The 115,343-nt window shown below is 34.3% G+C and carries 87 protein-coding genes and 3 tRNA genes; 21 read left to right on the plus strand and 69 right to left on the minus strand.

Annotated features, from left to right (window positions below):
- The first annotated feature begins 39 nt into the window (after nucleotides 1–39).
- The gene (locus EZ428_RS09345) at nucleotides 40–510 is read left to right on the plus strand and encodes a hypothetical protein (protein ID WP_131552880.1); all 471 of its coding nucleotides are present in this window, start codon (nucleotides 40–42) and stop codon (nucleotides 508–510) included.
- Complete coding sequence (locus EZ428_RS09350; protein ID WP_131552881.1) at nucleotides 503–1,294, plus strand: sensor histidine kinase; 792 nt, start codon at nucleotides 503–505, stop codon at nucleotides 1,292–1,294. The genes EZ428_RS09345 and EZ428_RS09350 overlap by 8 nt, the downstream gene beginning before the upstream one ends.
- 5 nt (nucleotides 1,295–1,299) lie before the next feature.
- Here the strand turns inward: EZ428_RS09350 and EZ428_RS09355 are convergent, their stop codons facing one another.
- From EZ428_RS09355 to EZ428_RS09365, 3 genes are read right to left on the minus strand one after another with little or no spacing between them, the layout of a single operon-like run.
- The gene (locus EZ428_RS09355) at nucleotides 1,300–2,175 is read right to left on the minus strand and encodes an HAD-IIA family hydrolase (protein ID WP_131552882.1); all 876 of its coding nucleotides are present in this window, start codon (nucleotides 2,173–2,175) and stop codon (nucleotides 1,300–1,302) included.
- 5 nt (nucleotides 2,176–2,180) lie between these two features.
- Complete coding sequence (locus tag EZ428_RS09360; RefSeq protein ID WP_225871029.1) at nucleotides 2,181–3,674, minus strand: MFS transporter; 1,494 nt, start codon at nucleotides 3,672–3,674, stop codon at nucleotides 2,181–2,183.
- 44 nt (nucleotides 3,675–3,718) lie between these two features.
- A complete protein-coding gene (locus EZ428_RS09365; protein ID WP_131552883.1) occupies nucleotides 3,719–5,053 on the minus strand; it encodes a sn-glycerol-1-phosphate dehydrogenase in 1,335 nt (444 codons plus the stop codon).
- A 268-nt stretch (nucleotides 5,054–5,321) separates the two neighbouring features.
- On the opposite strand from EZ428_RS09365, the gene EZ428_RS09370 reads away from it, so the two are divergent.
- Both EZ428_RS09370 and EZ428_RS09375 read left to right on the plus strand, forming a co-directional pair.
- Nucleotides 5,322–7,436, plus strand: a complete 2,115-nt coding sequence (locus EZ428_RS09370; protein ID WP_131552884.1) for a glycoside hydrolase family 97 protein — start codon at nucleotides 5,322–5,324, stop codon at nucleotides 7,434–7,436.
- Between the two features lie 175 nt (nucleotides 7,437–7,611).
- Nucleotides 7,612–8,034 carry an SRPBCC family protein gene (locus EZ428_RS09375; protein ID WP_131552885.1) on the plus strand — a complete coding sequence of 141 codons (423 nt, stop codon included), beginning with the start codon at nucleotides 7,612–7,614 and terminating at the stop codon, nucleotides 8,032–8,034.
- A 110-nt stretch (nucleotides 8,035–8,144) separates the two neighbouring features.
- Here EZ428_RS09375 and EZ428_RS09380 read toward each other — a convergent pair whose 3' ends face one another.
- Entirely contained in the window at nucleotides 8,145–11,660 is a 3,516-nt protein-coding gene (locus EZ428_RS09380; RefSeq protein ID WP_165501743.1) for a M1 family aminopeptidase, read from the minus strand.
- An 8-nt stretch (nucleotides 11,661–11,668) separates the two neighbouring features.
- Nucleotides 11,669–12,565, minus strand: coding sequence for an ABC transporter ATP-binding protein (locus EZ428_RS09385; protein WP_131552887.1), 897 nt, complete (start codon nucleotides 12,563–12,565; stop codon nucleotides 11,669–11,671).
- Nucleotides 12,566–12,761: 196 nt separating this feature from the next.
- Here EZ428_RS09385 and EZ428_RS09390 point away from each other — a divergent pair, with 196 nt between their 5' ends.
- The gene (locus tag EZ428_RS09390) at nucleotides 12,762–14,261 is read left to right on the plus strand and encodes a sensor histidine kinase (RefSeq protein WP_131552888.1); all 1,500 of its coding nucleotides are present in this window, start codon (nucleotides 12,762–12,764) and stop codon (nucleotides 14,259–14,261) included.
- Nucleotides 14,258–14,980, plus strand: a complete 723-nt coding sequence (locus EZ428_RS09395) for a LytR/AlgR family response regulator transcription factor (RefSeq protein WP_131552889.1) — start codon at nucleotides 14,258–14,260, stop codon at nucleotides 14,978–14,980. Before EZ428_RS09390 ends, EZ428_RS09395 begins: the two co-directional genes overlap by 4 nt.
- On the opposite strand, the gene EZ428_RS09400 is transcribed toward EZ428_RS09395, so the two are convergent.
- From EZ428_RS09400 to EZ428_RS09475, 16 genes are all read right to left on the minus strand, one after another.
- On the minus strand, nucleotides 14,977–15,567 hold the full coding sequence (locus EZ428_RS09400) for a 2OG-Fe(II) oxygenase (protein WP_131552890.1): 591 nt from the start codon (nucleotides 15,565–15,567) through the stop codon (nucleotides 14,977–14,979). The genes EZ428_RS09395 and EZ428_RS09400 overlap by 4 nt on opposite strands.
- 65 nt (nucleotides 15,568–15,632) lie before the next feature.
- The gene (locus EZ428_RS09405) at nucleotides 15,633–16,628 is read right to left on the minus strand and encodes a phosphotransferase enzyme family protein (protein ID WP_131552891.1); all 996 of its coding nucleotides are present in this window, start codon (nucleotides 16,626–16,628) and stop codon (nucleotides 15,633–15,635) included.
- A gap of 113 nt (nucleotides 16,629–16,741) precedes the next feature.
- A complete protein-coding gene (locus EZ428_RS09410) occupies nucleotides 16,742–18,148 on the minus strand; it encodes an efflux transporter outer membrane subunit (RefSeq protein ID WP_131552892.1) in 1,407 nt (468 codons plus the stop codon).
- 10 nt (nucleotides 18,149–18,158) lie between these two features.
- Nucleotides 18,159–21,335, minus strand: a complete 3,177-nt coding sequence (locus EZ428_RS09415; RefSeq protein ID WP_131552893.1) for an efflux RND transporter permease subunit — start codon at nucleotides 21,333–21,335, stop codon at nucleotides 18,159–18,161.
- Between the two features lie 39 nt (nucleotides 21,336–21,374).
- The gene (locus EZ428_RS09420) at nucleotides 21,375–22,547 is read right to left on the minus strand and encodes an efflux RND transporter periplasmic adaptor subunit (protein WP_131552894.1); all 1,173 of its coding nucleotides are present in this window, start codon (nucleotides 22,545–22,547) and stop codon (nucleotides 21,375–21,377) included.
- Between the two features lie 36 nt (nucleotides 22,548–22,583).
- Nucleotides 22,584–23,168: a TetR/AcrR family transcriptional regulator gene (locus EZ428_RS09425; protein ID WP_131552895.1), complete on the minus strand. Its 585-nt coding sequence runs from the start codon at nucleotides 23,166–23,168 to the stop codon at nucleotides 22,584–22,586.
- 179 nt (nucleotides 23,169–23,347) lie between these two features.
- The gene (locus tag EZ428_RS09430; protein ID WP_165501744.1) at nucleotides 23,348–23,926 is read right to left on the minus strand and encodes a peroxiredoxin family protein; all 579 of its coding nucleotides are present in this window, start codon (nucleotides 23,924–23,926) and stop codon (nucleotides 23,348–23,350) included.
- Between the two features lie 2 nt (nucleotides 23,927–23,928).
- Entirely contained in the window at nucleotides 23,929–24,186 is a 258-nt protein-coding gene (locus EZ428_RS09435; protein WP_131552897.1) for a hypothetical protein, read from the minus strand.
- Between the two features lie 11 nt (nucleotides 24,187–24,197).
- Complete coding sequence (locus EZ428_RS09440; protein WP_131552898.1) at nucleotides 24,198–24,740, minus strand: sigma-70 family RNA polymerase sigma factor; 543 nt, start codon at nucleotides 24,738–24,740, stop codon at nucleotides 24,198–24,200.
- Nucleotides 24,741–24,931: 191 nt separating this feature from the next.
- Nucleotides 24,932–25,945 (minus strand): WD40/YVTN/BNR-like repeat-containing protein, encoded by a 1,014-nt coding sequence (locus tag EZ428_RS09445; protein WP_131552899.1) that lies wholly within the window; start codon nucleotides 25,943–25,945, stop codon nucleotides 24,932–24,934.
- 29 nt (nucleotides 25,946–25,974) lie between these two features.
- Nucleotides 25,975–26,409, minus strand: a complete 435-nt coding sequence (locus EZ428_RS09450; protein WP_131552900.1) for a DUF2147 domain-containing protein — start codon at nucleotides 26,407–26,409, stop codon at nucleotides 25,975–25,977.
- Nucleotides 26,410–26,463: 54 nt separating this feature from the next.
- Nucleotides 26,464–26,733, minus strand: a complete 270-nt coding sequence (locus EZ428_RS09455; protein ID WP_225871030.1) for a hypothetical protein — start codon at nucleotides 26,731–26,733, stop codon at nucleotides 26,464–26,466.
- A gap of 89 nt (nucleotides 26,734–26,822) precedes the next feature.
- Nucleotides 26,823–27,281 carry a VOC family protein gene (locus EZ428_RS09460; protein WP_131552901.1) on the minus strand — a complete coding sequence of 153 codons (459 nt, stop codon included), beginning with the start codon at nucleotides 27,279–27,281 and terminating at the stop codon, nucleotides 26,823–26,825.
- A gap of 96 nt (nucleotides 27,282–27,377) precedes the next feature.
- Nucleotides 27,378–27,911: an SRPBCC family protein gene (locus EZ428_RS09465; RefSeq protein ID WP_131552902.1), complete on the minus strand. Its 534-nt coding sequence runs from the start codon at nucleotides 27,909–27,911 to the stop codon at nucleotides 27,378–27,380.
- Between the two features lie 11 nt (nucleotides 27,912–27,922).
- Complete coding sequence (locus EZ428_RS09470; RefSeq protein ID WP_131552903.1) at nucleotides 27,923–28,435, minus strand: DinB family protein; 513 nt, start codon at nucleotides 28,433–28,435, stop codon at nucleotides 27,923–27,925.
- Nucleotides 28,436–28,443: 8 nt separating this feature from the next.
- Nucleotides 28,444–28,938: a DinB family protein gene (locus EZ428_RS09475; protein WP_131553383.1), complete on the minus strand. Its 495-nt coding sequence runs from the start codon at nucleotides 28,936–28,938 to the stop codon at nucleotides 28,444–28,446.
- 123 nt (nucleotides 28,939–29,061) lie between these two features.
- Between EZ428_RS09475 and EZ428_RS09480 the strand changes: the two genes are divergently transcribed.
- On the plus strand, nucleotides 29,062–30,030 hold the full coding sequence (locus EZ428_RS09480) for a GlxA family transcriptional regulator (protein WP_131552904.1): 969 nt from the start codon (nucleotides 29,062–29,064) through the stop codon (nucleotides 30,028–30,030).
- A 39-nt stretch (nucleotides 30,031–30,069) separates the two neighbouring features.
- Here EZ428_RS09480 and EZ428_RS09485 read toward each other — a convergent pair whose 3' ends face one another.
- The 16 genes from EZ428_RS09485 to EZ428_RS09560 form a co-directional block, all read right to left on the minus strand.
- The gene (locus EZ428_RS09485; RefSeq protein ID WP_131552905.1) at nucleotides 30,070–31,131 is read right to left on the minus strand and encodes a phosphotransferase enzyme family protein; all 1,062 of its coding nucleotides are present in this window, start codon (nucleotides 31,129–31,131) and stop codon (nucleotides 30,070–30,072) included.
- A gap of 441 nt (nucleotides 31,132–31,572) precedes the next feature.
- Nucleotides 31,573–33,261, minus strand: a complete 1,689-nt coding sequence (locus EZ428_RS09490; RefSeq protein ID WP_131552906.1) for an alkaline phosphatase family protein — start codon at nucleotides 33,259–33,261, stop codon at nucleotides 31,573–31,575.
- 6 nt (nucleotides 33,262–33,267) lie between these two features.
- Entirely contained in the window at nucleotides 33,268–35,205 is a 1,938-nt protein-coding gene (locus tag EZ428_RS09495; protein ID WP_131552907.1) for a M60 family metallopeptidase, read from the minus strand.
- A 15-nt stretch (nucleotides 35,206–35,220) separates the two neighbouring features.
- Complete coding sequence (locus tag EZ428_RS09500) at nucleotides 35,221–36,948, minus strand: LamG-like jellyroll fold domain-containing protein (protein WP_165501745.1); 1,728 nt, start codon at nucleotides 36,946–36,948, stop codon at nucleotides 35,221–35,223.
- A gap of 39 nt (nucleotides 36,949–36,987) precedes the next feature.
- Nucleotides 36,988–38,667 carry a DUF5008 domain-containing protein gene (locus EZ428_RS09505; protein WP_131552909.1) on the minus strand — a complete coding sequence of 560 codons (1,680 nt, stop codon included), beginning with the start codon at nucleotides 38,665–38,667 and terminating at the stop codon, nucleotides 36,988–36,990.
- Between the two features lie 32 nt (nucleotides 38,668–38,699).
- Complete coding sequence (locus EZ428_RS09510) at nucleotides 38,700–39,413, minus strand: hypothetical protein (RefSeq protein ID WP_225871031.1); 714 nt, start codon at nucleotides 39,411–39,413, stop codon at nucleotides 38,700–38,702.
- Between the two features lie 11 nt (nucleotides 39,414–39,424).
- Nucleotides 39,425–40,933 carry a RagB/SusD family nutrient uptake outer membrane protein gene (locus EZ428_RS09515; RefSeq protein ID WP_165501746.1) on the minus strand — a complete coding sequence of 503 codons (1,509 nt, stop codon included), beginning with the start codon at nucleotides 40,931–40,933 and terminating at the stop codon, nucleotides 39,425–39,427.
- A 17-nt stretch (nucleotides 40,934–40,950) separates the two neighbouring features.
- A complete protein-coding gene (locus tag EZ428_RS09520; RefSeq protein ID WP_165501747.1) occupies nucleotides 40,951–44,112 on the minus strand; it encodes a SusC/RagA family TonB-linked outer membrane protein in 3,162 nt (1,053 codons plus the stop codon).
- 35 nt (nucleotides 44,113–44,147) lie between these two features.
- On the minus strand, nucleotides 44,148–45,170 hold the full coding sequence (locus EZ428_RS09525) for a DUF5007 domain-containing protein (protein ID WP_131552913.1): 1,023 nt from the start codon (nucleotides 45,168–45,170) through the stop codon (nucleotides 44,148–44,150).
- 101 nt (nucleotides 45,171–45,271) lie between these two features.
- Nucleotides 45,272–45,949, minus strand: coding sequence for a hypothetical protein (locus EZ428_RS09530; protein ID WP_131552914.1), 678 nt, complete (start codon nucleotides 45,947–45,949; stop codon nucleotides 45,272–45,274).
- 20 nt (nucleotides 45,950–45,969) lie between these two features.
- Complete coding sequence (locus tag EZ428_RS09535) at nucleotides 45,970–47,568, minus strand: RagB/SusD family nutrient uptake outer membrane protein (protein ID WP_131552915.1); 1,599 nt, start codon at nucleotides 47,566–47,568, stop codon at nucleotides 45,970–45,972.
- 18 nt (nucleotides 47,569–47,586) lie between these two features.
- Nucleotides 47,587–50,550: a SusC/RagA family TonB-linked outer membrane protein gene (locus EZ428_RS09540; protein WP_131552916.1), complete on the minus strand. Its 2,964-nt coding sequence runs from the start codon at nucleotides 50,548–50,550 to the stop codon at nucleotides 47,587–47,589.
- 789 nt (nucleotides 50,551–51,339) lie between these two features.
- Entirely contained in the window at nucleotides 51,340–53,580 is a 2,241-nt protein-coding gene (locus tag EZ428_RS09545) for a glycosyl hydrolase family 95 catalytic domain-containing protein (RefSeq protein WP_131552917.1), read from the minus strand.
- An 11-nt stretch (nucleotides 53,581–53,591) separates the two neighbouring features.
- A complete protein-coding gene (locus EZ428_RS09550) occupies nucleotides 53,592–55,100 on the minus strand; it encodes a M60 family metallopeptidase (RefSeq protein ID WP_131552918.1) in 1,509 nt (502 codons plus the stop codon).
- A 59-nt stretch (nucleotides 55,101–55,159) separates the two neighbouring features.
- The gene (locus EZ428_RS09555) at nucleotides 55,160–56,359 is read right to left on the minus strand and encodes a glycoside hydrolase family 27 protein (protein WP_205945653.1); all 1,200 of its coding nucleotides are present in this window, start codon (nucleotides 56,357–56,359) and stop codon (nucleotides 55,160–55,162) included.
- Between the two features lies 1 nt (nucleotide 56,360).
- Nucleotides 56,361–58,763, minus strand: a complete 2,403-nt coding sequence (locus EZ428_RS09560; protein ID WP_131552919.1) for a beta-galactosidase — start codon at nucleotides 58,761–58,763, stop codon at nucleotides 56,361–56,363.
- A gap of 626 nt (nucleotides 58,764–59,389) precedes the next feature.
- Here EZ428_RS09560 and EZ428_RS09565 point away from each other — a divergent pair.
- A complete protein-coding gene (locus EZ428_RS09565; protein ID WP_131552920.1) occupies nucleotides 59,390–59,755 on the plus strand; it encodes a DUF2200 domain-containing protein in 366 nt (121 codons plus the stop codon).
- A gap of 76 nt (nucleotides 59,756–59,831) precedes the next feature.
- Here EZ428_RS09565 and EZ428_RS09570 read toward each other — a convergent pair.
- From EZ428_RS09570 to EZ428_RS09590, 5 genes are all read right to left on the minus strand, one after another.
- Nucleotides 59,832–59,915: transfer RNA gene (locus tag EZ428_RS09570), tRNA-Leu, on the minus strand.
- Between the two features lie 132 nt (nucleotides 59,916–60,047).
- Nucleotides 60,048–60,251 (minus strand): GIY-YIG nuclease family protein, encoded by a 204-nt coding sequence (locus EZ428_RS09575; RefSeq protein WP_131552921.1) that lies wholly within the window; start codon nucleotides 60,249–60,251, stop codon nucleotides 60,048–60,050.
- Between the two features lie 263 nt (nucleotides 60,252–60,514).
- The gene (locus tag EZ428_RS09580; RefSeq protein WP_131552922.1) at nucleotides 60,515–61,276 is read right to left on the minus strand and encodes an MBL fold metallo-hydrolase; all 762 of its coding nucleotides are present in this window, start codon (nucleotides 61,274–61,276) and stop codon (nucleotides 60,515–60,517) included.
- A gap of 157 nt (nucleotides 61,277–61,433) precedes the next feature.
- Complete coding sequence (locus tag EZ428_RS09585; protein ID WP_131552923.1) at nucleotides 61,434–62,084, minus strand: LolA family protein; 651 nt, start codon at nucleotides 62,082–62,084, stop codon at nucleotides 61,434–61,436.
- A 57-nt stretch (nucleotides 62,085–62,141) separates the two neighbouring features.
- A complete protein-coding gene (locus EZ428_RS09590) occupies nucleotides 62,142–64,715 on the minus strand; it encodes an FtsK/SpoIIIE family DNA translocase (RefSeq protein WP_131552924.1) in 2,574 nt (857 codons plus the stop codon).
- Between the two features lie 500 nt (nucleotides 64,716–65,215).
- Here EZ428_RS09590 and EZ428_RS09595 point away from each other — a divergent pair, with 500 nt between their 5' ends.
- Entirely contained in the window at nucleotides 65,216–65,872 is a 657-nt protein-coding gene (locus tag EZ428_RS09595; RefSeq protein WP_131552925.1) for an ankyrin repeat domain-containing protein, read from the plus strand.
- A gap of 69 nt (nucleotides 65,873–65,941) precedes the next feature.
- Here EZ428_RS09595 and EZ428_RS09600 read toward each other — a convergent pair whose 3' ends face one another.
- From EZ428_RS09600 to pyrF, 4 genes are all read right to left on the minus strand, one after another.
- Entirely contained in the window at nucleotides 65,942–66,163 is a 222-nt protein-coding gene (locus EZ428_RS09600; protein WP_131552926.1) for a PspC domain-containing protein, read from the minus strand.
- Nucleotides 66,164–66,166: 3 nt separating this feature from the next.
- Entirely contained in the window at nucleotides 66,167–67,447 is a 1,281-nt protein-coding gene (locus EZ428_RS09605; protein WP_131552927.1) for a DUF2851 family protein, read from the minus strand.
- Nucleotides 67,448–67,732: 285 nt separating this feature from the next.
- Entirely contained in the window at nucleotides 67,733–68,638 is a 906-nt protein-coding gene (locus EZ428_RS09610) for a DMT family transporter (protein WP_131552928.1), read from the minus strand.
- Between the two features lie 147 nt (nucleotides 68,639–68,785).
- The gene (gene pyrF / locus EZ428_RS09615) at nucleotides 68,786–69,616 is read right to left on the minus strand and encodes an orotidine-5'-phosphate decarboxylase (protein WP_131552929.1); all 831 of its coding nucleotides are present in this window, start codon (nucleotides 69,614–69,616) and stop codon (nucleotides 68,786–68,788) included.
- 269 nt (nucleotides 69,617–69,885) lie between these two features.
- Here pyrF and rho point away from each other — a divergent pair, with 269 nt between their 5' ends.
- A complete protein-coding gene (gene rho, locus EZ428_RS24080) occupies nucleotides 69,886–71,703 on the plus strand; it encodes a transcription termination factor Rho (RefSeq protein ID WP_205945655.1) in 1,818 nt (605 codons plus the stop codon).
- A gap of 69 nt (nucleotides 71,704–71,772) precedes the next feature.
- A complete protein-coding gene (gene pssA, locus EZ428_RS09630; protein WP_131552930.1) occupies nucleotides 71,773–72,453 on the plus strand; it encodes a CDP-diacylglycerol--serine O-phosphatidyltransferase in 681 nt (226 codons plus the stop codon).
- A 105-nt stretch (nucleotides 72,454–72,558) separates the two neighbouring features.
- Here pssA and EZ428_RS09635 read toward each other — a convergent pair whose 3' ends face one another.
- Nucleotides 72,559–72,936, minus strand: coding sequence for an Hpt domain-containing protein (locus EZ428_RS09635; RefSeq protein ID WP_131552931.1), 378 nt, complete (start codon nucleotides 72,934–72,936; stop codon nucleotides 72,559–72,561).
- Between the two features lie 18 nt (nucleotides 72,937–72,954).
- Nucleotides 72,955–73,449, minus strand: coding sequence for a 2-amino-4-hydroxy-6-hydroxymethyldihydropteridine diphosphokinase (folK, locus tag EZ428_RS09640; protein WP_131552932.1), 495 nt, complete (start codon nucleotides 73,447–73,449; stop codon nucleotides 72,955–72,957).
- Nucleotides 73,450–73,554: 105 nt separating this feature from the next.
- Between folK and sppA the strand changes: the two genes are divergently transcribed.
- Nucleotides 73,555–75,324, plus strand: a complete 1,770-nt coding sequence (gene sppA / locus EZ428_RS09645) for a signal peptide peptidase SppA (RefSeq protein WP_131552933.1) — start codon at nucleotides 73,555–73,557, stop codon at nucleotides 75,322–75,324.
- Here the strand turns inward: sppA and EZ428_RS09650 are convergent, their stop codons facing one another.
- On the minus strand, nucleotides 75,325–75,867 hold the full coding sequence (locus EZ428_RS09650; protein WP_131552934.1) for a hypothetical protein: 543 nt from the start codon (nucleotides 75,865–75,867) through the stop codon (nucleotides 75,325–75,327).
- A 144-nt stretch (nucleotides 75,868–76,011) separates the two neighbouring features.
- Between EZ428_RS09650 and EZ428_RS09655 the strand changes: the two genes are divergently transcribed.
- The 6 genes from EZ428_RS09655 to EZ428_RS09680 all read left to right on the plus strand — a co-directional run bounded on the left by EZ428_RS09655 (nucleotide 76,012) and on the right by EZ428_RS09680 (nucleotide 80,301).
- Nucleotides 76,012–77,703: a DNA polymerase/3'-5' exonuclease PolX gene (locus tag EZ428_RS09655; protein ID WP_131552935.1), complete on the plus strand. Its 1,692-nt coding sequence runs from the start codon at nucleotides 76,012–76,014 to the stop codon at nucleotides 77,701–77,703.
- A gap of 37 nt (nucleotides 77,704–77,740) precedes the next feature.
- On the plus strand, nucleotides 77,741–78,466 hold the full coding sequence (locus EZ428_RS09660; RefSeq protein WP_131552936.1) for a glycosyltransferase: 726 nt from the start codon (nucleotides 77,741–77,743) through the stop codon (nucleotides 78,464–78,466).
- 70 nt (nucleotides 78,467–78,536) lie between these two features.
- A complete protein-coding gene (locus EZ428_RS09665) occupies nucleotides 78,537–79,034 on the plus strand; it encodes a SixA phosphatase family protein (RefSeq protein ID WP_131552937.1) in 498 nt (165 codons plus the stop codon).
- Between the two features lie 18 nt (nucleotides 79,035–79,052).
- Nucleotides 79,053–79,454, plus strand: coding sequence for a hypothetical protein (locus EZ428_RS09670; RefSeq protein WP_131552938.1), 402 nt, complete (start codon nucleotides 79,053–79,055; stop codon nucleotides 79,452–79,454).
- A 3-nt stretch (nucleotides 79,455–79,457) separates the two neighbouring features.
- Nucleotides 79,458–79,808: a DHCW motif cupin fold protein gene (locus tag EZ428_RS09675; RefSeq protein ID WP_131552939.1), complete on the plus strand. Its 351-nt coding sequence runs from the start codon at nucleotides 79,458–79,460 to the stop codon at nucleotides 79,806–79,808.
- On the plus strand, nucleotides 79,798–80,301 hold the full coding sequence (locus EZ428_RS09680; protein ID WP_131552940.1) for a MepB family protein: 504 nt from the start codon (nucleotides 79,798–79,800) through the stop codon (nucleotides 80,299–80,301). The genes EZ428_RS09675 and EZ428_RS09680 overlap by 11 nt, the downstream gene beginning before the upstream one ends.
- A gap of 160 nt (nucleotides 80,302–80,461) precedes the next feature.
- Here the strand turns inward: EZ428_RS09680 and EZ428_RS09685 are convergent, their stop codons facing one another.
- The 17 genes from EZ428_RS09685 to EZ428_RS09765 all read right to left on the minus strand — a co-directional run bounded on the left by EZ428_RS09685 (nucleotide 80,462) and on the right by EZ428_RS09765 (nucleotide 108,446).
- Entirely contained in the window at nucleotides 80,462–81,325 is an 864-nt protein-coding gene (locus EZ428_RS09685; RefSeq protein ID WP_205945657.1) for an AMP nucleosidase, read from the minus strand.
- A 114-nt stretch (nucleotides 81,326–81,439) separates the two neighbouring features.
- Entirely contained in the window at nucleotides 81,440–82,678 is a 1,239-nt protein-coding gene (gene clpX / locus EZ428_RS09690) for an ATP-dependent Clp protease ATP-binding subunit ClpX (RefSeq protein WP_131552941.1), read from the minus strand.
- A gap of 96 nt (nucleotides 82,679–82,774) precedes the next feature.
- Nucleotides 82,775–83,461 carry an ATP-dependent Clp endopeptidase proteolytic subunit ClpP gene (gene clpP, locus EZ428_RS09695; RefSeq protein ID WP_131552942.1) on the minus strand — a complete coding sequence of 229 codons (687 nt, stop codon included), beginning with the start codon at nucleotides 83,459–83,461 and terminating at the stop codon, nucleotides 82,775–82,777.
- A 271-nt stretch (nucleotides 83,462–83,732) separates the two neighbouring features.
- Nucleotides 83,733–85,079: a trigger factor gene (gene tig, locus EZ428_RS09700; protein WP_131552943.1), complete on the minus strand. Its 1,347-nt coding sequence runs from the start codon at nucleotides 85,077–85,079 to the stop codon at nucleotides 83,733–83,735.
- 144 nt (nucleotides 85,080–85,223) lie between these two features.
- Nucleotides 85,224–85,305 (minus strand) — tRNA-Leu (locus EZ428_RS09705).
- Between the two features lie 620 nt (nucleotides 85,306–85,925).
- Entirely contained in the window at nucleotides 85,926–86,729 is an 804-nt protein-coding gene (locus EZ428_RS09710; RefSeq protein WP_131552944.1) for an ABC transporter substrate-binding protein, read from the minus strand.
- Nucleotides 86,730–86,772: 43 nt separating this feature from the next.
- Entirely contained in the window at nucleotides 86,773–87,879 is a 1,107-nt protein-coding gene (locus tag EZ428_RS09715) for a S41 family peptidase (RefSeq protein WP_131552945.1), read from the minus strand.
- A 129-nt stretch (nucleotides 87,880–88,008) separates the two neighbouring features.
- A complete protein-coding gene (locus tag EZ428_RS09720) occupies nucleotides 88,009–90,429 on the minus strand; it encodes an ABC transporter permease (protein ID WP_131552946.1) in 2,421 nt (806 codons plus the stop codon).
- An 87-nt stretch (nucleotides 90,430–90,516) separates the two neighbouring features.
- Nucleotides 90,517–91,206 (minus strand): ABC transporter ATP-binding protein, encoded by a 690-nt coding sequence (locus tag EZ428_RS09725; RefSeq protein WP_131552947.1) that lies wholly within the window; start codon nucleotides 91,204–91,206, stop codon nucleotides 90,517–90,519.
- 94 nt (nucleotides 91,207–91,300) lie between these two features.
- Entirely contained in the window at nucleotides 91,301–93,691 is a 2,391-nt protein-coding gene (locus EZ428_RS09730) for an ABC transporter permease (protein WP_131552948.1), read from the minus strand.
- Between the two features lie 270 nt (nucleotides 93,692–93,961).
- A complete protein-coding gene (locus EZ428_RS09735; protein WP_131552949.1) occupies nucleotides 93,962–96,352 on the minus strand; it encodes an ABC transporter permease in 2,391 nt (796 codons plus the stop codon).
- 76 nt (nucleotides 96,353–96,428) lie between these two features.
- On the minus strand, nucleotides 96,429–98,813 hold the full coding sequence (locus EZ428_RS09740; RefSeq protein WP_131552950.1) for an ABC transporter permease: 2,385 nt from the start codon (nucleotides 98,811–98,813) through the stop codon (nucleotides 96,429–96,431).
- 60 nt (nucleotides 98,814–98,873) lie between these two features.
- Nucleotides 98,874–101,246, minus strand: coding sequence for an ABC transporter permease (locus tag EZ428_RS09745; protein ID WP_131552951.1), 2,373 nt, complete (start codon nucleotides 101,244–101,246; stop codon nucleotides 98,874–98,876).
- A 94-nt stretch (nucleotides 101,247–101,340) separates the two neighbouring features.
- Complete coding sequence (locus tag EZ428_RS09750; RefSeq protein WP_131552952.1) at nucleotides 101,341–103,710, minus strand: ABC transporter permease; 2,370 nt, start codon at nucleotides 103,708–103,710, stop codon at nucleotides 101,341–101,343.
- Between the two features lie 99 nt (nucleotides 103,711–103,809).
- A complete protein-coding gene (locus EZ428_RS09755; RefSeq protein ID WP_131552953.1) occupies nucleotides 103,810–106,188 on the minus strand; it encodes an ABC transporter permease in 2,379 nt (792 codons plus the stop codon).
- 94 nt (nucleotides 106,189–106,282) lie between these two features.
- Nucleotides 106,283–106,981, minus strand: a complete 699-nt coding sequence (locus tag EZ428_RS09760) for an ABC transporter ATP-binding protein (RefSeq protein ID WP_131552954.1) — start codon at nucleotides 106,979–106,981, stop codon at nucleotides 106,283–106,285.
- Nucleotides 106,982–107,201: 220 nt separating this feature from the next.
- Nucleotides 107,202–108,446, minus strand: coding sequence for an efflux RND transporter periplasmic adaptor subunit (locus EZ428_RS09765; protein WP_131552955.1), 1,245 nt, complete (start codon nucleotides 108,444–108,446; stop codon nucleotides 107,202–107,204).
- A 250-nt stretch (nucleotides 108,447–108,696) separates the two neighbouring features.
- On the opposite strand from EZ428_RS09765, the gene EZ428_RS09770 reads away from it, so the two are divergent.
- Nucleotides 108,697–110,067, plus strand: a complete 1,371-nt coding sequence (locus EZ428_RS09770) for a sigma-54-dependent transcriptional regulator (protein WP_131552956.1) — start codon at nucleotides 108,697–108,699, stop codon at nucleotides 110,065–110,067.
- Nucleotides 110,068–110,162: 95 nt separating this feature from the next.
- Nucleotides 110,163–111,521 carry a sensor histidine kinase gene (locus tag EZ428_RS09775; protein WP_131552957.1) on the plus strand — a complete coding sequence of 453 codons (1,359 nt, stop codon included), beginning with the start codon at nucleotides 110,163–110,165 and terminating at the stop codon, nucleotides 111,519–111,521.
- 533 nt (nucleotides 111,522–112,054) lie between these two features.
- Here EZ428_RS09775 and EZ428_RS23975 read toward each other — a convergent pair.
- Nucleotides 112,055–112,125, minus strand: a tRNA-Met gene (locus tag EZ428_RS23975).
- A 374-nt stretch (nucleotides 112,126–112,499) separates the two neighbouring features.
- Entirely contained in the window at nucleotides 112,500–113,099 is a 600-nt protein-coding gene (locus EZ428_RS09780) for a CDP-alcohol phosphatidyltransferase family protein (protein ID WP_131552958.1), read from the minus strand.
- Nucleotides 113,100–113,230: 131 nt separating this feature from the next.
- Here EZ428_RS09780 and EZ428_RS09785 point away from each other — a divergent pair, with 131 nt between their 5' ends.
- Nucleotides 113,231–113,926 carry a hypothetical protein gene (locus tag EZ428_RS09785; protein ID WP_131552959.1) on the plus strand — a complete coding sequence of 232 codons (696 nt, stop codon included), beginning with the start codon at nucleotides 113,231–113,233 and terminating at the stop codon, nucleotides 113,924–113,926.
- A 133-nt stretch (nucleotides 113,927–114,059) separates the two neighbouring features.
- Here the strand turns inward: EZ428_RS09785 and EZ428_RS09790 are convergent, their stop codons facing one another.
- A complete protein-coding gene (locus EZ428_RS09790; RefSeq protein ID WP_131552960.1) occupies nucleotides 114,060–115,331 on the minus strand; it encodes a glucose-1-phosphate adenylyltransferase in 1,272 nt (423 codons plus the stop codon).
- Nucleotides 115,332–115,343: the final 12 nt, after the last annotated feature.

Genomic DNA, 115,343 nt, shown 5'->3' on the forward strand with positions numbered 1-115,343 from the left:
CTAATCAATCTAGCTGCCATAATACTAGTTTTTAACAAGATGAAGAATTTGCCTTTACTCCATTTGTATACAATTGTAGAGGCGGTTCTCATCCTTAGCTATTTTAGAACCTTATTTGTTGATCCTTTGATAAAGAAAGTCTTACTTTTTATCACGATTATATTCCCATTATTTTGCATTATAAATTTCACTTTCATACAAAGCATATTTACATTTAATACTTACACAAGGCCCTTAGAGGCTATTTTAATTACCTTTTTCTGTTTATTATACTTTTACAAAAGTGGTTTTACAGAAAACTTCATCAACAAACCTACAAGTTGGTTTAACATTGGCATTTTAATGTATTTCCCAGTAGTTTGCATTATTTTCATTTTATCGAACTATATGGTTTTTGTAACCAAAAACAAGGCTATGAACTCAATTGTTTGGCATTTTCATGCAGGAATGTCTATGGTAATGTACTTGGCTTGGGCAAAAGGTTTTAGTCTAATTAAAAAAGATGGATAATATTTATCTACTCATTTTTTACAGCGTATTAGCCGTTTTTATATTGGTTACCTTTTTCTTGGTGCTATATATTAAAAACCAAAATATGTTGTGGCAACAAAAGAAACTCTTTCAAGAAACTGAGATACAGCAACAAAAGGAGCTTTTAAATGCAGTAATCGAATCTCAAGAAATTGAACGCAAACGCATTGGCCAAGACTTACATGATGAAATAGGAGGCACCTTATCTGCTATTAAACTGATGTTAAATGCTGCAAAAAATCAGGATGGTGCCAGTAATGGCAACATTATTGAAGCTAAAAAATTAATAGATAAAATGATGGTTGATGTGCGTAACCTTTCTCATGATTTATCGCCGCCTGGCTTAGCAATGTTTGGTCTTTATACTTCAATTGATGCTTTTGTAGATTTGATCAATAACACTGAAGAAATTGAAATTTTAATTACTCACGAACCTTTAATAGAAGAAAGATTATTGAATGAAAAGTCAGAGTTGGCTTTATTTAGAGTAATCACTCAACTAATTTCCAACACACTAAAACACGCCAATGCCACTAAAATTAAAATCAGTTTTAAACCTAAGGAACAAAGGTTAGAAATAGATTATGCGGATAATGGAAAGGGCTTTGACCTTTCAGTTTTAAACACTAAAAAAGGCATTGGAATGCAAAATATTCAAAGTAGATTACAAATGGCTAATGCAACTTATGTTATAGATACTAAACCAAATGGGGGCTTTAAGATGAGTATCATCTGCCCTATTGAAAAAAATCAAGCTAACTGAATCCTTTAAACTTTTTGAACTGCCAACAGTAGATCTCCAAATTTAGCAACATTATCAGCTATAACATCTGCTCCTACCTCAGATGCTGCAACATCCTCCATGGTTGCCTCTCCAGAAAGCACTAACACTCCTAATGCATTTGCATTAAGTGCCATTTTTACATCTGTATATAACCTATCGCCAACCATGGCAATTTCTTCTGGTTGCAAACCTTGACGATGTAAAATTCCATCGAGCATTCTTGGATCTGGCTTACCTAAAACAATATCAGGCAATCTTTTGGTTGCTCCTTCTATACAGGCGCAAATCGCACCACAATCTACCAATATTACAGGTTGGTCTGTGGGGCAAACCCAATCTGGATTTGTAGCCACGTAAGGTAATTGCTGGCTAACCCACCAAGCTGCTCTACATAAACGGGAGTAAACTAACGTACTGTCAAATCCCACAACAACTGCATCCGGTTTATCATTTGCATCATCAGCGGTAGAAATGAAGCCATTGGCTTCAAACTCCCCTATCATACTTGGTGTACCTAAAATAAATAATCGCTTAACCAAAGGGTGGTAACTTTTCAAATAATCTATTGTAGCTAGTGCAGAAGTGTACATTTCCTCAGCAACTGCTGGGATACCCATTTTTTCTAAATGCTTGAGGTAATCTCCAATTCCCTTTGAAGGGTTGTTAGTTAAAAATGAATAGCTAATACCTGCACTTTTTAAGCTTTGTAAAAAACCAGGTGTATAAGGGAAAAGTGTACTTCCATTATAAATAGTTCCATCCATATCAAGCGCTACGTGTTTGATTTTTTTTAAGCGCTCTATTAATTCTGGAGAAACATCACTTATTATTCCTTCGTATGATTTATTTTCTTCTTGCATTTAAATTAGTTTTCTAGTTCATCGTACCCATGTGCTTTGGCTTTCCACATTAAAGCAAAAACAAATACGCCAATTAAAGCCATTCCTATCATCATCATGAATACATAATCCCAAGCCTTCCCTGGATTAACTTTGCTGATGGAATCTACCATAAAACCTACGCCAACACCAGAAACCAAACCACTAGCATAACCAAACATCCCTGTTAAACCATTTGCAGTTGCTGCAGCCCTATTGGTTGCTTGATTTGCTGCCGCGATTCCGATAAGTGCCTGTGGGCCGTAAATGAAAAACCCAGACATTGCCAAAACGAATATCATTACCCATTGCGGACTATCACTTGGCATATATAAAAAAATCGTCATGAATACAGCTACTCCAATCATACAGTACAAAGAAGTACGATGTGCTTTTCCAGCCAAGTATTTATCAGTAACCCATCCAGCTGCTAACATACCTAAAATACCAAAAATTTCAAACACAGCAACTGTCCAACCAGCATTAGAAAGTGTCATTCCACGTGCTTCTTTTAAAAATGTTGGTCCCCAATCTAAAACAGCAAAACGAACAACATAAACAAAGAAATTTGCTATTCCTAAAATCCAAATCCATCTATTACGATAAACAGATTTACGCACAAATGCTTTAAATTCGGCAGAAGATTCTTTTCCTTTTTTATATGTTTTATGCAACTCTGGCAATCCAACCGACGAAGGTGTGTCTCTTAAGCTGATGAATAATCCAATAGAACCAATTAATGCGATTGCGGCAGGTATCCAAAAGCACCATTTCCAAGCGCCATAATGTGAAGCAGATTCGATAACACTCTTCATCTTTTCGACGTTATTTACATCAACTTTCAAATTAGCTGCAATTGAAGCAATAACCTCTGGGTCAGCACTCAAATTAGTACCTAAAGAACTCATGATATAGCCTGAAAGAATTGCTATTAACGCTGCGCCAATTGAATGAGAGGTATTCCAGATTGACATTTTTGTAGCTAGCTCATGCTGAGGAATCCAATGCGTTAATAATCTAGCTACTGGAGGAAAACCACTCCCCTGCACAAGATTATTTAAAATTAGAAATGCACCAAAAATAAAAACCATGGTATTGGTAAACATTGGCCCACCAGTTTCACCTGTAAATAATGTACTTAAATCAGCCCCCCAACCAAATGCAAAATTTGCTAGGGCACATAAAAACAAACCAATTGACATTTGATAACGAGCATTTACCCTATCGGCAAGTATACCATTCAAAAATCTTGACACACCATAAATAATGGTTATCAAGGTCATTATTATTCCGAAACTTGTTTTTGTAATACCGTATTCGGCGGTTAAACCAGGAATGGCAAATGAGAAGTTTTTACGAACGAAATAAAACACAGCGTAACCAATCATGGTGATGATGATGGTTTTAATTTGCCAATATTTAAACTTCTTTTTCGCCGCTGTGTCCATAGACGCATATTCTTGGTTACCGTTATTGTCCATTGTTTATTTTTGGTTAGGTCTTTTGAATTAGAAATTACTGGAGCTTAAATTTTCCAAATTCCGTCTTTGCCAAATAAATTATCCAGCCATTGAGTTAAGTAACCAGTACGCAAAGCCACATCTAAAATGGTAAACCTTCTACGGATATATTGAGCCCTTATAAATGTTTCTCTTAAGCGTTCGCGAGTAATTGATATTTGTTCTGGCGCTGTTGGTGCGCCAACTAATTTTAATCTTCTTATTGCTTCCTGATAAGGTACTATTTGTTTCTCTAACTTAGCTTTTATGGCTGGCCAATTGTTTTTAAGCATGTTCAGTTGCTTTTCAAGCTCTTCAGCATTGCTATATTTCGCCTTAGTTTCTTGCAGTCCTATTTCTGGAAAATCTGTACCAACGAAAATGGCTAATGCTTCAGCATCAGATTTTTCAGTAGATGGCCAATCGGCTAAAGCCTTTTCCACATCTAAATTATTAACATCAGTTTTTAAAAACTCTCCATAAAGTGCTGTAATGGCAATAGTGCCTATGCTTACTTGAAAACCATGGGAAATATGTTCTCCATCATGCAAATGATTTTCCATGTTCCATAAATGACTAAATTGATGTTCGGCACCAGAAGCTGGGCGACTAGACTTAGACCATTGCATAGCGAAACCACCTAACATTAACCCTTCTACCAATTTTGTAATGGCAAAGGGATCGCCATTGTGAACACCTTCAGGATCTGAAAGTGCATCGTGTAGACCATCCTGAACTATAGACCAGGCTTTTTCATCAATTGGCTCTACATTCAAACTGCCTGCCAAAATCCAGTCTGCACCTGCAGTAATTTTAGCAAATAAATCTGCATAACCAGCTGCTGTCATTTCACTAGGTGCATTACAAATGATATCGATATCTGCTAAACAAGCTTGAGGCGCCGGGCAATTGAAAGTCTGTTTAGCACCATCTGCAGTAATTGAAGCACCAAAAGCAGTATAACCATCCATAGAAGCTGCTGTTGCAACACACATATACTGGCGTTCAGTTAAATGTGAAGCCAACTTCGTTAAATCATTAATAGTTCCTGAGCCTACAGCAATTGGAATAGCATTATTCGTTTTTAGGAAATCAACTAGTTCATCAACAAAAGCGTATTCTGCATATAAATCTGGATGATTATAAACGTATGGATTCAGTTGAGGAATATTTGCTTTTTGTAATTCGTCATATACTTTATCTCCTGCAATTTTATAGGTCGTTGTATCAGCTATGATAACAGCTGTTTGATTAGGGAACTGTTCTGAAAACAAATCGGCTACTTGACTTAGCAATCCTTTTCCAATTCTTAAGGCTTTTGTTTCACTTGCGGCTGCTAATGCATCTTCTACTTTAGACATATAATAATTCTATTGAGGTATGACGTTTCGTTTTGTATCGTTATGATTTTGATTTACTTTCAAATAAATAAAATTAAAGCAAATAAAACAAATCGAAAGTAATTTAAATACCAAAAACTTGTTAACAATTGATAAAGTTCAAATTTGTTACCGTTATAATTGATATTCCTTTGTCAAATCTGATTATTGAAGTATAATTGCTATTGAATTTAAGACCGATTAATGCTTTCAAACGTAAAAAAAATTCAATTCTAAGCACAAACCAAATATGAAAAAGCATTTTCTAATTGCATTACTATCAATTTTATCTTTAAATCTTGTTAATGCTCAACAACTTAAATCGCCCAATGGCGAAACAACTTTATCATTTTTGCTAAAAGCCGATGGCATACCAACCTATCAACTCAGTTATAGAAGCAAAGAGGTGATTAGAACTAGTAAACTTGGTTTAGAACTTAAAAATGATAAAAAGTCCCTGTTAAACGATTTTGTAATCACAGACACTAAAAATTCTTCATTTGATGAAAACTGGACACCAGTTTGGGGTGAAGTGAAAACAATTCGTAACCATTATAATGAGATGGCGATTACTTTAAACCAAAAAGAAACCAACAGACAAATGATTATTCGTTTCCGTTTGTATGATGAAGGTTTAGGTTTCAGGTATGAATTTCCATCTCAAAAAAACTTAACTTATTTTGTTGTTAAGGAAGAAAAAACACAGTTTGCAATGGCGGGCGATCATACGGCATATTGGATTGCTGGAGATTATGACACGCAAGAGTACGATTATACGACTTCTAAGCTTTCTGAAATTAGAGTTTTAAATGCAAAAGCAATTACCGCGAACTTATCTCAAAAATCATTTTCATCTACAGGAGTCCAAACATCATTGATGATGAAAACTGCTAACGGTTTATATATCAATCTACATGAAGCAGCACTGATTAATTATCCTTGTATGCATTTGAACTTAGATGATAAAAATATGGTTTTCGAATCATGGTTAACACCAGATGTAAATGGAGATAAAGGATACATTCAAGCTCCTTTTAATACGCCTTGGCGAACAATTATGGTAAGTGATGATGCGAGAGAAATATTAGCATCTAAAATGATTTATAACCTTAATGAGCCAAATAAAATTAAAGATACTTCGTGGATTAAACCAGTTAAATATGTTGGCGTTTGGTGGGAAATGATTACCGGAAAAAGTTCTTGGGCATATACAGATGATTATCCTTCGGTACAATTAGGGATTACAGATTACAGCAAAGCAAAGCCAAATGGCAAACATGGTGCAAATACCGACAACGTAAAAAAATACATTGATTTTGCCGCTGCAAATGGTTTTGATGGTGTTTTGGTAGAAGGTTGGAATGTTGGTTGGGAAGACTGGTACGGAAATTCTAAAGATTATGTTTTCGATTTTGTAACGCCATATCCCGATTTTAAACTGCAAGAAATTAGAGATTACGCTAAATCAAAAGGCGTTAAAATGATCATGCACCATGAAACATCTTCATCGGTTCGCAACTACGAACGCCACATTGATACCGCTTATAAATTCATGAAAGCCAATGGTTACGACGCCGTTAAAAGTGGTTATGTTGGAAATATTTTGCCAAGGGGCGAAAACCATTATAGTCAGTGGATTATTAACCATTACCAATACGCGGTTGAGAAAGCTGCCGAGTATAAAATTATGGTTAACGCACATGAGGCGATTAGACCTACTGGAATTGCTCGTACCTATCCTAATTTAATTGGTAACGAATCTGCAAGAGGAACAGAGTATCAAGCTTTTGGTGGCTCGAAACCTAATCACGTTACCATTTTACCTTTTACTCGCTTACAAGGCGGTCCGATGGATTATACGCCAGGAATTTTTGAAATGGATATTAGTAAATTAAATCCTTCAAACACTTCTCATGTTAATGCTACGCTTGCAAATCAGCTGGCCTTGTATTTAACTATGTATAGCCCTTTGCAAATGGCAGCAGATTTACCAGAAAACTATAACCGCTTTGCTGATGCATTTCAATTCATTAAAGATGTAGCGGTTGACTGGGATGACAGTAAGTATATTGAAGCTGAGCCTGGGGAATTTATTACGGTTGCACGTAAGGCAAAAGGTACTGGCAAATGGTTTTTAGGAAGTGTGAATGGCGATAATTCACGTACTTCGAACATTAGCTTAGATTTTCTGGAAGCTGGTAAAAAATATACAGCTACTATTTATGCCGATGCAAAAGAGGCACATTACAAAACTAATCCACAAGCTTATACTATTCGTAAAGTTGTGGTAACAAGTAAATCGAAATTAGCTCAATTCTGCGCAGCAGGCGGAGGTTATGCCATTAGTTTTTTAGAGAATAAATAAGAGTTTAACCACAGATGCACACAGATTAACACAGATATAATTATTTCTAAATACCTGTGGCTATCCTTTTCATCTGTGGTTAATATTTTCAAAAGCCCTTTAAATTGTCGCGTTTGACCATAGTTTTTCAGAATTAGTTGGGCTATCTTTATATTATAATCAAATATTTAAAAAAATGGCTACTGAAAAACTATCATCAATAACTGTAGAAACAACTGTAAATAAACCTGTTGCACAAGTTTGGGAGTTCTGGACAAATCCAGAAGAAATTGTACAGTGGTGCTTTGCATCACCAGACTGGCATTGCCCCTACGCAGAAAACGACATCCAAACTGGAGGTAAATTCAAATCTACCATGGCCGCAAAAGATGGAAGTTTCAGTTTTGATTTTGAAGGTGTTTACTCAAACGTAGAAGCAGAAAAACTAATTGAATACAGCATTGCCGATGGCAGAAAAGTTAAAATCACTTTTGAATCTCTTGGAGCTCAAACTAAAGTCATAGAAACTTTCGACCCAGAAAGTCAAAACCCTATTGAAATGCAGAAAGGTGGTTGGCAAGCCATCTTAAATAATTTTAAAGCTCACGCGGAGAGTTAGTTTATAAAAAAAGCGTCATTTCGAAACGGAATGCTGTATAGCGAGAAATCTCATCCAGAAGCAATCTGTCAGAGATTTCTCCTCCTTCTTCGTTCAAAATAATGATTAACTTATTTTATTTCCTGCATATTATCTTTCTGATTCGCATCCAATAAATAGCCATAAGGGTCTACCGCAAGAATTTTCGGTTTTTCATTTACAATCAAACTCAACTTTGTTACCAACTGATTAATGTGGTGTTTTCTTAAATAAATGGGTTTCGTATTTCTATCCCAAGTACCTTCCAATTGATTAAAAACCGCAACATCAACATCCATATTTGGAACCAATAATTTATGAATGCCTTGTTTATTTTTAGAAGCATTAATTTTAACTTCCAAAGCGAACTGACCATTAGAAATAGGCTTGCAGGACAAAAGCTCTATACTTAAATTATAATCTACAACTTCATTAAAACTTTCGTTAATAAATGGTTGTTGTTGGGGTTGGGCTTTTCTGTTTAATTCATTAACCAAGTCATTAGGTTTTGCTTTTAAGTTAGGATAACGATGTTTTACTATCAAGTCACTTAATATTCCATTCAATCCTTTTTCTCCTAAAGCTTCTTTAGCTGCATACATTATCAGTGCACCTTTTTGATAGTGAACGTGATTTTGTTCGTATGTTTTTGCCAAAGGAATTTCTTTATTGTCATTCTCTTTCAAAACAAAATAAAGCTGATTGTCATCCTTTAAATAGTTGCGTAAATACATTTTTCCATAAGTTTTTTCTAACACCATATTTTCTGTGTATTTCGCCAATGTTTCTGTAAGCATAGCATCACCCGGCCCATAAGCTGGTGTTAAGAGGTTTGCCCACCATTGATGCGCTACTTCGTGAACTGTAATGGCAAAAGATTGGTCAACCTTATTTAAATCGCTGTAATCTGATAAATAATTAATTCTTTCTGCATTAAAGACCACGCCAGGATAAGCAGTTGCAGCACCCTTATACTGCGGAACTTCTGCCAACGTAAAATGTCTCAATGGATATATCGCAAAATTCTGGTTCCCATAATCCATTGTTGCTTTTACAGCATTAAGCATTGATTTTATATTATAATCCTGACCTTTTAAATAAAAGAGATTTACGGTTAATCCTTTGTAGGCTTCCTTCAAATGCTCATATTTTGCAGAGCTTAAGGCAAACATAAAATTAATGGGAGCTTCTGTTTTATAGTTGAAATAACTTCTGTTATTTGCTTGCCAAGTTTTTTGCAATACCCCAACAGTAACTACTTTTTGGTCTATGGAAGTAGAAATTATAGTTTCAAAATCAATCAGGTTATAATTAAGCTCTTGATAATTTGTATCAATTTTTAGTGGCGCCAAGTCAGCTTGTTTTCTGGTTCTCTCATCATTAATTTCTAAACTATTATTATAACCAAAATGAGGAACAAACTTTTCTAATTCGATATAGCTTCCATTTTTTACAACTGAATTTTCGCTATCAAAATCGACAAATCCACTTCTAAAAACTTCAAAAGAAAAGTTCATCATCAGCTCTGCTCCAACTGGCAAAGGTTTTTCTAAATCGACAAATTGTTGATTAAACACCTCATCCTTAACTTGTTTTTTTGAATTATGAATAGAGATTTCAAAGTGATTGACAGCATTATTAAAGCTAATCCACAATTTAGTTATAGGCTGATTGCTTTGATTTTCTAATCGATAATTCCCTTTTACGACGTATTTATTTTCGTTAGGATATAAATCTACTTGAGTTTTAACTGCTTTAATAATGGGCTGTGGTAAATCGGCCAACTTTTTATACTTTTTCTCGTAATTGATACGCCATGCTGACCTTGCATTTTTGTTTTTGTATTTGCCAATAACATTTGTTTGCTGATAGATAAATGCACCACAACCAAGCCATAAAATGATGGAAATTACCAATATTAATTTTGATTTTTTTAATGTTCTTGGTATTGATTTTAAACGTTCAAAAAAAGTTTGTTGATGGCGACTTTGCCACATTGCTATGGTTAAAATTGCTAACAGTATCGACAAACCAGACCAGTATAAAATGTACCAGTTAAGAGCTGAAGCGTAATGCCCAAATCCATTAAAATAAGAGAACTGCAAATCGGGCATTGCAGCAAAACGTAAAAGATAATGCTCTAATCCGAGTTGAGATGCAAACATAAAAATGAACGCAATTATCATACTCAACAACATCCCTACATATTTATTTACAGCCAGATTTTGAACAAAAACAATTAAAACAACAAATAAGAAAAGTGGAAAAGCACAGTAATAATACAATTGAAGATAGGTTTCTAATTCTAAATTCGTATAACCATTAGCCAGTTGTAAACCGATACCAATACCAATATTTGCAGTAACCAAAACGAGTATCAACACAAATAAGCTTAAACATTTGGCTAAATACAAAACATTGTATTTAATCGGTGTACTGTAAATTAAGCCCTGAATATTTGCTGTTTTTTCCCTACCAATTAGTTCGGCAACATAAAACAAAACCAATATTAATGCAAATTTAATGGAACGTAATTCTTCTACAATTGCTCCAGTTGTTGGATAAGTTTTAATGCGATATGGCCCATTTAAAAATGTATCTTTCAATTCTACCGAAAAAAGAAATATCCACAATAAAAGCAATACCATAAAAGGAATATGCTTAAACAAGGAAATCAATTCTATTTTAAACTGAGATTTAAAGCTTAACCAATTATAATTAAAACCAGCAGGCTTATTTTGATAGTGTTTAAATGGAACAGCTTTAATTGCTTTAGATACCTTTTGTTTTGCCTTTCTAGAGGTTTGGTTTTGCAACCTAAAATTGAAGAACTTATAACTTACTAAAATAATCAAACCACTAAATCCCAACCAAAATAAACGATTAGCCAAAAACAATCCCTTAATCGGAAACAACAATTGGTTTCTTTGTACATCAGTCCAAGGTTTGGTTTCGCTAAAAAAAGACGATAAGCCAAAAGGGTCAATTAAAAAAGGTAAAACTCCGGGATCATTTACGTTTAAAGCAGAAGTAGCTAACAACGGCGAATTACCAAGAATAGAGGCAACCATATATAAAATATAAAGCAAAACTCCAGTTGCATATATTGCCCTTACATTTTTGGTTAACAATGCTGTACAAAGTATTAAGCTGGTGCAAAATAGCACATTAGGCAATCCAAAAATTAAAAGCGGATGTAGAAAATAGACAAAGTTAAAAGGACCTAATTGGTCAGCGTCCACAAAGAAACTCCCAATAAATAAGCCTAAAAGCAACAAGACCAAAAGAGAAAATACCGAGATTATTAAACCCAAAAAACGGACAAAGAAATAAGATAATTTACTGATGGAAGTGGTAAATATGACCGAATCCATTTTATAAATGTTATCTCTTAGAACAACATTTGCTGTAAATAACGTGGCAGAAAAAATAGAAAATAAAGAAAGCAACGCAACAATGTTTGCAATAACATAAGGTCCATTTCGGTGTACTTCCGGACCTCCAAAACCTCCTTTTGAAGCTAACATAAAACCAAAACCAAGAAAAATAAAAGCGCCTATTTTATAAGAGACTTGACTAAAATGATAGCGAAGCTCAAACTTAATCATTGAGCCCATCATAAAATTACCTCCTTAGCTTTTTGAACACCAAACAAAGCAGAAAAATAAATTTCTTCTAAACCTGGATAAAACGGTTCAAAACCTTTTGCTGGTAGCTCATTACTTAAAACATAAACGTGAATTTTACCAGCAACAATTCGTGTAGAAATAACAGCAAAGTTGGTTAAATAATATTGCAAATCAGTTTTATCAATTACCTTAAGCCAAACTTGTCCGTTTAATTTTGAAGTTAAGTCTGCTGGTTTGCCTTTTAAAATCAAATTACCATTAGCCAAAACTGCCATTTCTGGACAAAGGTCATATACATCTTCTACAATGTGGGTTGAGAGCATAACAACCCTTTCTTCGCCAATTTCAATTAATAAATTATGAAAACGGTTACGTTCTAAAGGGTCTAAGCCTGCAGTTGGTTCATCAACAATAATTAACTGAGGATTACCCAACAATGCTTGTGCAATACCAAAACGTTGACGCATACCACCAGAGAAAGAACTTACGGCCCTATTTCTAACTTCATAAAGATTAGTTTGTTGGAGTAATGCGATTACTTGCTCTTTACGCTCATTTTTATTTTGCAAACCTTTTAAAACAGCTATGTGATTTAATAAATGGATTGCTGAAATTTTAGGATACACCCCAAAATCTTGTGGCAAATAACCAAGGTTTTTTCGCATTTCTTGAGGGTTTTTAAGCACATCATTTCCATCAAAAAACACCTCGCCACTATCTGGCAATTGTAAAGTAGCTAGTGTCCTCATCAGCGATGATTTCCCTGCCCCATTTGGCCCAAGTAGTCCAAACATCCCATTTGATATGGATAAGGAAACATTATCTAATGCTTTTACACCATTGCCATAAACTTTTTTAAGGTTTTGTATTTTAAGTCTTTCCATAAAATTTCAATAATACAGTTGCAAATTAGATAGACAATTGAAACTGAATAAACTTATGTGACGAAAGCAAGGAAAACAGTGACGAAAGTCTAAAATTGGATGATTTTGAAGATTTTTTCCCTTCATCATTAAAAAATAGCCTTTTGTCATTTAGATTTGAGCAGCTCGACTATTTAGCGTTTTTTTATATATAATTATGATAACCAGTTCTAGCAAATACAGTACTCTATTCAAGTATCAAGATTTTTTGATTTTTATTGGCTTGTTACTTTGGGTTTCCATCTTGAATGTGGCAGGAATAAAGGCTGATATTTGGTCGAGCTTCTTCTCTTCGGTTTTATACTTGGGCATTTGCCTATTACCTGTTCTTATTTTTAGCTTTTACAAGGAACAGCTCAAAACATCCTTAACTCAAAAACAATATTGGTTTTATTGGATAAGTTGTTTCGTTATTTTATTGCCGCTATTTACCATTGGCACTGTTTATTTAGACTTAGGAAATTTAGAAAACACAGATTTTATTTATCTCGCCAGTGCTGCTTTTGGGTTAGAATTATTGTTAAATCTTAACAGTTATTACCATAAAAAAATACAACACATCAAGTGGATAAAAAAAATCGGGCTAGAGAACGCTGTTTTCATTACCATTGTTTTGATTGCTGTTACCATCTCTGCGATGGCTACTTCTAGCTTAAACAACCCCATTTATCATACAAAAGAGCGTTTATTGGTTGGCTTTGAATTTGATTTCATTAAAATTCTACAAAACTTCGGAAGCTTTTTAAGCTTTTTCGTCCAATTTTTATTGATGTATTTATGCGGTTATTTACTTTTCATCATTAACAGTAGAGTTTTGGTTTCCAAAGTTTTAAAACACAAAGGACTGATCATTTACATTCTAAGCTTATTAACCACAATAGCAATTCTTTATCCAATCTTAGCTCAACTCCTCATTTCCCTTCCATTAAATACCATTTTTGGTAGAGACATTTTCCTTACCAATCCATTTGACCTAGAGAATGCTTTTGGTGCTATTGGCATTATGGTTATCAGTTTGCCTTTCGTGCTAGCTTTGCAATGGGGCAAGCAAAATCATCAGATTTTATCATTAGAAAAAGAGAAATCAGAAACTGAATTAAGTTTATTGCGACAACAACTTAATCCACATTTCTTTTTCAATACCTTAAATAATCTTTATGCGTTGAGTCTGCAAAAGTCAGATAAAACTTCTGAAAGTATTCTGCAGTTAGCAGAGCTGATGCGCTACACCATTTATAAAGGGCAAGAGCAAAGCGTAACTATTGCACAGGAATTAAAGTACATTGAAGATTATATAGATTTACAACAGATTAGGTTAAAAAAGGAATTAAATTTTAATTTTAATAAGGAAATAGCTAATGAAAGCTTAAACATTGCTCCTTTATTGTTAATTGTTTTAATAGAAAACGCCTTTAAACACGGAATAGAACCTGCTGAAAATGCTGCTTTTTTAAACGTGTCGATTAAGTCTGATAAGAAAGAACTTACTTTTATTTGCGAGAATTCTTTTGAACTGGAGAATACCCTTAACAAACCTGGCATTGGACTAGAGAATTTGAAAAAACGATTGGCTTTGTTATATCCAAATCAATACGAACTGGAAATTAGCAATGAAAACTCTATTTTTAAAGTAACGCTTAATTTAAAACTGAAATGAGTTTACGTTGCTTAATCATAGATGACGAACCTTTAGCACATGATATCATTTTATCATACATTAAGGATATTCCTTTTCTAGAAACCAAAGGACAATGTTACAGAGCAACGGATGCGCTGGAGTTTTTAAACAAGAATGAAATTGACCTCATTTTTTTGGACATCAGAATGCCAAAATTAAGTGGTTTAGATTTTATCAGAACTTTAAAACATAAGCCATTTATCATTATTACTTCGGCTTACGAAGAGTATGCCTTAGAAAGCTTCGACTTAGAGGTTTGCGATTATTTACACAAGCCATTTCGCTTCGACCGTATCTTAAAAGCTGCAAATAGGGCTTTAGAGATTTATAATCTAAAAGCAACTGCCGGAAAGCGTATCGAAAATAAAAACCCTAGTTCAAATCAACAGATTTCTATAAAAAGCGATAAAAAGAGTATTTTAATTGATGTGGATGATATCCAATATTTAGAAAGTTTAGGCAATTATGTAAAAGTCTATCGAGATTTAAAATTCCTTCTTACTGCAAGGACTTTAAGCAGTTTTGAAGAACAATTACCAGCTGAAAATTTTATCCGTATCCATAAATCTTACTTGCTCAATAAGAAGTTTGTGCATTACGCAGAAGGCAATTGTATTTATTTAAAAAATGGCACTGAATTACCAATTGGCAAAAACTTTAGGCAAATAGTTAAAGATTGGATTGGGAATATTGATTAAACCTTCAACCAACCTGTAATACTCATTCTTGGCTCGTTAGTTACCAAAACCTCGTGAGCCAGTTCGCTACTTTTAAAAAAGACAGACTTACCATTTAATGGCGATATATTTTGTTCGCTATCTTGATGATGAATTCGCAATTCGCCCCCATCATTCTGCTTCCAATCTGCATTTAAATACATCACCATAGAATAAGCCCTACTCCCATTTTGTTGAAACTGATCGATGTGTTTTTTATAGAAGCTTCCTTTTTCGTAAAGCGTATAATGAAATTCATAACCTGTGATTCCAGTATAACAAGTCGAATTAAGATGTAATACAAAAGCATCTATCAAATCGAAAAAATCGTTTTCGTATTGATTGTTGTGGCTTCTATCCAACCAATAAATCACATCGCTTCTCACTAATTTATCGTGATTAACAACTTTTTCATTTCCTGTTCCAGCAGAAAGCATCAATTGATTTGTATATAACTTAGCTAAATTCTCTTTTAAATGTTGGGCTAAACTTGTGCTTAAAAAGCCATCGGCTATGCCTACTTTATCTGCAATAAAACTATCAATTAGGGTATCAAAGATTTTTTCCAATAAAATGGATTTAATCGGCAAATCACCGATTGGTAAGGTAGTCTTTAATAAATGGTTAAAACTATTTATTTAATATACCACTCTTTCCATTTTTTAATAAGAGCAGTGCGATGTTTCAAATAATTTGAATTAAAAAAGATGCAAGACCAATCATCGAAATTTTCATATTGAAAGCCTAGATAGAATATCCAAAATGCAAAGCCGAAATAAGGAATTGCTGCAAGTTCATCATCACTTAAATTTCTAACCTTTCTATAATTTTCTACAAAAACAGCGAAGCATTTATCGGCTTCTTCTTGTGTTATTTTTCCGCCATAAACCTCTAAAAAGTAATGGATATAAAATGAAGCGATATCATTAATCAAATGTCCTTGTCCAGCAAAATCAAAGTCGAAAAAAGTTAGTTTCCCATCTTCTGCAAAGTGAAAGTTTTTAGGCAAAAAATCATACTGACAATAGCCATAACTAAAATTATGCAAGTCGAACGTTTCTATTTTTTTTGCTATTTTAATTACACTTTCTTTTAAAAAAGAATATTCTTCCGGCAATTCTTTGAATGCAGGTTTAAAAACTTCGAGAGGTTTTAAAAGCATAGTTTCAATTGAATACTCCTTCCTAGTATTCCTCAGCGTAATAGCAGATGTGATGTTATGCAATTTTGCCATTTCCCTGCCAAGCGTTGCTAATTGTTCATTGCTCATATCAGGCACAACTTTCCCTAAAGCATAAGTAAACAACACACCATACCGAGTTCCTTCTACCGCATTAAAAGATTGTATTTCTTCCCCATTTACGTCTTTTATAGGATGAGCAACTGAACCTCCTTGTTTATGTATCAAATTTAATAACTCAACTTCAGCCTTAATTTCTGCTAGCTTACGATGCTTATCTCTATAAATTTTGAAAATGTATTTACTTGAAGCACCCTCTAAAATATAAGTATCACTTACATTGTGAATGAGCAAACGGCAACTTGGGTTTTTTAGATCATATTGACTAGCTAAAAAAACACCTATCGCTTTTGAAGATAATGTGGAATATTGGGCAGGGAAAATATCCATTTGGCAAATATAACAACATAACAATTATCAGAATCCTATTTCTTAAATTCAACTAAACAAAAAAGGCTCGTATTGCTACGAACCTCTCAAATTAATCAAAACTTAAACGCTCTTTATCTCCAACCACCACCTAAAGCACGGTATAAATTAACCACTGCTTGTAGTTTTTGTAATTTATCGTTTACGCCATTTAATTGAGCAGTTAATAAGCTCTGCTCAGATGTTAAAACATCGGTATAGTTAGTTGTCGAAGTATATCTTAATAATTCTTGGGTAAAGTCTACCGCTTTTGTTAATGAAGCAATTTGTTTAGCCCTTGTTTCTTCTTTTTGAGCTGCCGTTTGGTAAGCAAATAAAGCATTAGAAACTTCCTGTCCACTGGTTAAAAGTGTTTGTTGAAAGGCATAAAATGCAATTTGTTGTTGGGCTTTGGCAGTTGTTAAACGAGCTCTATTTTGTCCTCTAGCAAAGATCGGTTGTGTTATTCCGCCAACCAAATTATAGAACACAGCATTGCTGAAGAAATCCTTTAATTGCAAAGTAGATAATCCGCCAGATGCGGTTAAAGTTAAAGCAGGATAAAAGTAAGTTTTAGCCACATTTGTATTCTCGAACGCGGCTCTAAAAGAAAACTCTGCCGCTTGTACATCTGGCCTGTTTTGTAAGAGTTGTGCAGAAACACCTGTTTTTAAATCGTTATATGGTGTTTGGCTGTCTAAAGAAGTACGAGTAATACTTCCAGGAGAACCAGCAATTAAAATACTTAAAGCATTTTCTGTTTCTCTAATGCTTCTTTTTAAATCTGGCAAGGTAACTTCAGCGGCATATAAATTAGCTTCACTTTGTACTACCGCAGCACCGTTTACCACAGCGCCTTCTTTTAAAGCCTTAATCGTTTCTACGCCTTTTGTTCTGCTTTTTATGGTTTGCTCTGTTATGGCCAATTGTTTATCCAATGCTAATAAATTATAATAAGCATTGGCAATATTAGCAATCAACTGTGTTTGAACGGCTCTTTTGGCGGCGTCAGTTTGTAATAAACTAGCATAGGCAGAACGTTTAGCACTGCTTAATTTACCCCAAATGTCGGCTTCCCAACTTGTACTTAATTGAGCTCTGTAAGTCTGAGTTTCTAGATTAATGTTTACACCAGCTGGAAAGTTTAATGCAGCTTTAGATTGTTTGGCATCGGTTACCGAAACATCGCCCTGCAAACTTGGCAACATCGCCATGCGATTTTGATATAAAGTTGCCTCAGCTATTTTGATGCGTTCTATGGCTTGCTTTAAATCTAAGTTTTCTTTAATGCCTTGTTCAATTAACGTTTGTAAAGCGGCATCGCCGAAAATATCTCGCCAAGGTAAGGTTGCAATTGTTGCACTATCTGTTGTCTTACTGTTTCGGTATAAATTGTCACTTCTTACCTCAGGGCGATTGTATTTTGTAGTCACACAAGCACTTAAAGTAAGTATAGCAAAGCCGATGAAGAATATAGAATATCTATTATTATTGAGTTTCATATATTAAAGATTAATGTTCGCGACTATCTACTGCCGGAAATTCAAGTTCTGATTGTTCGTTATGCACATCTTCATCAAATGGAGATTTACTGCTTACCTTTTCTTGTAGCGTTTGGAAAATGATAAACAAAGCCGGAATTACAAATATCCCGAAGATGGTTCCAATTAACATTCCGCCAACTGCACCTGTACCAATAGAAGTATTACCAGCGGCACCAACTCCAGATGAAAGCATTAATGGCAATAAACCTAAAATAAATGCAAATGAGGTCATCAAAATTGGACGTAAACGAGCAGTTGCACCTTCAATTGCTGCATTAACAATACTCATTCCTTTTCTCCTTCTATCAACTGCATATTCTACAATTAAGATGGCATTTTTAGCTAATAAACCAACCAGCATAATTAAAGTAATCTGTGTATAGATGTTATTATCAACACCAAAAATCTTATCGAAAATAAATACACCTGCTAATCCAATAGGTAGAGAAATTAAAACTGCCAATGGTAAAATATAACTTTCATACTGTGCAGCTAAAAGGAAGTACACAAATACAACGCAAAGCAAGAAGATAAATATAGTCTGATTACCACCTGCCATTTCCTCACGGGATAAGCCCGAAAATTCGTATCCATAGCCTGCAGGTAAGTGAATAGCTGCTTCTTCTTGCACAGCTTTAAGTGCATCACCTGAACTAAAACCAGCTTTTGGCGCACCAGTTACCGCAATTGATGTATACAAGTTAAAACGAGAAATGGCTTGCGGTCCGTAAACTTTAGTAAGTGTGATAAACTCAGTTATTGGAGCCATGGCACCAGTTGAATTTCTCACATAAATACTGTTTAAGGTTTGTTGGTTAGCACGGTAAGCCGCATCTGCTTGGTACATTACCCTATACTGTTTACCAAATTTATTAAAGTTTGAAGCATAAACTCCGCCATAATAGCCTTGTAAAACGCCTAAAACATCTGTTACTGCTAAACCAGCTTGTTTAATTTTGGCCACATTAACATCAACTTGATATTGAGGGAAATTTGGGTTAAATGAGGTATAAGCATTCAATATTTCGGGCCTTTTACTTAATGCCGCTAAAAATGCGTTACCAATTTCATTAAATTTCCTAATGTCGCCACCTGTTTTATCTTGTAACTGAAATTCGAAACCACCACTTGTACCAAAACCTTGAATGGTTGGAGGGGCAAAGAAAATAATTTTAGCGCCTTTAATTTTTGCTGTTTTAGCAAATAATTCGCCGATGATTGCTTTAACATCACGCTTTCTTTCATCCCACGGCACCAAACGAGATATTACCATTCCGTATGAACTTCCAGTACCACTAATCATACTTCTACCCACAATCCTCAAAGAGTTTTTAATCTCAGGAATGGTATGTACTATATCATCAATTTGCTTAATTACAACTTCTGTTTGTTCGTTTGAAGTTCCGGCTGGTAATGAAATATCAGACATGATGGTTCCCAAATCTTCATTTGGCACAAAACCCTTCGGCGTAGTATTCATTGTCCATACCAAAACAACCACGAAACCTAAAATACCTGCAATGGCCACCCATTTTTTGCGAGACAGAAAGCTAACAGATTTTTTATAACGGTTGGTCATTAAATCAAACGAAGTATTAAAACCTACATAAAAACGCTGTAAAAAGTTTTTCGGTTTTTCGTGATCATCTGCATGAGGCTTTAAGAAAATGGCACACAAAGCAGGACTTAATGTTAAAGCGTTAACAGCTGATAAAATAATCGCTATAGCTAAGGTTAAGCCGAATTGTTTGTAAAATACCCCCGATGAACCTTGAATAAAACTTACCGGGATAAATACCGCAGCCATTACCAAAGTAATAGATATAATTGCACCGCTAATATCATCCATTGCATCTACAGTAGCTTTTTTAGCAGATTTATAACCGTGGTCTAGTTTGGCGTGTACCGCCTCAACTACCACAATTGCATCATCTACCACAATACCAATGGCTAATACCAATGCAAAAAGCGTTAACAAATTAATGGTAAAACCGAATAAACTCAGGAAGAAAAACGTACCAATAATTGCCACTGGAACAGAAATAGCCGGAATTAATGTAGAACGGAAATCTTGCAGGAAGATAAACACCACTAAAAACACTAAAATAAATGCTTCAATCAGAGTGTGTATTACTTTTTCAATAGAGGCATCCAAGAAATCGTTAACGTTAATCAAGGTAGTATAATGAACACCTTTTGGAAACGATTTTTGAGCTTCGTCTAAAGCTTTTAGAGAATTTTCAATTACCTCTTTTGCATTTGAGCCTGCGGTTTGATTAATTGCAATACCTAATGCAGGCTTACCATTAAATCTTACTGAACTGGTATAACTTTGTGCCCCTAGTTCTATTCTAGCAATGTCTTTTAGCCTTAATACTTGTCCGTTAGCACCAGTTCTAATGATAATGTTGCTAAATTGTGTTTCATCTTTTAAGCGGCCAGAATATTTTAAAGTGTATTGAAAAGATTGATCGCCTTGCTCTCCAAATTGACCTGGAGCTGCTTCTATATTCTGTTCTGCCAAGGCTACACTAATATCATTTGGTACTAAACCATAAGTTGCCATTACATCTGGTTTTAGCCAAATACGCATGGTATAGTCCATTAAACCAAATGCACTTGCATCACCTACTCCATTTATACGTTTAATCTGAGGAATGATGTTAATATTGGCATAATTCTGCAAAAATTTCTGATCATAAGAAGGATCATCACTATAAATAGCAAATATTAGTACGTTACTAGCTTGTCTTTTAGCGGTAACTACACCAGAACGTGTAACCTCAGCAGGTAATAAACTGCTTGCTCTAGCCACACGATTTTGTACGTTTACTGCCGCTAGGTCTGGGTTTGTACCCAATTTAAAGTTTACAGTAATTGTTGCCGTACCATCATTACTGGCAGAAGAAGTCATATAGGTCATGTTCTCTACCCCATTTATTTGCTCTTCTAATGGAATAACCACACTACTCATGACCACATCGGCATTTGCACCCTGGTATGATGCTGATACCTGAACTGTTGGCGGTGCAATTTCTGGATATTGTGAAACTGGTAAGGTAACTAAACCTAATATGCCTAGAATTACAATGATAATGGAGATTACCGTTGATAATACTGGTCTTTCTATAAATTTCTTAAACATAAAATTTAATTACGATTGTTGAATGACGATTTACGATTGCTATTTTTTGATTTCAGCAAACACCGAATCCCTGTTTAATGCTACAGGTTTAATTTTTGTTCCGTCTTTTAAAGATTGGAAACCTTCAAAAACAATTTTATCGCCAGTTTTTAAACCGCTAGTAACTACATAAAAATTACCTTTAGTTATTTCCTTAATTTTGATTTCTGTATTTACAACTTTAGCAGAATCGCCTAAAACGTAAACAAATTTCTTTCCTTGTAAGTCTACTGTAGATTTTTGTGGGATTAAAATCACATCATCAAAATGCTGAGGAATACGAACCGAAGCACTCGAACCACTTTTTAATAATGATGTTGGATTAGGGAAAGTTGCCCTTAAACTAGCTGAACCTGTAGCTGTATTAATTTGTCCGTTTATCGATTCTATTTTACCGTTTTGGGCATAAATAGTTCCATCTGCCAATACTAAACTTACCGCAGGAATATTTTTCATTTGCTCGGCTAAGGTTTTTCCTTTATAAGTGGTTGAAAAATCTAACAGTTGTTTTTCATTTAAAGAGAAGTAAGCATAAACTTTAGCAATGTTAGATACAGTTGTTAAAGGTTGAGCACTACTACCACTTACTAAACTTCCGGTTTTAAAAGGAATACTACCTACAATACCATCAACCGGACTTGTAATAGAAGTATAACCTAAGTTTACACGAGCATTAGAAAGTTCTGCTTTTGCTTGTGCTAAAGCTGCTCTTCTGCTTTGTAAAGTCAACAAAGCTGCATCCAATTCATATTTACTAATGATGTCTTTTTCTACTAAAGGTTTTGTTTTATTTACTTGAAGTTGCGCTGCACTTACATTTGCTTCGGCACTGCTAATTGCTGCTGCAGCAGTTCTAACTTGCTGCTCGTATTGTGGGGCATTTATTTTAAAAAGTAGTTGACCTTTTTTCACAACAGCACCTTCATCAACATAAATTCTTTCTATAAAACCATCAACCTTCGGTCTAATATCAACATCCTGAATCCCTTCAATTGTAGCTGGGTAATCTGAGTTTAAAGTAGTTGATTGTGTGCTGATATCAAAAACCGAATACGGTTGTGGCATTGCCGCCGCCGCAGCGGCTTGTTTTGCCTTTTCTTCCTTGTCGCCATTACAAGAAGCCAAAACAGCACCTATTATTAACAGGAATGATAATTTAATTGTTGCTTTCATATTTATGTTGGGGTTGCTTTTGTGTTTCATTTTTATTTATTGGTATATCATTTCGAAGATTAACTTCTTTCTATCTTTCATCAATTTCAAATATTCTGCATCATTAACATTATATAATGATTTATTAAGGCAAGTTGTAATTAATGGGTAAGCCATCAAGGCGAATAAGTTGATGCAGAATTGCTTTGGATCCATCTTTCTAATTTTCCCCTTATCCATTTCAGCACTAATTTCTTTTAGAAATCTTTTTACAATGGTTTTCTTCTCTTCTGGAATAACTCTTGATGTCCTGTTAAATTCAGTCACCACGTACATTTCCCGATAAGGAAATTTCATAGCCTGATCCATAAAAACCGTGATTAATTTTTCTAATTTTTCTTTAAATTCTAATTCAGCTTCGAAAACCGGGTCTAACACTGCCGACATTTCTTGCCGGGCTTCTGTAGCAACTTGCTCAAAAAGAATATCTCTAGACCTGAAATAATAATTTAATAATGTCCTGTTTACACCTGCCGCATCGGCGATGTCTTGTGTTGTAGCGTGTAATTTCCCCTCCGAAAAAAAGATACGTTTTGCTGTATCTTTTATCAGTTGCTCCGTGCCCTTATCTTTTACTGCCATTTACAATTATGTTTAACATTTTTGTTAAACAACAAATTTAACTATATGTTTAACCATACAAAGTTTCTATCAAAAATGTAGCTGATTTATGACAAAGGATTGATAAACTATAAATTCTATAAAACAAAAAACTGCAACGATTAAACATCGTTGCAGTTTTTTGTTAAATGTCATTAAATTTACAGATTTGCATCTAAAACACTTACCGAAGGGCGTTTTTTGTAATCTTTATCAAAAAATACAAACTTAATTTTTCCGGCTTTGTCTATGATATAAGTTGCCGGTACAGGCAATACGTAATCAGTTTGTCCGTTTGCCATCGCAACATCTAGTCCTCCTTTCTTGTAACGTTCTGCCAAACCTGGCTCCATTACATAACTAACTTTATATGCTTTCATTATATTATAGTTTCTATCACTAATAATACTAAATGAAGCTTTTGTTTTTGCAATTGTCTTATCAATACCAGCAGCGGTTTCTGGCGAAATACCAATTACATAAGCACCTTTAGCTGTTAATACTTGCAGGCTATCTTGCAGGTTTTTGATGTGTTTATTACAAAACGGGCACCATTGACCTCGATAAAAGAATAGCACTACAGATTTATGCCCTTTCAAAACACTCTTCAAGTCAATAAGCTTTCCATTGTTATCTTTTAGACTAAACAAAGGGGCTTTGTCTCCAATTTTTAAAGGTTCTTGTGCAAATAATTTAGTTGTTGTAAATAAAACAAGTGCAATTAATAAGATTTTTTTCATTTTCATTTATTTAATTTTTCTTTGATTAATGATTGTAAATTGTTTTTAAAATCATCAGTCAGTTTTTCTCTCTTCGGCTGATTAAAAAGATTACCGACCATAGTTTCAATATATTTACTTTGGCGCTGATAAGTTTTACACCAAGAACAACTGAACAGATGCAGCTTTAGCTTTATTTTTTCATCTGGATGTAATTGCGTGTGCATCCCTTTCTCTATTAAAAAGGTGGCTTTTTTACAATCCCTATTATTATTTTCCATCCATCCCATATTTACAACCAATGTTTTTGTAAACAAGCTCTCAAGCTCAGCTTACTTCGATGTACAATTACCCAATAATTTGCAGCAGTTATGCTTAACGATGAACAAATCAATTCGGTAGAACTATCATCAACATACTTTAAACTAAAAACGGTTAACCAAAGTGCTGGTAATTTTTTCATACATTCCTCTAGTACCTTGCCTAGTTCCTTATTCTCTAAAGGATTACTTTCGTTTATACCAATTTCTAAGGGTTGACTCTTCCAATGTCCATCATGTTCAAAAAAAACATCATCAGTTAATTGCTCAATCGGAAGCTTCTTTTTCTTATAACTATCTATGATCTTATTTTTTAAAATGGCAGTTAACCAAGTGAGCTCAGTACTTTCTCCTTTAAAACTTTGCATTCCTTGTAATGCTGCCAAAAATGTCTCTTGCACTAAATCTTTTGCTAATTCCTCAGAAAAAACCTTTTTTAGAGCAAAACGATACAGTTTATCTGCATAAAGCGCTACCCATAAATTTGGATCTGTTTTAAGATTTTTATCAGCCATTAAATAAATATAACTTTTGCAAGTTCTTTGTAATGGTAGTCTGAAGAATAACCAATTCCTTACAAATGATGAAGAAAAAATTATTAATGGTTTATATAAGTAAATCAAATACCTATAAATCGATAAATAAATGTATCACAAAATTTTAAGTAAAGAGATTACTTCTTGTCTGCAATGACGAAGAAGAAAATCTACCAAATCAATTGATAGATATTTCCTTTATTTCCAGTCAATAAAACCAAACTGCCTTTTTTGGCTTTTTGTAAAGCATTAAAGTTTTGAGTGGAGATGTTAATCCAAGTATTGCCACCATCTAAAGAATAATCTGTACCAGAAGAACCTGTTGCAAAGCAAATTTTATTATTAAAGTACTCAACTGCTGAGCGATAGCCAAGAACTGGCCTTAATGGTTTTTCCCAAGTTTTACCACCATTTTTTGTTACAACAACATTATTAGTGTTTTCTTTATCCTTTAAATAGTTTCCACCAACGGCGATACCATTTCTTGCGTCATAAAAAGCAATTGAAAATGGACCTGTACTACTTTCACCTTGTATAATTGGGCAATCGTACACCTTCCATTTATAACCATAATTGTTAGAGAAGTAGATTTTTGATTTAGAGCCGCCACTTGCAACCCATACCCTACCGCCTTGTCCGGTTCTAATAGTTGTGCCGCTAGCTGCAAAACCAGCCTCGCCAACACTTAATTCTTGCTTAAGATTTGCAGAAATATCTTGCCAAGTTAAACCACCATCGGTAGTTTTTAGCAATTGCATTTTATTTTTAATTGGGTCACCAAATATAATGCCTTGTTGCGCATCCCAAAAATCCATTCCATCTAAAAATATAGCCGAATCAGTGTTTTTATAAGCTTCTCTCCAAGTCTTGCCACCATCAATTGTTGATAGAATATAGGCTGGGGAACCTGCATTTACCACGATTGCCTTTAGGTTATCAAAAGCCTGAATATCTCTAAAATCTAATTTTTCATATCCTTTAGGCTGCATCCATTCCCATGTTTTCCCACCGTTTAATGTTTTACCAACATAACCACCACTTCCACTTATCCAAGCAATAGAATCAGATAAAACAGATAAACCTCGCATACTGGTATTTGTGCCCGAAGCCAGTTTTTTTAAACTGTAATTTTGGGCAAAGGCAATGCTTGGAAGTAATAACAATAAATAGATAATTCTTTTCATAGGGTGCCAGATGATATTTTATATTGAGATTATTTAACTTTTTTCCAAACTTCTGTTCTTCCAATAAGAGATATGCCAATGTAACCTCTCATTTTCAATTTATTTACACCTTCCAAACTCATATTGCCACTATAAGATTTGCCAGTTTTAGGGTCATAAACTTTTCCTTCAGTCCATTCATTATCTTCATAAACAAAGTCTTTTACAATTTCTAGCCCCAAAATTGGTTTTGTTCTCAAGCTAGTATTCGGATTCTTGACATCCGTTCTAGGTTTACCATTTTCGTCATTTGGGTCTTTTATCCAAACTAATTTGCCAAAGTATTTTTCGCCTTTTTTAAAGATTTCAATTTGCCCTTCGCCTGATGAATTAAGCCATTTACCTAAAATATCATCTTTTTTTTGGGCAAAAACAGACAATGTTGAGGCGAACAATATAAATAGGACTGCTAATTTTTTAAACATCTGGATAGGTTTAATCTGTTTATAAAGTTAGCGAATAGGAATTGAAAATAAAATCTAGCTAGGTAGGCTGGAGAAAATACTGACACTTGGCTGAAAATCATCTTCCAAAATTTCGGCATAAAATCCATTTTGCTCTAAAATTGAAATGATAGCTTCTGGTATTATTGAACTATTAAGAGATTGAACACGAAGAATTAAGTCACAATCTTCCAAATCAAAATTGGCTTTATAGTCAGTAAATTTTAGATGAATCTGCTCAATTAGTCTTTGAGCATCATCACATCTTGAAACATCTGTTTTAAAAACTTCAACCATATTACTCATTGTTTATTTTTTATCAACTGCCTAAATAACCTTGATTGTTTAGACAGCTGACAGACTTAATCGTTACAGATTACGCTGTAATTAACATATCATGCTTTATCGTTTTTACCGTCATTTGCAGGATTAAAACTAATCATCCATTGCACTGCATATTTATCGGTTAGCATGCCATAATAATCGCCCCAAAACATATCTTGTAAAGGCATTTGTGCTTTACCGCCTTCAGCTAATCCTGCAAAAATTCGGTCCGCATCTGCCCTACTATCAACACTTATGCAAAGCGATAGATTTGTACCAGATTTAACTTGCTCCATATTAGAAGGCACGTCTGTTCCCATTAACATAGTTGAGCCAATGTTTAGGGAAATGTGCATGATCTTGTTGCCTTCGGCGTCAGGCACTTCGTCAACACAGCCTTCTGTATTATCCTCTTTTGGAATATCTTTGTAACGTTGCAAAAAAGCAAACTCACCACCAAAAATTGATTTATAAAAGTTAAAAACTTCTTCGGTATTACCATTAAAGTTTACATACGGATTTACCACCATGACATTAATTTTTATTGATTTACTAATTATTATTTTTCTTGTTTTATTTTATTTGTCACCCGATAGCTATCGGGTCTGAGCGTAGTCGAAGACTTATTAATTACGTTCTAAAATTTGTTTAACATTCTCTAAACTTTTAGCTAAATCTTTACCTAAAAGTCCATCAATAATTATGTTCATCAAATTCATTGGAAATTTATTTTTCCCTATCATTTGCCATTTCAAATTGGTTTGGTTTGCACCAACAGCTTTTGTGAATAGATAAGTTTGTGAAGTGCTTTCAAATGGTTTTTCAAACCTTAATTCGATGTTTAAACTGTTTCCATCTTCAATTTTTTTAAACTCTTGCTCACCTTTTCCTGCTTGTTTGTTTCCTTCCCAAGCACAGGTAAAACCTTCAGTTCCATCCGTTCCTGTGTAAACCAGTTTAACATTCGGGTCTTTCATTACCCAAACATTATACATCTCTTGGTTTCTCATTATCTTAATATAATCGAACACCTCCTCCTTTGGTTTATTGATTGTAATATCTCTTTCAATTGAATATTCTTTTTTAATAATCAATGCTAAGAATAAAAAGAAGCCAATTAATACGGCCAAGAATAAGAGGATAGAAAATAAAATGGTCATGGTATTTTAGGTTAAGCCGATTTTTGAAAACGATGAATTTCTTTGAGTTGATGAATATGTCTTTCTGTATGATAAGTAACAAAATAGATTGCCTCCAATCTTGTTAAATGCCCCATACCCGGCAATTCAAATGACAGACAAGTTTTCCCTAGGTCTAAATCATTAATTGCCTTTGCAATTCCTTCTTGGATAATCGCAATTTTGGCAAGATGTCTTTCCTTATCATATTCCTTTAGGTCAGGAAGAATAAAATCTGGCGACTTCATTTTAGTTCCATAATCTAAAAAAATAGCTTTGATTTGAGATTTTTTCTCATCAATTGCCGTTTCTGCATCTTTTACTTCAGCATTTAAAACCTTAACAAATCCTTCACTCGCTAAAATAATGTGTTGTGTTACTTGTGCAGGTGTCCAACTTCCATCAAAAGGAATTTGATTATAACTCATGTAATCGAACCCTTCAACCGTTGTTATTAAATCAGAAAAAACCTTGTTAAAATCTGAAATTATAATATCTTTTTCCATCTTTTAAATTACATGTAATTAATACCTGGGTAATTTAATAATCTACGCCATAGGGCAATTTGACCAATGCAGTTTGCCTCACGATAAGCATCAAATGAAACCATCTCGTAAACTGAGAAACTCATTCCAGGAAATTCTAAAACCTTCTCCAATTTTTCATCTGTTGCATTAATTAATTCTTCTCTTAAAATTGGGCTTATCTTATCCCAATCTTTTTTGTAAGCATCTAAAGTAGGGTAAATAGCATCATCCTGAATACCTTTATGATCCTTAAAAAGTTCATCAGCATCAGATATTAAATCCTGCCCAAAAATCTTTGCCAACTCATATCTTTCTTGAATTAAGCTACCTGCCAACCACTTGATATGATTTGCCTTAGTATTTAATCTTTCGGTTGCATCATCATCAGAAATCCCTTCTAATGCTTGATGAAAGTATTTGGTATGCATATCAAACAATGTCATAATTGCATACATTCTGTTACTTACTGTTTTTGGTTCCATCATTTTATTTTTTGGTTACACTAAGTTAAAACATATTAAAGCATAAAATGATTGCCGTAAAAGTCAACATTAGGGGGCATTTAAGACAAAATTTATATCTTAGTATTTCAATTATTGATTTTTATGAAGCAAATAGGAGTTTTATTAAGCAAGAATTATAAATTATTAAGTGTTGCAGCAATTTTAGAGGTATTTGAAACCGTAAATAAATTTTACGCAACTGCTGGAGATGAATTACCATTTGAATTGAATTTATTAGCATCTCATGAAACTATTGAAAACCAGAAGGAATCATTTGGCTATCAGTTACAATCTATAAAAGATGTGAAGCAGTTAGATTTAATATTAATTCCAGCTTTTACATCAGACAATATGCATGAAACCTTGCAAGCCAACAGGCTTTGTGTTCCTCATCTCATTAGTCAATATAATAATGGTGCAAGCATTGGCACATTTTGCACCGGCGCATTTTTATTAGGTGCAAGTGGTTTATTAAATGGAAAAATAGCAACCACGCATGTTGATGCCAGTGACGGCTTTGCCATTGCTTTTCCGGAGGTAAATCTAAAAGCCGATAGAACAGTTACCCAAGATGGTAGACTATATACTAGTGGTGGAGCAACTTCATCATTTCACTTATTATTACATTTAGTGCAAGAGTTTTGCGGAAATGAAATGGCCATCAAAATTGCTAAGGTTTTTGCCATTGACATGGACAGGGATAAACAGTCTTATTTCAGCACCTTTCAACCATCACGTAACCATAATGATGAATTAGTAGCTTCTGCACAACAAAAAATTGAAAGTAATTACCATGATGTTACCACCATTGAAGAGTTAATAAAAGATATTCCTTCTAGCAGAAGAAACATTGTTAGGCGATTTAAGCAAGTAACCGGAATCACTCCAATAGAATATTTACAACAAACTAGAATTGCCGCAGCTAAAAAACTATTGGAAAGAACAGGTCAACAAATGACTGAAATTATTTTTAACTCGGGTTATAGCGATCCAAAAGCTTTCAGGAAAGTATTTAAAAAAAGTGTGGGAATGACGCCCTCACAGTACAGGGAAAAATTTCAGGTGAGATAACAAAAAAGCCACTTAGTTAAGTGGCTTTAATCGTTGGCATCAAATTGTGTGTAAATTATTTTGAAAAACCTTCTCAAAAACATGCTCTAAAGAAGAATATGATTTAAGCAGCTGAAGTTGATTTTTTGCTCTTACCAAATTATGAGAGGGATATGTTGTATGGTAATAAACATCATTGTTTAAGAAATCTGTTAGAAACCTCAAGGTCTGCATGTAAATCATAAACTGACCACTAAAAACAAAGGCTGCTTTTTCTGATGTTGATAATACATCACCCATTTCTTCCATGTAACCGCGGTAAATGGCAAAAAACATTTCTTCTCTTACCACAACTTTAGATAGGTCTTTCTCTTCCTCATTTGCTTCAGACAAGTAGGTTCTCATCATATCGCCAATGTCACTAATATAATAACCTGGCATTACAGTGTCTAAGTCTATTACACAAAGTCCCTCCCCTGTTTCCTGGTGAAGCAAAACATTACTGATTTTAGTATCGTGATGAACAACTCGCTTTTTTAGGCTACCATTATCAATTAGCTCTTGATATTTTGTGGCTATATCTTCGAGTTTAATCAATTCATTGATTTCAGTTGCGGCCTCAAGCAAACGTTCTACGCTAGCACTTTGTATAGCCAACTTAAACTGCGTTACCCTAAGAGGAAGGTTATGAAAATCCACAAGTGTATACTTCAGTTTTTTAGTATTAAATCCATCAAGCTCTTTTGCAAACTCGCCAAATTGTTTTGCGGCTTGGTATGCTTCTTCAGGAGTTTTTACAAAATCTAATGAAGTAGAATTCTTGATAAAAGGGAATATTCTATAATACTCTCCATTAAAAACAAAAAGTGTCTCATTTTTAAGGTTGGGTAAAGGCGATACGAATAAATAATCTGGTGCATATTTATCTAAAAACTTCCTTAACTCAAGCAGGTTCTCATCTATTCGTGTTGGCTCCTTAAAAACATTAACGTTTATTTTTTGTAATAGGTAGTTGTTTTCACCTGAAATTTTCCAAGTGTAGTTAATAAGTCCAGAGCCGTAAGGTTCTATTTTAAAATCGTCGAATTGCAAACCATAGCTAGCTAAGATTTCCTGAAACATATATTGTGTATTAAGTGTGCGACTGTTCAAACAGTCATTAATTATGTGTGTTTTAAACCTAATGAGAACGTTAGACTAGCAAACCCCTCGCCACCAAAATGGCGAAGGGAATAAGCAATCAATCAAACTATTATTTTAAAACTCAATTAAATATTCTAAGCTAACTATATTCTAATACCAGCAAGATTTAACATTAAAAGTCAAATCAACATTACTGTTAAGGTTATCGCAAGTTATGTAATAAACGAACTTTAATTTTATTAACCTTCACGCAACCGTTTGATTTAAAAAGTTAACATTCTATTTCTCTGATGCATCAAATTAACATGTGAGCACCAAAAAATCTTAATTCTAACTAACCTTCCTCTTTCATAAACCAATTTAAACGCAAACGCTTGTTTAATGATAAAACATCCAGTTGATGTTACAACTTATAGCTTATTATTTTAAAAACTCTATTTCAAATTGGTTCAAGAAAGGATTACCATCAATACCAAATTCTGGCAAAATCTTAACATTCATCCAATAAAGCATAGTAGCAGATACTGAAGCTGGTGTTAGAATAATAGATTTACCACTTGCATTTGGATCAGGAGTTACACTAGCAGGAACATCAGCACCCATAGATTTCCAAGTATATGCACCACTTAACACCATATCATAACCTCCAGGAGCTTTGTTACCTACAGTACCTTCAGCTCCTTCATCAATTGGCCAATAACCTATTAAATTTGCATAATTAGGATGTTTAGTGATATCCTTTAAACCCTTGTTTGCTAAAATTGTAGCTGCATCTAACGCAGTATTAAAATAGCATAAATCAGCTGCTTGAAAAGATAATCCTGTACCACCGTTGTCTACATTTTTATAGCCAATGGTTAGTTTTTCTGTGGTGCTTAGGTTTCTTTTCGACTGAATATTTGCAGTGGTTACTTGTACCCCATCTAGGTATGTTGTTAAAGTTCTGGTTGTTACATTAACCATTTTCACAGATAAGGTTATGGTATGCCAGCTAAAATCTGCTGCATTACCTCCACCATATTCAGTCTTTCCTCCACCTCCATTTAAAGTACCACCAACAGCGGCTGAAACACCTGCATTACCTTGCCTAAACATCCACCCTGTAATGGCAGAACCAATCATTGATGTACCTTTGGAAATAAATCCTGGGTATTGAGTTTGTACATTAAATTTCACCTGCATTTGAACTGTAAAATCTTTGGTTTCTCCTGGATCGTACAAACCATTATCGTTTGGTACTGAGGCAAGAATATTAGCTCCTGTAAACAAAATCGTATTAAAACCCGATTTTTTAACTTCTTGCTCCTTTAGATTTTTATTGGATGCGATTAAAAATCCTTCTTTAGGGTTAGTGTCGCTTCCGCCATGGTTGGTCGTTACAATAACCAACCAATCTTCATTGGCGTAATTTTTTCTTGTTTTTAAAGCGGTTATGATGTTGCCAACGTATTCATCTGCCTTAACTATAGCATTTTTATAATTAACGTTAGTAGCCACAAAACCTCCATTGTAACCAGCAGTTTCAACATCTCTAAAATTCACCATTACAGCACCGATATTATCTTGCTTAGTAATGATATTGATGGTGCTATCCTTAACTGCGATATCTGTACTAACTACAGGTGTAAAATCTCCATTGATTAAGTATTTACGCAGGTTATCCCAGGGTGTAATTATTGCAGTTTTTGTAGCCTTATATTGGGTAATGTAATCCAAAACATTTCTGTAAGATTTAGTCTCACCATGTTGATTAGCGTTAGGATCAATTATTTTCTCAAAATTAGCTGTACCAATTGAATGTTTGGCATGTCCAACTCCAGTTGCCATGGTTACCCATGATGAGACATCATTACCTAAACCACTTCTTATCACATTAAAAGAGTACTTCGATGTTTTTTGTAATTCAGTAATATTTGTTGGTGCAATGGTTTTAAGCTCACTGCCAGTAACCCCATCAATACTAATTACAAGCACCTTCCTTTGTACATTACTAATTAGCTTTAAATCTTCATAAACTGGTGGTGGATTATCATATTTTTTACACCCTGTGATAGCCAGTATTGAAAATACCATACTTGCTAAAATTATATAGTTGTGCTTTTTCATCATTTTAATTTAAGGTTTAATGATATTACATTCTGAAAGGTTTGCATAGCTAGCATTTACCCCACTCTTAATCACTACTCTTATAAACCTGGCATTAACTACTCCTCCAGGAAATGTATAATCGTATTTGGCAATATTTTGCGGTAGTGTAGTGGTACCTACAGAAGTATAGTTTACATTATCTGAACTTGTAAAAATCTCTACATCTTTTACATACCCACCACTGTTGTTCTGTCGTTGGGCAAACGTCATTCCTTTAATTGGAATAGGCAATAACGCGGCTCTAATAATAATATTTATTGGATAGCCTAGGGTATTTGTTGGAGTTGCCGTGCCATAGTTAGAATGCCAATACGAGGCATTTGAAATTACACCATCTACTAGGAATCTCGAATCCCCATCACCTGCAGCATTTGAGCTTACGCTTACGACATTAGGATAAACAATTGGAATGATAGTACCTGTCCCACCAGTTTTAGTTAGTGGATTATAAGTCCAAACTTGCTTATCTAAAGGTGAATACTTAGCCGCAACCTTATCTCTTACTGTCTGACTGGTTAAAATCCCCCAAGCATCAAAGAATGTTCCTAAATCTATTTGAGTATAGTCAGACAATTTTTCGTACACAAAATTATGCATGGTAATATCACTATTGTTCAGTCTTTCGGCATGACGGGCTTCAGTATACAAATAGGTCATTGCTCCATAACCATATTTTTCAAAGATCTGTACAAATGGAGTCATTCGCTTAAATGGATCATTCATTGCCGCATCCGTATCAAAGTTTTTTGCCCCTGCTGTGGCTGCATAAGTAACGGCCAAAGGGAAACCACTAGTAACTGCAGGATGTAAAATACTATAGTTGGTACCGCGTCTATTTGCAACTTTAAAATTAAATAAGTTATTAGTCGTTTCTCCTAAAGTACTCCAACTCCAAACTCTTCCTTGCTGCATATTGTGTCCAAACTCATGATAAGTTCCCCAAGCGCCATCAGTGTTTAAGGATGTCATGGCTCCAAACCATTCGCTATCATTCAAACCCACAAAAGGAAAGCCACTGTGTCCATATCCTAAACTTAACTGGATATCTAAAATTCCTCGCCAAGCTCCTTGTGGGCTCCTATCCCTTACATCAATCGCATTATCAGATAGGCCCATCCAACCGTTATAATCTAAGTCAAAAACTGTATTCCAGTTTTCCATTACGGCCTTTGGATTATTAAATGGTTTAGCTGTTGACAAAGAAGCGATTATTTTATCTCTAGGAATTAAAAAAATCACTCGTTTACTTCTCAATTCTAACCAAGGCACTCTTGAAGCCTTAACTTGATCAATCCAAGCGGCATCATTAGTTGTGTTTAAAATATAATCTGGCGAAACCACAGCATTAGTAATGGTAAATTCTACTGGATTTGGATAAGCATGACTAGCACGAATATAAATGGTACCACCATATAAATTACGTACAAAGTTATTACCAGCATAAAGCTGTTGGCGCATATAAACGATAGGATCTCTTAGTAAAGGTGTTTTGCCATTAAGATTATCTGTATGCCCACCAATTTGAACAACCAAACCTTCTATACCTTGTGGTACTACAATCTTTACCAATTCTCCTGGTGCGGCATAATATCCTGTGCTGAATTGTGGCTCAGGCGCTACAGAAATACGCAAAATATCTGCAGTTTGATCACTATAATTTAAATCTAGGGTAAATTTGGCATCTTTTACGCGAGGTTCTGATTGATCTACCAAACCAGGAAAAACCTTTGCCTGGGCATACTTTGATTTATCAATAACCTTCAAGTTGGTATCAATTGTACCTGTAGCTATATTGCCAGAATTGTCAGGATAGCCATCTGGAATATTGTAACCATACTTTTTACAAGCAGTAACACTTAAAAGCAAGGTTACAGCACATAATATTGTGAAATGATTGAGTTTCATATTTCTAATATTTAATTAGTTGATAGGTAAATTAACTTTCGGACTATACAATTTACCTGTTAAGCCCCATTGACTAGGAACAGCGATATTCATCCAATAATATATCATAACCGGAATATCGATACCATTTGGGACAGTACCATAAGCTTCTTGACTAATATTACCTCCTACAAATGGTGAAGCTTCGTTAAATGTTAGCCAACTTGTTGCTGCATTTATTGTAAAATTATTTTTAGCAGCTGATATGTCTTTTAGCACAGTTCCGCTACCTTCATTTGCTGGCCAGCAACCTAACAATTTATCTGCATTAGGAACAACAAGTGATATTTCTTTTTTCATGTTCACTATAAGGTCATCATCCGTTAGCGCATAATTATAAATAGCTACATCTCTAAAAGATATAGATGCACCATCACTTGTAGATGTAGCTTTCCCAGGACCAAGATGCAATGCAGCAGGATTGGTGAAATCTTTTCCAGTAATATCTGCAGTTATAACTTTTTTTCCATCCTGAAATAAAGCGACATAACGCGTAGCTCCACTATTAAATAATTTAAACGCAAGTGTATGCCATTTACCGTCTCTAATATTAACGCCAACGTTTATAGCATAAGCTCCACCGAAACTAAAATAGTATGAGTCTCCCCATGTCATATAATCCCATCCAGTTGCGTTTAGTCCTTCCCTTGCCGTATAGTTACTCATATTACCACAAAAATGGGCGTAGTTACTAGCAGTACCGCCATCACTTCTTACTTTCATCTGAAATGTATATTCGCCACTTGTCCCAAAATCGCCTACACTTGCATTTGAAAGTAAAGCCTGCCCATTAGTAGTTACATTTGAAACCATACGAACTGCCTGTCCTAAAAATGGATAGCTATTATCGTCTGGTTTATTTATTAAAAAAGAAGAAAACCTTGGGTTATAAAATGCCACATAAGTATTTCTTGACATATCACCATAGATATTCGACCCAACAGCTCCACCTGATACACCGCCACCTTTATTTGATGCCAATACAACAAGCCAATTTTCTCCTGAAAAACCTTTTCTGGCCTTTAGTGCTGTTAAAATTTCTCCAATATAGGTATCAATGGTTTTTATGGCATTCGCATAGGCTGGCGTGCTAGCTGTGTAACCATTTGCGGCACCTGCAGTTTCAGCCCCATGGAATTGTGCTACAACCATACTAGGGTTATTTGTTGATAATTCGCTTAACACTGCAGTTTTAACCGCAGCGTCGTCTGTTAGGTTTTGCTTTACGGTCGCATCTCCAGCTAATTTATCATTGAAAGCAGCAGTTGAAGCAATTGAAACCATTCTAGCGTTACTGATAGTTGATTTAATCCTGGTAAAAATAGTTGGAATGGGTTGTAAATTCAGATCCGAAAAATCTTCCGTAGTTACATTGTGCGTGGTATATTCTGCACCAGTTAACATGGTTGTCCAAGCCGCAGCATTTGTCATTACATTTAAGTTATCATCTGTTAAACCGTCAAATGTATAGGTAGCTTTTTCGTTAATGAGTGTTATATTTTGGGGAGCCAAAGCTTTAATTGACGCACCCGTTACTCCATCTAAAATAATATATAACACTTTCTTAGAGCCATCGCCTAAACTAGCTACATTGTCTTTATAGGATTTTGGCAATGTATTTTCAAAATCTTTGTTGCAACCAAAATTTAGCCCAACTAAGCACATGATCATAATTGCGATTAGGTGCTTAAAATTCAAATTCATAATTCTTTTCATATTATATGTCCCTTCCTTTAAAATCTATTAGTTAGCTATAATTAATCGTAGTACATTATGAGGGATGATTGAGTTAAACCTTGCAATATTACCAACCAAAATAACGCTGGTACCATTTGCTATTGATTTCTCATACATGTCATAAACCCTTCCTTGAAAACCGCCTATATTGTTGTAACCTATTGCTAAGCTACCATTTGCTTCTAGTATGGTAAATCCTTGTCTCATATAGGAGCCATACTTATTAAAAGAACCAGCTACTATTATTTTACCGTTAGCTAACTGTCCAGCGAAAGAGGCAAGACCTCCTGAAAAGCCTAAACTCGTAAATGTATTCACATTAGATCCGTCTGCATTTAATAAATTTAAACCATCTACAGTTTTTCCGTTAAAAGTTTTAAATAAACCTGCTACTACAATTTTATTGGTGGTTGCATTGTGACGAATAGAATAAATGTCTCCATCGGATCCAGTACCTACGTTAAATGTATTATCTACACTCCCATTCAAATTTAACCTAACAATATGATTAGCAGTTGTACCATTAAATGTGGTAAAATTACCTACCAAAATTAATTTGCCATCTGCTTGCATAATGGCATCGGTAATACCACCATTAGCACCTATTGCACTTTGCTTGGTTACTTTATTATAATGGAAAGTCGAGTCCATTGAACCATCATTGTTTACCCTTACCATTTGACGCATTTTAGTCACATCGTAAACTTTTGCATCATAGCTAGAATTAGGCACATACATTCTCTTAAAGTTTTGAAAATTACCTATCATGTAAACTTGTTCGCCGAAAACAAAGGTTTTTTTGATTGTCCCATCAACACCTGCATTAAATGAGGAAATGGTGTCTCTATTTTTATAGATTTCTTCTGGTTTGGGATTAATTACGTCAACAATCACACTATCCAAGGTGCCATTAGCATTTAACCGGGTAATATTGTTAAGTGTTTGTCTATTTCCACGAGTAGAATTATAAGCAGTAAAACTTCCCGCTACTATAAATTTGCCTGCATGTGTACCTGTGTTAATCAGGTTAATAGCATAGATACTTTGATTACCACCTACAGCGCCTTTTCCAAAATTAAAACTGTTGGCAGTAGAGTAAGCTCCATCACCATCTATCTGAACAATACCTCCATTAGGTAATTTTTCGGTACCCTTTAGTTCAAAATTGCTAAAAGCTCCACCTAGTAAAAAATTCCCAGTAGCTAATACTTGCATTGCGTAAACATCAGTACTTCCAGTACCTGTTACCGTTCCAGCACCATTTACAATCTTAAACGCATTGTCTACACTTACCTTACCACCCACTTTTACCACTGGACCAAAGAATAATTGGCCATTCAGTTCAACCCACATGCTACCAGTACTAGCATCCAATGGTACATTAAAAGTTATGGTACTATCTGTCCTTGCTGTTAAAGGAGCTTCAATCTCATTTACAAATATCTTAAAATCGGTATCTTTATATTTTGCCGTTGTTAAACCGCTTACCTTAATGGTTAAGCTGGCACCAGCTGTTATAATATCAGGCGATGTATTTTTAGAAAGAATACTAATGGGCAATGCACCTTTACCTCCGGCATAAGGATCTTCTGCAATTCCTTTCTCTTTTTCACAAGCAACAATTACAGTCATGGCAAGCAGCGCTAGACCGATTAGCTTAAATTGATATATTTTATTTTTAAACATCTTATTCAATTTTATAGGTAATTATTTAACAATTAAGGTGTTGGAGGTGAAATACCCGCTGAAACAACCTGTTCTATAAACGTATCTGTATTGAACCCAAAGTTGAGTTTTGTCTTATTGAGTACATGAACCACACCATTGTTAGGCTGAATATCTGAACTAGCTACGGGGATGTTAACCAATGATACCTGTGGGTTAGATAAATCCGGTATATAAGCCAAATACAATTGGCGATATCCAGCATAAATCACACCCCCCGCATCGTTAAATACAACGCCAACATTCATAATTCTACCAGCGTAAGAGGTATAATTTTGACCAGGATAAGCTAGGTAAGATGCAGTGTCTCTTTGAGGGTAATCTTTTAATAAATTTTTTCCCTTGAAAATATATTGAGACAAGGCATTTTTCCAAACCGACTGCTTAATTTGCGACAATTGAGAAACCGTATCCTTGCCGTTAAATTTTAAATATTGGTTTAAACGTTTAATTGATTTATAAATAGAACCACTTGGTGGAGCAAAAAATGTGATTTGCTCCTTGTCAACTACGTCCGTCATCCCAGCTAATTCTATTACCCTTAAGGTACTATCGAAAAATGCTGGCTTCGATTTTAAGTACTGTAAAATTGTACCGTCAAATTTAGCCTCATGTACACCACTATCGAAATAATATTTTTTGCAGCCAGCAAACAACACTAATACACCGGCCAGCATTAAAAAAACAATTTTATTTTTATGTTTCATTTTCATATGTATTAATTCCAAAAATTATTTCCAACCAATTTAGGATTAGCCAAACGCTCTGCAGAAGAAATAGCTAATGGCCATGTCCATGCACCAGCATTGAAATCTGTTACAGTAATTGGGTTACTTGAATAATCTGCATCTAAAATTCTTTTGGTACGCACCGCATCAAAAAAGAATTGCCCTTCTCCTATTAGTTCACGGCACCTCTCAAAATAGAGGTCTTTTTTTAATTCTTCGCCGCTAGTAATCAGCAAAGGTGCGCCAGCCATTAACCTTACTTGATTAGCAAAATCTCTTGCTTGACTATCGTTATCTAATTCTGCGGCAGCTTGGGCAGCCAACAAGATCATATCTGGCAATCTAAAAATGATAGCACTATCATCGCTATTCACGGTTAAAGTTGAGCCCGAACCTGTAGCATAAATATTCATGTACTTTTTAAATTGAAAACTATTTGTACCCGAATCATAATTCTCGAACCAAGTAGCTAACCTGGCATCTGCTACACCTGCAGGAAAAAGCTTAATGATATAATCTTTCTTATAAGTCATTCTACTAGTAGCTGTAGTAACACCACCATATAATGGGAAATGTGCAAAGAAATAACCATACAAAGCTTGTTGGCTAAAAGATTCACCGTAGTTAAAATCTTGTAAAATAGAGAACAAATTCTCAGGCGAACGACCTTTAAATATCCTTCTAGTGTTTTCTGCATTAATAGGTAATAGCTGATAATTAGTATAAGTAGCCAACTCATTAGCCAGAGAAATAGTAGCAGTATAATAAGGTTTTTTATCGGTGTTATCCCAAGCTGCAGCCCACATGTTTAAATGCATTAATAAGGCAATTGCACTTCCCCTAGTAGGCCTTAAACCAGCTTTAGATGGATCAGCGTTAACTACTGGCAAATCATTCTTTACAGCATCCATATCTGCAATACAATTTTTCATCACCGTTACTTGACCTGTTCTAGCTAAAGACTGACTATGGTAAGCATCAGTGTAGTAAATGGCATCACCGAAAAGTTTGCAGATGAACATATAACTCAGGTTACGCAAAAATACAGCCTCAGCTTTATAGTTTTTTCTTTCTGTATCAGACAACTCACTACTTGATACTCGATCTATTTCTTTGTACAAGATATTGGAAGCAGCAATAACATCATACCAAGCTTTCCAGTTTTGCATATTATTAAATGAGGTGCTAGAAACTTGCTTTAAGTTGTTGGCAATTAAATTATTGTAATTGGTATTACCCGCAGCATCATTAGAACTGGTGCCCCCATTACCCGAAACAAAATTACCCCTCATCTCTAAAGCTGGTAAAAAAGGGCCATCACCAACTTTATCTCTCAATCGGGTATAAATTCCATTGGTAAAACCTTCAACATCAGTTTTGGTTTTCCAAAAATTGTTACCAGATAGGGCATCAATTGGCGTTACGTTTAGGAACTTTTTACAACCTGGTATTATAAAAAATAAGACCACTACTAACAGTAAATATTTTATATTCTTCATTTTCATCGTTTAAAAAATTAAAATTCTATGTTTAAACCAAATGCAAACTGTTTAGCTAAAGGGTATCCACCTGGATAATCCCTACCTAAAGTTGTTACGTTTTCTGGGTTAGGCCCAGAATAATTGGTAATAAAACCTAAGTTAGAGGCCGTTGCATTTACACTTACCCTATTCATCCCATATTTGCTGGTAAAATTCTGTGGCAAAGTATAATAAACCTTTACCGAATTTAATTTAAGGTAAGAACCATCCTCTTGAAACAAGGTTTGAGAATACCTAAAAGGATTAATGATCGATGCTCTAATAAAATCTAGAGGATTACCATAAGCAGCTACATCACCTGGTTTAGCCCATACGTTATATTGAGATAATGGTACTAAATTGCCCATTGAAGTAGGGTTACCAAAGTTGGCAAATTGCGAAGCCAAACTGTTGTTTAAGATATCACGTTGCAGGGTAAATGAGGTGTTGATCTCTAAGCTCCAGCTTTTGTACTGTAGTAAGGTGTTAAAACCGCCCGTTATTTGTGGTTGTGAGTTACCTGCAATTACTTTATCGTTTTCATCTAGTACATAGTTACCATCTAAATCGGTAAAAATAGGATCGCCAGCTCTGAAGTAATTTAATATGTTCTTAGCCCCTACACGATAAGGTAAACCTGTTAATGGATCTACTGGCACTTGTCTGTTGGTGGCATATACACCTTTGGTATTATACAAATAATTAGATAATGAATTTAAGCCAAGGCGATAATAAGTATCTTGATCTTGAGCTGCGATATCATCATAAATCCTTTCACGTAAACCATCGGGTAACTGCGCCAAAACCTCTCTGTTAATTGCCAAAGTACCCGTTAAACTTAATTTAAAAGGACTAGATGAATTTAAGGGACGACCAGTAACCATAAACTCCCATCCATAATTTACGTTACTAATTTGTGTATCAGAAATGCCACCAAAAGAGGTTGTGGCCGACAAATCTTTATTCTTTAAAATGTTATCCGTTTGTTTGTAATAAGTATCAAATGCTAATGAGAATCTGTTATTAAATAAACCAAGGTCAAAACCGGCATTATAGGTTGTCGCTTTGGTAGGCTCCAAACTTAAATTAGGTAATAAAGAGGTATCTAAAATAACTGACTTACTGTTATTGTAATTTTCACCACCGTAGTATTTGCCATAAGCATCGTAAATACCACCATTTGGCGTAATGTTAGAACCATAACTTAAACGGAAATCTCCATAATCAAGCCACTTAAGTTTTGATAAGAACTGCTCTTTGTTAAAATTCCATTTTACCGAAATTGCAGGATTTTTCTTGTAGCCTGAATTAGGTCCGCTACTAGATAATCCATCTATACGATAGTTAAAATCAACTACATATTTTTGCTTATAGTTATATGAAAAAGCACCAGCAAAAGCAATTGTTCTCAAATCTGTATAGCCTACAGTTCCACCTAATGAGCTTATATAACTAGTCACATTGGTTAGTGGGCCTCTTAACTGATCATTTACTCCTTGTTGGTTTAAAATGGCATCTGCTTTAAAGAATGAAGACCTTAACTCAGAGAAAGCAAATAGAGAGAAATTGTGTGCATCCTCACCTTTTTCCTTAAGCGAATAAAAATAAGATAATTGGTTACGATTGTACAAGGTTGTTGATCTATCGTTATAGGTATAATATTGCGACTGATTTTCATTTAAAGCTGCTGGAGAAAAATTATCTTTAACACTAGATACCCCCGTATAACTTAAATAAGAACCAATTTTAAAATTCTTTAACACCTCGTAATCGGCATTTACTGTAGCTGTTGTATTTAAAACCTTACTGTCATTATCTGTGGTTAATGCCCCTAAAACAGAGTTTACAGAAGAATATAATGACGGTGCGGGTAATAACGACGACGAACTACCACCGGTTGCTACACCTTCATTCTGCAAACCGTTTCCACTACCGGTTTGTTGTTTCTGTATAGAGTTATATAATGATCCGACTAATTTGAATTTATCACTTGGCTGATAACCCATGTTCATGTTCAAATTATAACGTGTATACCCTGTATTTTGCTGAATACCACTTTGATCAATAACACCCAATGCCACCTTATAATTAAATCTCATATCTCCCCCTGAAATATTTACGTTATGGGTTTGATTTACGGTAGGTCGGTAAAAATACGACTGCCAATCTGTCGAATTGTTATAATAAGCATTTAAACTATCTGAAAGAAATGGCGTATTATTAACCTTATCTATTGCATTGTACGCACTTGTATCGTTACCTAAAATCTGCGCTATTCTTAATAAGCGCTCGTCCTTTCCTCCAATTACTGAACGTAATTGAGGCACTGTAGACAAAAATGCACTTCCGCTATAACGTATTACTGGTACTTTAGAGTTACCACGTTTAGTAGTAATTAAGATAACTCCATAAGCACCCCTCGATCCGTAAAGGGCAGTTGCTGCTGCATCTTTCAAAACGGTAATATCCTCAATCTCTTCAGGTGGAATTTGAGATGCCGGAGAAACGCCTGGCCCTGCTGGTTGAAAACCATACGAATAGTCTGCATTATCATCAACTGGTACCCCATCAATTACATACAAAGGTGATGTTGGCGTAAGAAAGCTAGAATTACCTTCACCACTAACATTAATGTTAGAGATACCACGAATGGTAACTGAGCCCCTAAAACCAGGTGCACCAGTATTATTTTGGATGTTCAGGCCCGGAACCTTACCCTGTAACAGAGAGATCACATCGCCAGCAGGTTGCCCCTGTAACTCTTTACCGGAAATAGTTACCGCAGAACTTGTATTTAATGTTTTAGTTTTGGTTTGATAACCGGAAGTAATTGTTACTTCTTTTAGTTTAGTATCACTTGATTCAGTTAAAGTAACATTGATAACAGTTCTGTTATTTACCTTTTCTCTTACGGGTTGAAAACCGATATAACTGAAAGTTAATACCGCATCGCTATTTACAGTCACCCTGTAACTACCTTCGCTACCTGTTTGTGCAACCACCTTACCGTCTACCAATACTGTAGCCCCTGGTAAAGTTTGCTTTGATTTTGTTGAGCCATCATATACAACTCCAGTAACCGTAATTTTTTGCTGTGCAAAGGTTTTGCTCTGGCAACCCAAAATCAATAAAAATGCTATGGTGTAAAAATACTTCATGGGAAATACGTTTTGTTTAAATCTATTTGTTTCCATTAATCATTATCAAATTTTGGTTTATCCCTTAAAAACTGGAAGGTAATTTCCCAATCGCCTTGTTGGTAAATGTTAAAGTTCAATGCCACAAAACATTGCTGTAACACATTTCCGAAAGCTTGTCTGTTAAACCTAAACACCACCCTAGCTTGACTACCAGATAAAGTTGTGTATTTTGTTGGGTATGTACTTAACGGAATTGGATAAGCGGCATCGAATTTTACATATTTATCTGTCTTAACCATGTTAAACCCATGCACCAAATTTGCCCAATCTGTAGCCGCAAACTTGTTAGGATCTATAGGATTAGATAAAGTATCTGAAAATTTAAAAGTAAGGCTATTGCCATTTCCATTCCTTTTAAACACTACACGTACATCAGTACCAGCGTTTAAAGGTTGTCCTCGCTCGCCTGTAATATTTACACCACTTGGCGACACAGATACATTAGGACCCTGACCAATAATTGGGTCTAAATTTGATGGCTCATATGGACGTTCTTTAAAAGGTAACAATCTCAAGTTTTGATAGTATTTTCTACCTCCAGAATTAGACATCTCCACATCGAAAACATAACCAGAATCTGGTTGTGCTTTTATTTGATTTGAATTGGCAGCGGCCCACATCAAAAACTCTCCAGAATGTGGCCTAATCTCAAATAACTGATGATTTTCCAAGGCTCTTTTAGCATCAATTTCAGCAATTGATTTTTCTGTACCATCATAAGCTTGTTTCCAAACCATTACAGGGTAAAAAGCAGTTAATTCTGGTGCAGGCTCGCCTGTAAATGTCCTCATGTTTACGATCTTAAAATCTAAGGGACGGCTAGAGCTTCCGAATTGAAAATTGTTACTGAATAAAGTATTTCTTCCCAACACTGGTTTGTAAACGTATTGCGTAAACTGCGAATCGTTACCAATGGAAAGTCGAGCATCTGGCAAGTTCTTTTTACATGACGAGAACAGACCAACACTGCCAAGCAGTGCCAATCCTATTTGTAAAGTATATTTAATATTTTTCATTAGAATATATTTGTTTTTAATGGTAATGAAGCTATCATGGGCAAATATTTCTTGCTGTTGAACAGCTTGTCCATAATGGTTTCATCATTTTTTTCCTAGCGCTAATTATCTAATCTTACAGTAAACTCATCAAAGCCAAATTGATGCGACGAGGTAAGGATGTTAATGGTTCCATTATTGGTTTTAATGTTAACTGCATCGGTTGTGGTATTAACCCAATATTTAGTAAAAATAACACCTCTTGGATCGCTAAAAGTTAACTGTGCAGGCCCACCACCTATATAACCCGAAGAACTTAACTTTACATATTTAACATGCATTGGATAATTGAAACCAACTGCTTCTTGGTCAATACCATCTACAGTTTGCATGTAATCATCGGTTGTTTTGTTATCCTTAAGGATGTACTTGCAGGTCATGAACAATAACTGTATTGGGTCTGCATTGTCTAAGTCAATCAATGATTTTCCCTTTTTTACTCTTTGCTCATTCAAGTATTTTAATGCTACTTCAAAATTTTTGTTTACCGGCACAAACAAGGTTACCTTTTCATCTTTTAGTATTCTAACTAAATCAGGGTACTTATCTACAATCGATAAAAAATTATCGAAAGTACCTTTTGGTTGTGCTTTAAGGTATTCGTAAGCAGAACCGTTAAAAGTTTGTACATTATTTACATAATCATGATAAGGCGAATCGCTCTTTTTACAAGCACCAAAGCATAAACATAGTACCGCTAATGCGAATAAAATGTGGTATTTATATAATCTATTTTTCATGTATTTCTCTAGTTATATGATTATTGCCAATATGGATTTTGGGTAATTGATGGATTTGCATTAATTACATCTTGAGATACCGGCCAGTAAATACCACCCGCAGCTTCAAACTGCTTAAAGGTCATTGGCGTACCGTTTTTAGTAGTAAAAACGCCACTGGTATTTTTAATCCTGTTTAACCTAACAATATCGTACCATCTCCAACCCTCGCCCATTAATTCTCTTCTTCTTTCTGCAAAAATGGCATCAAGTATAGGTACGGTAGATGTTGATGCATAAGTAGTTCCCCTTCTATTGGTAGATGCATTTAAAGCACTAATGGCCCCACTTCGATCTCCAAGTACAGCTAAAGCTTCAGCTCTTAATAAGGTAATCTCTTCTAAACGACTAATTACACATGAAGAACTATACAACATTAAATCGCTATTAGTATAAGCCCTATAAACAACCTTTATTTTATTAAAAATAGGTAGCTCTGACTCATAGTTATAGAAATAATTAGTTCTATACAACCCAGTAACCGGATCAATGCTGAAACGTAAATCTAACGGATCAGTGAATGCTTTATTTATGGTATCCTTTGGCACAAACATTTCTGGCTGTTTTTTAGGTATGAATGGCTCGGCCAGTGTTAATTGCTCTAAGTGTCCATTGGCAGTTGATAACCCGTTACCAGATTCAAATGCGAAACCTACCATTAAACTTGACCTTTTAAATGCAAATGGATTAGTACTGCCATTATCATTTTCTGTCAACGCGGTCATAGTGAGATAATCTATATTATAAGCACCATCTCCATTTAACTTTGTCCGATTATCTATCACATATTTTGCATAATTAGCAACATCTAAATAATTACCTTGCCAAGCAGCTATATGCGCCAATATGATATAAGCAGATAACCTGGTAAACGTAATACCATTCCATGAGCTCCAACCACCACCAAAATATAAACCCGGTAATATGGGATCGGTACCGCCAAATCTAAATGGCAACACTTGTGCTGCAGCTAATAATTCATTGGTTGCAAAGGCTAAGACTTGCTGTTGTGATGTTCTAGGTAATTGAACAAATTCACCGTCATGAGAAGAAGTTAACAAAGGTACATCTCCCCATATTCTACTCATGTAAAAATAAGCTAAGGCCCTTATTGTGCGAGCTTGGGCAATATCAGCTCCATTATTTAAAGCAGTATAGCGTGGATCTAATTTTAAAATCTCTCCCGAACGTTCTATATATAAACTAGCTGCATTAATTGCCGCATAAAATCGACGCCAATTGGCAAGTCTATTGATTACTGGGTAAGAAGCATTTAACTGCCCATTTACGATTGCTTTTAAATCAGCACGGTTGATAATTTGGAAATCGCCCTGGCGTAAATCGCCCATTAACCAATGCCCATTATCAGCAACTGTTGCCGAACGTAATAAACCATAAATAGAGAGCAAATTGCCCTTAGCGTCTTCTAAAGTTTTCCAGTTAGTTTCTTCAGTTGATAATCTCGTAGATTGTACATCTTCAATCTTTTTACAAGAAAAGTTACCTAAACCAACCAGTAGCACAATAATTCCAATTGAAATTTTGTAAAAACTGTTCCTTTTATTGATCGTGTTATTCATATCTTTTTCTTATATATTTTATAAATCCAATTTAAGTCCTAACACAAAAGTTTTAGGGATAGTTAAATTAGCCCCATCATAATAACCATTGTAGTTAATTAACTCAGGGTCAGTTCCTGTAAATTTGGTCATGGTTAATAGATTCATCGCTGTGGCATATAAATAAGCTCTCTTAATTTTCGATGAAGATTTTATAAAGAATGGTGCTTTGCTAAAATCGTATCCTAAGGTTACTGACCTTAATTTCAAATAAGATGCATCTTCTAAGAACAAATCTTGATCTGTACGATAGGCATCTACATCACTAAATGGATTATAGATCGGATATTTCTTCTCGTTATCAAACACCTGCCAAGAGGATACTTCCTTAACAGAACTAATATCATTTCCAGTTTCTGCTTTAATGAAACCATAACGGGTAGCCTGATATTGGTTAATCGCTTTTTGACCTAAGGCAAAAATGAAGTTGAAGTTAAATTCGAAATTTTTATAGTTCAAGGTATTGTTCCAACCACCTACGAATTTCGGTAAACGATCGCCAGTCATGACTTTATCTTTGTTGTCAATTCTGTTATCACCGTTATAATCTACCCATTTAGGATCTCCTGCTTTAAGGGGGATACCATTAAAGGTATGGCCTGCAGGAACTTCGGCATTTGTATTATAAATACCATTGTTTGTATATAACCAAAAACTACCTACAGGTTTTCCTACCTCTAGTTTGTTTTCGTTAAGGATTAATTGAGTTACCCCATCAGGTAAAGCCGTTAATTTATTTCGGTTATAGTTAATATTGTATCCCGTACTCCAACTTATCGAATTAGGACGATCTATGACCACACCATTAACTATTAACTCTATTCCTTTATTATTAATAGCCATACCAGATTTGTAATTCAGATCATACCCAGTTTCTACGGGAACAGGAATACCAATTACTTGATTTTTATCATTACGATTATAGGCAGTGACGGCAGCGCTTACCCTGTTATTTAAGAAGCTTGCATCCACAGTAAGGTTAGTTCTTTCAGCATAGGGCAAAGAAATGCCATAACCAATGAAACCACTTCCATATGGTCTATTGATACCTAATCTACCTCCATAACCCGGAATTGTTGGTTCTTCGAACCAGCCGTTCTCAGATCTGTATTGAGGCCCTGCTGCAAAACGATCGTCTAAAAATACCCTAAGTGTTCTGCCCCATCCCGCACTCACATTTAAAGTATTAAAAGTTGAGTTCGTTTTTAAGAATTGTTCTTTAAGGTTATAGTTTGCATTAAATGCAGCAGTGGTTACCCATCTGCTATCTGGCTGACCATTTGAAGAACCATCTCTTCTTACAATGGCATTAACTGCTAGCAAATTTTTATAGCTGTACTTCGCCGAACCATAGAAAGACATTAAATTATTTTTCTCTTTATCTATATATCTGAAAACATAGAAACCATTAGTAGCTAGATATTCATCAGAGCTGGCATCTCCAATTACCTTATTTAGCTTAATAAAGTCATTTTCACTGTCAGTATATGCTCGGGCATAATTATATTTATAAGTATCCCCTTGAAAACTTTGACCTAGCTCAAAGTCAATAGCGTGATTTTTATTGATTTCAAATTTATAAGCTGCGTTGTTGTTTATTAATATACGTTGACTATAACCGAAATAATTTGAGATATAACTAACACCGTCTAACAAAGTAGAAGGAGTAAAATAATCACGAATACCTTCGTTATAGTCAAAAATTAGACTAGAAGTTATAGATATCTTATTAACTTTTGCCGCTAAGATTAAGTTCCCGTTTAAAAGACTAGATCTGTTATTGTCAACATTTTTTTCAGTTTCAGTTAGGAAACCCTGATAAATAGCTGCATTTGGAGATAGTGGATTAGATAAATCAGGGATGTAACGTTGCTCAGCAAAACGATCCCTTAAACTATTATTCCTAATGCGATCTAATCTTGAAGCGTTTATTGTACTTGATACAGTGATCCATTTAAATGGCGCCATATTAATACCAAAAAATAAGTTATATCTTTTAATATCGGTATTGTCAGCATTACCTGCATTTTGAGTTCCAGAACCAAAAAACCTAAAATTAGCTCTATCACTTCCACCAGTAATACCTAAATCGGCCGAAAGAGTTGGAGTATCCTGGTAATAAAGATCATTCCAGTTTGACGGACCGTAATAAGCCGTATTAGTTGAATCTTTTAAATAAGAAGCATAGCTAGCTAAATTTTGCGCATTAGCGTATTTTTGATAAAATGGCTTTCTGAAATTATTTTCATAAACACCATTAACCGTATTTACTCTTGGCGCTGTTACATATCCAAAATAAGTATTTAAGCTGATATCCCTTAAACCTCCCCTAGCATTCTTAGTGGTAATATATATAGCACCATTTGCAGCATTAGGCCCTAACTTAGCTAATTCATAAGGATCTTTAATAACAACTATCGATTGTATATTTTCGATATTGATTTGCGAAAGTAAATTTGTGGCTGGGCCAATCCTGTTATAATCATACTTTTGCACATCAAATGCAAAAGGATTATCCTGCACCAATGGCACACCATTTAAATAAATGGCAGGTTGTAAGGCATAAATGTCTTTTTTATTGAACAACAACCCTGAACTTCCTTGGATGATCATACTTTGTTCTGTACCTGGTTCGCCATTTGGCTCTTGTACATAGACGCCCGCTAAACTTCCCTTAACAATTTGCTGTAAAGACAAATTTGGTACTGGACGTGACGAACGAATATTAACTGTGTCGCGTACATTTTTGAATTTCTGCAATGCCTTAACCATTTGTCCAATAGTATCTGTTTTAGCAGAATACTTGGCATTTTTGGAAGTATCTTGTTGAAAAGCAAAATAGGCTTTCAAAAGATTACTCTCTGAATAACTAGCGTTTGCAGCTGTTATTCCAGAAAAAGATAGCATCAAGGCACAGCAAATGCTTGTAATGATTTTAACCATTTGATTAGTTTATTAAGTTTTTAGTATTTGAAATTTGATGCAATTGCTAAAGAATTGATAGAGGTGTATTTATAGTAGATACCTCTGAAAAGCAATGCCTGAAAATAATGAGTAAAATTTTTAATCATTCGATAAGGGTTTAAGTTTGGTTAGCATTAATTCTTAATGAAGTTTTTAGGCTACATAAGAACGATTAGTTTTGTTTGTTCATCAAATACCTTGGTTAGAGGTATTCTTTCTTTTTAACTAGCAAGTTTTTTTTATTTATATGACAATAAAAAAATGCCTAACTCGTTTATTTTTGTTAATGCAAGGTATACGTTAAGAAAACAGGTTTTATGTTTTTTCACAGCGCAAACGTTTGTTTAAAACATCCACTAATAGTCAAAAACAGGCATTTAAACACCTTTAAAATGGTGATAACTAGATTATTTGAGGGGTTTTAAAAGAATATAAGGCAATTAAAGACCGAGGTTGAAGCTTGATTAAAAGCATAACTATTTAAACCTTCTCCAAACAGTTCTAGAAGCATCAAAAACACACATACACACTTAATTATCAATAAGTTAGATCGAAAAATAAAATAATACAAACTGTGTGCAAACGTTTGTATTTCATTCCTTTAAAGGATTTTCTTATAGTTTATAGAAAGTTTTATCAAACCTTTAGATTTAGTTGTTAGCTAAAGATTGATTTTTTTGTATTTATAGGGACCGATTGCAAATAAAAACCCCTAATACAAACTCATTTGTTGTATTAGGGGTTAATATATTTATCGTCTTTAGAGTCTTATCCCCTATTAACAAAAACTAGTTTCTCTCCTTTTTGGGTAAACAGCTTAGTTCTTTCTCTTAACATCTGATTGTGCCTAGAAGCTAAAACAAAATCGCCTTTTGGTAGCTTAATATTTAATTCGCCACCATTTTCACATAAAATTTCTATTCTAAGCGTAGCTCCTTCCCTATAGCTTGCACTTACTAAAAATGCACCGGCTGTTCTTAAATCCTTAAAAGAGCAATCGTTCCAAGTAGAGGGTATGGCCGGAAAGACTTCTACATACCCATCCCTGCTTTGCAATAATAGTTCATGAACGCCTTGGGCGAAAGCAAAATTTCCTTCTAAAGTAAATGGACGGTAAGTAAAGCCAGAATACTGTCCTCCTTTTTGATCCCCATTTAAATGGAAACTATTTGGAGAACAGAAATTTGAGGCAAATATTTGTAACTGTTTAATTGCCTTATCAGCTTGGTAAGCTCTTGCATATAATGAAGCCATCCAACTAAAAGAATAACCTACCCAAGCTCTTGTTCCCTTTGCTTCTAACTGTTTAAATGAATTATCAATACGGATTTTGTCTTCCGCTTTATTATAATCTAACAATGCCAATGGGTAAATCCCCATGTATTGAGACATGTGACGGTGAGAAGATGTTAGATTTTGACCGGGTGCGATGGTAAAGCCAGTTTCATTTACTTCATAATCTGGCAATTGACTAGCTATAGTAGCCCAATGTTCAGCACCTTTTTTATCGCCCTTGGCAATTGAAACTTCTTTTGCTGCCTTGAATAAAAATTTAGCCAAGCTTAAATCAAAATTACTCCATTTTTTAAACCAAGCAGAAATATCGTTATCGTTATATTCTGGACTAGAGCTTAAAGGCAGCATTCTCAGTCCATCTTTTGAAACACTAATGTTTTCTAAAAAAGTAGCCGACTGTATAATGTATGGATAGGCTTGCTCGTTTAGAAATTGCTTGTCCATACTGTATTTCCATTGCCAATAAAAGTGTTGCGAACACCATGCGCTAACAGTTGGGCTCATGGCATACTGGTTCCACCCACCCATCGGTTTTCCACTCAATGCCACAACACCAGGAATATTTAAACCAGACACACCAAAGTAAGCTTTAGTATAAAGTTCACTTTCTCCCTTTACCTTCCAAAGCCAATCGGTAAAGGTTTTACCTTCTGCTAAATGGTTTGAGGTATAAGTTGGCCAATAACTTAATTGCGTATTTAAGTCATTATGAAAATCTCCTTTCCATGGCGGCAAACTGCCGTTATCTGCTGTCCATACTGCTTGTAATGTAATGGCTGGCGCACCTTTTCTTGCAACAGAACCTAATTTGTACATTTCAAGGTAATATTGCTTTTGCACCAATTCATCAGGAATAGAAATAGACGATTTATTCCAATAACTTGTCCACCATTTGGTATGCGTATCCCAACCAGTTGGTTCTTTAGCAGTTGTAGATATAGGTGGCATAACAGCCTCGGCATCTTTACTAACCGTCCACGAGCCTATAATTTTGTTCTTTATTTTTCGCCACGTGATTAACACTTCATAAAAATGTCCATCTGTCATTGGTTGTTTATAACGGATGCTGTTTGGTGTTTTGGTAACATCGCCTTTGGCATAACCTAATTTTTGTAAACCTTGTCCGGCATGGCTATTATCAGCAGTTGCTTTCTCGTTGCCAGCATAATTGTGCACAATTAAATTGGGCAATACATCAACGTTTTCTAAGTTCTCGAAACCGAAGAAACCTTGGTTTTTTGTAGCATGGATATAACAATTAAATACTATGCCGTTTTGAAATTTCACGGTATTTAAGGCTGTATTTATTTCCAAAACATTTGACAACACTTTACCAAAACTACTCACATTAAACTCTATTGCAGCTGCCGGAATCTTGGTTGGTGTTGTTTCATGATAAGGGTCGTCTAATGTTTTTTGAACAATACGATATTCCTTTTTTTCTACCTGTTGCTGCACCCATTTAAAACTATAAGTAGTTAAATCTGGCAAAGCTTTTCTTTCATCCCATAAATCAGCACGATCTAAAGAAAGTCTTAATTTGTCTCCCTTTCCCCAAATCAAAGCGCCTAACATTCCATTGCCTAAAGGCATCCCTTCATCCCACCTAGTGGCAAGCTTTTCAAAACTGAGGTTATAATTTGATAACGTTTGAGCAAAGCTGAATTGGTAAACAAAGTTGATGAGTATAATTAGTGATATCTTTTTCATCATAAGGCAAGCTATTAATTCTGAGGAGGGAAATTAAATGGTTTCCATTGCGGGTATTTCGTTAATTCTTTTTCTACATCATCACTAATTGGAATACCCCAGGTTTCCCAGAAAGGCGCTAAATTTCTTTTTACCACGTCCGAATAGGTTTTAACCCATAAATCACGCTTTTTCTGATCATTCATCCTACCTATACTTGGTCCTATTTTTTGATATTCTTTAAAGAAAGATTTAAAACTTTCCCATCCAAATCCTTCTTGCATCTGACGGAACATAATTAAACCAAGGAAAGGATCACTTTTCCATTTTTCATAACCAGAACCTTCCTTGAAATATTTTTTCATCATTTTTTGGGTATTTTCACTTGATACACCGCTATGAGCATCGTCTCTACCGCCAATTAGCCTATCGAACATATAAATAGAAAAGAAATTATTACTTACTTCTGTTGTACCACCAAAAACCCAGTTCAGGTTCTGCATGTTATGACCAATTTCGTGAAAAAATCCCCAATTCGCTCCGCCTTTACTTGGCTTCATTAATAATTCTGGATTTGCCATGATTTCATTAGACAGCATTTTTCTGGTTGGAGAATGGTGTATCATAATTGGATAACCACTGTGCATGTATCCACCACCAATATGTTCATCTGGTACCATGCGTTGTGGCCTGTAAAATGGAGCTGGCATATTTGCTAAATCTAATTCACCAAGCACTACCAAATCCCATAATTTTAAAACTTCTTCTGGATTTTTAATCGTTTGTAAAACACTATCTGGCAAGGTTAAAATTACATTCTCGGTTGCTATTTCTCCCCAAGGCGCTTTATTGTTATTCAATTGATTTTCCCAATCAGCTTTTGATGATTTACCCAACACAAAAAGTGGTGCAGCTACAGCATGGCTGATGTTAAAATCAATTGTTCTACTGTCACTTTTCGGTTTAATATTGATGTAGATTAAGCCACCAAACGGAGATGCCAATTTATTTTTACCGATCACCAATTTTTGATTTTTAGTGATGATGGGCATTCTACGCCAATCTTCTTTTCCTGCAACCCAATAGTTTAATCGATCACTATGCACACCAATCTGAACTTCTAAATCTTTTACGTCCGTATTTTTTGGCACCTCAATTTCTATGTATTCTCCTGCCATGGCATACAAGCCAGTGCTGTACATTGTAGCATTATCGTAACCAGAATAGCCTAATGTAGAAACGATGGATACTAAACTATCAGCCATTTTTTTATGATCTACAGTTACCTTTTTGCTAACAAATTGATATCCTGTTTTTACAGCGCCAGGAAAGACATTTGCTGATGGTTGAGCTTTGATGTTTTTGTAATCCGTGCTCTTTAATGCCTCATCGCTCCATTTTGAAATTGCCGTTCTAAAAACTGTATCATTTTTAGATAAGGTTTTTTGCGGCGTAATTAAAACTGTTGCTGGATCCTTTGTTGCATCTTGTGCAAAGGTGGTTAGCCCAGTTGCTAAAAATGCGAAGGTTAATAATTGTTTCATTTGTGTGTATGTTTATTAGTTTTTAGTTTATTTATTGAAAAGAAATTTTATCGAGGTCCCTAAACTTTTTTTAATCGAAAAACCTTTGTTTCATGTGAGGTAATTTTGCCAGTCCATTTATTAGCTATACCTATAATTTTATGCAGCCATAAATCTTTAACCTGATATTTACCCTCTAAACCTAACTCTAGAAAGTTTATTTTTGAATCTTGCACAATAGATGATTTATTTAAAATGGCAATTGCATAATCGCCATTAGCCAAAGGGCGAATAAAAACATCCCAAATTGGGGTGTTAATTTTTCGCTCTGCTTGTTTGCCAAGTGGATCTTGATTTAAAGCAATCACTTCGCTGTTTAGCAGTATGTTTTTTGCAGCTTCATCCATTTTCCGAATATCATTACTGGCGTAAATTGGAGAGTTTAACATACACCACATACTCATTTGACTTTGGTATTCGTTGTCAGTACAACCAATTCCACCTAAATCGCCCGACGGCCCTTTATAACCTCTTAAACCAGTTACCAGCATATCGCCATCATTCCATTTACCAGGGCCAGAAAATTGCGCCAAACTTGCATTTTTATCAATTACATCATAAATACCTACACCGCCCTTATTTTCTTTGTCTATCCATTTATCTCTTATATCGAAAGTAGTGCGCCAACTCTGTCCACCTATTTCAGCACCCCATTTCCAAGGTTCGCGTGGCCCCCATTCGCAAATACCAAGCACAATTTCTCTTCCCGAATTGCGTAAAGCCTTAGCCATTATACCGTAGCGTTTTTTGGCTGTTTCTACATCTTCTGGAGCATTGCAATAATCGTATTTTAAGTAATCAATACCCCAAGAAGCAAAAGTTTTGGCATCTTGTTCTTCGAAATTTAAACTGCCTGTAAAACCACCACAGGTTAATGGAGCTGCATCAGAGTAAATACCCAACTTCATTCCCTTGCTGTGAATGTAATCTGCCAAAGCCTTAATACCAGAAGGAAACTTTTTTGGGTCTGCAATCATATTATTTCTATAATCACGACCCCCTTGCCAGCAATCATCAATAAAAATGTATTGATAACCAGCCTTAACCATACCAGTTGAACTCATTGCATCGACTATTTCTTTTACATCTTTCTCGTTTATCTTATTAGATAAGAGATTCCAACTCATCCATCCCATTGGAGGCGTTGGAGCAAGTTTTACTTCTTGCGCAATAGTTTTTGCACCAATTAGCAGCAGGGCGATAATTAATTTGAATTTCATTTTATAATCCTTTAAATAAAGTAGTTGAAAGATAAATTTTATAATCTTTAATTCTACCATTTGCATTATCTTGTCTAGGCAATACTTTAACACTTGCTATTTGGTAATTTTTACCTAAATCTATTACAATTTGATGTGGTGGTTTAGGCGATGTATTCTCCCATTCGGTATGCCAAATACTAGTAAACTGTAAATCGAAAACGTTTACTGCACTACCATCATCCCCTCCTACCTCTTCACTATCAGCAAATACTACTTTCCAATTGGTACGTGGTATTTCTTTTCCGCTTGCGTCGTATAAATTAATTTCGGCAATGGTTGTAAATGGTTGTCCTTTTTGTTCTGACAAAGCCTCTAAGGCAAAATACCTAGCAGAGGTTGGTTTAAATGTAACTGTTTGCAATTTGTTAGTGTTTTCAAAACTACCTGCTGCAATTGGAGTTAATGCAGTAGCATCCCATTTTTGGCTTGCAGATTTATGTTTTTGAGGTAGTGGCTCATTTACTTGATCTAATATTGGATGATCCAAGAAAGTTAATTCTGGTTTCGCAGAGCCATATAGATCAAACACCACAACTTCATTTATTCCTTTTTTTAACCAACTTTTAGGAACCAACATGGTTTGTGTTGGGCCAATGCTCCAATAACGACTTAAACAATGTCCGTTTACCCAAACTAAACCCTTATTCCATTTACTTAGATCTAAATAAGTGTTTTCAATGGCATTTACAACAAAAGTGCCTTTGTAAAAACCTGCTTCTGGGTTTTCATCAGTATATAATTTGTTTTTATCGGTGATGAAGCTATCATGAGCAATATTCCTGTCTATTTGTGAGTGTTTGCTCATGATGGTTTGCTTGGTAAATGCCTGGTATTTAACCGGAATAGTTACATCACCTAAGCGAATTGGATAGTTCTTCCAATTTTTTATTTCTGTTTTTTTATTTTCATCAACTAAAAATACACGACCGTGGATACCTTTTCTATCGTGCATATGCCCACCATAGTTTACACGACCGGTAGCTTCCACCAAAACGGAAAGTTGTGCAGCTTTAATTCTTGCAGGTAATTCTATGCTGAACTTGTTTTTTCGCCTATCTAAACTTCCAATTAACTTGTTATCTAAATAAACCAAAGCATAATCATGTATATCATCAAAAGTTAATGTGGTTTTAGCACCTGCCGGGATGTTAGCTTTATACATGACACAACCAAAATCTTGATTTAAATCTTCCATCAACATCGGGGTTTCATTCAAAGTAGCTTTAGGCAAATTCTGATTTAAGGCAGCAAAAGAGCTAAATTTTACGGGATCCAAAGTTTGGAATTTCTGTTTAGCAGGAATTGGGGTAAGCTGCTCACCTTCTTGTAAATATTTCTCAAATAATTCTCTCAAGGCATAAAATTTCTCTGTCGGATTACCTGCTTCATCTATAGGTGCATCATAATCGTAACTACTTGTTTGTGGCAAGTAAGGTGGCGAATTTGCACCTGCATAGGTACCAAACGTTGTACCACCATGAACCATATAAATACTGAAAGAAGCTTTTTGGTCAAGCATATATTTCAATTCATTTACAATTCTCTTCGTATCACCTTTATGGTGTGGACGGCCCCAGCTATCAAACCAACCTGGATAATATTCGCCACACATTAATGGCCCAGTAGGTTGTAGATCTCTAAGCGCTTTAAAATTCGCTTCGGGATTGCTACCAAAATTTACAACTGCAAATAAACCCTCAGGATGATCTGCCTTTAACTGAGAGGGGCCATCACAATGGAATAATGGAACCGTAAAGCCAGCCTCTTGTAAATTAGCTTTAATGATGTTCATGTAAGCTTTGTCGCTTCCATAACTTCCATACTCGTTTTCTACCTGCACCATTAAAATATTACCACCTTTGGTAATTTGCAAGGGAGCCAATTCTTTACCAACTGCCATTAGGTATTTTTTGCTGCGTTCTAAAAAGTAAGGATGTTGCGTGCGAAGTTTTATGGTTTTGTCCTTTAATAACCACCAAGGGAATCCACCAAATTCCCATTCGGCACAAGAGTAAGGACCTGGTCTTAAAATCACATATAAACCTTCTTCTTGTGCTATTTTGCAGAATGTTTTTGCGTCTGCCTGGCCAGACCAAGTAAATTGATCCTTTTGGTTTTCATGCATGTTCCAAAATAGATAGGCACAAACCGTATTTAAGCCCATTGCCTTTGCCATTTTTAAACGACTACGCCATTCTGCTTTCGGAATACGGGCAAAATGCATTTCGCCACAACGAATTACGTAGGGTTTTCCATTTAATTCGAAATTTTCGGTACCGATAGCAAAACTCTGTGTTTGTTGGGCTTTTAAAGTGTTTACAAAAAATAGCGTAAAAACAACGAGTAGCGTTTTAAAATTCATTCTGATTCAATTTGGTGTTTAATTTTTTATTTAGCCCAACAATAAATGTATAAGCCTGAATTAATTAAAGCCAAAATAGACATGTATATTCTTTTATGCAGGGTAATTCACAACACAAACGTTTGATTTTTATTTTATTGAAGTATTTTTTCTTTCATTACCCTAACCTTACAGCTTAAAACACAAGAAATCAAACGTTTGTGCTGATAAACTTTAGTCTTTGAAAGGGTAGCTTTGGACACGGTCTATACCAACTTCATAAATGAATTATACCAGCATATCTATTTCGACAAATTTAACTCGGGGTTAAAACGGGGTTTGCTCGGATATATTTGTCACAAGTCCGAACAAAGTCCGAACCAAGCCCGTCTAAAGTCCGTCTTAACCCATACGCCTTTACGAACTTTTTACGATACTGCCTTAACTAAAGGTTAAACAAAGCGTAGGCATTAAACCCTATTTTAACAAGGGCAAAACAAAGCTTATTTTAGATTATTACAATTGATTCCAATTCGCAAAAATTGAATGTAGGCTAGGTATTTGTATTTATTTATCAATTCGATTTTTAGTAATTTCAAACTATCTTTGGTTTAGGCCAAATTTTAAGAAACCAAAAAGCACAAGACATGAACACTTCCGACATACACAACCAGCGAATGGCTAACATGACCTTTACCTCGGTTTATCCAATGTACATTGCGAAAGTAGAGAAGAAAGGCCGAACAAAGGAAGAATTGCATCAAGTTATCACATGGTTAACTGGCTTTGATGACGAGAAACTGCAAGAACTAATTGACAAAAAAGTAACTTTTGAAACATTCTTCCAACAGGCAAAGCTTAACCCTAATGCACCTCTTATTACTGGACTAATTTGTGGCTATCGCATAGAAGATATCGAGAACCCATTAACACAACAGGTACGTTATCTAGATAAATTGGTAGATGAGCTGGCAAAAGGCAGAAAGATGGAAAAGATATTGAGAGGTTCTTAGAATTCTGAAAAGAGCTTCAAACATCAATAAAAAACAAAGCCTAATAATATGATTATTAGGCTTTGTTTATATTATGTATCCAAGAGGAGATTCGAACTCCCACACCCGTAAGGGCGCCAGCCCCTCAAGCTGGTGCGTCTACCAATTTCGCCACCTGGATAAATAAAGTGCAAATATATTAATTTGAAGAAATAACGAGCATATTATCTCATAAGTTATATTTTTCAATCAAATTTGATGTCATTTCGGGATATTTCTTCAAATTTTTTATGTAAGTAATACTTTTCATCTTCTAGATATGCTTTTCAATTAGTCTAGCTTGCTTATAATCCAGATTGTCAATAGAGAAGAATAGTTCCCAATCATTAACTTTGGCTGTAAAACTGCCTCCAAAATCTTTGTTCAAATGCTCAGCTAAACGTACCGTTAATTCAGCACAACTGCCTATATAAAACTTATTCAAGGTCTCTGAAAAAAGTATATAAATAGATGCCATATTCTACAACTAAAAAAGCTAATATATAGCAAAACTTTGTATCAAGAGGAGTCCCGATAGCTATCGGGACGAACTCCCACACCCGTAAGGGCGCCAGCCCCTCAAGCTGGTGCGTCTACCACCCCGATAGCTATCTGGGTCGCCACCTGGATAAATAAAGTGCAAATATAATAGAATGATTGATTTTAAGAGATTGTTTTATTGTTGAATTGTATTATTGCTCCAAAACAATCTAACAATTAAGCTCCCGATAGCTATCGGGATTAGCAATCAAAACTCAACCCATCATACGCCAATTTAATATGCGATGGCAATTCTTTTTCAATATCAGCGTGTAAACCTAAATTATGGCTCATGTGCGTAAAATAAGTTGTTGCTGCACCTGCTTTATTGGCAAATGCAATTGCTTCATCAAATGTAAAATGTGAGATATGGTTTTCTTTTTGCAAGGCATTGATCACTAAAATTTTGCTACCTTTTATTTTGGCTAATGATTCATCAGAGATAGTTTTGGCATCAGTGATGTAAGTAAAATCACCAAATCTATAACCTAAAACTGGGAGTTTATGATGCATCACTTCAATAGGAATAATGCTAGTTTCCCCTATTAAAAATGGTTGATCATCTATTGTGTGTAATTTAATTTGCGGCAAACCAAAATATTTGGTGTCTTCAAAAATGTAAGAAAACTCTCTTCTTAAAGCATCTTGTACCCTTACGGTTGCATAAATATCTATGATTTTATGAAGCAAATAATTATATGGCCTAATGTCATCTAAACCAGCTACGTGGTCTTTATGTTCGTGAGTATAAATAATGGCGTCCAAGTCATTAACCTTTGCCCTCAACATCTGATACCTAAAATCAGGGCCACTATCTATCACAATTGTTTTATCATCAGTTTCTACCAAAACAGAAACTCTTAACCTATTATTTCTTGTATCAGTAGATTGGCAAACGGCACAGCCACATCCAATTACTGGAATGCCCTGCGAAGTACCTGTACCTAAAAAAGTGATTTTCAAAATTTGTTATTATAAGATGCTTCGACAATCGTCTGGCTCAGTACAAGCTGAGCTCAGCATGAGAAATGAACCATGAGCAATAATACTCAAAAAACCCTTAAAACAAAAAAGGTTTGAACAATTGTCCAAACCTTTTTAACATGTATTAGAATTAAAATTATCTTAAATCCACCACTTCTACGCCAGGATATTTCTTAGCATCGAAAGCGAAAGTTGTTTCTGGAACTTTTGCGTTTGGTGTAAATGTTTTAACGTTATAGGTATAAGTATTTCCGTTTTTCTCGAAGATAACCACATTAGCAATCTGCTTAGTAGCTTTATCAATACTTAAACGAACTTTAAAGATTGTTTTTTTAGCATCTGTTGGCGATAAATCTATCATCTGATAGGTTTTTGCACCTACTTTACTCTCGCCGGTAAACAAATACTTAAATCCTTTCTCATAAATGGTAAAAATCTTTGCTGGGTTAATTGCATCACTGCTATTGTCAACATTAGAAATTTGAACCTCTTTATCATTTTTTAAATAAGTCCACTGCACTTTACCATCACTAATTAAATCTTGGTTTGTCATTGCAACTTTATACTTGTTTGCATTTGCTTTAACGTATAAAGTTCCTTGTTGTGTTTCTTTTACTTTAGCTTGAGCATTGTTCAATGTAAATGTAAAATCAGTTTTTACAACATCATAAGTACGGTATTTTTTACTTACCTCGGCTAAAATCGCTTTTGCTTTCGCATCTGTTTGTGCATTTGCAGTAAAACCTAATGAGCTAACTACAATTAATGCTAATATTATCTTTTTCATTTGTTTTTTAATTATCTCTGCTAACAACTCTCTGTACTGGTTAGCAAAACGTTAAATCTATTGTTTGTTATTTAAGTTATTCAAGAACTGTTCCAAAGCATATTGGTCTGGCAATAAAACTTCCCTTGCCTTACTTCCTTCAAACGGACCAACTACACCTGCCGCCTCCAATTGATCTATAATTCTACCAGCTCTATTGTAACCTAATTTCATTTTACGTTGAATTAGAGATGTAGAACCCTGCTGATGTGTAACTATCAGCTGTGCAGCCTCTTCAAACAAAGGATCTCTATCATCTGGGTCAAAATCAGCCTTATTTTGTTCTGCAGTTTCATCTATGTATTCTGGCAATTGATAGGCATCAGGATATCCTCTCTGGTTACCAATAAATTCCGAAATTCGATCTACTTCTGGTGTATCAACAAAAGCACACTGTAGCCTTATTAAGTCGCTACCGGTAGATAAAAGCATATCTCCCCTACCAATTAATTGATCTGCACCACCACTATCTAAAATAGTACGTGAATCGATTTTTGATAAAACCCTAAATGCTAACCTGGCAGGGAAATTCGCTTTAATTGTTCCTGTAATGATATTTACCGAAGGGCGTTGAGTTGCTAAAACCAAGTGAATACCAATGGCACGGGCTAACTGTGCCAAACGAGCTATTGGTGCTTCCACCTCTTTACCAGCCGTCATCATCAAATCGGCAAACTCATCCACCACTAAAACAATGAAAGGTAAAAAACGGTGACCATTATTTGGACTTAGCTTACGCTTGATGAATTTATCATTATACTCCTTTAAATTTCTTACTTGTGCATCTTTTAATAAATCATAGCGCTGATCCATCTCAATACACAATGAATTTAAAGTATTTACTACTTTTTTGGTATCAGTAATAATTGCATCGGCTTCCCCTGGAAGTTTTGCTAAAAAGTGACGTTCAATTCTATTAAACAAGGTTAACTCTACTTTTTTCGGGTCAACCAAAACAAACTTCAGCTGCGCTGGATGTTTTTTAAACAGCAAGGAAACCAGAATAGCATTAATACCAACAGATTTACCTTGGCCAGTTGCACCCGCTACCAATAAGTGAGGCATTTTAGCTAAATCGGCAATAAACACTTCATTACTAATCGTTTTACCCAAAGCAATTGGTAAATCCATTGTATTGGTTGCCCATTTTTCGGTATTCAAGATGCTTCTCATGGATACCATTTCTGGGTGCTGATTAGGAACCTCAATACCGATAGTTCCTTTACCAGGCATTGGTGCAATGATACGAATACCCAAAGCTGCCAAACTTAAGGCAATATCATCCTCAAGATTTTTGATTTTAGAGATACGAACTCCAGGGGCCGGAATAATTTCGTATAAAGTTACCGTCGGACCAATTGTAGCTTTAATCTTATCAATTTCAATATTGTAATGATTTAAAGTCTCTACGATTTTATTTTTGTTAGCTTCTAACTCTTCGGCATTTACAGAGATTTTATTAGAACCATAATTTTCCAATAAGTCCAAATTTGGATATTGATAGCCAGATAAATCTAACTTCTCATCATAATTTCCAAACTGCTCAACTAAACCATCTGCTTTTGCTTCATCTTCACTTTTCTGTACCGTAAAAGCTGGCTCTGGTGCAACTTCTAATGGCGTAGCGGCTGCAGCAGCGCTAACCGTTGGTGTTAACATTACGTTTGTAGCTAAAGGAGCAGCAATAATATCATCTACCGTTTCTTCTTTATTTTCAAAACGACTTGGTGTTAAAACAATGTTCTGTTCTTTTTTAGGTTCGTTTTTAAATCTATCATTTATACTAAATTCAACTGGTCCAGAAGGTTCTTCAACCTCTCTATTTACAGCTTCAGCTGCCCTAATGTCATTTACATAATCATCAACTTCATTATCCAAATACACTTCCTTTTTTCTTTCAGGAATTTTGAAATCGATATTATAAGCAATAATTAAAATGGTTAAGCCTAAAAACACGATTAAGCCCCCAACTCCTGCTTGACCAATTTGTGCAACTAACAGTTTATTACTCCAAAATCCAATCTCTCCCTCTAAAAAATGAGGTGTCTCTGCAAAAAACGAATGTCCGAAACCAAATGTTAACGATAAAAACAATAAGAAGAAAAAGCTATAACCTAAAACCTTTTCTACTGCGAAAATTTTCACTTTGAAAAGCAAGCGATAACCAATTACAAAAAACACAAAAATGAAAAGGAATGAGGCAACCCCAAACCATTCATAAATAAATTGATGAGATAACAACGCACCAATTTTACCTAACCAATTTTGTATTCCCGGCGCTTCTGCACCGTTCCTAAGTTCATTTCCAGTATTAAAAAGATTGCTCCAACCTCCATTTGAGTCGATTACATAGCTCTGGTCTTCTTGCCAAGTAAACAAATAAGAAGTAAAGGCAACTAAAAAATAGATGGATATGATGATAAAAAATAGTCCGATAATTTTAACAAGCCTCCCATTTTGCAAATCGAAAGACGGCATGATATCTACCTTGGCTCGGGGTGCTTTTGTAGCTGTCTGCCTCTGACCAGCTTTTGCAGGTTCAGTATCTTGCTTAAATGAATTTGACTTGAATGAATTCCCCTTTACAGACATCGTTCCTTAAAATATTATTAATCAACAAATATAAAATATATAGTTGTTTGTACTACACAAATCAATTACGATTTAAAGAAATAATTTCGATTTGCCAAAGCTCTCTAAAAAAATTATCTATAGGTTATTAAACTTTCTTCACAAATAATAGTCTTACTTAAAACTGAATAAATTCCGTTTAGATAGTTTTGTTTTAGGTTAATCCTGCTTGATTATATTAAGCAGGATTTTTTGTTTAAGAACACTTTTTAAACCATATAAGGAATTACCTGCCTGTGGTAGGCAGGTAAGGGCATTTAAGATTTAGTCCCAACAAACAACATTCTTTTATATTTCCTTAAATATCTTATATGGTAAATATTCATCTGCAACAAAACAGTTATACTTACATTAAAATTCTCTCCTCCTTAATGTTTAAAACCATTAAATCTGTTATTAACATTTAACATTCTCAATTTATTTTTGTTAATTTAACGTGTTAGTATTAATTAAATTTTAAAATGGATATTGCGCATCTCGAATCACTTATAGAAAATGACCAGTTAGATGAAATTATTGCGTTACTTTCAGAAAAACCGCAATTAGCTAATCAAACTACTTCGCATCAAATTTCTCCGGTATTATTGGCTTGTTACTATAAAAAACAAGAAATAGCTAAAGCCATTGCAGAATTTGTACCTGAGTTAAGCTTATTTGATGCTTGTGCGGTTGGTAAATTTGATGATGTAACACTTTTAATATTTAAAGACCCAGCTAAAATTAATTCATTCTCCATTGATGGATTTACGCCACTTGGTTTGGCTTGTTATTTTGCCCACGAAGATATTGCTCGTTTTTTGGTACTTAAGGGTGCTGAAGTAAATGTGGCAAGTAAAAATGGCTATAATGTTTTCCCTATCCATTCAGCAGTTGCAGCTAATAATTTTAACATTACCAAAATGTTATTAGATGCTGGTGCTTATCCTAATGTTTGTCAGAAATCTGGTGTTGCACCTCTACATTCGGCAGCGCAGTTAGGTAATATAGAACTAATTATTTTATTGCTGGAACACGGTGCCGAAGTAACCTTAAGAATGGAAGGTGGTAAATTACCGGCAGATTTAGCTGCAGAAAAAGGTTTTGCTGAAATTGCAGAGATTTTAATGCCTGAAGACTAAAGAAGTATCAAGTAGTTAGTATCAAGACTTTGCAAGCGCTTTAGTTTTTGGTCTTTTCACTCTAGTCTGCTAAATGTCCCAAACTCTTAACCTTACTTTTTTCATGTAGGTTCTAATATCTAAAACCACAGCGGCTAAAAGATAAAATAGAATTGGAAAACCAACAGCTAAAAAAGAAGAGTAGATAAAGAACAAGCGCACTTTACTTGTGCTCATGTTAAATTTGTTGGCTAAGTAGGTAGAAACCCCAAAGCTCTGTTGTTCGAAAAAGGTAACAATACGTTGAAACATTTTTTATTGTTTTAAAATCTTTATTCCGATACCACAAGTTAAGCATTTTTTTTCATTGCAATACTTCTTTTTTAATTGCAATAATGCTTGTGAATTAAAGGCATTTTTAACCAAAACGCCTGCAGCCTCATATTGTTTTATAATTGCATTGTTTTCACTTGGTATATTCTCTAACAAATAAAAACTTCGGGTTACATAATTATGCTGGTCTAATGCTTTGCCATAGGCGAATAAAAATAAGCTTAACGTATTAATCAGCATATTTTGAATGGAAGATTTGCCCAATTGTAAACTTACATTTTCAGCTACCTTATTAAAATGATAATGAGTTTCCCAAAATGGATTAACTGGTAAATTCTCGAATAAAACTTGAGAATTGCGATAATCTCTCATCACTAAAATCTTTGAAAATAAATGATTAGAATTTACAATTAAAGCAGCAAACTGCGCTAATCGTAGCGTTGGGAAATTTTGTGGTCGCATTCGCATAAATTTCCAAAGGGAAATATCAATTGGTTTTAAGCTATATTTCTTTTGCAGAAACAAATATTCTCTCTTTAACTGATTTGGGTATTCATCTTCAAAAGTTTGGTTCAAAAACCCTGCCTGACCGAATATCAAGGCTTCAATTTGTAAGGAATTGTCTTTATGCTTGGCGAACAATTGTTGAGGTAAAGATTGAGCTAACATTTCCATTGGGGTGGCATTTACGTTAAAGCCAAAGTTTCTTGCCATAAAATGATAAAAGGTTTCGTCCCAATCTCCTTTTAATGTTCTTAACTTGTCATAAACTTCAGTAGATTTTTGTTCCAATCGTTCTACTAATACACGTGATAAAAACCCATTGATTAAAAATTCATCTACTGTGTGGATTTGCTTTTCGCAAGGGAAATTATTTGTTGAGGTGATTAATTGCTCATAATTAGCTAATAAGTATAGTGGGAAAAGTCCTTTTAAAATAAGCACAGGAAGTATAGTTCCATCTTTTCTATAAATTGGTTCATCATCTTCGTAAACTACATGAAGAATTACGTTTTCGTAAGCACTATCTATTTGATGATTATGCACTAACCAATCTGATGATTTGATATGAATTTCTACATTACCAACCCAAGTGGTATCACCAATAATTAATTTTGCCTTGCTAAAATCTGGACCAGCATCGTTATTTAATGTTCCTTGTTGTAAAACCTCAATAGTTTCTCCTGTTGTAGTTCGCAATGTTTGAGCGCCATACAACCTAAATTGCCAAATGAAATGCAGAAATTCTTCAGGAAAATTCATGGCTGAAATTATACAATAAAACAGAAGAATTTAAGGATTTAAGAAAATTTAACCTACGGTTAGAAGGATTAAATTATAAGGAAATTATGTTCCTTATGGCGATGCATTTTTGCTGTCATCTCCGCGAAAGCGGGAACCTTAAGGCTCAATTGCCTTTCAAAAGCATTTAAGATACCCAATCAAGTTGGGTATGAAGAACCAAATAACCACGCCCATAAATTTACTTACTTCACTAGACACTTAAGCAAAAGATAGCAAATAATTCGGGGTGATCAATAGCTAGGGTCAGGCTAACTCTTTTCGTTTCCCCTTGTAATTTGTAATAAAAACCCCCAATATAATTAACGCTGTAGCGATTAATAAATCGTAGGTGATCACCTCATCTAAAATCAACCAACCTAAAAATATCGCTATTATGGTATTGAAATAAGAAAGGATTGAAACCTTAGTTGCAGAGACTTTTTTAAGGGAGTAGTTGTAACAAAAATATCCAATTATTGAACCGAAAACGCCTAAGTACACAACAGCTAGAAGGCTTTCTAAGCTCCAAGTGCTTGGCTCAATCTTTTCTGAGAATATGAATGCAAAAATCAACTGCACCACTGCAGAAAATACAAATTGATAAAACAAATCGAGAAAAATATTTGAAGTTTGCTGTGTGTATTTTTTAGTGTAAATTGTTCCTATTGCCCAACCCATAATAGCAATTGCCAAAAATATGATGCCGGTTTTATAATTTGGGTCTAGCAAATCACTTAAACCATCCCTAAAAATAAAAGCTACGCCTAAAAAGCCAATAACCACCCCAACAACACCTTTTAAAGTTAGTTTTTGCAAACCAATGATTACACAGCCAATAAAAACCACAATTGGATTTAAAGCATTTAATAAGGATGTTAATCCGCTAGGTATACTTTGCTCAGCAACCGTTGTTAAACCATTTGCTATGATAATCATTAACGATGACAATAAAATTTGTCTTCTTAGAGCTGGCCAACCAATCCATTTCAATTGGTTTTGCTTTAGCAAAAATACTAACAAGATTAATGAGGCAATAGTTTGGCGCATTGCCGTTACAAACCAAGGCGGAATGGTATGAACAGCCACTCGGATACCCAAATAAGTTGTTCCCCAAACAATGGCAACTGCAAGTAAGGCTCCTATTAATTTAAAATCTGGTTTAGTGTTCATTTAAATATTTTTAACCACCAAGACACAAAGTGCACGAAGAAGTTTTAAAAGATCTGAAGGTCATCATGCTGACCGTAATTGAAAGCTCAATCAACAAGTTTTTAACTATGTTCAAACCTACAACTTTATTAGTTTTGTTTTTTAAGCCTATATTAGGTTAGCAGCTTTTAAAATCTGCTCCATTTCTTGTTGTAATAGCAATGCTTCTTCTCTTGCTTTTTCGGCAAAATCTAAACCATCACTAGCATAGATAATACTTCTAGCAGAATTAACCAATAATCCACATTGCGAATTTAAGCCATACTCACAAACTGCGCTTAAACTTCCACCTTGTGCACCAACACCAGGAACTAGTAAAAAATGTTCTGGTGCCAACTGGCGGATATTTTGAAACTCCTCTGGTTTTGTAGCACCAACAACATACATCAGTTGATCACTTGTTGCCCATTTTTGAGCCGTTGTGATTACTTGTTCGTATAATTTTTGGTCGTCGCTTTGCTTAGCCTGAAAATCTTGACTACCAGCATTTGAGGTTAAAGCCAAAAGGATTACCCATTTATTTGGATGGTTTAAGAAAGGCGAAACCGAATCTTTACCCATATAAGGCGCAACGGTAACAGAGTCGAAGCTCATTGCAGAGCTTTCTTCATTAAAAAAAGCTTCGGCATACATTGCAGACGTATTCCCAATGTCACCACGTTTAGCATCTGCAATGGTAAAAACATCTTTTGGAAAATGTTTCCAAGTATTAACTAAAGTTTCCCAACCTTTAACTCCCCTGCTTTCATAAAATGCAGTGTTTGGTTTGTAAGCAACACAAAGATCATGGGTGGCATCTATCAGTTGTTTATTGAACTCTAAAATTGGATCGTTATATTTTAATAGGTGTTTTGGAATTTTAGCTAACACTGGATCTAGACCAATGCACAAAAAAGATTTTTTTTGTTGTATTTGCTCAAAAAGTTGTTCCTTGTTCATTTTAATAGGATAATGGTGCGCAAAGATGCCAAATATTGATGGTTTTTTGATTGCTTATGTTTAAACAAATTGAACTTTTTTTAAACAATTTTCAATTTTAGTTGCTTATTAATTTTCAAATACATACAATTGTGCCATAATTCCCGAATGTTTATCTGAATATCCCAGAAAAATCTCAACCTAAATTATTTTATTGAATGTTTTAAAAGCATTTTTCTGTAATATTTTCTGATAAACTCAATTTAAAATTTCTCGACAAACAAATATAAATGTTTAATAAAACAGAATTAACTGAAAAGCTTACTGCAGAATTACGTGAGTTAGCAAAAAATGAAGGTGTTACCAACGCAGACGATTTGCGCAAAACAGACCTGATAGAACAAATATTACAACAGCAAACCAACAAAAGCACTATTACTCCGGAAGTTACAGCAGAAACTGCTGCTCCTGTTGCAGCTGCTAGACCAAAGTTGGTTAAAGAAAGTAGCGATAAACCTCTCGCCAAAAAGAGAGCTCGTATTTCTAAAGACGACAAACCACAACCACAACAGCCCGAAAGAGATAGAGTAACTTTGTTTGATGAGCCTCAAACTCGCAGACAAGAATCAGAACAAGAGCCAGAAACCCAACCAACAGCAAATGTTGAAGATATTGAGCCACCAGTAGTGACTTTACCTCCAGATTTTGTAGACGACCCACAGCGTATGGAAACCATTGCTGAGAAATTACAAAATCAAGCTAACAAACCTGCTGCGCCCATTAATCCGAATCAGCTAAATAAAAAAGACAGGTTACCAAGAGAAGCACGACCTGCTAAAGAAGCTAAGGAAACTGCTACAGGCGAAGAAAAACCTACCGGAGAAGAAAGAGCACCAAGAGAGAATAATAATCGCCCACAAAAGGGACAAAATAATCCGAATCAAAACGCCGGAAATCATAAAAACAATGAAACCAGCTATTCTAACTTAGATTTCGATAATACCATTACCAACGAAGGTGTTTTAGAAATCATGCCTGATGGATATGGTTTTTTACGTTCTGCAGATTACAACTATCTTTCATCACCAGATGATATTTATGTATCGCAATCGCAGATTAAATTGTTTGGTTTAAAAACCGGAGACACGGTTAATGGTAGTATCCGTCCACCAAAAGAAGGTGAAAAATATTTCCCTTTAGTAAAAGTAGTAAGTATTAATGGTCGTATCCCTGCAGATGTGCGTGATCGTGTTCCATTTGACTATTTAACTCCTCTTTTCCCTACAGAAAAATTAAACTTATTTACAGATAGCAGCAACTACTCTACCCGTATCATGGACTTATTTACCCCAATTGGTAAAGGCCAGCGTGGTTTAATTGTTGCACAACCAAAAACAGGTAAAACCAATTTATTAAAAGAGGTTGCTAACGCGATTGCCAAAAACCACCCAGAAGTTTATTTGATTATTTTATTAATTGATGAGCGTCCGGAAGAGGTTACTGATATGGCTCGTAGTGTAAGAGCAGAGGTTATCGCTTCTACTTTTGACGAACCGGCAGAGCGTCACGTTAAAATTGCCAACATTGTTTTAGAGAAATCTAAGCGTTTGGTAGAATGTGGTCACGATGTGGTGATCCTATTGGATTCAATTACTCGTTTAGCAAGAGCTTACAACACCACTGCTCCAGCTTCTGGTAAAATTTTATCTGGTGGTGTTGATGCAAATGCTTTGCACAAGCCAAAACGTTTCTTTGGTGCAGCACGTAACATTGAAAAAGGTGGTTCATTAACAATTTTAGCTACTGCATTAACAGATACAGGTTCTAAAATGGATGAGGTAATCTTCGAAGAATTTAAAGGTACTGGTAACATGGAGCTTCAGTTAGATCGTAAATTATCTAACAAACGTATTTTCCCTGCTATAGATATTACGGCTTCAAGTACACGTAGGGACGATTTATTGTTAGATAGAGAAAACCTACAGCGCATTTGGGTATTACGTAACCACTTGGCAGATATGAATTCTCAAGAAGCAATGGAATTGGTACAAGCTCAAATTAAAGGCACCAAAACCAATGAAGAGTTTTTATTGGGAATGAATGGATAGTAATGAGATTTGCGTATTGAGAATTGAGACAAATCGCAATACTCAATACGCACTACACAATACTAAATTATGAAAAAACACATTCCAAATGCTATCACTTGCGCCAATCTATTTTCTGGTTGTATAGGTATTGTATTTGCTTTTAAAGGCGAACTAGAACTTGCAGCCTACTTTGTTTTATTATCTGGCATTTTCGATTTTTTTGATGGAATGGTTGCTCGACTACTTCATGTAAAATCGGCCATTGGAAAAGAATTAGATTCTTTGGCAGACATGGTAAGTTTTGGCTTTTTACCTGGGGTAGTTATGTTTCAGCTTTTAAAGCTGAGTGATTACAATTCGGAATATTTACCTTATCTAGCCTTTATAATTACTGTTTTTTCTGCGTTACGCTTAGCTAAATTTAATATTGATGAAAGGCAAACTGAAGAATTTATTGGGCTAAACACGCCAATGAACACACTTTTCATTGTTTCTTTACCTTTTATTGCCAAAGATTATCCAACCATTATAGGTTCTACAATGCTATTGTTGGGAATAGTTGCCATTACCAGTTTTTTACTCGTAAGTGAGATTAAAATATTCTCTTTAAAATTTAGTGATAAAACTTGGGTAAAGAATAAATTCAAATTTATCTTTTTGATCCTTTCAGCTATACTATTGATTGCTTTACAGTTTGTAGCTATACCTTTTGTATTGGTATTGTATATCGCGTTCTCGGTATTACATTTTAGAACCCAAAAAATCTAAAATAGCTTTCTTCTTTAAATTTCATATAGCTTCCCAAAGTAATAATATATACCTTTGAGAAGAGCACTATTGGCAGTAAGAAGTCCCCTTTAGGGGATTTAGGGGTTAAAGTCGCTTTTTAAGTTCCTCCCTAGAGTCATCTAATTGTTTGTAAAGAATTTCTACAAAGTTTTTTGCTTCGGCAAAAGCAGTAGGGATGTTTTCTATATCTTTTAACTCACGAGCATTACGTTCAATCTCTTGCATGTGGTCTCTAACGTCTTCCCTACCTACATAATAAAAAGTAGGTTTCATCTTATGTGCACACTCAGAAGTAGCTTTCCAATTTTCTGCTTCAATGGCATTTTCTAAATCTTCCATATAAATTGGGGTTTGCTTTTGAAATGCATCTAACATTTCAATCATAAACTCTGCGCTATCACCAGACATGTCTCTTAAATAAGATAAATCAAGAGGTTGTTCGTTTTTATTTTGGTCGATCATTAGCGTAAATTTAAGTAATTATATTTTTGAAACAGGTAACGTATCTGTTAAAGTTGTTAATATTTCTGATACACTTTTTTGCAGTACTGGATGAATTAAATCTGGTGCTATTTCTGCCAAGGGTTCCATTACAAATTTTCTGTTTTGCATTTCTGGATGCGGAATTTGAAGTTCATTAGCTAGGGTAACAATCTCATTGCCATAAAGAATAATATCGATATCAATTAATCTGGCGCCCCATTTTTCTTCCCTAATTCTGCCTAAATACTCTTCAATTCCTAACAGGGTTTTTAATAACGCTAAAGGTGCTAAATTTGTTTCTACTTCTACCGCTATATTTAAAAATCCAGGTTGATCCGTTTTTCCCCAAGCAGCTGTTTCATAAGTAGAGGACCTTAATTTAATCTCTCCAACCTCTTCTGCAATTAACTTTAGTGCATTATTAAGGTACAACTTTCTATCACCTAAATTACTACCTAGTAACAAATACGTTTTTTGTTTCTCTAATTGCATATTTGATTGCTGTTTATAGCTTTTAAATTAATGAATTGGCCTTAATTTATTCACTAGATGCCCTTTCAGTTTTATATCTTTACAAATTAAATACTTACCAAGCACATGAAAGAATTTTTTAAATATGTTTTTGCTACTGTTGTCGGAATTGTAATTTCAACCTTTGTTTTAGCATTTATTTTCGTTTTACTTATTGTAGGTTTTGTAGCCTCTATAGGAGATAAAGAGTTGGTTGAAGTTAAGAGCAATTCAGTTCTGTCTTTAAATCTAGACCAAGCAATAACAGAGCGTACACCAGATAATTCTTTAGCCGGAATTCCTATTTTAGGTGGTGGCGAGGAAAAAAGCATTGGCTTTTACGATGTAATTAAAGCATTAAAAGCTGCAAAAGATGATGATAAAATTGAATGCGTTTACATTAACGTAAGCTCTCCAAATGCTGGCATGGCAACAATGTTAGAGGTTAGAAATGCCATTATCGATTTTAGGAAATCTAAAAAACCTGTTATCGCTTATAGCGAGGTTTATACACAAGGAGCTTACTTTTTAGCTTCTGCAGCTGATAAGGTTTATTTAAATCCACAAGGTGCTTTAGAATTTAAAGGTTTCAGTTCAGAATTAATGTTCTTTAAAGGCGCATTAGATAAATTAGGTATTGAAGCTCAAATTATCCGTGTTGGAAATTACAAAAGCGCAGTTGAGCCATTCATCAATACAAAAATGAGCGATTATAACCGTAAACAGGTATCTGCTTATGTTGGTGGCTTATATGATACTTTTTTAACTGGGATTTCTAAATCGAGAAACATTAGCAAAGACAGTTTACTCGTGATTGCTAACGAATACAAAATTCAATTTCCTAAAGATGCATTGGCTTATAAAATGGTTGATGCGTTGAAATATAAAGACCAAGTATTAGATGAATTAAGAAACATCACTGGAAAAGATAAAAAGAGCACAGTTAATACAGTTAGCATAAACGATTACATTGCTAATTTACCTGCCGAAGGCTCTACGGAAAAAGATAAAGTTGCTGTAATTTATGCCAATGGCGATATTGTTGGTGGCGAAGGTTCTGACGAGCAAATTGGCTCTGAACGTATTTCTAGAGCAATTAGAAAAGCAAGATTAGATGATAACGTTAAAGCCATCGTTTTACGTGTTAACTCTGGTGGTGGTAGTGCATTAGCTTCTGATGTAATTTGGAGAGAAATCATTTTAAGCAAAAAGGTTAAACCGGTTATCGCTTCTTTTGGTGATGTTGCTGCATCTGGCGGATATTATATTGGTTGTGCTGCCGATAGTATCTTCGTTCAACCTAACACAATTACGGGTTCTATTGGTGTATTTGGTATCATTCCTAATTTCCAGAACTTGCTAAACAATAAGTTAGGGATTACGTTTGACGGTGTAAAAACTGGTCAATATGCTGATATCATGAGCACCACTCGTCCATTAACTGCTGGCGAACGTTTCATTATTCAAAATGATGTAAATCACGTTTACGATAGTTTCATTACCCGTGTTGCTGATGGCCGTAAAAAAACAAAGGCACAAGTTGACAGTATTGGCGGTGGACATGTTTGGATTGGCACAGACGCTGTTAAAAATGGCTTGGCGGATCGTTTAGGAAGTTTTACTGATGCTATTAAATCAGCTGCAAAAAAAGCCAAAATAACCGACTACAAAATTGTTGAATATCCTGAAAAAATTGATCCTTTGAAAAACTTACTTTCAAATGCTAAGGAAAATATTAGTGTTTATTACACCAAAAAAGAGCTTGGCGAAAATTACCTGATTTTTAAACAAATGCAAAAAGCTGTTATCAATTCTGGTGTACAAGCTAGAATGGATTATGAGATTAAAATAAAGTAATTACTGCAGAATTTTCCATTCTGGATGAAGGGTGAGATAGGTTTGATTAACCTGCTCACCTTTTTTGTGAATAATTATCGCCCTGCTAATATCCCTAATAAATTCTACCGCAATACCATTAGATTTTGAATCGTACAGCAAAATTGTATCTCCTAAATTATCATTTACAAAAGTTGCTACTTTGTTGAAGTCGCTATATTTTGCAGTAAAACTGGAAAGTAAATTGCCATTATTTAAACCTGTAACTGTGGTAACTTTATTTGAATTAACTCTAATTTGTTTTACATCTTTCCATTTCATCGTACTATCAGCATAAGATGAATAAATAGCAATTTCTCTTTTCCTGAACTTAGATGTATCACCACGATACCAAATACTCCAAGCTTTTCCCATTGCTGCATCGCTAAAATCAGGCTTCCCAAGAATAGAATCTAATTCAATAACATTTTGCCCCAAGTATATTTTTCCAATTGACTTGCCAGGTACAATTAAAAATTTTGCATCAGCACTATCAATTTTCAAGCTATCAGAATTGAGTTTCATTTTATTTGAATCTGATGTGCAAGAGAAAAGTAATCCACAACATAAGATTAGGAGATATTTAAGTTTCATAATATGAAAACAACAATAACTGTTTATTGTGTTCATTAATTCAATTTTTAGGTTTTAGTTTGTAATTTTACAGCAATGGAAAACAAACCCATATCACGTACATTACGACTTTTATCGCAACTAATGGAGTTGCATGAAGTAAATCCATTTAAGATAAAATCTGTTGCTAATGCTGCTTTTAAGATAGATAAACTACCTTTTGCCATTGCTTCAAAACCAACATCAGACATTGAAAAGATAGATGGGATTGGAAAAAGTATTGCTGCTAAAGTAATTGAACTTTTAGAAACTGGAACAATTAAAGAACTAGAAGAAATTTTGCTGCAAACTCCGCCAGGCATTGTAGAAATGTTGGGTATTAAGGGTATTGGGCCAAAGAAGATCAGCGTGATTTGGCACGATTTACAAATAGAAAATGTTGGTGAACTTTATTACGCTTGTAATGAAAATCGTTTAATAGAAGCCAAAGGTTTCGGACTTAAAACTCAAGAAGAAATTAAAAAAGTCATTGAATTTAAAATGGCTGCCAATGGCAAATTCCTTTATGCACATATCGAACCTACTGTTAATCAACTATTAACAAATTTATCCCTTTGGCTAAACAAAGTGGATGACAACGCTTTGTTAGAGATAACTGGTGAATATAGAAGAGCTGTTGAAATTATTGAGGAAGCTTTATTTGTAATTGGCACAGCTGATATAGAAAATCTAGCTAAACAAATTCCAGCATTTGCTGATTTAGATCTCAAAGATATAGGAGATGATACTTTTACTGCACATACAGAAAGTGGCTTGCACATTAAGTTGGTTCTAGTTCCAAATGCTGACTTTTACCTTAACTTTTTTAAACTGACTGGAAATAAAAAACACGTTGCTGAAGTTTTGAAACTAGCAGGTGATGGTCCTTTTTTAGATGAGAATGATATTTATGCCAAAGCTGGTTTAGATTTTATTGCTCCTGAATTACGTGAGGGATTAGATGAAATTGAATTGGCTTTGCAACATCAGCTACCTATTTTAATAACTGATAACGACTTAAAAGGAACTTTACATAATCACTCTGATTGGAGCGATGGCGTACATACGTTAGAAGAAATGGCGGTGTATTGCAAAGAGACTTTGAAAATAGAATATTTAGGTATTTGCGACCATTCTAAATCTGCATTTTACGCAAAGGGATTAAATGAGCAAAGAGTTTACGCCCAGCATTTACAAATTGATGAGTTAAATGCAAAACTTGCTCCTTTCAAAATTTTTAAGGGAATTGAGAGTGATATTTTAAATGATGGCTCGTTAGACTATAGTGATGATATTTTAAAAACGTTTGACTTTGTAGTTGCCTCTGTTCACAGTAACTTAAGAATGGACCAAGAAAAAGCAACAGCAAGGTTAATTAAAGCCATAGAAAATCCTTATACCACAATTTTAGGTCACCCAACGGGAAGATTATTATTAAGCAGAAAGGGTTACGAAATTGATTATAAAAAGGTAATCGATGCTTGTGCAGCAAATAAGGTGGTTATTGAAATTAATGCCAATCCTTTGCGTTTAGATTTAGATTGGCGTTGGCATAGGTATGCTTTAGAAAAAGGAGTTTTGTTATCAATTAATCCAGATGCGCACCGTAAAGAAGGTTTTCATGACATGAGATATGGCGTTATGGTTGCACGCAAAGGCGGATTAACAGCATCTAAATGTTTAAATGCATTTACACTTAGCGAAATTTCAACCTACTTTGAACAAAAGGCGAATGCTAAGCTTATTTAATTTTTATAAATTATTTCATTATCAACAAAAGTAAATAATGGCAAATAAATATATTTTTTGCATGAAATGGGGCAAACTTTATGGCCCTGAATATGTTAACAGACTGTACGCCATGGTTAAAAGAAATTTGAGCTATGAGTTTAAAATGGTTTGTTTTACTGATGATGAAATAGGGATATTGCCAGAAGTACAGTGTTTCCCTATTCCAAGTATGGAAATTCCGGGTGGATTACCAGAACGGATGTGGAAAAAGCTTTCTACATTAAAAGAAGATCTTTATGGCTTGCAAGGAACTGCCCTATTTTTAGATTTGGATATCGTTATTGTTGATTCGATTGACCCATTTTTTGATTATCCAGGGGAATTTTTAATTATAAAAGACTATAAAAAACAATGGAGAATTACTGGAAATTCTTCTGTTTATAGATTTGAAATAGGAAAACACGGTTATGTATTTGATGACTTCCTTAACACGTTTGATGAAATTAGGAAGAGACATCGCAATGAACAAGAGTATCTAACCCAAGCTATTTTTGATAAAGGAAAACTGACTTATTGGCCAAAAAAATGGTGCCCAAGTTATAAATATGACTGTGTATCTAAAATCCCTTTTGCATTTTGGGCAACACCCCGAATTCCAGATGGAGCTAAAATTATTATATTTCACGGAGAAATTAATCCACATAAAGCGATAAAAGGCGGAAGAGGAAAATGGTATAGATATGTAAAACCTGCACCCTGGGTAGCTGATTTTTGGAAATAACAAAATTGGCTATGAGTTGCGAGTTAAGGTTTAAAAATCAAGACACCCATAACATATAACACAAATAAATATGGCAAAGCAGTTATTATTAATTAGGCACGCTAAATCTGACTGGGGCAATGCAGGTTTAAGTGATTTTGATAGGCCTTTGAACAAAAGAGGAAAAGCCAATGCTCCAGAAATGGCAGAGCGATTGTCCAAGAAAAAAATAGTTCCTCAACAAATTGTAAGTAGCCCTGCTTTACGTGCCTTAACAACTGCCAAATTTTTTGCAGATACCTGGCAAATTCCTCTAAAAAACATTAAATTAAAATCAGATATATATGAGGCAAGTGCAAGAACTCTTTTATCAGTCATTAATAATTTAGATAACCAGTTTGATAAAATTGCCCTATTTGGCCATAACCCTGGATTAACCGGTCTAGCAAATTATTTTGATGGAAATATAGATAATATGCCCACTTGTAGTGCTGTTTACATAGAATTTCCGTTTGACGATTGGAAAATGATAAGTGCTGATACTGGTAAAGTTTTATTATTTGATTATCCGAAAAGCGGAGAGGATTAAATTAATCTCAACTATTAAATGAACTTCCTGAAAATTTTATTTCCAAAAATGTTTCAAATAAAACTAGAAACTAATTTTAACTCTGGAAAATCTTATGATGAAGTTTATAAAGATTTAGGTGTATTCAAGTATGATATTGATGGATTCTCAATTAATTATGCAAATTTGTCTAAAGCAGTTAAATGGAGTGAAATATCAGCACTTAATGTTTACAAAAAGGATGAGTTAGGTGTTGATTGTATTACAATGGAAATAGTTTATGATGAGAAATATTTTTCTATTGATGAAGAAACCCCAGGTTGGTATCAGTTTGTAATAAAGACGAAAGAGGTATTTCCATCGATTCCTAAAGACTGGGATATGGAAATAATTCAACCTCCTTTTGCTACAAACTATAGAATAATTTATACGAAACCTTAAATAATGTCTGATATCCCTTTTCAATCCATAGATTGGAGCAAAATAGAAAAAACTGAACATCAAGGTGAAACTGGAATTTCATTTTGGCAAACACTACAATTTGATGGGCTTCGAGTTCGCTTAGTTGAATATTCTGTTGGATATTTAGCAGATCACTGGTGCCAAAAAGGACATATTGTTCATTGCCTAGAAGGAAATTTTGTTAGTGAACTTGAAAGTGGAGAAGTATTTACCTTAAAAAAAGGAATGAGTTATATTGTTTCTGATGATTTAAGTTCTCATCGTTCTATTACAGAAAATGGAGTAAAATTATTAATCATCGATGGAGATTTTTTAAAGTTAAATGAGCTATAAAAATCTATCCACTGCCAGAGAATTTTACAACAAATTTGAATTCGATTTTTCAAATTTAAAAACTGAAAAAGAAAGTGTTGAATATGATGCTTGTACATTCCAGTTAAATGGAAAATCAATTATCCATAGATCTTCTAAAATCACACCAACCAAAACTGGACAGTTTGTTACCATCTGGAACAGAAATGAAAACGGACAAACGGAACCATTCCATATCAACGACAATTTTGATTTAATTATCATTAGCTCTAGAAATGGAGATTTATTCGGTCAATTTATTTTTCCTAAATCTGTTTTAATAAAGAAAGGGATAATCTCTAGCGATAAAAAACAAGGTAAAAGAGGCATTAGAGTTTATCCAACTTGGGATTTAACGATAAATAAGCAAGCGCAGAAAACCCAACAATGGCAAACTGAATATTTTGTAGAGATTTTGGAAGATTCAGTAGGTAAAGTAAGAACCTTAATAGCTGTACAAGCGTCGGTTAAATAAACCTTAGTGAGCGAGCAGGAAGATGGAGGAACGAAGGCGAAGTAAATCGGAAAAAAGAACAGACCCCTTCCTAATATCTGCTGTATTTCCTTCTTAAAACAAAAAAGAGAAACTTATTGCTAAATTCCTCCTCATATTCTCCACAGAATGACAAAACTCATTAAAACCTCAGGTGTTTTACGGTGGCACCACCATTTATTAACTGTTTTAAAGAATCAATACCTATTTTAAGGTGACTATCAACATAATTGGTTGTTACTGAGCTATCACTTTCTGCAGTTTTAACACCCTCTGGAACCATCGGTTGGTCTGAAACCAATAACAATGCACCTGTAGGAATTTTATTAGCGAAACCAGTTGTAAAGATTGTTGCTGTCTCCATATCAACTGCCATCGCCCTTAAAGTTTTTAAATACTTCTTAAACTCTTTGTCGTGCTCCCAAACCCTACGGTTGGTGGTGTAACATGTTCCAGTCCAATAATCTCTTGAGTGGTCTCTAATGGTTGTAGATATTGCCTTTTGTAAAGCAAAGGCTGGTAATGCTGGCACTTCTGCAGGTAAATAATCATTAGATGTTCCTTCTCCCCTAATCGCCGCGATTGGTAAAATTAGATCGCCTAATTGGTTTTTCTTTTTAAGGCCGCCACATTTCCCTAAAAACAAAACTGCTTTTGGGGTAATCGCGGTTAATAAATCCATCATTGTTGCAGCCATTGCACTACCCATACCAAAATTGATAATGGTAATACCATTTGCCGTAACACTTTGCATTGGCTTATCTAATCCCATGATTGGAGCATTATCATTCCACTCTGAAAACATGGTTAAGTATTTACTGAAGTTGGTTAATAAAATATATTTACCAAATTCTTCTAAAGGTCTGCCTGTATAACGAGGCAACCAATTCTTTACTATTTCTTCTTTAGACTTTAAGCCTGATTTTACCGGAGTTTCTACTTCTTTTACTTTTTTAGCTTTCGCTACAATTTTTGCGTCCTGTTTTACTTCTTTTTCTTCGTTCATATTTTGTCCTCCTTTTTATAAATGTATTAATTTTAGTCGATAGTCCATACCATATGGTCCATAGTCTAATTTATAGTATTAAAAAAAATCCCCTAGAATTTCTAGGGGATTTTTTTATGCTGCTTTTAGTTTCTTAAAGTCTGCCTTTTCAAATTTCTCGATGGCATAATCTAAGGTGATATGCAATTCTTTCACCGTATCATCTGATGGGGTGTCATACATGGCATCGAGCATGATCGCTTCACAGATTGATCGCAACCCCCTCGCTCCTAATTTATACTCCATTGCTTTATTAACAATGAAATCCAAAACCTCGTCTTCAAATACTAAATTCACGTCTTCGTATTCAAAAAGCTTGGTGTATTGTCTCATTAAAGAGTTTTTAGGCTCAGTTAAGATATTACGTAAAGCTTGAATATCTAACGGGTTTAAGTGGGTTAAAACTGGTACACGACCAATTAGCTCAGGGATTAATCCGAATGCTTTTAAATCTTGCGGTGTAATGTATTTGTAAAGGTTTTTAAGGTCTAAATCTACTTCATCCTTTTTAACCTTATAACCAACAGCCTGTGTACGTAAACGATTAGCAATTTTACGTTCAATGCCATCAAATGCGCCACCACAAATAAATAAAATGTTATTGGTATTTACAGGTATCATTTTCTGGTCAGGATGTTTTCTTCCACCCTGGGGCGGAACATTTACAACAGTTCCTTCTAATATTTTAAGCAATGCTTGCTGAACACCTTCTCCAGAAACATCTCTGGTAATTGATGGGTTATCGCTTTTACGAGCCACTTTATCAACCTCATCAATGTAAACGATACCACGTTCTGCTGATGCTACGTCATAATCAGCAGCTTGCAATAAACGAGTTAAAATACTTTCTACATCTTCACCAACATACCCAGCTTCTGTTAAAACAGTTGCATCTACAATACAAAACGGAACGTGTAAAATTTTAGCAATGGTTTTTGCCAATAATGTCTTTCCAGTTCCTGTTTCGCCAACTAACATGATGTTAGATTTTTCAATCTCTACCTCATCTTTGTCAATTTTCTGACTAAGGCGTTTATAGTGATTGTAAACTGCTACAGAAAGTACTTTTTTAGCATCATCTTGACCTATTACATATTGGTCAATATGAGCCTTTATTTCAGCAGGCTTTAACAACCTAAACGAATCGTCGAACGCTTTACTTTTTTTATTGCCTAACTCCTGTGCAAGTAAAACATTGGCCTGCGTTACGCATTTGTCGCATATATATGCGTCCATACCTTCAATAAGCATTAAAGTTTCTTGCTTTGGAGAGTTACAGAATGAGCAACGTGAGTCTTTATTTTGTTTAGCCATATTATTTTTGTTATGGGTTATGGGTTACGAGTTACAAGCTTACCAATCCAGTTCCACAACCAGACCTTTAACCCAAAACTCGTAACTCGTAACTAATTACTTTGTTGAACCTAACACCTCATCAATCATACCAAAACTTTTAGCTTCATCAGCTTTCATCCAGTAATCACGATCAGATGCTTTTTCTACCCATTCATAGCTTTGGCCAGAGTGAGTTGAAATGATATCATATAATTCTTTTTTCAATTTTAACATTTCTCTTAAGTTAATCTCCATATCTGAAGCAACACCTTGAGCGCCTCCAGATGGTTGGTGGATCATCACTCTTGAATGCGTTAAAGCAGCACGTTTACCGGTAGCACCTGCAACTAATAGTACAGCGCCCATAGAAGCTGCCATACCGGTACAAATTGTTGCCACATCTGGCGTGATGTACTGCATGGTATCGTAAATACCTAAACCTGCATAAACAGAACCACCTGGCGAATTAATATAGATTTGAATATCTCTGTTTGCATCAGTTGATTGTAAGAACAACAATTGTGCTTGAATGATATTTGCATTTCCATCATAAATTGCATCACCTAAAAAGATGATACGATCCATCATTAAACGAGAGAAAACATCCATTTGAGCCACATTTAACTGGCGCTCCTCAATGATGTATGGTGTCATTGATTTTGGAGAATTATTAGTTGCACCAATATAACGGTCAACGTTTAGTCCATTAATTCTATGATGTTTAACTGCGTATTTTCTAAATTCTTCTTTATCTATTTTCATGATATATATTATTTCTTTTTTTAAGCGTATCTAATTTTGGTTTGGTTTAAAACGATTATCGCCATTGCTAAATTATTTAAAACTTCCGTTAAATGAACAAATATTGGTCAGTTATATGCAATCTTCTTTTAAAGCTAGCATTGGAGTAAACTGGCAACGATTACCAACCGATTAGATAAAGCAAGAGCAGCTAAAAAAGCTGCTCTTAAAAAGATATCTATAAAAGACATTCAATGAGATCCTTCGACAAGCTCAGGATAACAAATCACAATTACTTCAAAGCTATAAACTTGTTATAGTCTATGTCTTTTTGATCTAAGGTTGCTACCGATTGAATATGTTCGAATACTTTTAAAGCCTTTACCTCATCGAAAATACGGTTGGCATTTTCTTTTTCTTGCAAGAAGGTAGCAGTGTATTGCGCTAACTGATCTTCTGGCATTGGTTGTGGGCTGTACATTCTAAACTGTGCATCTAAACGTTGTTTAGCAGTTTCGAAAACATCTTTATAATCAATTTTAATTTCGTTTTCAGTGATGATTTTGTTTTCAATCAAAGTCCATTTAAGGTTCTTTGCGAAATCAGCGAAACCTTGCTCTAACTCTTCGTCAGTTAATTTTTCGTTAGTAGCTTTTAACCATTTGCGCAAAAATTCTTCAGGTAATTGCATTTTAGTTTGCTCTGTTAACTGCGTATAAATATCATTCTGCAATTTGCGATCTGCATCTTGCTTAAACATACTTTCAATCTCTTCAGTAATTTTAGCCCTAAAACCAGCCTCATCGGTTACTACACCTGCACCAAATATTTTATCAAAGAACTCTTGATTTAAATCTGACTCCTCTAAACGGTTTACATTTTTAACAGTTACCTGGAATTTCGATTTTAAATCTTTTGCATCCTCTTCGCCAATGTTTAACAATTTAGCAATTACTGTTTCATTGTTATCAAAAGCTTTCTGAATGTCTAGCTCAAGTAAATCGTCTTTCTTTAAACCCACTAAAGATTTTAAAATCTTTTTATCAGTTACTAAATCTAAACGGATAGAACCTGTGCTTGCAACACCACCTTCAAAAATTGCTCCATCTGGAGAAAGTTGTGCCAAATCAGCATAAAGCACATCGCCTTCTGCCGAAACTTCAGGGTTTGTCATTTTGCCATAGCTTTTGCGGATGTTTTTGATACGAGATTCTAAAGTTTCGTTATCAGCTTTAACATTATATGCAGTGAATTTATCTTTTGAAGTAATTTCAACGTCCACCTTTGGTGCTAAACCCAATTCATATTTAAATTCAAATTCGTCTGTGTTATCCCATTTAAATTCTTTGCTGTCATCCATTACCGGTAAAGGCTGACCAAGAACTTCAACTTTGTTATCCGTTAAGTGTTTAGAAAGGTTTTCACTTAACATGTTATTAATTTCTTCTACCAAAATGCTTTTGCCATACATTCTTTTCATGTGGGCAACTGGTACCATTCCTTTACGGAAACCCGGAAGATTTGCTTTTTTAGCTTGCTCTTTAAGGGCTTTTTCTACTCTTGGTGTGTAATCTGATGGTGCGATAGTAATTTTAACTACTGCATTTAAATCGTCAATTTTTTCTTGTGTAATATTCATTTCTTGTTAGATATGAGATATGAGTATTGAGTATTGAGATTAATTTCTCTTGCTCAAACAACACATCGATTTACAATTAATTCTTTATCAATGTCTTTATAAAACTGAAGCCGTCCCGATTTAACGGAACGGCTTCAGGTATTGTGCGGATGAAGGGACTCGAACCCCCACGCCGTGAAGCGCCAGATCCTAAGTCTGGTGCGGCTACCAATTACGCCACATCCGCAGTTAGGATTTATTTTGGATTGCAAAGATAGCGTTTTGCATCAATAAACAAAATTATGATGATTTATTTTTAGTAATTATTGTAAGGTTGGAATGTTGAAAAGTTGGAATGTTTTGAAGTGATCGAACATCAAATTTCTATCTCATTAATATTGAGGGATTAAGGGGTTAGAAAAGCAGTTGTAGTAGGATATGTTTAAGCTAGTCGGGCTTTTTGCTACAATCTTTTGTCCTTCGACTAAGCTCAGGATGACAAAAGGATTTTCGCTTCTATCCCGTTTAGCTTACAAAACCTGTGCAACTTATAAAATTGCAGATAGACAAAAACCATAAACTATATCATTGTCTGCGTTTGCAATGAGGATACTTGAATGGAGCATTTTCAATGCTCAGTTACAGCTTTAAGCTATAAAATTGCTCAACTCGAACATCATTTTAATAAGCAAGCATTGTCTGTGTAATAACTTTATAAGTTATAAAGAAGCTTCATCCTTCGTTCATCTTACGTTCATCCTTCGTTTATCTTACATTACTATGATGTTATTTTACCGCTCTAATCTCGTTTTAGGGAGCAGCATCTTTACAGAGCTTAAGAAAGCAAAATACTTAAGATTTATGAAATTAAATGACCTTTAATTCATCCTGCAAATGAAAAAGATAGTTAACAGCTTTTACAAGCCTACTTCCGTACCAAGAAAACATTTCTCCATCTACCAGCATTACTTTTGCATTTGGCAAGGACGATTGAATTTCATCAATATGTTTTTGCTTAAAAGGATAAGGCTCTGAAGAGAGAAAAATGAGTTGGGGGTTGAGCGTTTGGAGTTGGGAGAGATTCAGTTCGGGGTATCGACTTTGCTCAATAACATTTTGCAAGCCGATTTTTCTTAGAACATCGTCTATGAAAGTATTTCGCCCAGCAAACATATATGGGTCTTTCCAAATTAAATAAGCTACCGTTTGATTAATGTTTTTCTCAACTGCTAGCGTTTGTAAATCTGTAAAACCAGCGGTAATTAAATGATTTAAATAAGCTGCTTCTGGCTCACGATTAACCAACTCTCCTATTTGAGTTATGGTTTTTATAGCATCTTCTAAATTATAGATATCGCTCATCCAAACTGGAAATTCTTGCATCAACAATTCGACTTCGCCCTGCGTATTCTCTTCTTTATTACCAATAATTAAATCGGGTTTTAAATCCCTAATCTTTTCAATTAGTAGTTTTTTCGTTCCACCAACTTTGGTTTTAGCAGCAAATTTTTCTATTGGGTGAATACAAAATTTGGTAATCCCCACCACTTCATCATCGAGCCCCAAATCAAACAACAACTCAGTTTGCGAAGGCACAATGGAAACAATCCTTTTAGGTGGATAATTAAATGTGACTTGGTTGCCAAGTTGATCTTTGACGGTTTTTTGCATCTAACAAAAATGCAATTTTGTTTAATATAAAGCTTTAAAAAACTTATTTCTTGCTTTTTAATTTCTTCAGGATAACTTTAAGCTTATCGGGTGTGTCATTGGTTATTTTTACATCTGGAGCAATGCCAATATTATCAATTGGATAAAGCGGTAATCTTTTAGACCTTGAAATTGCTGCTACTAATTTAAAATCGGGCTGTGGAAGATCGAAATATTGAGTATTCGAATAATCTAAAACTCCTGCAGAATTCTCTCCAAAGAGTATAACTTTCTTACTCTGCTTTGCATTTAGCAAAAACGTTTCGGCAGAACTTTCGCTGTTACGATCAATCAAAATCGCAATTTTTTTAGGGTATTTATATACAGAGTCTAAAGTTGTTAGAAAAAAATCTTTACCAGAAGGATTTACAAACTTTCCTTTATTATTCTCCATTAATTTAATTACCGATGATAAAAATTGTTTATTTCCTTCAGGCAAATTTGTATCGCTTAAATTTTCCTTTAAAATATTAATATTTCCATCAGATGCCCAATATTCATCGGGTTTAACTTTAATTGGATTAGTATATAGGTAAGGTAGTAAGCTGTTATAGGCATAATCAGTTCCTCCCGCATTACCCCTTAAATCTATAACCCAATAAGGTTTATCTTTAAGTGTACTTTTGTAATTAGTAATTAAACTATCAATCTTCTTTTTTTCAGACCACTCAAAGGAAGGTAGCCTGAACAATAATGCATCATTTTCTAAAATTGTAATACTTGTTTCTTCGCTTAATTTATCTTGAGCTGCAGGAGGTAAATCCCTTTTAGGAAATTGTTTATTTATCTCTTTAACCTTCTCTGGAAATTTTTCTCTGTATCTCCATCCCAACTGAACGCGAAGATGTCGATCTTTAAAAAAATTTGTCCATGTTTTTAGAATAACATAACAAGAATCGATAGCCTTAACATTTGCTGCTTTATTTTGCAGTTTACTTGTAAAATCATTAAAATATGTCAGATTTTTAGCATTAACTTTATCATTAAAGCCAGCATAATTTGGCTTCACTTGGTTAACAAGAGCTTCAAAATTCAGTTTGCAATTACATTCTTGCGCATTTGAAATAAATGAACAATACACTATTGATATTATAGCAAGTAATTTTTTCATATGGTTGTGTAGATTATATGCGTTTTTATTATTTCAAAGCCTAAATCAAATAATAACTTGGTTTTTCTATTGGGCCTTCAAGTCACGTTTATTTTTACCTTCTAACTCATTGCCTTCAGCCTTCTACCCCTACTCGTACTTCAAAGCATCAACCGGATTATTTACGGCAGCTTTTCTAGCTTGTAAACTAACCGTAAACACAGCAATTATTACTGATGTTAAAGTTGCAATGGCAAATGGCCAAAAAGGCATATCAATTCTATAAGCAAATCCTTCTAACCATTTTTTAGTTAAGATAAAAGCAATTGGCCAACTGATTAGGTTTGCACTAACTACCAAAATCATAAATGATTTATTTAACATATTGATAATCTGCAAATCTGAGGCACCCAATATTTTACGGATTGCAATTTCTTTTGTTCTGCGTTTTGCCATAAAAGTAGACAAGGCAAATAGCCCTAACAACGAAAGCACAACTGAAATAATGCTGAAAAGCACAACGATCTGCATCAATCTAAGGGAAGGTTTCAGTTCTTTTAGAAAAGCATCTTCCACAGAGGTGTAAATCATTGGAAAATCAGGGTATACTTTTTTCCATTCTGCCTCTATTGTTTTAATGGCCGACTGATAATGATCATTATCAAAACGAACTAACAAATTATTTGTGTTTGAAGAGCCCCCTAAATGAGTTACTTTATATATTGTAGGCAAAACAGCCTTTTCAAAACTCTCGTTATTATAATCCTTAATAACCCCAACAACTTGAAAAACATCATTTTTTGGGCCACTTGTAAATGTTTTACCTACTAAATTTTTACCTAACAAATTGGCTGCTGATTGATTCAACACAACTGAATTAATGGTGTCTTGGGCATATTCCTTGGCAAAAATTCTTCCTGTTACCACCTTTACACCTAAAGCTGGCAATGCATCCATGGTAACCGTTACCGCATTAACATCAAATTTCTGATTGTTAAAAGTAAGTTCTCTAGATGTATTGAATGTATTGCCCATTACCTGTGTCGTTGTGGCCACATATTTAACAGATGGTATCCGTTTGATACTTTCAACAAAAGAATCGCCTGTTTCGTAGTTAGTAGAAATATTTATTAATTTGTCCCTATCGAAACCTAAATCTTTACTGGCCATGTAATGGTTCTGCTTATACATAACCCCAATACCAATTATAAAGGTTACTGCTATTATAAATTGCAAAACCACCAAGCCATTTCTTAACGCAATACCACCAAAACCACTTTCATAATTGCCTTTTAATACCTTAACCGGATTATACTTTGCTAATACCATAGCTGGGTAAAAACCCGCCAATAAAGTAATCAGTATAAATAAGCCAAACAATTGACTAATAATTGAAAGCAATTGATCGCTATGCCAAAAACTTAGTTGTACATTAAAGTGATTACTAAAAGCTGGCAGTAATAATTCTACCAATATGATTGTAATAAACAAAGCGGTTAGCGTTTGAATAGCCGCCTCCATTAAAAATTGCAGCACCAACTGTTTTTTATAAGCTCCGAGCACTTTTTTAACACCCACCTCTTTGGCGCGTTGCACTGATTGAGCTGTAGCCAAGTTCACAAAATTGATAACCGAAATAATTAACAAGAAAATAGAAAGTGCAATAATCGGTTTAATTTTAGCTAACCAATTTTCTGAAAAAGAAGGAGTTGAATATACTTCGCTAATTGGTAGTATTTTTAAACCTGCTTTCCTATTTTTTTCTTTATAAAACTCATTGTATGTTGTTCCTCTAGCCTTTAAAAGTGCTTTTTTATAATCTACATAAACATTTAAAAGACTTTTGTTTAGCACATTTGTATCTAAAAATTTCTCAGCCCGAACATAAATACCAGTGTAATTTGAATTACTAATTTGATCAGGATCAGTATCTCTTTCTCCAGTATGGGTAATGGCATTAAATGCTAAACTTTCAGCAGTAGAAGGATCTTTTACTACACCCGTTACAGTCATTAAATTTCCTTCATCACTTCGCCACCTCACTAACTTTAACTGTCTGCCTATCACTTTATCTGTTCCAAATAATTGAATGGCTACACTTTGCTTTAAAACGATAGTATTTGGTGCGTTAATGGCAGTTAATTCGTCTCCGTCAATAAACTCATACGGAAACACTTTAAAAAAAAGTGAATCAGCATCAACAATATCTTTAACAATTACAGGATTATTTCTATCAATCTTTACTGAATATCCATCTCCCCAACCTTCACTTGCCTTTGTTACATATTTAAACTGTGGTATCTTCTCCTTTAATACCGTTGCAATTCTAGATTCACTTCTTTGTTGCCAATAAGCCTTGTTGTCTGGGGTAAAAAAATCATGATATTCTCTAACTTGATAAACATTTTTCAGTTCAGGGCTCCATTTATCATAACTCGATTCGTGATTTACAAATAACAATAAAAGCACAAAGGCTGTTAAGCCAATTGCTAATCCACCAATATTAATGGCAGCATAAACTTTGTTTTTAAACAAATTACGCAAGGCTATTTTTAAGTTAAGTTTGAACATGTTATTAGAATTGAGTCCCGATAGCTATCGGGATGAGATATGAGAATTGAGGCATAAGACGGAACTTTACTTATTTGTTATTACATTTTACATTTGTTTCTCCACCGAAATATCTTCCTTTATCACACCATCTTCAATGGTTAATATTCTATTGCCGTATTGTGCATTTTTTTCTGAGTGTGTAACCTGAAGAATGGTAATCCCCTCCTCTTGATTTAATTTTTTAAATAAATCCATTATTTGTTCTGCCTGTGTCGATTGCAAATTTCCAGTTGGTTCATCAGCCAAAATAATTGATGGTTGTGCCACCAATGCCCTTGCAATACCCACCAATTGTTGTTGACCACCTGATAATTGATTTGGAAATAAATCTTTTTTAGCTACCATATTAAATCTGTCCAAAACATCAGCTATGCGGCTTTTACGCTCTGAACCTGGGATTTTTTTATATAACAACGGTGCTTCAATATTTTCGGCAACTGTCATCTCATCAATTAAATGGTAAGCCTGAAAAACAAATCCAATATGGTTGCGATACAACTCAATCCTTTGGCGTTCTTTCATCGCAGTTACATCTTCGCCCATAAAATGATATTCGCCATAAGTTGGCTCTTCTAGCATTCCCAAAATATTTAACAAAGTTGATTTTCCGGCACCAGAAGGTCCCATAATGGAAACAAATTCGCCTTGTTTAATACTGGTAGTTACGTGACGGAGTATATAACTTTTCACACCTTTATTAGCGTAGTATTTTTCTATGTTTTTAAGTTCAATCATTTTTGAGTATTTAGTAGTTAGTACAAAGTATTTAGATAACCTAAGTCTTTGATCATTGCTCTTTCATCTTTGGTCTTTAAGCTTTCAGCTTAAATTACTCGTATTTCAATGCATCAATTGTATTTGCTTTTGCTGCTTTATAACTTCTCAGTGTAACTGTAATAATGGTAATGGTCATAGATATTAACATGGCAAAAACAAAAGGCCAAATGCTTAAATCGATACGATATTCGAAGCCTGCTAACCAATTTTTAACAAAAATGTAAGCTACTGGCCAAGCCACCATATTTGCTATTAGCACCATCCATAAAAATGAACTATTTAACATTTTAATGAGCTCTAAATTTGAAGCCCCTAAAACCTTTCTAATGGCAATTTCTTTGGTACGTTGTGTGGCCACAAAAGAAATTAAACCAAACAAGCCAATGAAAGAAATAAAGATGACCACACCTGCAAAAACTTTAAAAAGTGTACCCATAATTTGTTCTGTTTCATAGTATTCTTTTAAACTTTCATCAAAGAAATTATTTTCGTAAACGTAGTCTGGAAAAGTAGCGTTAAATGTACTTTCAATTTTTTTAAGCGTTGCTAACATCTCTTTTTTATCTAACTTAATGGCAACGTTTTCATAGTTCCTTTTTCTAGAGAATATAGCTATTGGTGCAATTGCTTCATGTAATGAATAATTATTAAAATCTTTCACTACGCCAACAACTGGACCAGATGCCCCCCATATGCGCATTATCTTGCCTATAGCATCTGCTGGATTTTTAACATTCAGTTTTTTAAGTAAAGTTTCATTTACCACAAATTCTTTTGTGGTATCACTTTTAGCTAATTGTCTTCCTGCTATTAAGGTTAACCCAAAGGTTTTAAAGTATTCATCATCAGCAGTTTTAACATTTACCTGAAATTCTGCACTTTTTGAACTGTTGTAGTTAAAGCTGGTTTCGTTATTATTGCCAGAAGATGGTGCTCCCCCATTAAAGCTTATACTCTTTACACCATTTATTGCCAATAGCCTTTCTTTAAAACCACTGTATTTTATTTGGCTTACACTATCTGTTGGTAAATTTATCATTGCGATTGCGTCTGTATCAAACCCAAGAGATTTATCACGTATGTAACTCATTTGTTTAATTACAACAAGTGTACTTACAATTAAAATTGCAGTAATGGCAAACTGTACAACAACCAAAGTTTTACGCAAACCAACTCCTCCAGCGTTTGCGGCAACTTTATTTTTTATAGCCAAAGCCGGACTAAAACCAGACATAACTAATGCTGGATACAAACCTGCTAAGAAGCTTACCAAAACCAATAAACCTAACAAGAAAATAAATATAATCGGTTCACCAAACAAACTGAAATTGACATCACCACCAAATAGATTTTCCATTTTTGGCAAGGTTAATTCGGTTAATACACAGGCTAATAACAAGGCAATCACTGTAATCAATGCAGTTTCGCTTAAGAATTGCCAAATCAACTGCTTGCGTCTGCTTCCCATTACTTTACGAACACCAACTTCCTTGCTCCTGCTAATTGCTTGCGCCGTAGCAAGATTTACGAAATTTATACAAGCAGTTATCAGCAAGAACAAACCGATAATGGCTAAACCCAAAATTTGCTTGTAAGGTGTAACTTGGTTTGCAAAATTGCCATAATCTTCATTGTGGTGAATATCACTTAATGGTTGAAACTGATGTCCTTCTTTTCCTGGTCCTTTTTCCACATAATATTTCTTGATGAACTGTTGCAATGGTTTATCTAACTCTGTAACCGCTACACCTTTTTTAAGTAATACAAAACACTCAGAACTTGAGGAAACAGAATTCCATACTTTCAAATTTCTATTATTGTAGCTTGAATAGCTAAAAATAATACCTAACGGGAAACTGCTATTTTGTGGATTATCTTTAATTACTCCAGTAACTTTAAAATCTTTATCGGTATTAAAATTAATGCTGTTACCTACTGCTTTTTGCCAATCTCCAAAATACTTTATAGCCATTTTTTCTGACAGCACTACTGTATTTGGTGTATTTAATGCTTGATTTGCATTGCCTGATAACCAGTTATAATCGAAAATTTCGAAAAATGAGGGCTCTGCATAAAATACAGATTCAGAATCTTTAATTTCTGATTTGCCTTTTTGTGCTTTTACTTTTACTATGCCTCCACTTTGCTGAATAGCAGCAACCTTTTCAAATTGTGAGAAATCATTTCTCATAGCTGGAGCTAAAGGTAAGGGTACACCCGGCGATTGAAATTCATTTGCATCTGCATATTTCCATGAAGATACCACACGATATATTCTATCGCTATTGACGTAATCCTTATCAAAGCTGGTTTGATAGCTCACAAAAATGAAGATGAGAATGCAGCTGGCTAATCCAATTGATAGGCCAAAAACATTTATGGCGGTATATCCTTTGTATTTCCAAAGGTTGCGAAGGGCGATTTTTAAGTTTAATTTAAACATCCTGTGAGATTTGAGATGTGAGATTTGAGATGTGAGACATAGTTTGAAAATTATTTCGATTAGAGATGTGCCAATTTTATACCAAGGAATTAAAATAAATTAAACAACTATAATTCAGATACTTAATAATTTTAATTGCAAAAAAATGTTCGTTTTCGAACAATAGCTGTACGCTTGCGAACGGTTAATTAAGGTGGAAGGTATTGAGTTGGAAGGCGGAAGGTTGTTGATGTACAAACCCTACGCCTTATTACCCTCTACCATCAAAATTTATTCGTATTTTAAAGCATCAATTGTATTTGCAACTGCAGCTTTGTAAGAGCGGATGCTTACTGTTAATAAAGTAATAATCATGGTAATGCACATGGCTAAAATAAATGGCCAAACACTCAATTCCATTCTATAGGCAAAACCTTTAAGCCATTCACTCACAATTAAGTAAGCAATTGGCCAAGCCACTAAATTTGCGATAAATACCATCAACAGAAAGGAACCATTTAGCATTTTTACCAACTCAAACGTAGTAGCGCCTAAAACTTTTCTTATTGCCATTTCTTTAGTGCGTTGTGTGGCTACAAAAGCCATCAGCCCAAATAAACCAATAAAAGAAATAAAAACAATTACTCCAGCAAAAACTTTAAATAGAATGCCCATTATTTTTTCGGTTTCATATTGGCTATTAATACTTTCATTCACAAAACTTGAATAATAAATCTGGTCTGGAAACAAACTATTCCACAATTGTTCAATTTTTTTATCTGCTGAGAATAAATGTTTAGTATCTAATTTTATGGCCGCCCTCCAATAATTATTTTTACCCGCAGAAATGGTTAACCCAGAAATATTGTCTTTTAGCGATAAATCATTAAAATCTTTAATTACACCAATTATTGGAATATTTTGTCCGGTAGAGTTTATCAATTTACCTATGGCATCTTGTGGATTATTAATGTGAACTTTCTTTAAAAAGGTTTCGTTAACCACGTATCCATTTGCTGTATCATTTTTAGCAAATAGTTTTCCGGCTATTAATTTTAAATCGAATAATGAAAAATAATCTTCATCCGCTTTCATTCTCCTTACCTCGAAATCTTTATTTTTTATTCCATTAAATGTAAAATCAGATGAATTTATATTTGGCGATAAAGGCGCATCCTGACAATAACTCACTTTGTTAACACCAGGAATTTTCAACAATCTATCTTTAAAATTCTCATGCTTTAGCCTATTCAAACTATCATTTGGTAAGCTAATCATCATTACTTCGTTTGCGTTAAAACCAAGCTGTTTTTGTTGTAAATACTCCATTTGGCGCATTACTACTATGGTACTAATAATTAGAATAATGGCTATTGAAAACTGCACTACTACCAAGATTCTGCGCAAACTTAAACCACCATTATTTAGCTTAATTTTGCTTTTAATTGCCAATACTGGTGTAAAACCCGACATGATGATAGCTGGATAAAAACCCGCTAAAAAACCGACAAACATCACCAAACAAAGCATAAATACAAAAATGATTGGATGCTGAAACAGACCAACAGAAATAGTGCCTTTAAAAAGATTTTCCATCTGAGGAATAGCTAATTCTGCTAATACACAAGCAATAAGCATTGCCGCTAATGTTACTAAAAAAGTTTCGGTTAAGAATTGCACAATTAATTGTTTACGCAAACTTCCCATTACTTTTCTAACACCGACTTCTTTAGCTCTGTTAATAGCTTGAGCTGTACTTAAATTAACAAAGTTGATGCAAGCGGTAATAATTAAAAAAAGCGCTATAATGCCCAATCCGTAAATCTGGGTTTTACTAATAGTGAGGTTAGAAAAGTTATCATAATGTTCACTAAAATGAATATCTCGTAATGCTTCTAATTTGTTGTTTTGATTGCCCGCAACTTTTCTGTCGGCATAATTCTTCTTATTAAATTGCGCCAATGATGTTTCGATATCCTTAGCCTTTAAACCGTCTTTTAATAATATGTAAAACTCATTTCCAGAACTTACACAATCCCAGCATTCATCATCTTTCTCTGGATAAGTTTGATAACTTACCATAATATTGAGCGGGAAACTGCTATTTTTTGGAATATCCTTAAATACACCACTAACTTTTAGCAAGGTTTTATTGCCCATTGTTACGTTTTTACCAATCGCATTTTGCGAATTCCCGAAATAATGCTTGGCAGCTGTTTCTGATAATACTACCGTATTGGGTTCATTTAATGCTGTAGTTGGTTTTGCATACAACCACTGCATTCCAAATATTTCGAAAAAATCAGGTTCAACGTAATAAACGGTTTCGTCTTTTTTAACTAAATCCTTACCCGTAGCATCTTTAACGCGGATGATGTGCCATTTTCTAAAAATTGCCGCAGCTTTTTCTATTCCTACAATTTCATTCTTTGCTGTTTTTACAGCTGGAATTGCAACCGCATTCGAATAATCATCAAAAGCATCGTATTTCCATTCGGTTACAAATCGATAAATTCTATTTTCATTTTTAATGCTCTCATCAAAACTTAATTGATAGCGAATAAACAAAAAGATAAGGATACAACTTGCCATTCCGATGGAAAGACCAATAACGTTGATAAAAGTATAGCCTTTGTTTTTCCATAGATTTCGCAATGCGATTTTTAAGTTGAGTTTGAACATCTTTCAGTATTGAGAAGTGAGATATGAGATTTGAGACATAGTTTTATAGTTGAAAATTGTTAACTGAAAACTGTCTCTATTCGTATTTTAAAGCATCTACAGGATTTGCTTTAACTGCTTTTCTAGCTTGTATGGTTACGGTAACAATGGTTAATAAAATGGTTATTAGTGCACTTAAAGTAAAAGGTAAAATAGGCATATCTACCCGGTAGGCAAAAGTTTCTAACCACTTTTTGGTAAGAATATAAGCCAAGGGCCAAGAGATTAAATTGGCAACTAGAACCATTACAAAAAATGTTTTATTAATTAATTTAAATATTTGTAAATCATTTGCTCCCAGTATTTTTCGCACTGCGATTTCTTTTATTCTGCCATTAGTGATGTACTTTGCAAAGGCAAATAAACCTAGTATTGCAATAAAAATGGTTAGTATGGCTGCTGCAAAAAACACAGACTGTAACTGCTCTTGTTTTTTGAAGAGCTTGCCATAAAGTTCATCTAAAAATTCGTATCGAAAATCTTCTCCATCTTTTGGATTAATTTGTAACCATTGGGATTTTAATGCAGCTAAAGCCTCTGCCATTCTGTTTTCCTCAATTTTAACCATGATTTGCGTTTTATAATCTCCATGAGGATCATTAATGGTATAAATGGTGGGTTGAACTGCAATTTCAAAACCTTGCGATTTAAAATCTTTAATTACACCAACTATTTTATATTCAATACCACTGCCTGTAATAGTTTGCCCAATAGGATTTTTCATTCCATATTTCGCTGCTGCAGTTTCATTGACCACAGCAGAATTTACCGTATCAGTTTTAAATGTATTAGAGAAGAAACGACCCTCCTTTAATTTGATATTAAGAGTCTCGAAATAATCAAATTCAACGTTTACAAAATCAATATTGGCCTTTACACCATTAGCTGAATAACTATTTATCCCATTTGTACCGCCTGGTATATAGGTTGCCACGGTTGCTGACTGAATACCCGGAATTTTCAACATTTTCTCTCTAACTGGTTCAAAATTTACTGACCCCATTTTCGCAGGCTTATTAAAAAGTGTTAAATTTTTAATATAAACTACTTGATTTGTTTTAAAACCTACATCTTGGCTTTGCATATACTTTAATTGCGAATTGATGGTAAATAAGCTAATGATAAATACTACAGCAATACTAAATTGAAATACCAGTAGGCCATTACGCAACCAATAACTCTGTTTACTGGTAGAAAAATTTCCTTTTAAAACCAATGCAGGTTTAAAACCTGATAAAACTAAAGCAGGATAAATACCAGCAATTATTGTAATTACCAATAAAATAAGTGGCAACTGCCAAAATAATTTGTTTTCCAAATCCCAAATAGTGAGTTGGACTTGAAATAGGTTATTGAAGCTTGGTAAGATTAATTCTGCTAAAATTAAAGCCAAAATGATAGCTACAAAGCATTGCATAAAAATCTCTACCAGAAACTGCGTGGTTAATTGCAAACGGAAAGCGCCCATTACTTTTTTAATACCTACTTCTTTGGCACGTTTGGTAGCTTGTGCAATACTTAAATTAGTAAAATTAATACAGGCTATTACCAAAATCAATATTCCTAATACTGAAAGTGCAATTAATATTTTATATGGAGTATCGTTACCTGCTTTTGGTCTTAAATGCAAATTAGATAATGGATCTAAGAATGCAGAAATACCTTTAATTTCATCATTTCTTTTACCTTTTTTACTTTTTAGTAATTCAGCTTGGTATAGGTCTGTAATTTTTTGCTCCAAATTTATCACATCTGTTCCAGATTTTAACTGTAGGCAAATGGTATAATTGTTCATGTCATAATTATCCCCATTACCTAATTCATTGCCAATAGAGACACCATCGAAAACAAAGTTAGAGTGCAGGTTATTTTTTATCGACCCAGCTATTGTTCCCGTTATTCCCGAGTTACTAGCTCCAAAACCAACCATTTCGGGCTTATTATCTTTTTTACTTGGGAAAAGCGTTTTCATACTTTTATCACTTAAATAAGTAAGCCTTTCTACATCTCCAGATGGTTGTACTAAACCACCTTTTGGCTGTATGTTGAGGATTTTCGCAGCATTATAATCAGCGGCCAGAATTTTTCCAGTGAAAAGTGTTTTTTTCCCATTTTTGATTGTCAACTCAAAAGAACTTTCTTTTATAAGACCAACAGACTCAACTTCAAGAAAATTTTGCTTAATGGCTTTTGCAAATGGAGCAGCCGTGTAATAAGTTTTAAATTCTGGATATGTTATACCAACAACATAAATATTATCATAATTCGGGTTTTCCTTATCAAAAGTAGTTTCATAAGTTGCGTACATCATTACCAAAATAAACGCAGCTAATGCAATAGCCAAACCACCAACATTAATTGATGTTATACCTCTGTTTTTCCAAAGGTTTCGTAATGCGATTTTTAGGTTGAGTTTAAACATAGTAATGTAATGGTTACGAGTTATGAGCCCAGACTTATAACCGGCAACTCTTAACTATTATTATTCATATTTCAATGCGTCTACTGGATTTGCTTTTACAGCATTTCTAGCTTGAATACTTACTGTTATAATGGTTAAGGATATGGTTATAACTGCGCTTAATATAAAAGGCAATATTGGCATTTCGATTCTATAGGCAAAAGTCTCTAGCCATTTTTTGGTTAAAATGTAAGCTAATGGCCAACTGATTAGATTGGCAATCATTACCAGTACAAAAAATGAACTATTAATTAATTTAAAGATTTGCAAATCATTTGCACCAAGAATTTTTCGCACTGCGATTTCTTTTATTCTACCATTGGTGATGTATTTTGCAAAGGCAAATAAGCCTAACATTGCAATTAAAATAGTAAGTATTGCTGCTGCAAAAAACACAGATTGTAACTGCTCTTGTTTCTGGAAAAGCTTACCATATAATTCATCCAAAAATTGATAACGAAAATTATCTCCATCTTTTTTATTAATATCAGACCATTGTGATTTTAATGTTGCTAAAACTTCTGACATACGGCTTTCATCAACCTTCAGCATAATTTCTAGTTTACTGTTGCCACAAGGGTTTTTCATTGTATAAATAGTTGGTTGTATTGCCGTTTCAAACCCTTGAGTTTTAAAATCTTTAATTACGCCAACAATTTTATAATCGGTTCTACATCCTCTAATTATTTTACCTATAGGGTTTTTCAGTCCATATTTTGCTATTGCACTTTCATTTAAAATCGCTGAACTTGCAGTATCTGTATTAAAATCTTTTGAAAAAAACCTACCTTCTTTTAACTTAATATTTAGGGTTTCGAAATAATCAAAGTCTATATCCAAGAAATCTATATTAGCTTCTTTTCCTTCTACAGTATATCCATTTGTTCCATTTTCCGAGCCATCTGGTATTCCCGAAGCTACCGTGGCAGACTTAACACCTTCTATCTTCATTATCCTATCCCTTATCGGCTCAAAATCTTTAGGGTTAGTAAAGTATGCGATGTTTTTGATATAAACTACTTGATTTGCACTAAAGCCAATATCCTGGCTGCGCATATATTTCAGTTGAGAGCTAATAATTAATAAACCAGTTATAAAAATTACTGCTATGCTAAACTGCACAACCAACAGGCTATTTCTTAACCAATAACTTTGTTTACTTGTAGTGAAATTACCTTTTAAAACTACTGCAGGTTTAAAGCCAGAAAGTACCATTGCAGGATAAACACCAGCAATTAACGTAATGAAAAGTAGAATTAAGGGTAATTGCCAAATCAATACGTTATCCATACGCCAAATGGCCAAATCAACCAGGAATAAATTATTAAACTGTGGCAAAATAATTTCTGCAATAATTAAACCTAAAACTGTGGCAACCACACATTGCATAAAAATTTCAAGCAGAAATTGAATGGTAAGCTGAAAACGAAAAGCACCCATTACTTTTTTTACGCCAACTTCTTTTGCTCTTTTTGTAGCTTGTGCAATGCTTAAATTGGTAAAATTAATACAAGCGATTACTAAAATCAGTAAGCCTAAAACAGATAAGGTAATTAATATCTTATAATTTGCATCAGTACCTGCTTTTGGTCTTAGGTGTAAGTTCTTTAATGGATCTAAAAATACACTTACTTCTTTAACACGTTCTAAAACACTCTTATCAGTTTCTCCCTTTACAAGCTCTGCTCGGTACATAGCAGTTATTTTTTGCTCAAGATTAGCTATATCTGTTCCTTCTTTAACTTGTATATAAGTGTTATAATTATTGTAGCCATAATTTTCACCTTCTCCTAAAACGTTAGCAATTGACAAGGCATCAAATGTGATATTAGAATGTTTATCGTTAATTACTGCACCTTGAACAGTAGCTGTTTGACCAGCAGATTTACTTCCCAAACTAACCAACTCAGGTTTGTTATCTTTTTTATTTGGAAACAATCCATCCATATTTTCCTTGCTCAGGTAAAATAGACGTTCATCACCAGCTGGTTTATTTAATCCTCCGGTTGGATTTATATTAAACATTTTGGCTGCATTGTAATCAAGCCTTAATAAATTCTTGGTAAAAATAGTAGCTCCATTACTCGAAATAGCAAACTCAAAGCCACCTACCTTTGTTACTCCTACATTTTCTACTTCTGGTAAATTATCCTTTATGGCTTTTCCAAATGGCGGAGGTGTGTAATTGGTTTTAAGGTCTGGCAAAATCCTTCCAACTATATAAATTTGATCGTAATTTGGATTTTTCTTATCAAAACTAGTTTCGTAATTAGCATATAGCGTAACCAATATAAATGCTGCTAATGCCACTGCCAAGCCACCAACATTAATTGAAGTTATTCCTCTATTTTTCCAAAGGTTTCGCAATGCGATTTTTAAGTTGAGTTTAAACATTTTTGAGTATTTAGTAGTTAGTATAAAGCTGTTAGACCTTAATAGTCGCTGTCTTTATTCCTTGCTCTTTTATCTTTTAAGCTTTCAGCTTAATTTATTCATATTTCAAAGCATCAATTGGGTTAGCCTTCGCCACTTTAATGGATTGTATACTTACTGTTAAAATGGCAATCAAAACAGAAATAACAATAGCCAGTGCAAAAGGTAAAAATGATATTGACACTCGATAATCAAAAGTAGAAAGCCATTTATTAATAACTACATAAGCCAATGGAAAAGCTATTACATTGGCTATAGCAACCAGTTTTATAAAATCCTTATTTAGCAAAGTAAGTATATTTCCTGTACTGGCACCCAAGACTTTACGGATACTAATTTCCTTTTTACGCTGTTCTGCCATAAATAATGCTAATCCGAGTAAACCCAAGCAAGAAATGAATATGGCAAAACCACCAAACCAATTAGAAAGTGTCCCTAATAACTTTTCATCCTGAAACTTAACCTCGAAAGATTCGTTTACAAATTTTCGATTAACAGGATAGTTAGGTTCTATTTCTTTAACCAATTCATCTATTTTTTCTAATGATGAACTGATATTTTGATTAGGATTTAAACGAACGATTACTGCTGATGCTCCCCAAGTTGAACTCGGAAAAAATATCATTGGCGCAACTTTCTGATAAGCGCTTTCTACAACAAAATCTTTAATAACACCAACAACAGTCCTATCATTATCCCAAAATTTAATTTTTGCACCAACAGGGTTTTTAAGCTTCATCATTTTAACAGCCGATTCATTCAGCATCGTACTATTGCTATCATTTACAGAATTTATGACAAACTCTCTTCCAGAAACCAATTCAGTGCCTATAGTTTTAATAAAATCACTTCCAATCCCCCTATTGTTGAAAAGAATTGACTCTCCCGGAGTTTTTCCTTCCCAAGAAACATCCATAGTATTATTTCCACTTTCTGTAATATCCTGACTAAATAAGGTAACGTTAGCCGCTGCACCAGATTTTAGCAATTGAGTTTTTAACAATTCTAGCTTACTTTGATCGGCCATTTTACCTCGTACTGCAATTTGGATTAAATTTGATTTATCATAACCAATAGGTTTATTTTTTACATAATTAAGCTGCTGATAAATAACAGCAGTACAAATTATTAAACAAGCGGCAAATACAAACTGTCCAACTACCAATACTTTCCTCACAGAAACTGATGAATCTGATTTAATTTTTAAACCTTTTAATACTTTTATTGGTTCAAAGGATGACAAGTATAAGGCAGGATAACTTCCGGCAATTAAACCAGTAAATATCATCAAGCCAAAAAGAACAAACCAAAAAGCACTATTCTTATAATCGATAGTTAGCTTTATATTTAATAGATTATTAAAATATGGCAAACTAATTTCTACAAAAATGAATGCTAAAACCGTTGCCATAAATGTAATGAGCATCGATTCTAAAAAAAACTGATTGATTAAAGATCTGCGTGAAGAACCAATTGCTTTACGTACACCAACTTCTTTTGCCCTACCTTCTGAACGAGCGGTTGACAAATTCATGAAGTTTACACAGGCAATTAGCAGTATGCAAAAGGCTAATAGTAAGAATATTTTTATTTGATCTATTTTTCCTCCAATAGATTTTCCATTTTCAAAATCGCTGTAGAGATGCCATTTAGTTAAAGGGTGTAACAATGCTTCTGCCGTGTTTCCTTTTTGATTTCGTTTATAAACACCAAACATTTCAGCATTTGCTTTAGAGAAAAAAGCATTGTCTTTTAATTGTACAACGGTAAGACACATGTTATTTCCCCAATTGAGCTCTTTTGCCCAAGTTTCTCTTTTTTCAAATAACGCCCAAGGCATTAAACACTCAAAAACAATACTATTATTGGCTGGCACATCTTCAATAACGGCTGAAACCTTTAAAACATCCTGATTTTCTAATTTTACTGTTTTGTTTATAGGATCTTGTGTTCCGAACAATTTCTCAGCAAAAGACTTGGTTAAAATAATGGTATTTATATCTTTTAAAACTTGTTGAGCATTACCTTTTATAAATTTATAATCGAATATTTTAACAAAATTCAGATCTGCAAAAACCGCTTTGCTATTAATTTTTTTATCACCAACAGTAATCAGCTTCGGATTTGGATAGGTAGAGTGCGATGCATATTTTACTCCGGTAATTTTCTGTTGCACCTCATTGGCCATCGCATTTGGTGTCCACGCCCAGCTAAATGTTTTTCCATTGGCAACAGAGTTTTGATAAACCACATAAGTTTTATCGTTATTAGTAAATTGCTTATCGTAACTCCACTCGTAAGCTACATAAATAAGCAAAACCATACAACTGGCTAAGCCAATAGCCAAACCTCCGATATTTATTAATGAAAAGCCTTTGTTTTTCCAAAGGTTCCTCAAGGCGATTTTTAAGTTAAGTTTAAACATTTGTGAGTATTTAGTAGTTAGTATAAGTAGTTAGACGATAATAGTCACTTTCTTTATTCTTTGATCTTTTATCCTTAGTCTTTAAGCTTTCAGCTTAAATTATTCGTATTTCAATGCATCTACAGGGTTTGCCTTTGCCGATTTATAGGCTTGAAAACTCACCGTTATCAAAGCCATCATTAAAGTTCCCAATCCTGCAATTGGTATAATCCACCAAGTTATTTCAGTATGGAATTCAAATTTGGTTAGCCATTCATTCATCAAATAATAACTTAATGGAACAGAGATAATAATAGAAACTGTAATCATTTTCACAAAAGAAAGTGACAATAATTGCATCAGGTTAAATAATGATGCGCCTAACACTTTTCGAACACCAAATTCCTTCGTTCTTTGCTCTGCACTATAAGCAACCAAGCCATATAAGCCAAGGCAAGACACAAAAATTGCCAGTCCACCGAAAAGATTCGATAGAATACCTAGTGTTTTTTCTGAATTATACTTCTCTAGATAAATTGAGTTTAAGAATTTAATTTCAGTTGGATATGCTGGATTCAATTGTTTTGTGATTTCGGTAATTGTAGCAATGTTTTGTGCTATCGAATTTGCTTCATTTAAGCGCATAGTAATTGTACCAGTTCTATTTGGGTCAAAAAATACAATCACTGGATTATTTGATTTATACGGGGAATCCCATACATAATCATCAAAAACACCAACAATAGTATATTTATCATCAAATATTGTAACAGTTTTGCCAATGGGATTTGTATAACCGAATACTTTTAGAGCTGCAGCACTAATTAATATGCCAGCAGAGTCTGATGCGAAATTCTTAGAAAAATCTCTTCCCTCTTTTAATTTAATTCCATTTGTTTTAATGAAATCATAAGTAGTTGCTACTTGATTAAATAATTGTGTATTGACTGGTTTAGCCATTCCCTCCCATTTTACATCCATAAAATTTTGTCCACGATGCGATAGACCTACAGATGATTGGGACACAGCCGTCACAGATCCAGATTTAAGCAGTTGAGATTTAACAACCTCGAACTTTGTTTTTAACTCGCCATCTTGCGGAACTTCTACAAGCGCATTAACATCAACTCCCATTGGCCTATTTTTTATAAATTGTATTTGACGGTAAATTACCATCGTAGAAATAATCAATACAATAGCAAAACAAAACTGACCAACAACAAGTACTTGTCTAAGGTTGATGGCTAAAATTCCATTAGATTTTATTCTCCTTTTTAAAGTTTGGATAGGATTAAATGCCGACAGATAAAAAGCAGGGTAACTCCCAGCAATTATACCAGTTAAGAATACTATTCCTAAAATCCACATCCAACTTGATGCACTAAAATATCCAATACTTAATTTAATGTTTAAGAGATCATTAAACGTTGGCAAGAAAATTTCTAACAGGGCAATTGCAACAATTACAGCAATAAAAGTCAACACCATTGATTCTGTCAGAAACTGCATGATCAATGAAATTCTATTGGCACCAATTGTCTTTTTAATGCCAACTTCTTTTGCACGTTTTTCTGATTTCGCCGTGGCCATGTTCATGAAATTGATACAGGCAATCATCAAAATACCAAAAGCCAATGCTACAAATAGATAAATTTGCTCAATATCACCACCAACATTTACACCATTTTCAAATTTGCCATACAGATGAAGCTTACTTAATTGGTAAAGGAAGTAAGGCTGATTTGCTTGCTCTAAATGTGCTTTTACTACTTTATCTATTTTTTGATTAACCTTAGTTGCATCGGCATTTGGATCTAATAAAACCATGGTAACAAAACTAAAATTGCCCCAATTAAGTTCTTTTGCACTAGCATCTACCATCTCATAGAAAGCCCAAGGCATTAGAAAATCGAATTTTAAAGTTGCAGAAGTATTATCTGGCAAATCTTTAATTACTGCAGAAACAGTCAGATCTTCTGTATCTTGATATTTAACAACTCTATTTAATACTTGTGTAGAGCCAAATAATACCTTCGCTGTGCTTTCAGTAAGAATTACTGACTTAGGATTTTGCATCGCAGTTGCTGCATTACCTACTATATATTGGTAATCAAACAATTTGAGTATTTCTGGTTCAGCAAATTTTCCTAGTTTTTTAAAACTATTTTCCTCAACCGCAATTAATGCTTTTTTGAGGTAATTCATTCTTGCTAAATGTTTAATTTCTGGAATTTCTTCTTTTAACAATGGCCCGAGTGCTGTTGTAGAACCTTCGAAAGTGTTTGAAATTTTGCCATTATCACCAGGTATGTTGGTCATTATAGTGTACAAATTTTCGGTATTTTTTCCTTGTTTATCAAAATTCCACTCGTAGGTAACATATAGCAGCAACATTAAGCAAGCAGCAAGGCCAATGGCCAAACCAATTACATTAATGAAAGAAGAAGTTTTATTCTTCCACAAGTTGCGCAAAGCGATTTTTAAGTTGAGTTTAAACATTTTTGAGTATTTAGTAGTTAGTATAAAGTAGTTAGACCTTAATGGCCGCTATCTTTACTCCTTGCTCTTTTATCCTTAGCTTTAAGCTTTCAGCTTAAATAAGTTCTTCCGTTCTACCTTTATTAATTTTTTCAGAGATAACATGACCATCTTTAAGGTTGATAATTCTGTTACTGAAACTTGCATCATGGCTTGAGTGAGTTACCATTACGATAGTTGTCCCTGTCTCATTCAACTCACAAAGCAATTCCATAACTTCATTACCGTGTGTGCTATCCAAATTTCCAGTAGGCTCATCAGCTAAAACCAATTTAGGTTTGGTAACCAAAGCTCTAGCAACTGCAACACGTTGTTGCTGACCACCAGAAAGTTGTTGAGGAAAGTGACCTGAACGGTTAACAATGTTCATCCTGCCAATAATTTCATTTACTAGTTTTTTACGTTCGCCGGCAGGAACTTTATTGTATATCAGTGGCAACTCAATGTTTTCAAAAACGGTTAATTCATCAATTAAATTGAAATTTTGAAACACAAAACCCATATTTCTTTTTCTAAAATTTGAACGTTCCCTATCGTTCAAGGTTAATAGTTCTGTCTCAATGAATTTATAACTACCACTTTCAGGTTTATCTAAAAGTCCCATTACGTTTAACAAAGTTGATTTTCCGCAACCAGAAGGACCCATAATAGAAACAAACTCACCTTCTTTTACATGAAGATTAATTCCGTTTAAAGCAGTAGTCTCAATTTCTTCAGTTTTGTAAACTTTCTCCAGATTTTCAATTTTAATCATAATAATTGTTGTAAGGTTTTAATGTTGCCTGCCTACCCTAGGCAGGTTAAGTTGAAATGTTCTTGATTCTCAAATCTCACATCTCAATAGTCATATCTTTAAAGGTTGGTGCTCCAGTCAACGCACCTGACTCGGAGCTTAACCAACCTAAATTTTTCTTATTTATTAATTAAAATGCTGTAGACAACGTGTCTCAATTCTCACATCTCAATTCGCATATCTATTTATTTATTTCTATAATATCATATTGGTTAAACTGATCGTAAGACGATGTAATTACTTCTTCGTCTTTTTTTAATCCTTCAAGCACTTCGTAATACAAGTAGTTTTTACGACCAATTTTTACGTTTCTTTTCGTTGCTTTTCCATTATTCACAACAAACACCCAACTTCCACCTGTGCTTTGGAAAAACTGCCCTTGTGCCAACAAAAGTGATTTACTATTATCCGATAATGTTAGTTTAACTTGTAAAGACAAACCTCTTCTTAACTCATCAGGAGATTTACCTTCAAACACCATTTCTACTTGAAATTGACCAGCAGTAACCTCTGGAATAACTTTACTTACTCTTAATGAATATGTCTTCCCGTTAAATTCGCATTGAGCAGTTTGCCCTTCTTTAACACGGTTAATGTAATATTCATCTACGCCTGCTTGTAATTTATAACCTTGCATTACATCAATTTTGCCTAACATTTCATTAGCACTATAAGACTTTCCTATTACTGGGTCATAAGATGATAAGCGGCCAGAAACAGGAGCTTTAATAGTCATATTTTCAATATTCTGTCTAATAGTCTGTAGGCTTTCGTTCATTCTTGAAATAGAAAGCTCAATTTGTTGTAATTGCATTACACGACTTTGATTTTCTTGACGAACCGCTTGTTTTAGTAATGTTTTTCTCCCTTGGAAATACTCATAATCTTGACTAGAAACATTAAATTCTTGTTGAGTAATTACCTTTTTAGAAAACAAAGTGCTATCAATTTTATATTTACGAGTGGCAGTTCTTAAACTGTTCTCAATATCCATCATATCTTGGCTCATCACCCTTTGATTTTGCTCCAAGTCTAATCTCAATTTTCGTAATTGATTAATTTGTTCCGTTATGCTTGTTTCGCTAGCTGTATAGCTAGATAACGCATTAGGATTAGCAATTCTTAAAAGCGGAGTTCCTGCAACAACTGATGCACCATTTTCTGTAAAGATTTGTGCTACCGTACCACCTTCAGACGAACTTACAATTACAGATGTTAGTGGAACTACACTTGCATTGAGCAAAACCACATCTTCAAAATCGCCGTATTGAACTTTGCTAACTGTAATTTTATCAGCCTCTGCTTTAAAAGTTTTATTTAATGATAAGCTATAGCCATAAGCAACTAATACTATAAAAATTACAGCACCTACAATAATTAATGTCGTTTTTTTATTAAATCTCTTTTTCTGTATTACCTTGTCCATTTGGATTTATTGTGTTAATGCTATGCCATTTGCCAAGTTTATGCCAATAGTAGATTAAATTTTAAAACACTGTAAATCAATTAATTAAATTTTATATTCAAAAATATATGTTCAATATCGAACACTAGTTGTACATCATCGAACAGTACATTATAAATTTGCTGTGAATATGAGTTACGAATTGCAAGCTTGGGAGCTTTAACTAGGCTTCCAGCCCTAACCTTTAACCATCAACCTTTAACCTAATTCAATGATAGACGCAAACATTCTCGTAATTGATGACGACGACGATATTCTGTTAAGTGCTCGTCTTTTCTTAAAACAACATTTTAATCAGGTGTTAACGTGTAAATCCCCTAGGGAGATTAATGTGCTATTGAGTAAAAATGAAGTTGATATCATTTTGCTTGATATGAATTACCAAAAAGGTGCAAGCGATGGTCGTGAGGGTTTATATTGGTTAGAACATATCCTTTCTATAGATAAAGATTATGTGGTGATTTTAATGACTGCCTTTGGAAACGTAGAATTAGCCGTTCAGGCCATTAAAAAAGGAGCTACAGATTTTATCCTTAAACCTTGGGAAAATGAAAAGTTATTTGCTACACTTTCCGCAGGTGCAAAACTCAGACAATCAAATAAAAAAGTTAAAAAATTAGAAAAAATAAACACTTCTATTCAGGGAGATATGGCTCGTAAACTAGAGCATATAGTTGGTAATGACGAAAGTGTACAGCATCTTCAAAAAACATTAATAAAAGTAGCCCCTACTGATGCTAACGTTTTAATTCTAGGTGAAAACGGAACTGGCAAACAAGTTTTCGCCTATGAATTGCATAAAAATTCGTTAAGAAGGAAACAAATTTTTATGCATGTAGATTTGGGTTCTTTAAACGAAAATCTATTTGAAAGTGAGCTTTTTGGTTATGCAAAAGGTGCATTTACCGATGCTCGAGAAGACAAACCTGGACGCTTTGAAATGGCTGATGGCGGTACCATATTCCTTGATGAAATTGGGAATCTCTCTCTTCCACTACAAGCAAAATTATTGAGCGTTTTGCAAAACAGAACAGTTACTCGTTTAGGAGAAAGCAAGGAAAGAAAAATTGATGTACGCTTAATTAGCGCTACTAATATGCCATTAAATGAAATGGTGGCTAAAGGAACTTTCAGACAGGATTTGTTATTTAGAATTAACACAGTCGAATTAATTCTTCCGCCATTGCGCCAAAGAGGAAATGACATGATACTTTTGGCTTACCACTTTTTGCAAAGTTTTAGTAACAAGTATCATAAGAACATAAAAAATATCAATGCAAAAGCAGAGCAAACACTTTTAAATTATAGTTGGCCTGGAAACATTCGTGAACTGCAACACGTTTTAGAAAGAGCTGTAATTATGACAGATAGTTTGGAAATTAGTGAAAATGATTTACAACTATCGCCACAAAAATTTGGTAATCAAGCTGTTTTGCAAACTGATATGCCCTTAGATGAAATGGAAAAAATGATGGTTAACAAAGCTATTGAAAAACATAAAGGCAACATTTCTAGAGCTGCAGCCGAATTAGGCTTAACCAGAGCTGCACTTTATAGAAGAATTGAGAAGTTTGGACTTTAAAAAGTCTAAAGCAGAAAGTCCAAAGACCAAAGCTTAATTTAACACCTTGCTCATCTCGCTTTAGTCTTTTACCTTTGGTCTTTTAGCTTACAACAATGTTTCACCAAAGATTCACCTTCCGCTTAATCATCCGTCTGTTGTTCATCAACATAATGGCGGCGCTGTTGTTTTATCTGGTTAAGAATACACAATTATGGTTTACAATAACTGGGGTTAGCTTAATATTATTGGGTAGTATCATTTCCATTTATTACTACATCAATCAAATTAGAGAAGACATTAAACGTTTCATTTTAGCGGTAAAAACTAGAGACCATACGCTAAACTTCAAAAACAAAGTAACCAAAGGAAGTTTCCCAGAATTGTACGAATCATTCAATGAAATTATCCAAATTCACAAGGATATACAACTAGAGCAGGACTCTATTTTCCAATTAATCAAAACCATTTTAGAACAAGTTCCAGTTGGCGTAATTGTGGTTAAGAAGCAAAAATCTACGCAAGAAAAGTCAGAAATATCTTTCTTTAACCAAGCAGCAAGCAATTTATTAAATGTGCCCGCTTATAGTTATTGGCATAGATTTGAGCAGCATTTACCTGTTTTCACTAAAGAAATTGAACAAATAGACACTGGCGGAAAACGTTTCATCGAATTGAAGATTCAAGATAAATTTATTCAACTTTCTATCGAAGTTATTCCGCTAAATTTATATGGTGCAGATTATAATATCATCTCTTTTCAAAACATTAAAGATGAAATTGAGCAAAAGGAAACCGAAGCTTGGAACCGTTTAATCGGCGTAATCTCTCACGAAATTTTAAATTCAATTACGCCAATCAGTTCGTTATCTGATACGGTAAACCAAATGATTAGCAATAAAGAAAGTCTAAATGCGGAAGACCTTGAAGATTTAAAACCTGCCTTACAAACCATTAAACGTAGGTCTGAGGGTTTATTAGATTTCGTAAAAGATTACCGTTTAATTGCCGAATTACCTACACCAAATACTGAACAACATAGCATTGGCGAAGTTTTACAACACGTAAAAGTGTTAATGCAACCAATGGTTAGCGCCAAGCACATCAAGCTTCAGGTATTGCAAACTTCTTCAAAAATCTCTCTACAAATAGATTTAAAACTCATCGAACAAGCATTAATTAACCTCATCACCAATAGCCTGTATGCATTAGAAGATACAGAACAGCCTATTATTGAAGTTACTTACAGATTAGCACATAACAAAGTTTATATAGATGTAAGTGATAACGGAAAAGGTATTGAAGCTGCAAATATCGAGAAGATTTTTGTGCCGTTTTACACCACTCGCAAAAACGGTTCTGGTATTGGCTTAACCATAACACGTAACATTATGAAAATGCATAGGGGTAGTTTAGAAGTCGATTCTATTCCTAACCAAAGAACTACTTTTTCATTGGTGTTTAACTACACATAGAGCTGTCATCCACAATTAGTAGTCATCCGATGAATATTAACAGTTTACCATATTCATCGGATGACTAAATGTTTGTCATTCAGAGCGCAGCAAAGAATCTCTTTTGAAAGCCAAAGTTCAGCAATTCTTGGTAACATCAGCCCTGCTATCCGCTTTACTCCATTTCATTCCGTGTTCGCTCCTATCAGGCTTATTTAACAAAGTTTGTGCAATAAATTCAATCGCTTTAACTTTTAAAACTGCCTAAATTTTCCTAAAAACCATTGAACTTGGATACGTTTTAAAGGATAACAAATTATTTTAAAATAAATACTACTAAATTAGTAGTCTTTATTTTATTTTTCTATATTTGTCCTGTTCATACACATTTATATTTGGTTTGCGAAAAGCGGCTACCTGGATGGGTAGCCCTTTTCATTTAAAGTTAAATCTGTTTTTAGAAAATCTCATAAAAAGCAAAAGCCATCTAAAAAGATGGCTTATAGCTGTCAACAAAACAAAAAAGTACATACCCAAACCGATATATGCACCTGTGGCTAGGTAATGGATTCGAACCATTATTAAAGGTTTATGAAACCCCTACCTTCCTTTAGGTTAACCTGCCATATATTCTCAAACTAATCTGAGAAATAAATAATTTTGCAATAAACTCATCTCCTCTTTCATCATCTCTATCTCCTCGGTCAAAGTTTCTAGATCACTAGCTAATGGCTTAATATAAAAAGGGTATTCATCAATACTTGGAAATTCTAAATAAATCGACATAAAATAAAATTAGAGTTATCCTTATCACTAATTGATAATCAAATATAACATAAAAATAAAAGACTACAAAATTAGTAGTCTTTTATTTTATTATTTCTTTTCCCCACTAAAAAATTTATGGTTTAATCTAAGAATTGATTTGAAAGTTGACGGTCAGTAATAATTAAGTTTTCAACCACGCCTATTCACTATTTCCTATTCACTATTTCCTCTTTAGCTATTCAAATATTTACTTTTTTTAAACTCAATTCCTTTTCTAATTAAAATTGCATGGTAAAAGCTAGGAATATCGTGTGTCCATTTAGGCAAAAATAAGATAATTAGAATTACATCCAATTGCGAAATCAACCCTAAAACAATACAAACTTTCATCATCCATCCGCCATAGGCGAAACCTAATAAACAAGTAAATGTTGCCAATAATGTAAGTCCCCACATTTTTGAAACGAAGGCATGGGTACATGTTTCCTTGCCAAATTTAATTAAGCTAACCATGTAGCACATTGCTTCCATTGCTACAACAGCAATAACCCCAATCCAGTTTTCTTTAATTAAGGCTGGATAAATCAAATAACAACTAAAAGCAATGCTTAACCAAAATATTAAATCCGTTTGACTATCCAATCGCCTCATTTTCTCGGTATCAATTTTCATTTTTCGTGCGATAATACCATCAAAAATATCAGAGAACAAACCTAAAAACATCAAAATAAGTACAATGTAAGCCGCATCTTCCCCCATTAAAAAAGAAAGAATTATAATAGTTGGCGCCAATAAAAACCTGAATAGAATTAACAAATAGGGAATGCTCATGAAGAAGGGATTAATGAACAGATTTTTCAAGATAACAAAAAAGCAATTACTTAATGATAATAATTATTTCAAATTATGGATTCCAACACATTAATTTATCATATTTAACAAACTATAAACCTTAATATTTTATGGGCCGAAAGTTAACAACTCTTATCATCTCATCCATTTTTTTATTGATTAGTTGTAAAAACGCTAAAAAGGATGTTGCATTTGAAAAAGACATTTTGATGGAAATAATCCCAAGTATTGTTGATAGCATTTGCCAAGACCCAAGGGCTTTTTTAAGTCCGCCACCAATGTTGGGTAAATTTAAAGAAACTGCAGACGGGCACACAATAATTGATACATCCTTAGCTACAGTAGAACAAAAGATTAGATATAAGCTATGGCTTAAAAAACAAGATTCGTTAAAAACAGATACTTCAAAAATTGTTTTAGCTATTAATTCTAAAATATATTACTCTGAAGACTCTCTTGAAATAGAATTTAAAAAATATTTTAAGGGCAAGAAATTAAATCGGGCAAAAGATACGGATAGCAGTTATATAATAGATATAAATGCTATTAAACTTAACAAAAATTTTAGTTTTAAAAATAAAGGTGAATTTCCAAGTACATTAGATGTTTGGAATAAAAAATATGATTTTATTTTTTCCGGTTTCTTTAATGTGAGTAGAATTTTGTTCGATGAAAGCAAAAATTATGGTATTTTAAGTGCCAGCTATACTTGTGGTGGCTTATGTGGTGAAGGACACATAATTTACATAAAAAAATTTAACAACAAATGGGTTATTGACAAAATCGAAGGAACTTGGATTGCATAATAAATCCTATAACCATTAATTTAAGAGATTCTTTGCGGGCTCAGAATGAAAAAAAATCAAAAAAGTCCTTACTTTTCAGTAAGGACCATTCAATTATTTATACATCTTCCTTCTTACATTATACGTTTTACATTTATATCACAGTTCCATTGGGTATGGTAGCTCCTTTTTTAACTACCACAATTCCATCTTTTACAACGTATAACCCATAATCTCCTTCCGCCAAATGCGAACCACCATTAATGCGAACATCGTTACCAATTCTGCAGTTTTTATCTACAATTGCATTGTTGATGTAACACCTATCGCCTATTCCTAACAATGGATGACCAGCTTGCGTTTCTTCTTGTATATCTTTTAAGGTTTGGTAATGGTCACTACCCATTATATACGAATTTGCAATTGTTGTTCCTCTTCCTATTCTAGAACGAATACCCAAAACAGCTCTTTCCACTCTACTAGCCTGAATAATACAGCCTTCGGCAATAATGGTTCTTTCTAAGGTTGTGCCAGATATTTTAGACGGAGGTAACATCCTTGCTCTTGTAAAAATAGTATGCGCACTATCAAACATATTAAACAAAGGCAATTCATCAGTTAAGCCTAAATTAGCTTCAAAGAATGAAGAAATATTACCAATATCTGTCCAATAGCCTTCATACTGATAACTTAAAACGTGGTTATTTAATAAAGCACGAGGAATAATTTCTTTCCCGAAATCCTTCTCATCAGGGTTTTCATTTAACATTTTGATCAAAAGATCTCTGTTGAAAATATAAATACCCATTGAGGCTAAATAATTTCTACCAACACCTTTCATTTCATCGCTAGTTTCAGAAGTCCATTCCGGTAATAAATCTGCCTTTGGTTTTTCTATAAATGAGGTAATGAAACTCTCCTCATCTGTTTTTAGAATTCCAAAATCTGTAGCATCTTTAGCATGAACAGGAATAGTTGCAATAGAAATTTCAGCTCCTTTATCTACGTGAGCTTTCAGCATTGCCTTAAAATCCATTTGATACAATTGGTCTCCTGAAAGAATCAAAATATAATCAAACTCATGATTGGTAATGTGATGCATACATTGCCGCACCGCATCTGCAGTTCCTTGAAACCAAGTTGGGTTATCTGGCGTTTGCTCTGCTGCTAAAATATCTACAAATGCTTTAGAAAAATGACTAAAGTGATAGGTGTTTTTAATGTGTTTATTAAGAGACGCTGAATTAAATTGTGTTAATACAAACATTCGGTGGATTCCAGAGTTCATGCAATTTGAAATAGGAATATCAACCAATCGGTATTTGCCACCTATTGGCACAGCAGGTTTAGAGCGGGTTTGAGTTAGCGGAGATAATCTAGATCCTTGGCCGCCGCCAAGAATAACACCCAATACGTTTTCGGTCATATATATTTAGTT

This window comes from Pedobacter frigiditerrae (genome assembly GCF_004331645.1).
Lineage (GTDB): Bacteria > Bacteroidota > Bacteroidia > Sphingobacteriales > Sphingobacteriaceae > Pedobacter > Pedobacter frigiditerrae.

What these genes read in the sequence shown, in the direction of transcription:
- EZ428_RS09345 (WP_131552880.1), top strand. Translation starts at nt 40, where the DNA reads ATGAAGAATTTGCCTTTACTCCATTTGTATACAATTGTAGAGGCGGTT.
- EZ428_RS09350 (WP_131552881.1), top strand. Translation starts at nt 503, where the DNA reads ATGGATAATATTTATCTACTCATTTTTTACAGCGTATTAGCCGTTTTT.
- EZ428_RS09355 (WP_131552882.1), bottom strand. Translation starts at nt 2,175, where the DNA reads ATGCAAGAAGAAAATAAATCATACGAAGGAATAATAAGTGATGTTTCT.
- EZ428_RS09360 (WP_225871029.1), bottom strand. Translation starts at nt 3,674, where the DNA reads ATGGACAATAACGGTAACCAAGAATATGCGTCTATGGACACAGCGGCG.
- EZ428_RS09365 (WP_131552883.1), bottom strand. Translation starts at nt 5,053, where the DNA reads ATGTCTAAAGTAGAAGATGCATTAGCAGCCGCAAGTGAAACAAAAGCC.
- EZ428_RS09370 (WP_131552884.1), top strand. Translation starts at nt 5,322, where the DNA reads ATGAAAAAGCATTTTCTAATTGCATTACTATCAATTTTATCTTTAAAT.
- EZ428_RS09375 (WP_131552885.1), top strand. Translation starts at nt 7,612, where the DNA reads ATGGCTACTGAAAAACTATCATCAATAACTGTAGAAACAACTGTAAAT.
- EZ428_RS09380 (WP_165501743.1), bottom strand. Translation starts at nt 11,660, where the DNA reads ATGATTAAGTTTGAGCTTCGCTATCATTTTAGTCAAGTCTCTTATAAA.
- EZ428_RS09385 (WP_131552887.1), bottom strand. Translation starts at nt 12,565, where the DNA reads ATGGAAAGACTTAAAATACAAAACCTTAAAAAAGTTTATGGCAATGGT.
- EZ428_RS09390 (WP_131552888.1), top strand. Translation starts at nt 12,762, where the DNA reads ATGATAACCAGTTCTAGCAAATACAGTACTCTATTCAAGTATCAAGAT.
- EZ428_RS09395 (WP_131552889.1), top strand. Translation starts at nt 14,258, where the DNA reads ATGAGTTTACGTTGCTTAATCATAGATGACGAACCTTTAGCACATGAT.
- EZ428_RS09405 (WP_131552891.1), bottom strand. Translation starts at nt 16,628, where the DNA reads ATGGATATTTTCCCTGCCCAATATTCCACATTATCTTCAAAAGCGATA.
- EZ428_RS09410 (WP_131552892.1), bottom strand. Translation starts at nt 18,148, where the DNA reads ATGAAACTCAATAATAATAGATATTCTATATTCTTCATCGGCTTTGCT.
- EZ428_RS09415 (WP_131552893.1), bottom strand. Translation starts at nt 21,335, where the DNA reads ATGTTTAAGAAATTTATAGAAAGACCAGTATTATCAACGGTAATCTCC.
- EZ428_RS09420 (WP_131552894.1), bottom strand. Translation starts at nt 22,547, where the DNA reads ATGAAAGCAACAATTAAATTATCATTCCTGTTAATAATAGGTGCTGTT.
- EZ428_RS09425 (WP_131552895.1), bottom strand. Translation starts at nt 23,168, where the DNA reads ATGGCAGTAAAAGATAAGGGCACGGAGCAACTGATAAAAGATACAGCA.
- EZ428_RS09430 (WP_165501744.1), bottom strand. Translation starts at nt 23,926, where the DNA reads ATGAAAAAAATCTTATTAATTGCACTTGTTTTATTTACAACAACTAAA.
- EZ428_RS09435 (WP_131552897.1), bottom strand. Translation starts at nt 24,186, where the DNA reads ATGGAAAATAATAATAGGGATTGTAAAAAAGCCACCTTTTTAATAGAG.
- EZ428_RS09440 (WP_131552898.1), bottom strand. Translation starts at nt 24,740, where the DNA reads ATGGCTGATAAAAATCTTAAAACAGATCCAAATTTATGGGTAGCGCTT.
- EZ428_RS09445 (WP_131552899.1), bottom strand. Translation starts at nt 25,945, where the DNA reads ATGAAAAGAATTATCTATTTATTGTTATTACTTCCAAGCATTGCCTTT.
- EZ428_RS09450 (WP_131552900.1), bottom strand. Translation starts at nt 26,409, where the DNA reads ATGTTTAAAAAATTAGCAGTCCTATTTATATTGTTCGCCTCAACATTG.
- EZ428_RS09455 (WP_225871030.1), bottom strand. Translation starts at nt 26,733, where the DNA reads ATGAGTAATATGGTTGAAGTTTTTAAAACAGATGTTTCAAGATGTGAT.
- EZ428_RS09460 (WP_131552901.1), bottom strand. Translation starts at nt 27,281, where the DNA reads ATGGTGGTAAATCCGTATGTAAACTTTAATGGTAATACCGAAGAAGTT.
- EZ428_RS09465 (WP_131552902.1), bottom strand. Translation starts at nt 27,911, where the DNA reads ATGACCATTTTATTTTCTATCCTCTTATTCTTGGCCGTATTAATTGGC.
- EZ428_RS09470 (WP_131552903.1), bottom strand. Translation starts at nt 28,435, where the DNA reads ATGGAAAAAGATATTATAATTTCAGATTTTAACAAGGTTTTTTCTGAT.
- EZ428_RS09475 (WP_131553383.1), bottom strand. Translation starts at nt 28,938, where the DNA reads ATGGAACCAAAAACAGTAAGTAACAGAATGTATGCAATTATGACATTG.
- EZ428_RS09480 (WP_131552904.1), top strand. Translation starts at nt 29,062, where the DNA reads ATGAAGCAAATAGGAGTTTTATTAAGCAAGAATTATAAATTATTAAGT.
- EZ428_RS09485 (WP_131552905.1), bottom strand. Translation starts at nt 31,131, where the DNA reads ATGTTTCAGGAAATCTTAGCTAGCTATGGTTTGCAATTCGACGATTTT.
- EZ428_RS09490 (WP_131552906.1), bottom strand. Translation starts at nt 33,261, where the DNA reads ATGATGAAAAAGCACAACTATATAATTTTAGCAAGTATGGTATTTTCA.
- EZ428_RS09495 (WP_131552907.1), bottom strand. Translation starts at nt 35,205, where the DNA reads ATGAAACTCAATCATTTCACAATATTATGTGCTGTAACCTTGCTTTTA.
- EZ428_RS09500 (WP_165501745.1), bottom strand. Translation starts at nt 36,948, where the DNA reads ATGAATTTGAATTTTAAGCACCTAATCGCAATTATGATCATGTGCTTA.
- EZ428_RS09505 (WP_131552909.1), bottom strand. Translation starts at nt 38,667, where the DNA reads ATGTTTAAAAATAAAATATATCAATTTAAGCTAATCGGTCTAGCGCTG.
- EZ428_RS09510 (WP_225871031.1), bottom strand. Translation starts at nt 39,413, where the DNA reads ATGAAACATAAAAATAAAATTGTTTTTTTAATGCTGGCCGGTGTATTA.
- EZ428_RS09515 (WP_165501746.1), bottom strand. Translation starts at nt 40,933, where the DNA reads ATGAAGAATATAAAATATTTACTGTTAGTAGTGGTCTTATTTTTTATA.
- EZ428_RS09520 (WP_165501747.1), bottom strand. Translation starts at nt 44,112, where the DNA reads ATGAAGTATTTTTACACCATAGCATTTTTATTGATTTTGGGTTGCCAG.
- EZ428_RS09525 (WP_131552913.1), bottom strand. Translation starts at nt 45,170, where the DNA reads ATGAAAAATATTAAATATACTTTACAAATAGGATTGGCACTGCTTGGC.
- EZ428_RS09530 (WP_131552914.1), bottom strand. Translation starts at nt 45,949, where the DNA reads ATGAAAAATAGATTATATAAATACCACATTTTATTCGCATTAGCGGTA.
- EZ428_RS09535 (WP_131552915.1), bottom strand. Translation starts at nt 47,568, where the DNA reads ATGAATAACACGATCAATAAAAGGAACAGTTTTTACAAAATTTCAATT.
- EZ428_RS09540 (WP_131552916.1), bottom strand. Translation starts at nt 50,550, where the DNA reads ATGGTTAAAATCATTACAAGCATTTGCTGTGCCTTGATGCTATCTTTT.
- EZ428_RS09545 (WP_131552917.1), bottom strand. Translation starts at nt 53,580, where the DNA reads ATGATGAAAAAGATATCACTAATTATACTCATCAACTTTGTTTACCAA.
- EZ428_RS09550 (WP_131552918.1), bottom strand. Translation starts at nt 55,100, where the DNA reads ATGAAACAATTATTAACCTTCGCATTTTTAGCAACTGGGCTAACCACC.
- EZ428_RS09555 (WP_205945653.1), bottom strand. Translation starts at nt 56,359, where the DNA reads ATGAAATTCAAATTAATTATCGCCCTGCTGCTAATTGGTGCAAAAACT.
- EZ428_RS09560 (WP_131552919.1), bottom strand. Translation starts at nt 58,763, where the DNA reads ATGAATTTTAAAACGCTACTCGTTGTTTTTACGCTATTTTTTGTAAAC.
- EZ428_RS09565 (WP_131552920.1), top strand. Translation starts at nt 59,390, where the DNA reads ATGAACACTTCCGACATACACAACCAGCGAATGGCTAACATGACCTTT.
- EZ428_RS09575 (WP_131552921.1), bottom strand. Translation starts at nt 60,251, where the DNA reads ATGGCATCTATTTATATACTTTTTTCAGAGACCTTGAATAAGTTTTAT.
- EZ428_RS09585 (WP_131552923.1), bottom strand. Translation starts at nt 62,084, where the DNA reads ATGAAAAAGATAATATTAGCATTAATTGTAGTTAGCTCATTAGGTTTT.
- EZ428_RS09590 (WP_131552924.1), bottom strand. Translation starts at nt 64,715, where the DNA reads ATGTCTGTAAAGGGGAATTCATTCAAGTCAAATTCATTTAAGCAAGAT.
- EZ428_RS09595 (WP_131552925.1), top strand. Translation starts at nt 65,216, where the DNA reads ATGGATATTGCGCATCTCGAATCACTTATAGAAAATGACCAGTTAGAT.
- EZ428_RS09600 (WP_131552926.1), bottom strand. Translation starts at nt 66,163, where the DNA reads ATGTTTCAACGTATTGTTACCTTTTTCGAACAACAGAGCTTTGGGGTT.
- EZ428_RS09605 (WP_131552927.1), bottom strand. Translation starts at nt 67,447, where the DNA reads ATGAATTTTCCTGAAGAATTTCTGCATTTCATTTGGCAATTTAGGTTG.
- EZ428_RS09610 (WP_131552928.1), bottom strand. Translation starts at nt 68,638, where the DNA reads ATGAACACTAAACCAGATTTTAAATTAATAGGAGCCTTACTTGCAGTT.
- pyrF (WP_131552929.1), bottom strand. Translation starts at nt 69,616, where the DNA reads ATGAACAAGGAACAACTTTTTGAGCAAATACAACAAAAAAAATCTTTT.
- rho (WP_205945655.1), top strand. Translation starts at nt 69,886, where the DNA reads ATGTTTAATAAAACAGAATTAACTGAAAAGCTTACTGCAGAATTACGT.
- pssA (WP_131552930.1), top strand. Translation starts at nt 71,773, where the DNA reads ATGAAAAAACACATTCCAAATGCTATCACTTGCGCCAATCTATTTTCT.
- EZ428_RS09635 (WP_131552931.1), bottom strand. Translation starts at nt 72,936, where the DNA reads ATGATCGACCAAAATAAAAACGAACAACCTCTTGATTTATCTTATTTA.
- folK (WP_131552932.1), bottom strand. Translation starts at nt 73,449, where the DNA reads ATGCAATTAGAGAAACAAAAAACGTATTTGTTACTAGGTAGTAATTTA.
- sppA (WP_131552933.1), top strand. Translation starts at nt 73,555, where the DNA reads ATGAAAGAATTTTTTAAATATGTTTTTGCTACTGTTGTCGGAATTGTA.
- EZ428_RS09650 (WP_131552934.1), bottom strand. Translation starts at nt 75,867, where the DNA reads ATGAAACTCAATTCTGATAGCTTGAAAATTGATAGTGCTGATGCAAAA.
- EZ428_RS09655 (WP_131552935.1), top strand. Translation starts at nt 76,012, where the DNA reads ATGGAAAACAAACCCATATCACGTACATTACGACTTTTATCGCAACTA.
- EZ428_RS09660 (WP_131552936.1), top strand. Translation starts at nt 77,741, where the DNA reads ATGGCAAATAAATATATTTTTTGCATGAAATGGGGCAAACTTTATGGC.
- EZ428_RS09665 (WP_131552937.1), top strand. Translation starts at nt 78,537, where the DNA reads ATGGCAAAGCAGTTATTATTAATTAGGCACGCTAAATCTGACTGGGGC.
- EZ428_RS09670 (WP_131552938.1), top strand. Translation starts at nt 79,053, where the DNA reads ATGAACTTCCTGAAAATTTTATTTCCAAAAATGTTTCAAATAAAACTA.
- EZ428_RS09675 (WP_131552939.1), top strand. Translation starts at nt 79,458, where the DNA reads ATGTCTGATATCCCTTTTCAATCCATAGATTGGAGCAAAATAGAAAAA.
- EZ428_RS09680 (WP_131552940.1), top strand. Translation starts at nt 79,798, where the DNA reads ATGAGCTATAAAAATCTATCCACTGCCAGAGAATTTTACAACAAATTT.
- EZ428_RS09685 (WP_205945657.1), bottom strand. Translation starts at nt 81,325, where the DNA reads ATGAACGAAGAAAAAGAAGTAAAACAGGACGCAAAAATTGTAGCGAAA.
- clpX (WP_131552941.1), bottom strand. Translation starts at nt 82,678, where the DNA reads ATGGCTAAACAAAATAAAGACTCACGTTGCTCATTCTGTAACTCTCCA.
- clpP (WP_131552942.1), bottom strand. Translation starts at nt 83,461, where the DNA reads ATGAAAATAGATAAAGAAGAATTTAGAAAATACGCAGTTAAACATCAT.
- tig (WP_131552943.1), bottom strand. Translation starts at nt 85,079, where the DNA reads ATGAATATTACACAAGAAAAAATTGACGATTTAAATGCAGTAGTTAAA.
- EZ428_RS09710 (WP_131552944.1), bottom strand. Translation starts at nt 86,729, where the DNA reads ATGCAAAAAACCGTCAAAGATCAACTTGGCAACCAAGTCACATTTAAT.
- EZ428_RS09715 (WP_131552945.1), bottom strand. Translation starts at nt 87,879, where the DNA reads ATGAAAAAATTACTTGCTATAATATCAATAGTGTATTGTTCATTTATT.
- EZ428_RS09720 (WP_131552946.1), bottom strand. Translation starts at nt 90,429, where the DNA reads ATGTTCAAACTTAACTTAAAAATAGCCTTGCGTAATTTGTTTAAAAAC.
- EZ428_RS09725 (WP_131552947.1), bottom strand. Translation starts at nt 91,206, where the DNA reads ATGATTGAACTTAAAAACATAGAAAAATACTACGCTAATAAAGGTGTG.
- EZ428_RS09730 (WP_131552948.1), bottom strand. Translation starts at nt 93,691, where the DNA reads ATGTTTAAATTAAACTTAAAAATCGCCCTTCGCAACCTTTGGAAATAC.
- EZ428_RS09735 (WP_131552949.1), bottom strand. Translation starts at nt 96,352, where the DNA reads ATGTTCAAACTCAACTTAAAAATCGCATTGCGAAATCTATGGAAAAAC.
- EZ428_RS09740 (WP_131552950.1), bottom strand. Translation starts at nt 98,813, where the DNA reads ATGTTTAAACTCAACCTAAAAATCGCATTACGAAACCTTTGGAAAAAC.
- EZ428_RS09745 (WP_131552951.1), bottom strand. Translation starts at nt 101,246, where the DNA reads ATGTTTAAACTCAACTTAAAAATCGCATTGCGAAACCTTTGGAAAAAT.
- EZ428_RS09750 (WP_131552952.1), bottom strand. Translation starts at nt 103,710, where the DNA reads ATGTTTAAACTTAACTTAAAAATCGCCTTGAGGAACCTTTGGAAAAAC.
- EZ428_RS09755 (WP_131552953.1), bottom strand. Translation starts at nt 106,188, where the DNA reads ATGTTTAAACTCAACTTAAAAATCGCTTTGCGCAACTTGTGGAAGAAT.
- EZ428_RS09760 (WP_131552954.1), bottom strand. Translation starts at nt 106,981, where the DNA reads ATGATTAAAATTGAAAATCTGGAGAAAGTTTACAAAACTGAAGAAATT.
- EZ428_RS09765 (WP_131552955.1), bottom strand. Translation starts at nt 108,446, where the DNA reads ATGGACAAGGTAATACAGAAAAAGAGATTTAATAAAAAAACGACATTA.
- EZ428_RS09770 (WP_131552956.1), top strand. Translation starts at nt 108,697, where the DNA reads ATGATAGACGCAAACATTCTCGTAATTGATGACGACGACGATATTCTG.
- EZ428_RS09775 (WP_131552957.1), top strand. Translation starts at nt 110,163, where the DNA reads ATGTTTCACCAAAGATTCACCTTCCGCTTAATCATCCGTCTGTTGTTC.
- EZ428_RS09780 (WP_131552958.1), bottom strand. Translation starts at nt 113,099, where the DNA reads ATGAGCATTCCCTATTTGTTAATTCTATTCAGGTTTTTATTGGCGCCA.
- EZ428_RS09785 (WP_131552959.1), top strand. Translation starts at nt 113,231, where the DNA reads ATGGGCCGAAAGTTAACAACTCTTATCATCTCATCCATTTTTTTATTG.
- EZ428_RS09790 (WP_131552960.1), bottom strand. Translation starts at nt 115,331, where the DNA reads ATGACCGAAAACGTATTGGGTGTTATTCTTGGCGGCGGCCAAGGATCT.